The organism is Bacillus sp. K2I17 (genome assembly GCF_002209985.1).
GTDB lineage: Bacteria > Bacillota > Bacilli > Bacillales > Bacillaceae_G > Bacillus_A > Bacillus_A wiedmannii.
On the sequence record NZ_NJGF01000003.1, the window covers coordinates 1 to 115,343 of the forward strand.

Below are 115,343 nucleotides of genomic sequence, written 5' to 3' on the forward strand. Positions count from 1 at the left end.
TCCCCAGTGTCTTGAACAACTTCCATCCCTAATTAAATTGACATAAATTGTCCCCTTCCTTAGGCCGTCATTTGTGATGGTCTTATTTTTTTGTTTACTCTATCTTCTATTTAAAACTCCCTCTCTCTTTCACTCTATGTTCACGTGGGGGTCACATCCAACTTTTATAGTATATGTATCGAAGCTGTTCCTCCCTAATTTATAAGACATTCCCCAGTGTCTTTGAATGGCTTCCATCCCTAATTAAATCGACATAAATTGTCCCCTTCCCTAGACCATCCTATGTGATGGTCTACTTTGTGTTCTAACTAGATTCCCCAACTTTTTTGCTTACTTTAGCAAAAGCAATCTATATTTAAATACACATTTTCATACAAAATATTCAGAAAATACTGTCAAAATAGGCGGTTTTTCTGTACAATTAATGTAGAAAGTAATTTCACAAAAATAAAGGGGGGGTTTTATTGAAACAAACAAAAGCAATCTTAATCGCATTATTTCTCGGTTTAGTCGTCGGACTCACTTTAAATTTAGCTGCACCATCCATTTTTGAACCATTAAATCAATATGTGTTCAATCCACTTGGTCAATTATTTATTCGCCTCATTAAAATGCTAGTTGTTCCTGTTGTATTCATTTCTATCGTGCTTGGATCTGCTGGGCTTGGAGACCCGAAACAACTTGGAAGAATCGGCTTAAAATCAATTTCATTCTTTCTTGTAACTACAGCCGTTGCCATCTCTATTGCAGTTACATTTGCACTGATTATACAACCAGGATCTGGCGGTAACTTTAAAACCGAAGGGCTTAAATATGAAGGGGCAAAAACCGAAACATCTTTCGTCGATACATTGCTAAATATCGTACCAGATAACCCAGCAAAAGCGATGGCTGATGGAAACATGTTACAAATTATTGCCTTTGCCGTATTAATCGGACTCGGTATAGCTATTTTAGGAAAACGGGTTCAAGGTATCCATTCATTACTTGAACAGGGCAACGAATTAATGATGTATCTTGTTAATCTCGTTATGAAATTAGCTCCAATCGGAACATTTGGATTGCTCGCTTCATCCGTTGGTAAAATGGGTCTTGCAGGCGTCGCTGCGATGTTCAAGTATATGATTGTCGTTATGCTAGTACTTATTATTCACGGCGTCTTCGTCTATGGCGGATTATTAAAGGTATTAGCAAAAGAAAGTATTGTCCGTTTCTTTAAACATTTCGGACCGGTAATGGCAATTGGGTTTAGTACATCTAGCTCTAATGCATCTCTTCCGTTTGCAATGAAAACAGCACAAGAAAAACTTGGCGTTCCAAAAGCGATAAGTTCTTTTGTACAACCACTAGGTGCAACAATTAATATGGATGGTACTGCCATTATGCAAGGTGTAGCAACTGTGTTTATCGCTCAAGTATACGGAGTTGAGCTTACTATGTCCCAATTAGCTGTCGTCGTATTAACTGCTGTACTAGCTAGTATCGGTACTGCTGGTGTACCAGGTGTTGGACTTGTAATGCTTACGATGGTTTTAAATCAAGTAAATCTACCGGTAGAAGGTATTGCCTTAATTATCGGTATTGATCGCATTTTAGATATGTCAAGAACAGCTGTAAATATTTCCGGTGATGCAATTTGCGCAATGATCGTCGCAAAATCAGAAGAAAAATATAATACGGATCAATCCGCAGCATCTTAAATCAAAAAAGGAGTGAATTATTTCACTCCTTTTTTGATTTACTTCCTTTTTTCGAACGATATTCTTTTCCTTTATTATCATTACCAGTCTCAAATTCAGTACTAAACTCTTGCTGAAATTGTCCTGATTTTGGTGAGCCTTGATTTCCGCTCCCTTTACTACCATTTCGATTTGTCATATGTCTGCCCCCTTCCTTTACTAGTAGTATGTTACATATTTTCTTTTTTATAATCTTTTACATACGAAAGAAGACCTTCCTCTCATAAGGAAGGTCTTCTCCTTTATTACGTAAGCGTTTTCTTACCTGTGATGAATTAAATAAGTTTTTTAGAAATTGATATCATTATATTCATTTCTTCTTCTGAAAGCGTGGAGAATCTTTCTTGTAAATATTTCTTTTTCTCCCCTTCCATTTTTGCAACTAAATCTTTTCCTTGTTCTGTAATCTCCAAATATACAACTCTGCGATCTGACGTAGAACGTGAACGAGTTACAAAACCTTTATTAATTAATTTTTCTGTAACAGCTGTAATATGACTATTCGACACATTTAACTCATTGGCTACACGTGATACCATTTCTTTATTCGTACGATTCAATATTCTAAGGACGATGAACTCATTCCACGGTATGTAACCACCAAATATCTTTCCAATATCATTACGCAACGTGCGGAACATAGCAAAAACATTTGTCGATAGTTCTTCCATTAATTGCTCTCGATTTTGAGACAACTTTGACAGCCCCTTTTATTTCATTTAGTTAAATAAAAACCTTATTAATAATTTTACATGAAATCTTACTTTTTGTCACCTTATTTTCCCACAATTCGTAGTTTTTTAATAGATATTTCATGATACAATAAAGTTGATTTTCCAGAAAAAGGGGATGGAATAGTGAGTGAAGAAGAAAAATTTTCTAATCTCAATCTAAAAGATAAGACTTTGATTATTGGTTTTGTTATTCTGTTTCTCATTATAATTTTTGCATTTATATTCTTTGTTTATGTAGGAATCTTTCATATTACAGGTATAGAGTATAGATCACGCACTGCTTTACTTCTATTTTTTCTATTAATCACTTTCTTAGACGGTATTACATTCTTTATCTTCGGTTTCCTCAAGGCGTTGCTATATCCAATGACAAAAAACATGCCAAATTGGCTGGCTATTACTCTTTTTGCAATCATTGAAATTACGCTAGATTGGTTCGTCATTCATACTGCCGATGATTGGATAGAGAGCGTACAACTGTCCAATCTTACTGAATTATGTGTCGTACTATTCCTTTTCCTATTAAATCAATTATTAAGTGACAAGAAAGAGTAAGAATGCAAGCTTTTCTATATAAAAATTGGTACAATGAAAACAAATCATACTAAAGAGGTGTTACTTATGAACTTACAACAATGGGCTGATAAAGGTATGTCCTTTGATACATATGTGAATGAAATGAAAGTAAATCAATATGAGCTACTGCACATTTACAATAACTTTTCAATTCCAAATGAATTACTTCCTGTATTAGAAGAACGCCAAAATGATGGCTGGCGTGTTATCGTATTAACAGCTGATTGGTGTGGTGACGCTCTTTTATGCGTACCTGTTATGAAACGAATTTCTGAAGTTGCAAATATTGATATGAGATTATTAATTCGCGATGAAAACTTAGAATTAATGGATCAATATTTAACAAATGGAACAGCACGTGCCATTCCAATTTTTATTTTCATTGATAAAGATGGAAATGAACAAGCCGCTTGGGGACCACGCGCTCCAAAAGTACAAGAGTTAGTAACTTCAATGCGCGCTACATTGCCTGAAAAAGAAGATCCAACATTCGAAGAGAAACAAAAAGAAATGTACGCTAATTTCCGTGCTACATTAGCTGATGATACTTCTCTTTGGGAACATGTAATGGAAAGCATGATGGAAAAAGTAGTAAAATAAAAAAACTGCCGAACTCGGCAGTTTTTTTATTACATAATGAAGAAATAGAATACCGCAGCTAAAATGAAACGATAGTAAGCGAACGGTGTTAGTTTTACACGACCTAATAATTTTAAGAATGAAACAATTGCAAGCATCGCAACAACGAATGCTGTAATAAATCCTGTTGCAAATAACGGGATATCAGCCGCACTTAATATATCCCAGCTTTTAATTAAATCTAAACCACTTGCAGCTACCATCATTGGTACTGCTAAAATAAATGTATATTCAGCCGCCGCTGTATGTGACACGCGAGCTAATAAACCACCACTTATTGTAGAACCAGAACGAGAAAATCCTGGCCAAAGCGCTAAACATTGGAACATCCCAATTGTAAATGCTTGCTTATATGTGATTTCATCTAATGTTCTTGCTGTACTTGGTTTCGAAAACTTCTCAGCAACAATCATTAAAATACCACCAGCCACTAAACTGATGACAACTGGGCCTGGCCCAAATAAAACTTCTTTAATCGCACTATGGAACAATACGCCAAGTACGCCGGCAGGAATCATCCCGATAATAATATGTAATAAATTTAACGATGGTCCATCTGTTACTTTCCCAATACCTACTAAAGACCATAGACGCTTCCAAAATATAACAACAACTGCTAAAATCGATCCCAATTGAATAACAACTTCGAAAACTTTCGCTCTCTCGTCGTCAAATCCAAGTAAATGACCTGTTAAAATCATATGTCCTGTTGATGAAACTGGTAAAAACTCTGTTAAACCTTCAACAGCACCCATGATTATTCCAATTAACCAATCAGCCACGAGTAGTGCCTCCTTAATAACAAATATGTAATTTTTCACACCTTATCATAATACCTTATCCCCTTTTAAAGTGCATCCTTTTTTTATTGATTGTACATGTTGTATGCGCGTATTTCTTTTCTATTTTTTGATTAAATTGTATGATAGTATGAGTTTGTTTTTTTAGCGGAAAGGGGATTTTATGAAAGAAACTAATTCATTCTCACAAAAATTAAAGCAATTTGTATTACTATTTTTCCCGATTTTCGTAACGCAAATGTCATTATTTGCAATGAGTTTTTTCGATACGACAATGTCCGGGCACGCAAGTCCTATTGATTTAGCGGGTGTTGCTATCGGAACAAGTATATGGCTTCCCGTTAGTACCGGATTAACAGGAATTTTAATGGCTACTACTCCAATTGTTGCGCAGCTAGTTGGATCAAAGAAAAAAGAGGATGTTCCCCAAGTTGTCATACAAGCAGTATATTTAGCAATTTGTGCTAGTTTCGTGGTCATCCTTATCGGTTTCTTCGCTGTTTCACCTATTTTAAACGGCATGCGCCTGGAAGAACCCGTGGAACGTATTGCGGCACAATTTTTAAGTATTATTGCAATTGGAATTATCCCTTTATTTACTTACACTGTTTTACGCGGCTTTATTGATGCATTAGGAAAAACTCGCACAACGATGATCATTACATTACTATCATTACCAATTAACGTAGTATTAAATTATGTATTAATTTTTGGTCATTTCGGTTTTCCAAAACTCGGTGGTGTTGGAGCGGCAATTGCTTCTGCAGCAACCTATTGGTGCATTTTAATCATTACCGTTATTATTATTCGTACGAAAGAGCCTTTCGCATCTTTCAATATATTTAAACAATTATATCGTCCTTCTCTTTCAAGTTGGACTGAATTCTTAAAACTTGGCGTCCCTATCGGATTTGCTATCTTTTTTGAAACGAGTATTTTCGCTGCGGTGACACTTATGATGAGTAATTTTAGTACGACAACAATCGCTGCTCATCAAGCAGCTATGAACTTCGCTTCCTTGTTATATATGACTCCTTTAAGTTTAGCAATGGCAATGACCATCGCTGTTGGATTTGAAGTTGGAGCAAAGCGATACAATAACGCAAAACAATATGGATTTATCGGGATTGGCTTAGCACTTGCATTCGCCCTATTATATTCAATTCTTCTCTACTTCTTTGATGATGCAATTGCTTCAATTTATACGACAGATATACAAGTTCATCATTTAGCAAAAGAATTTCTTATATTTGCGATTTTATTTCAAATTTCAGATGCAATTGCAACTCCTGTACAAGGGGCACTACGTGGTTATAAAGACGTAAATGTTTCCTTAATTATGACATTAATCGCTTACTGGGGAATAGGTCTCCCTCTCGGTTACATATTAGCAACTTATACTGACTGGGCAGCAAAAGGATATTGGATCGGTCTTATTATCGGTCTAGCATTTGGCGCTATCTTCCTTCTTGTCCGTCTCTTTCAAGTTCAAAGAAAATATACAACAGAAAACCGCCGCTCACGATAGAGGGGCGGTTTTCTTTATGCATATTTTTTCTTTGAACGTATAACATAATGAAAAAGAAAGGTGGATACATATGGACGAAAAAGAAAAAAAGCAATCATTCGATGAAGAATTCGCCCCTGAAATTTCACCTGGATATCGGCAAGATGTACATAAGCCACCTAAATATAAAAACACCTCGTTTTTAATGGGCATTACCATTTTTGCTGCGGTGTTACTCGTACTCATCATTTTCGTTTATTTTTAAGGAAAGGTGACATATTACATATGAAGAAACAAGATTCCAATCGTTCAAAAAGAACTGTGAAAACAGAAAAAGGGTATGCAGGTGATTCTGTTCTTACACAGAAACAAGTCGAGCAAGGAAATTTATATATTGCTCAAAAAGAACTTGGTCAACAAAATGAAAACCTTTAGAATCCCTCAAAGAACTGGGGGATTTTTTTATCCGCTATTTGTAGCACTAATTCATGTTTCACTTTATTGTACATACTGTTTTTGTTCTAACACCTTAAATATATTATTAACCTTTACAATTTTTATTTCATAATTCAATTTCATTTCGCTTCTCTTACCATTTTCAGTACCCGCAACGTACGCTACAGTTTGATAGCGAAAACTTTCATCCGTCACTTCACGTATGTCCTCGTTTGTAAATTTATACTCTAAATCCCGAAACCGATTTGGATAATAATTTCCTATTAATTGTTCATACCCTCTATTTACAAATAGTACTTCACCTTTTCGTTTCACATCTTCTTTATTATTAAGCTCAAACACTGATAATTGCTCTGTCACAAAATGTTCTCCTACCTTTTTCATTTCATTATGAGTTAAAGTTTCTATACTTTTGTTCTTTAATTCATTATTTAATCCGTACTGATTAATCGGTTTAAAGCTAGCAAAAACCTCTTCTTTATATGACCAAAACAATCCAAAAGCGATACATAGAGAAATGATGAATAGTCTTTTCTTCGTAATACTCCCGCCCTTCTTCATAATGATAGTTGTATTTTAACATATAGAAAGAAAATTCTGATATCATAAAGTGGAATAACTTAATTCAGAAACGAGGAACAATTATGGACTCTTACAAACAGTATATAAAAGAAGCTTTGCCTAATCTTTCTATACATTCATATAAACAAAATGAAGAAGGATGGGATAATGTAGCAGTTATAGTAAATGATGAGCTACTGTTTCGTTTCCCGCGAAAACAAGAATATGCAATGCGAATTCCTTTAGAAAAAGAACTGTGCATAATTCTCTCTCATTTGCTACAAGAAATCGAGGTTCCAAAGTATCACCTATTCTATAAAAAGGATACTGATACTATTCCCCTCTGTAGTTACTATACTCTCATTCATGGTGAACCGTTTAAAAAAGAGATAGTTACCAAGCTAGAGAAAAAAGAACTTGAAGTAATTATTACACAATTAGCGACTTTCCTTGCGGCTCTACATAGTATTCCTTTAAAGCGTGTGAAGGCATTAGAATTCCCTATAGAAAAAACACTCACCTACTGGAAAGAGCTACAAACAAAATTAACTCAATATCTTACTAACAGTCTTGCTTCATACCAGAAATCAGCGTTAAATTGTTTATTCGAAAATTTCTTTATATGTATCGATACATCCACTTTTCAAAAAACAATTATTCACGCTGACTTTACACATCATCACATTTTATTTGATCACCAAAATAAAACCATTTCAGGGATTATCGATTTTGGTGATGCTCAAATTGGAGATCCCGCCTTTGATTTTGCTGGGCTATATTATGATTTCGGACATGAATTTACTACATCAGTATATGAACAATACAGTACGCTTATTTCACACCATGATCCATTACTCATTCACCGCATCACGACCTTTTATCAATACAGTCCTTTATTACATAATATGATTTATAACTTTGAAACAAAGAATGAACTTGAATTCCTAGCAGGTACAGAAAAACTGAAAGTAATACTACAGGGCCGAGATTAAATTCTCTCCCGATATTCTCTCTCTTCATACATCATTAACTTTTTATCCATTTCAACAATAATTTGATACAGTTGAAACGCTTGTAAAATTTGCAGTTGAATTCCAAAAGGAGCATTCTGTTCTTTTAACCATTGAAATACTTTCGTTTCATCTTTCATTGATTATTCCTCCCTTTATTAAAATCTGCTACAAATATACGGTAAATGATGAAAAGCTTTTCATGTCAATAACAAAAAAGGATGCAAAATTGCATCCTTTAATGTACGATATTTTTCTTCTGCTTCGCTTCTTTCTTTACTTCTTCCCTTTGGCATTCACTACGAAACGCACAACTCATACACTCAGAACGAAAATGACGCTCTGTATAATGCTCAGGTTGTTGCAACATTTCTTTCATTCTAGATAAATCAGCCATGCCAGTTATAATATCTTCCTGTTTCGGAATGTACTCATACTTAGTTCCTTCTATTAAATTAATAACTTCAATTTTTCCTGGAAGAATGCCGAAAGCTTTATAACTGAATACTGTCATTAACTTTTGACAAAGAGCAAGCATTTCCTCATCCGCATCGACAACATACTTTTTAATTACAAACGACTCAGTACTCCACTCACCAACTTCTAATGTCAATGACATGTGGACACCTAACTCTTCCATATATATTTGAAATTTTTCATACAAAAATAACGGCGGTGTCTGACTATCATCTCTTTCAACAAACTGTAATAAGTGATCTGTTAGCTTCGCTAACACAATATAATACTCCGCCTTCGAAGCAAACATATTAACCCTTACTTTTTTCCAATACTTTTCTATTAATATTAAAAGTACAATTTTCGTTTGTTGGCCCGCAGGTAGTGTGTAATATTCGTTAATAATTCGATTCACAATCATTTGTGCGATTTGTTGCCATTCAAACGAAGAAGGTTCTCTTCTTTTTATATGACGAAAATAAAATTTATGCGGGCAACGCATAAAATCATACAAATGATAATCTGTCATCGTTTTGATTGCGATTTTCTCATGCACTTGCTCTCCATCTCCCTTCTGCCATTAAGAAAGGTGTTTTACAAATTCAGCTCCAAACTGTAAACATTTTTCTACATCTTCATCTTCTGGCGTTAATTCTACTTTTAGTCCTTCTAACACAACTGCAGCTCCGCGCTCTTGTAGCTTTTCTATTAAAATGTCAACCGCCACGCCGTATTTCGGATAAGCCGAATCACATGATCCGAATACTGCTGCTTTTTTCCCATTTAAATCAATAGAATCCATTGCGTCATAAAAATCTAAGAAATCATCAGGAAGGTCACCATCTCCCCAAGTGTAAGCACCTAAAATAATTCCATCATACTGTTCTAGTATAGAAGCCTCTGGTGAATCCATAATATCGATCACTTCAATTTCATTTTCTGTTTCACGAATTGCACCCGCAATATGATCAGCCATTTCCTCTGTATTTCCACTCATACTTGCAAATATCATTACTAACTTACTCAACTGAATCTCTCCTTTTACCTTGTATCTCTTTTTCTGTTGGAAGTGTACTCTTCTCATCTACATATTCAGATCGAATTACATTTCGTTGCCATTCCATATGCTGATCAACATCTTTATTTTTATCTTTTAATCCCCTCCGTAGAAGGTGAAATTTTTTTCTCATTAACATGTCGCATCCATCCTATTGATAATAATTATCAATTTCAACTACCCTTAGATTAATTGACAGTGATTATCAATGTCAACAACTATTTTTAAAAAAATGATTAAAATGTACAAGCTTGTCCGTTAGCTATTCATATACTATAAATGAGCATAGTTCTTTCTCAGCCCTCTCTGACGGAAAGAAATAAAAGCAACTGCGATAGAGCGCAGTTGCCTTTTTTTATACTTTTTTACGATTTTAGTAATCTTATCGCTGTCTCTAGAAATAATTCCACTCCATAAATTAAAGCTGCTTCATCTACATCAAATTTTGGATGATGATGTGGATAACAAGTATCGATCTTTTCATTCCCCGTCCCCAATTTAATGAAGCAACCCGGTGCTTTTCTTAAATATGCTGAAAAATCTTCTCCTCCCATAGAAGGTTCAAGCTTCACAACACGCTCATTCCCAAACAAATGTAGTGCACTTTCTTCTACTACTTTCGTAATATATTCATCATTAATAACCGGATCATATCCATATCGATACGTATATGTATACTTCCCTCCATGCGCTTTTGTAATTCCTTTCACGATTTGCTCAATTTTCTCTTCTGCTTCTATTCTTAACGCTTGATTAAAAGAACGCACAGTTCCCATTAAAGTTGCTGCATTAGGAATAATATTATCAGCCATTCCCCCATGAAACTGCGTAACTGAAACAACTCTTTGCATGAAAGCACTTGTATTTCTTGATACGATATGTTGTAAATTTGTAATAATCTGCGCTCCGATAGCAATAGGATCTATCGTTTCTTCTGGCCTCGCCGCATGCCCTCCTTTCCCTTGAATTTCAACTGTAAATACGTCCGGTGCCGCCATCATCGGTCCATACGCAATTCCGATTTTCCCGCTCTCCAATCCAGACATAACATGTAAACCTATTACATAATCAACACCATCCATCACGCCTGCCTCAACCATTTCTTGTCCCCCGCCAGGATACACCTCTTCTGCGTGCTGAAAGAAGAGACGAATCTCACCTACGAAATCTTCCTTTATATTTGATAGCACCTCTGCTGTACTTAACAAAATAGCTGCGTGAGCATCATGCCCACATGCATGCATCATTCCTTTATTCACAGACGTATAAGATTTCCTTGGCTCTTCTTGAATTGGTAAAGCATCTATATCAGCTCGAATCGCAACTACTTTCCCTTGTCCCGTCCCTCTTTTAATTGCTAGTACACTATACTTCGTCGGTCTCGTTACTTCAAAAGAAGAAAATGAACATAATGTATCATATATAAATTGTGAAGTTTCTTTTTCATGAAATGATAATTCCGGATATTTATGAAAATGCTGTCTCCACTTAATAATGTTTTCTTCTGAAATAAGATCCTTCCACATCCTCTTCATCAGAAATTCCTCCTCTTATGAAACTTTAACAATTCATATATTAACTATGAAAAACTCAAACAAATATTACATTTCTATACATTCTCCCAGACCACTTTTATACATTCACACAATCCACTTCCTATTTACATGTCAAACCCATTACAAATTCATGCTGAATGTAATATAATTGCTAAGTTAGGGATTTTCTTTTTTAGTATTTAGTGCTAATATCAGAAAAGAGCCTTTTGACTTATTTTTACCTAAAATGTGGAATTTTGTTTTTTTCACAATAATGTAGGACATGATACCTACAAAGAGCTATCATTTCATTAAGAGAGGGAAAGACATGGAAAGATTAAAAGAGATATGGTCTCGACCACTCACACAATGGGTTGCAAAGACGGTTTATTACCTTGCAATTTTATTTGCATTGCTTTGGTTGTATGGATTCCATGATACAAACACAAGTACATTTATTTACAACGAATTTTAGGGTGGGAACGTTATGAAGTTATTAGAACAAATTGAAAAGTGGGCTATTGAAACGCCTGATCAAACTGCTTTTGTTTGGCGAGATGCGAAAATTACGTACAAACAATTAAAGGAAGATTCTGATGCGTTAGCACATTGGATTTCTTCTGAGTATCCAGATGATCGTTCACCAATTATGGTGTATGGCCATATGCAACCTGAAATGATTATTAACTTTTTAGGATGTGTAAAAGCTGGACACGCTTATATTCCTGTAGATTTATCTATCCCAGCTGATCGTGTACAACGTATCGCTGAAAATTCTGGTGCGAAACTACTTTTATCAGGAACTGAAGTAACTGTAACTGATTTACCAGTTCGCATTGTAAGTGAAGACAACTTAAAAGATATTTTCTTTACTCATAAAGGGAACACTCCAAATCCTGAACATGCGGTAAAAGGTGATGAGAACTTCTACATTATTTACACATCAGGAAGCACAGGTAATCCGAAAGGGGTTCAGATTACTTATAACTGCCTTGTAAGCTTTACAAAATGGGCTGTAGAAGATTTCAACTTACAAACAGGACAAGTATTCTTAAACCAAGCACCTTTCTCATTCGATTTATCTGTCATGGATATTTACCCATCATTAGTAACAGGTGGTACACTTTGGGCGATCGATAAAGATATGATTGCACGTCCAAAAGACTTGTTTGCTTCTTTAGAGCAATCGGATATACAAGTATGGACTTCAACACCATCTTTCGCAGAGATGTGTTTAATGGAAGCATCTTTCTCTGAGAGTATGCTACCGAACATGAAAACATTCTTATTCTGCGGTGAAGTGTTACCAAATGAAGTAGCTAGAAAATTAATTGAGCGTTTCCCGAAAGCGACAATTATGAATACGTACGGTCCAACAGAAGCTACTGTCGCTGTAACAGGTATTCACGTTACAGAAGAAGTGCTTGATCAATACAAATCACTTCCAGTTGGCTACTGTAAATCAGATTGCCGCCTTCTTATTATGAAAGAAGATGGCACCATTGCACCTGATGGTGAAAAAGGTGAAATCGTAATTGTCGGTCCAAGCGTAAGTGTTGGATATTTAGGAAGCCCTGAATTAACAGAAAAAGCATTTACTATGATTGACGGTGAGCGCGCCTATAAAACAGGCGATGCTGGCTATGTTGAAAATGGTCTTCTATTCTATAATGGTCGTCTTGATTTCCAAATTAAGCTGCATGGTTATCGAATGGAATTAGAAGAAATTGAGCATCACCTTCGTGCGTGTTCTTACGTAGAAGGAGCAGTTATCGTTCCAATTAAAAAAGGTGAGAAATACGATTATTTATTAGCGGTTGTTGTTCCTGGCGAACATTCATTTGAAAAAGAATTCAAATTAACATCTGCAATTAAAAAAGAACTCAATGAGCGATTACCAAACTACATGATTCCACGTAAATTCATGTATCAATCTTCTATTCCAATGACACCAAATGGAAAGGTAGATCGCAAAAAATTATTGAGTGAGGTTACAGCATGACCGCATATGGATCATTTTATTTTTTCGCTATAGTGGGCATTTTATTAATACCTACTATCATAGCTGGACTAAAAGGTAAAATGTTGCGTAAATATAATGCCGTTTTAACATTAGTAATGCTCGTTATTATCTTCTCGGATAAACCGAAGCAAGCGATTATGTTAGCCGCATTTATTATTTGGCAATATGCCCTTATTAAAGGCTATTTAATTTTAAGAAAACAAAATAATAGTACATTCATGTTTTGTATAGCTGTTATTTTATCGATTTTGCCACTTATTTTGGCAAAAATCGCACCATTTGTACCTGAATTACATTTTATTGTTTTCGCGGGTATGTCTTACGTAACATTTAGAGCTGTACAAATGGTCTTTGAAGTTCGTGATAATTTAATTAAAGAACTTTCCTTCTTTAATTTCTGGGAGTTTGTTTTATTCTTCCCTGCGATTTCAAGTGGACCTATTGATCGTTACCGTAGATTCCAAAAAGATATTCAAAAGCCACCTAGCGCTGAAGAATATCAAAAGTTACTATATACAGGGCTTAACCGTATTTTCCAAGGTTTTCTGTATAAATTTATAATCGCGCACTTAATAACAACATATCTTGTAAAGGCAGTATTCGCCAATCAAGATACACTTTTATCTAATACGATTTTTATGTACGCTACTAGCATGCAATTATTCTTTGACTTTGCAGGTTATAGTGCGTTCGTAATTGGTATCAGTTACATGATGGGAATTAAAACGCCAGAAAACTTTAATAAGCCATTCCTTAGTCGTAATATTAAAGACTTCTGGAACCGCTGGCACATGAGTTTATCATTCTGGTTCCGTGATTTTATTTACATGCGTTTCGTCTTTTTTGCAACGAAGAAAAAGTTAATTAAAAACCGTTACACAATTTCGTATATCGGTGCATTTTTAAACTTCTTCATTATGGGAATTTGGCACATCCAAGGAAGCGCTGTTGCGCAGTATGTTATTTATGGTCTATATCATGCCGCACTGTTTATTTTATTCGATATTTTCGAGCGAAAAAACAAGAAGCATAAGTTTTGGCCAAACAATAAATTTACACACGTCCTTGCGATTGTAATTACGTTCCACGTTGTATGTTTCGGTTTCCTAATTTTCTCTGGACACCTTAACAGATACTTTTAATGCACCCTTCTTATACTAGTAAGAAGTTGCACATATAATATATTTCGGATATAAAGGAGATTTTAAAAATGGCAGAATTTAAAGAGCAAGTATTAGATATTTTAGAAGAAGTATGTGAGAACGATATTGTGAAAGAAAACTTAGATGTTCAATTATTTGAAGAAGGTATTCTTGATTCTTTCGCTGTAGTATCTTTATTAGTTGAATTCCAAGAGCGTTTAGATATTGAAGTTTCTATTTCTGATTTTGACCGTGACGAGTGGGCTACACCAAACATGGTTATCAAGAAGTTGGAAGAAATCCGATGAACAAAGCAAAATTTGGTCCGATGCTTTTAGCATTGGCCCTTTTTGCTGTATTCTTACTTATTCCAACGCGCTTTCTACTTCCACTTTTAAGTGATGAAAAAGTAGAACAAGCTGCCACTTCTTTAAAAGAAGAAAAGATTCAAAGTATGATATTACAGCAAAAGATGTTAGCAGACCCGAAATACCTTCCGATGTACGGTTCATCGGAATTCGCACGTATGGATGCTTTCCATCCATCAAATTATTTCAAAGTAAAGCCTGAAGGGTTCACACCATTCCTACTTGGACGCGGAGGAACACAAGACCTTGTACATGTGTTAAACTTTGCATCTACAATGGATCAATTGAAGGGTAAGAAAATGGTATTCGTTCTTTCTCCTCAATGGTTTGTACCACAAGGTATTGATGAAACACACTTTGCACCTAACTTTTCAAAACAACAAGGCTATCACTTGCTTTTCAATGATGACTTACAGCCTGAAATGAAAAAGCAAATTGCAAAACGTTTATTAAACTTTGAGATCGTCAAGAAAGAAACTTTACTAAAAATTTCGCTTGAAGGTATCGTTTATGATGATACAAAGCATAAAGTAAAAGCACTTGCTGCTAAACCTTTCGCTTATATTTATCGTAACATTTTAGATCGTAAAGATTTATTTACAGCAATGTTTGATATTAAACCGCATAAAGAAAAACTTGACCCTTCATTAAAACAAATGAATTGGGAAGAAGCTCGTAAACATGCAGATCAAACTGGTGCAGTAGAATCAGGTTCTAACGAATATGGTATCGAAGATGATTACTTCAACAGCAAAATCAAGAAGAAATTAAAGCAACGTGAAGGCTACTTAAAAAATGATGCTTATGATCAATCGCCAGAATATGAAGATTTACAAATTGTACTTGATTTATTAAAACAATCTGGTGCAAAACCACTCTTCATTTCTGTTCCTGTAAAAGGTCCTTGGTACGATTACGCGGGCTTCCCGAAAGAACGCCGAGAATTGTACTATAAGAAAGTTCATGAGCAAATTGAGAAAGCTGGCTATCCAATTGCCGACTTCTCAAATCATGAGTATGATAAATACTTCTTAAAAGATCACATGCACTTAGGTTGGAAAGGCTGGGTTTATATCGATGAAGCCATCCAACAATTTTATAAAGCAAACTAAAGAAAAGACCGCTTGAATTATTCAAGTGGTCTTTTTCTATATACACTTTGCAATTGTTCGATTACGTTATCTGCTTCTTTCATCACTCGCTCCACTACATGCTGAGCTGATTCTATTCGCGCTAATGATGACGCTTGTCCTGCCCAAAGTGACATATATTCTCCTTTATTTTGTTTTGCTGCTTCTTGGCGTATTTTAGAGGTTAATACATTTTGCACTGGATACATCGGAAGCCCTTCTTCTTTCCCTTCATGTCTCTCTATAAATTCATTACGAATACCCCGCGCATATTTCCCGGAAAACGCACGGGTCACAGTTGTACTCGTATCTGTACTATGTAACACTGCTTCTTTATACACATCATGCGTAATACTTTCTTTACTCGTTAAAAAGGCTGATCCCATTTGAACAGCTTCTGCCCCCAGTGTAAATGCCGCAACAAGCCCTTGTCCGTTCATTACACCACCTGCTGCAACAATTGGGATATGCGGGACTGCTGCTACTAACTGTGGAATTAATGCAAACGTCCCAATCATAGCGTCCTGTTCTTTCCCAATAAACGTTCCTCTATGCCCTCCTGCCTCGCTACCTTGACCGACAATAATGTCTACTCCTAATTCAGCAAGCACCCTCGCCTCTCTCACATGAGTAGCTGTTCCGATGACTTTTATTCCTCTTCTTTTTAAGTCATCTATTTCTTCTTTTTCTAACGTTTGAAATGCAAAGCTAACGACTGGTACGTTTTCTTCTACTAACACTTGTAATTGTTCTTTATAGCTTTTTGGAAGCTTTATCGTCTCTTCTTCCTCTATACCGAATTCTCTATTCACTCCGCTAAGCAATACCTTTGCCAAGTTTACTTTCTCTTCTTCTATCTGTATCTCTTTCGTTAACAGTAAATTAACACCGAAAGGCTTATCAGTTCGTTCCCTTATTTTATAAATTGCTTCACGAATTTGCTCAGGGCTCATATAGCCTGCTCCAAGCGTTCCTAGTCCTCCGCTATTACTTACAGCTGCAACAAGCTCAGGCGTCGTAATTGCACCTGCCATACCTGCTTGAATGATGGGATACTTAATTTGTAATGTATCTATAACTCGACTTGTAAACATCATTTCTCCTCCTATTCCCCTTATATCTTCTTTATTTGACAAACTTTCCCCTTCTTTTACAAGGGTTGAACTTCCTATGAAGCGAATATATTGAAAGTGAAGGAGGCTGAAAACAATGATATATCCAAATGCGTTACAACAAGGTGATACAGTAATGATTATTGCACCGTCCGGCCCACCAACAATTGAAAATGTATTAAAAGGGGTAACCCTATTACAAGAAATGGGTTTATCTGTAGTAATTGGGAAGAGTGTTTATAAGAAATATGGATATTTAGCTGGAAGTGATCAAGTTCGGCTCGATGATATACATGAAGCATTTACAAATAATGAAGTAAAGGCCATTTTCTGTGCACGAGGTGGTTACGGAAGTGCTCGTCTCCTCCCTCACATTCAATATGAAATCATTCAGCAGAATCCAAAAATCTTTTGGGGATATAGCGATATTACAGCTTTACATACGGCCTTTTCACGTTATGCAAAGCTTGTTACTTTTCATGGTCCAATGGTTGAAGAATTAGGTAAAGGTGTAGATTCTCTTTCTTTATCTTCTTTCAATCAACTATTCCATCCGTATTCAACCATCTTATCTGCTTCAGAATGTATCGTACCTACCTCTCCATGTACAGTTACAGGCACATTGGCGGGAGGAAATTTAACTGTATTAACGAGTATAATTGGCTCACCCTATGAGATAATTACGGCTAATAAACTTTTGTTGCTTGAAGACATCGGGGAAGAACCGTATCGCATTGACCGTATGTTAAATCAGCTACTTATATCTGGAAAGTTTAATGAATGTAGCGGTGTTATTTTTACAAGTTGTCACGACTGCACTCCTTCTAAACCATCTCAATCATTGCAAACAATACTATATGAATTTTTCGCACCATATCATATACCTGTCCTATTCGGTTTACCGATTGGACATATAAGCCCAAACATCGGGATTCCTCTTGGAGCTACAGCGACAATAAATACAAATAATAAAACAATCTCTATTTCTTCTGGCGTAGCCAATCCGTATTCAAATTAAAAAGGAAAAGCGATTCCGCTTTTCCTTTTATTTATAATAATTAAAAATTCGTCCAGATGCGATATCTGCAACTTCTTCTGGAATAAATGTTTTACTTATATCAGTGCCAACATTTAATACTGCTGTAGCATCTTTCTCAATGCTACCAAATAATTCTTTTCCACGTATCGTAATAAGGGGCGTTCCTTCTGGCAACACGTCTTTTACAAATTCCATTTGTGTAAAGAACGGAACGATCCATCTACCCTCTCCTTGGAAATGACGCAAACGAAGTATTCCTTCTGTTGCCCCGTCCTCTGCTTCTAGTGAACCAGCAACATAAAACTCAGTAGATAAGAGCAATTCATAAAATTCCTTTTGCTTCTGTTTATCGTCCCCTGCTACAACAAGTACTTCTTCTATTCTCTTTACCGGAATTTGCTCCATATGATGCCACCCCTATTTCAAAATGATTGTACTTAGATTATACGAAATATTCTTATTTTTTTCTACATAATTCGCAATTATTTTCTTAAAATAATTTTAACACTTCTTTTGTCGTTACAATCGTAGCAAACTCTTCATGTAAATTTACAAGTGTCATATTGTGAATATCCTCTGCATTATACTCTTTACCATCTAGACCTTTACGGTTAAAAGTAGCCGTTGCATCACTCACTAAATACGTTGTAAATCCTAAATTTCCTGCCATTCGTGTCGTAGTCTCCACACAATGATTTGTCGTTAATCCTACAACCACTACTGCATTACATTTGTTCTCTCTTAATTGCTCTTCTAAATTTGTCCCAATGAACGCGCTGTTAACAGATTTCTGAATAATCACTTCACCTGGTAATGGCTTCAGCTCTTCTTTAAAGTTCACCGTTTCCGCTCCTTCATAAAACATCGATTGAGCATTTTCTTTATTTACATGTTGAATATGAAAAACTGGTCGTTTCCTTTTTCTCCATTCTGCTAATAACATTCTCATGTTTTCTTCAGCAAAAAGATTATTTCTCTCGCTCCAGTATGGTAACTGAAACGCCTTTTGTACATCAATTATAATAAGTGCTATTTGATTAGTCATCATTTTCTCCTTCATTCGGCTGTAATTGAAACAGAAAACCAAGTTGTTGTGACGCAGTAATAAAGCAAACATAGGCGCAAAGCTCTACAATTTCTTTTTCTGTCCAATATTGTTTTAATACGTGAAACATAGTATCATCTATTGCTTTTCGGTCATGAACAAATGTATGCGCAAAAGTAACAGCTACACCAATCTCCTCTGCCTTTTGCACATCATCAGGTCTTCCCTTTGCCATACAGTACGGACATTCATTCCCATACGCTAATGTTCTTCTCACTTGCTCCTTCAACTCTGCTGAAAGAGTTCCTTTATTGTACAGTGTATCTTCTAACGTACTCCACGAATGTAATATATCCGAATTATGCCCTAATAACTTTTGAAACTTTGTATCTCCTACATTTGATAATGAAATTCTCTCCATCATTTCCCCTCCTATTTCCTTCTGTTTTATTGTAAAATAAATAACGTTCACTTTACATTTCATATGAATCTTAATTTATATTTTTCCTTTACAAAAATCATTATTTTATTGGAGGTATATTTACAAATGCAATTAGACCGTGTTGATCGAAAAATTTTAAATGAATTATATAATGATAGTCGCCTTTCGATGCGTGAATTGGCTAAACGAGTAAACTTATCTGCTCCGTCTACTTCAGAACGTGTTCGTAAGCTCGAAAGCGAAGGTGTTATTCAAAAATACACAATCGATATTGATTATAAAAAGGCAGGACTCGTTTTAGATTGTATTCTAGAAATCACTTTAAAAAATGGTGATACAACACGTATGCAACAATTTATTCAGTCTTATCCATCTGCAAGTTTTTGTTACCGAGTAACAGGAAGCTTATGCTACATTGTAAAAATTTCTGTTCCTTCACTCGTTGAACTTGAAGATTTTATCAATGATGTTTCTTCATATGCAACGACAGTTTCTCATATCGTATTATCAGAAGTATCTCTTACTCCTGATATTGAACATATCTTCCCAGAAGCTTAATTTATTTTTATTCATAAAATACAAAAAAACCCCTTACAATAAGAATAAAAATAATATATTATGTATTAAAATACATAAAGTTCGAGAAAGGGGCTTTACATTGAAAATCTGGTTTTATGAAAAAACGGCACAATTAGATGATTTACTTGGCATTTGGGATAATGTTCCGACTATCCCTCGAATTGGTGAAAAAGTGGAGATTTTAAAAACAGTCCGCACTGTTACAGATATTAAATATGTAAAGAACGGTAATAATTTTCGTGTAGAAATTATTACAAATTAAAAAGTAGCTCCTAAGAGCTACTTTTTAATTATCTATCACGCGCTTTCTTTATTACAATTTTATCTTCTTCTACAGATACTGTTACATAATCATTTTCTTCTAATCGAAGCTTATTTACAGCCTCATCTGGTAGCTCTACAGCCATCAGTCTATCTGTTACGATCACTTGACTATACACTTCATTTTCTTGTAATGCACTCACCACTTTTTCCTCATTTATAAAGCGCACTAGTGGCACACCCACTTCTTTTACTGTACGCCATTGTTTCCAAACGTAAGGAATTAACCAAAGTAATCCAACAACTGTAAGACCAATACCGATCCATAAATTACTTTGCGCTTGTAATTCAGTAATTGAGATTGCGCTACTCTCTTCTCCACCGACAAATTGCATACTTGTTGCAATTAAATTATTTAGAGCATGTACAGCGATATTCGTCCATATATTTTTCGTCTTTATGTATAAAAGGCACATTACAATACCAAACATAAATGCACCAATAACATCAAAATGTCCTAAACCAAAAATAAGTGAAGATATGATTACAGCTTTTTTAATGCCCCATTTATAAGCCATGCGCTGTAAAAAGAAGCCTCTAAAAATAACCTCTTCCATAATAGGTGCTAATACACATGCTGAAACGAAAGTAAATATCGTCATATATATGTTACTCGTATTAATAACATTTCCTTCTTCTAACATAGTAACTAAGAAATTCGGTAACGTATGTGCTAATATGTAAAATTGAATATGAGATATACCAACTGAAAAAATCATTCCCATTATCGTTGCTAATACAATTAATCCCCACGGTAAACGTCCTGGTTTATCAAAAAAACTATTAAATACAATATTATTTTTATTTGTTTTTACGTATAACCAAAATAACGGAAATAGAAAAAATACAGTTATTTGTGAAATAACTTCCACCGTATTATCAGAAACATTTGATAGACTTAATGGGATCATCGTAAGGAACAATCCTATAATCATCCATCCAAAAAAGCTACGTAGTCTTATACGTGAAAATGCATAGTGCACATAGAACACCTCCAAAAATAGTAAAAGTAAATGGTGTGATAACTAAATTATAATATGAATATAGTTGAAGTTCTTCCTATTTTTCTCAAATACTTTCGAACAATATATATAGTAATCATTCTTTTCTTCCAGTTGAAATATACAAGAAAGTTATGTAATAAAAATCCCCGTTTTTACAAGCGGGGATTTCTTTTATTATAATACGTCACGTTTTTGGAATAATACACTTGATGCTACAAGTAATACAACAAAGTATGCAGCTACAAGTAATAATGAAGTTGTAAATGTAAACTCTGTAAATGTTGGTTCCGTTCCGCCACTTACTAGTTTATTACTATCGTACACACTTAAATTTAAATGGAAAAACACTACAAATTTCGCTACACCTTTTGCAAACATCATCAGTACCATATTAATTGGTCCTTGTAAGAAGAAGAGGAACATCGTAATAATTAATGGTAATACAGACTTTCTAAATACGTTTGCTAAGAAAAATGCAAGTGTCGCAAAGAAGAACGGTGAAAGTACTTGATATAAAGTAGATTTCATTACGATTCCTACCGTTAATTCTGTTTTACTACCATCCATTACAATTCCGCCAATAATCATTGCAATTAACGTGCTAGCAAATATGATAAATACTATAGTAAGTAACACTGTAATATATTTAGAGAATAAAACTGTAATTCGTTTTCTTGGACGGATTAATAACTGCTTAATTGTACCTTTTTGGAACTCATCAGTAATCATACGAGAAGCAATCGTAATCCCAAAAATTGTTGCAAACAAAGTAATTAAACCAATCTCTGAACTTGCAAAATCTAAATATGATCCTTTAAATTCACTTCCGTCTCCCCATTTCAGCATCGCTAAAACTCCCAAAATCTCCAATACTGCAATGACACCAATTAAAATATACATACCTTTTTTCGCATGTAACTTTAAAAATTCATTTTGAATTAATTTAAACATTACGCTTTCACTCCCCCTGTAATCGCTAAGAACTCATCCTCTAACGTTTTATTTTGAACAGTAACTCCGTATACAAGCACATCGTCATTCACAAGTCGTTTTACAAGTTGTGGGATTTCCTCTTTCATTACAGATACTGCAATTACATTTCCTTGCGTCTTACCTTTAATGATTTCATTTGCTTTCTGTACTTGATCTACTTCAAACGCTACAACTACTGTCTCATCGTGTTTCGCTTGTTCGTGTAAGTTGTACTCCTGCACAAACTCACCTTGCTTAATAATAACGACGCGATCACACATGAGTTCAATTTCACTTAATAAGTGACTTGATACGATTACAGCAATATTCTCTTCTTTCGCTAAACGTTGTAAATAATCTCGAATTTGGCGAATACCCGCTGGATCTAATCCATTTGTTGGCTCATCTAAAATTAAGATTTTCGGCTGATGAAGTAATGCCTGTGCAATTCCTAAACGTTGTTTCATACCAAGTGAATATGTTTTCACCTTTTTATGAATCGCGTGCTCTAATTCGACAAGCTTTACAATCTCAGCAATGCGCTCTTTACTAATTGGTGTAATTGCCATGTTCGCAAAATGCTTTAAGTTTTGCATTCCAGTCATATAATCATATAGTTCAGGATTTTCTACGATCGCCCCAATTTGCTCTAGCGCCTTTTCACGCTCCGTGCGAATACTATGACCGCAAATTGTAATATCGCCCTCTGTCATTGATATAAGACCTGTCATCATACGAATTGTCGTCGTTTTACCACTACCGTTCGGTCCAAGAAACCCGTACACTTCCCCTTCACGAACTTCAAATGATAAACCGCGAATAATTTCTGTTCCACCAATCTTTTTTCGAACATTCTCTAACTTTACTACTACATTTCCCAATGTTGATTCCTCCTTTAGACTTCTAGTTTTTTATCGATTATGCGACCTGTTATATAAACAAGTAGAATAAATATTCCTATAGAAAAACTAAGGCTATATAAATTCATAAGTTTTTCTGGATAAAGAAACACATTTGCTTCTGATGATTCATCTATATACACTAACTTTTTTATAAAAGCAGGTGTAGGTGCAAGTCCACCTAGCATTTCATATATCATATTGATTACTTTCGTTACTAGTAAAAATAAGAAGAAAATAATTACATACTCCATTTTTTTCTTTTTCAAAGAAAATACTTTAACGCCAGCTACTGTAAAAAGTAAAACTAACAATACACTTGATAAATTAAATACATATAACACACTGCTAAATAATTGTTTTACTATATCTAACGTAAGTGTACTTTCGGTAAATAACAATCCATAGAGTTCTGTACCTTTTATTACTTTCATCGAAATGCTATAGAAAAACATAGTACCTATTACTTCAAAACACATTAAGCTAATTGCCGCATATGACAATATTGCTAAAACAATTTTTTTACCAGATATCGGTGTTAATCGAAATAATGTACTTTCGGTCATTTTCCCAAACGCAGACATCGCCTGCAGAAATACTAATACCGCAAAAATTATATAAACTAAGAATACTAAGGCAACTATAATCATTTGCCTTACTTCTCCTGATTCTTGTTTAATATAATTCCCCATACTTACAAAAGCGACAGCTGCAATAAATATGAATGACAATAACGAAATGAAAATTTGTTTTTTATTCGCATTGTACATATATATTAAACTGGCCTTCATCTACTAAACACCTCCTTAAACAAATCCGTAACAGCTTTTCCTCTTTGGAAACGTAATTCCTCTACATTTTCATGCAATACACTCTCACCATCTTTTAAAAAGATTACTTCGTCAAAAATATTTTCCACTTCTCCAATTAAATGTGTTGCAATTAAAATAGTACAGTCTTCGCGATAAAACTGTAAAATAAGTTCCAGTACATGCTCCCTAGAAACGAGATCAATCCCGCCCAATGGTTCATCTAGTACGTATAACCTCGCTTTCCTCGAAAATGTTAAAATAATTTGTAGCTTTTCAACCATACCTTTTGATAAAGCTGTAATTTTTTCTTCTAACGGTATTTTAAATTCCGCAATTGTATCTACCGCTTTTTGAATGTCGAAGTCTTTATAAAAATCTCGATAGAAGAATAAAGAATCTTTTACCGTCATCCAATCATCAAATACTGGTTTATCCGACATAAAAGAAACAATTTCTTTCGTTTCTAATCCTACCTTTTTACCAGCGATTGTAATACTGCCTTCGGAAGGATGCTGCAGACCGGCAATCATTTTCAATAACGTCGTTTTCCCGCTCCCGTTATCTCCAACGAGTCCTATAATTTTCCCTTCCGTAATCTCTATGTTTAATTCACGGATCACTGCTTTCAATCCGTATCTCTTCCATAAGTTTTCTATTTTTAATAACTCTGTCATTCGCTCTCCTCCCTCTTCTCGTGTAATGAAGAGCGAAGGATTGTAAGAATTTCTTCTTCTGAAAAACCTAAATTGTCCATTCCATCTATAAAAGAATGAAGTAATTCTTTCGCCATCTCTTTTCGCAGCTCCATAATTTTCTCCCCTTCATTCGTTACATATCGTCCCATTCCTCTACGTGTGACAACAACCCCATCCCGTTCTAGCTCTTGAAATGTACGCTGAATCGTATTTGGATTTACTTGTAATTCACTCGCTAATTCACGTACAGAGGGAATTTTATCACCCGGCAATAAATGTCCTGTTACGATTTCTTTTTTTATGTATTCCATTACTTGAATGTAAATTGGTGTATTTGGAGAAAACTCTATTTTCATTTCTTCCCTCCTTTTGTATTGGTGTACTAGTTAAATAATACACCGATACAAATAGTTTGTAAATACCCATTTAATTACAAAAAAGTTCTATCCATTTGCTGGATAGAACTTTTTAAACAGAACTCGTTATACAAAAATAATAGTGTTATGTAAACAAATCCATAAAGAAAAGCTGTCTTATCAATGAATAAGACAGCTTTTCTTTATGAGTATATATTAAAAATCAAACACGAAGTCATCATCAGCTAACTTTTCAACGTTCGTTGCTTTTACGTAACCATTCCCTTTTACAGAGAAGAAATCATGGTTTTTCGTATCTGTACGTAAACCATTTAAAACGATTGGGTTAATTTCTTCTTCTTCAAACTTCGGCTCAAGTCCTAAGTTCATAAGTCCTTTATTCGCATTGTAACGAACGAAACGATTTACATCCTCTACAAGACCGATAGAAGTGTAAATTTCTTCTGTGTATGCCATTTCAATTTCATATAGTTCCATTAATAACTCTTGTGTTTCTTTTTGCACTTCTTGTTGATCTTCTGCAGAAAGTTCTGCGAAGAGTTGTTGTGCTAAAATACCGACGAATACGCCGTGAATTGACTCATCACGAATTATTAGGTTAATAATCTCACCACTTGCTGTCAATTTACCTTGACCTGCTAAGTAAAGTGGGTAGAAGAATCCACTATAGAATAAGTAACTTTCTAAGAATACACTTGCTACCATCGCCATGTATAACTCTTTTTTCGTTACTTCAGGCTTTAATAAACGACGATAGTAACTAGTAACAATACCAGCTTTTTTCTCAAGTAATGGATGATTGTCTACCCATTCAAAAATATCATCAATTTCTTCTTCAGTAGCTAACGTTGTGAAAATATGACTGTAACTCTTCGCATGTACTTCTTCCATAGCTCCCATGAAAGCTAATACACTTTTCGCTTGTAAATTTTCAAGATGAACAAGTACAAGTGGCATCCCTTCGCCACCTTGTTTCGTATCTAAAAGTGTTAAACCACCTAATACACGCTTATAAGCAATCTGCTCTTCTTTTGATAATTGTGCCCAAGTATTTTTGTCAGAAGATACTGCGATTTCTTCTTCTGTCCAAAACTGAGCGATGTTTTGCTTCCAAAACATTAAACTAAAATCATCTTCTTTTTTGTTCCAGTTTACCGCACGCATTCAATCGCCCCTTCTCTAAATAAACATGAAAAATTGATAACTAAGCATGAGCAGGGTTCAGAAAACCCTGCTCATGATGTCTCACTTTTTATATTAAACGGTACAAGCTACGCACTCTTCCACGCTTAACTTACGTGTTCTCGTATAATAAAGACTCTTTAAGCCTTTTTTATGTGCATAGATGTAGTAACGTGCTAATTCACGTGTTGAAATATCACTATTAACGTAAAGAATTGTACTAATTCCTTGGTCAATATGTTCTTGGATTTCTGCGATTAAATCAATTAATTTAAACTGATTCATATCGTAAGAAGATTTATAGTACCAGAACGTATCTTTTGATAAATACGGCATTGGATAATATGTCGTCGCATTCGCATATGTTCTTGATTCGATTTGACTTACGATCGGCATTACGCTTGAAGTTGCATTTTGAACGTAACTGATAGATTGTGTTGGAGCGATGGCAAGACGGTATGAATTATATAATCCATTCTTCTTCACTTGCTCTTTTAAACTTGTCCAATCTTCTTTTGTTGGAATATGAATTCCTTCAAATAGTTGCTGAACTTTTTCAGTTACTGGGCTGTAATCTGTCGTTTCGTACTTTTCAAAGTATGTGCCATTCGCATAATCAGACTTATCGAAGTCTTTAAATGTTTCGCCTTTTTCTTTAGCGATTTCCATACTTTTCTCAATAGAGTAGTAATTTAACATCATAAAGAATGTACGAGCGAACTCTTTTGCTTCTGCACTTTCATATGCGATTTTGTTTTTTGATAAATATCCGTGTAAGTTCATTGCGCCAAGTCCAACTGAATGAAGCTCATCATTTGCTTTTTTCACAGTTGGTGCATTCGGAATGATCGTCATATCAGACACAGCTGTTAAAGCTTCCATTCCCGCATGAACAGCTTCACGAATTTCTTTATTTTCCATTACATTTACGATATTTAACGATCCTAAATTACAGTTAATATCACGACGGATAATATCATCTGTACCGTAATCATTTATTTCAGAAGTTTCTTGAAGCTGGAAGATTTCTGTCTCGAATGTTCAACCGAGTCCGCTACTCCTCAGTCCGTTGCTCATGCAACTGCTGTATGTCACCATACAGGACAGACTATATCATCACCTACAGCATTACCTGATTAGGTGCTCCGCTTTTCGAACGCCAATCGCTTGCGCTCTACTCCCATAAGGGATAGTCGTTAGGCTTTTACTTATCTTACATACTTCAGAAAGTCTCTTATTACTTTATGTTGTCCCATAACTCTGCTATACAAAATAATAAGATACATTCTGAACTTTTATATTTTCATTCTAAGATAAGATTTAGCACGGTAGGTTACCTCAAATTTGAGGCTTTCCCCGTTTAACGGAGTTTTCGACTAGCATTTCTACTAGAAGGTGCTACATATTTAACACAAGTTCGACATCTTCACAGTTCCAATATCCTTCAGTGGATGTTGGTTATTTGCATTTGATTTAAACATTAAGTATGGGTAACCAGACTCAAGCTGAATCATAGCAATTTTAATAAGCATATCACGTGCACTAATATCTAGCGGCTTCTTCTTCACTTTCGGATTGCTCATTAATTCATCGTACATTTCATCAATGTCTATATCATCTAAATGCTTTCCGTATTCTTTATACACCGTATAAGGCGCGAAAACATGGAAAGGTTCGTTTTTCTCAGCAAGCTCAAAGAACTTACTTGGAACGATAATTCCGATTGATAGAGACTGAATACGGCTCTTCTCATCGGCATTTATTTTTTTGGTATCAAGGAATTCAATAATATCCCAATGGAAAATGTTTAAGTATACTGCGCCGGCACCTTTTCGTTGCCCAAGTTGATTTGCATATGAAAACGAATCTTCAAGTAATTTCATAACAGGTACTACACCACTTGCAGCGTTATCGATACCTTTAATTTGCTCACCGCGTGCACGTAGCTTAGACAAGTTTAAAGCTACTCCACCGCCGATTTTTGATAATTGCATTGCAGTATTAATGTTAAAGCCGATTGAATTTAAGCTATCATCCATCTCTAATAAGAAACAAGACACCATTTCTCCTCTTCTGCTTCGTCCCGCATTTAAAAAGGTTGGTGTCGCTGGTTGGTAGTTTTGTTTTACAATCATGCTTGCGAAGTGTTTTGCCTTCGCAACATCACCGCGTCCTAAGTATAATGAAACAATTGCTACACGATCTTCATAGCTTTCTAAGTATTGTTTTTGATCATTTGTTTTTAACGCATAATCTTTGTAGAACTTAGATGCTGCCATATAAGATTGGAACTCGAAGTTTTCACCATAAGCGATGTTATATACCTCTTCTACTTCCTCCAAGCTATACTCGTCCAGAACGTTGTAATAGTAATCATATTCTTTCATATACTCCATTCGCTCTGCCACGCTATTAAAATGAACGGTATTTTCTCTAGCTTCTTCCATAAAGACTTCTAATGCCTCTTTATCTTTATGAAGCTGATAAAAACCGTCCTGCATTTGCGTGATTTCATTATTCAGTTCAATGTGTCGCAATCTCCCGCACCCTTTCCTTAAAATATTCTACATCATTATTTGTTCCTGATAACTCAAATTTTGATACAATAGGCACTTCATATTTAGCAGAAATTTTGTCAGCACTTGCACCGAACATGTCTCCCCAGTTACGATTGCCGCTTGCAGATACGCCTTTTAATTTTTCATTATTGCGCTCTAAAAATTCTAAAACACGTTCTGGTACATTGCCAAAACCTGTTGTATACGTAATTAAAACAAAGTCTTCATCTATTACTAGATCTTCACCAATTTGAACGGCCGGCATATTTAATTTGTGAATGAAACGCTTCACGTTTCCTGTCATAGAATCATATGCAACTATCATTTCCGACCCTCCCTCTCCAATCTATACTCTCTGTATGTTGTTTCTTGATTTCTCTATATATTGTATTACGTTTCAAAATAAGACACAAGATATATGTATAAATTCTTTCTTTTTTTAAATTTTACTTTTCGACAAGACAGTCGATTTTTTTCAATACAATGACTATGAAACAACATTCTAAAACTCATGTCAATAAAGTGCTTTTCAAAAAAGTTGTCAACGAATTTAACCTTATTTTAAAAAAAGTTACCAATATATTTTGTCATAAAACGGCAAATGCTGGAGGAATATATTTCTCCAGCATCACGCAAAAAAGAACAGACATGAAACGATAATCTGTTCTAAAAAACGATTACATTTATCAGTTTTACTTTATTAAATATTATACATATACTTTCGGTTCGCGTTACATACTAAAAGATAACTATTATAGAAAAAGATTATTATTATGGAAATTCAACTTATTTATGAAAAGATTATTCTGAGTGCTCAATGCGCAAAATATCTTTTACAAATATATGATGTGGATTTTCATCTTTATCAATCATTGTACATACAGGAGCTTCTTCATCAAAGTACACAATCATTCCTTCTACGTACTGATATGTATGTTGAACTTGTACGGTTACTTTAATTTCTATAGCCTCTTCATATGCTCTTTTTATTTTCTGAAGCATTTTTGCCGAACACTTTCGTTTCTCTGGATACATGACCATCCCCATAAACCTATTGCCAGCTCTATCTTTCCACATATAATCCCAATGCGGTAATATGCCTTGTTTAAAATCGCCCATAATTCCCCTCCCTATATTCTTCTAGTTACGAACGTGGCGTTTCTGAATATGTATAAATTACTTGTCCGCCGCGCTGTGCGTTCCCAATAATATGTTTAAAATCTTCTCGACTTACTACAACTTCTCTGAACGTATAAAATACATCTTTCGTAACAACATACTCCTTTATTTCACCATTTTTCAGCTGATCCAAAATTGCATTTGCTAATTCTTTATCCATGTATTTCACCTCTATGCAATATTTTATTTTATCGTATATTCTATAGGTCAACAACTGTAAAATTATCCAGGTGCTATACCTTCATTTCATTTTCATTATTTTTCAAAAAAGATCTCTTTAGTATATGTCCACTAAATATCATATACTAACATAGCTACTTCTCTATATCAATCATTTCAGTATTCAATTATGCAAAGTTCCATACCACTATGCTACAATATATAAATAGAATTAGGAGGGATACTATGATTCGGAAAGCAAAAAAGACAGATGCGAAGGCAATTGCACCTTTATTATATAACGCTCTGCACGAAATTGCTGAAAAAATCACAGGCAGCACAGTTGAGACAGAAGTATTACTAGGACTTGAAACATGGTTCTCAAAAGAGAGAAATCGACTGAGCTATGAAAACTGTTTTGTATATGTACAAGACGGGGTTGCAGTTGGGGTTATTGTCGCTTATCACGGTAGTGAAGCAACAAGTCTTGATGCACCAATTGTACATTACTTAAGAGAATTACATAAAGATGAATCAATTACATTAGAAAAAGAAGCTGAACTTGATGAATATTACATTGATACATTATCAGTTTCAAGTGCATATGGCGGAAAAGGAATCGGTTCTCAATTAATTGAAGCTGCTGAAATCCATGCAACTGAAAAGGAGCATGAAAAAATCGCATTACTTGTTAATTTAGAAAACAAACGTGCCTATTCACTATATGAAAAACTAGGTTATAAAAAAGATCAAATCGTTATGCTTGTAGGCGAACCTTATGCACACCTCGTAAAAACATTAAACATCAAAATTTCTATGTCTTAAAAAGAAAGCACACGATTTATATATAAATCGTGTGCTTTTATGTTAATTTTGTATTTAATATATTTCCATCCATCGCTTCGTGGAATGTATAGGTTGTACATCCCCATGGCTTCCTATGTAAAATAGGAGAACCAGACCATCCCATCGCTCTCAGCTCCGCACCAACCATTGCATTAATGTAATTATGACCTACAAGAGCAATACTTCCATGTACGAGAGCATAACGGTGTAATAAGTAAGCCGCTTGCCTTGCCCTCTCTCTTACTTCCTTATAAGACTCAACACCTTTATAGTAACCAAGTATCCATAATGTTCGCCCGATAAACATCCATACGTTAGGTTTACATTTCAACCATGTTGGAGCATAAAAATTCGTCGGAATTTCAGCTTCCCTAAAAAGAGAATTTTGCATAAAAGATAAAGAATTCATTAATTCAGCTGCTGACTGTATAGCACACCTTTGATCACTCGTTACAATCAACTTTGCTGCTTCAACCGCTTCCATTGTTTCCATTGGTATAGGTGCTTTTTCTGTTATAGTATGTAAGTCATATCCTTTCATCCATTCATGAAAGGATGTAACCGTCATTGGTTCTATAGTACGATCTAAGCGGCCATGACGAATAAAAGAAATCTTCATTCTTTCCACTCTCCATTCATCACTTACGAACTCTATTATGTACTATTTTTAAATATCATACCACGCAAAAAAAGAAAGTTATACACCTTTACATATCCCCACCACTCTCATGTGTGACCCCAGCATGTATACCATCCATCCCATCAAAATATGTAGTCGTTTCATGATGACGAATCTTTTTTAAATTTATATAAGAAAATACAAATAAAGTTAATGCTATAACACTCCCCACAAATTCAAACATCATTTTACCGCCTCTAATTTCTCCCACTTTAGTAGGTTATTGTATTTTTTCATTATACCCCTATATAAAGATGCACGCATTTAAACCGTTCTTTTTTTCTAATAACCTGGAGTTCTTGCATATTTTCTTACAAAATGTGAATATTTTTCGAATTTTTACTTTGGAAACATTTACAAACTAGACAATATGGTTCAAAATAAGAGGAAATAAAAAAAAACCAAAATTATTCTTTTTTTGGAAAACTGTAACAAGGAGAGTTGCTTATGCAGATCGCAGAAACTGGAGATATCATTGAATTTAAAGGTGGAATGCAAGGCCGTGTTCAAAAAGTAAATCAAAACTCCGTTATTGTAGATATAACAATTATGGAAAATTTTAGAGAACTAGATATGGAACCTCTTACAGTTGTAAGTCATAAAAACTATACTGTCATTAATCAAAATGCATAATATAATAGAAAGAAAGGATCTGTATGTTATACAGATCCTTTCTTTCTATTATATTAACGATTATCAATTGTTTCTGGATATAGATCATGGTTCATCATACGGTAGTCTGCCATTTGTTCATACTTCGTGCCTGGGCGACCGTAGTTGCAGTAAGGATCAATTGAAATCCCTCCACGTGGTGTGAATTTCCCCCATACCTCAATGTAACGCGGATCCATTAATTTAATTAAATCATTCATAATAACGTTCATGCAATCTTCGTGGAAGTCACCATGATTGCGGAAACTAAATAAATATAGCTTTAAAGATTTACTCTCTACCATTCTTTGTTCTGGAATGTAGCTAATATAAATTGTTGCAAAATCTGGTTGACCTGTTTTCGGACATAAGCTTGTAAATTCAGGGCAATTAAATTTCACAAAATAATCACGGTTTGGATGATTGTTATCAAATACCTCTAAAATTTCTGGGCTATATTCAAATAAATATTTTGTATTTTGATTTCCTAATAAAGTTACATCTTTTAAATCTTCATCTAATCTTCCTGCCATTTTAAACATCCCTTCTCATTATACTCCGCGTTTATTTCCCCATACTAACGCATGAAGCTGTGGCAATACTTTTGCATTATTCATTTCTTTACAGTTAACCGCTTTTTCAATAAGCCACTCGTATTTATCTAATAATTTTTTAATCAACATCGCATCATCCACAGTTTTTGTATCATCATTCCCTACTTGTAAGAAGAATGGAACATCTGGATAACGTTCGTGCATCTTAACTGCATACTCAAAGTCATAATCGTCAAATACTACTACCTTTAAACTAATATCTTTTCCTGCTAGTTTCTGAATAACAGCATCTAACTTCTGAAAATCAGTATTCATCGTCGAACTTGGTGGTTTTGGAGAAATCGTTATCTCATCAATTTGAAGTAACCAATCTTGCCATTTACTCCCTTGCGTTTCGATTGCCGTCCGCATTCCATTCTCTTTTAATATAGAAAGAAGAAACTCAATATTTTTCAACAATGCTGGATTTCCACCTGAAATCGTAACATGAGAAAAATTTTCGCCACCAATTTCTACAAGCTCGTTCCAAACGTCCTCTGCTGTCATCTGTCTAATTTGTTCCTTAGCCGATCCATCCCACGTAAAAGCAGAATCACACCATGCGCAACTATAATCACAGCCAGCTGTACGGATAAACATCGTCTTTTGTCCCACAACCATTCCTTCACCTTGAATGGTCGGACCAAATATTTCTAAGACAGGGATTTTACTCATCGAGCATCCACTCCCGTCTTACTTCCGCATAACTAGTTGGCGTCTCGAAAAGACGAACAAATTCAACACGAGCTCCTTTATATTCGTTCGCACGATTATCTTTTAGTAATGCTTCTGCCATCTTTTCATAAATCCAAACGACCATGTTTTCAGCAGTCGTATTCATTGCTGGTAACGTTTCGTTTAAATAACGATGGTCTAAATAAATTTCTATTTCATTCTTCCAAATTTCTTTTATATCTCCAAAGTCAATCGCAAGACCTATTTCATTTACATATCCACTAATCCCAAATACAACTTTATATGTGTGACCATGTAAGTTTTTACATTTCCCCTCATAACAGTGTAAATGGTGTGCTGCATCAAATGTAAATTCCTTGCTGACCATTACTCTTTTATTATGATATTTGAGCTGTTTACGCTGAATATCCTTGTCCATTTTTTGCAAATTTTCTACGATGCGAAATCCAAAGAAATTATCCATTAGTTATTTGCTCCTTCGCGTTCTTGTAGGTACGTATCTAATCCTGCTTTACGAAGCTGACATGCTGGACATTCACCGCAACCATCACCAATGATTCCGTTATAACATGTTAATGTTTTTTCTCGAACAAACTCGAATGCTCCAAGTTCATCTGATAATTTCCATGTTTCCGCTTTATCAATCCACATAAGTGGTGTATGAATTACGAACGGATAATCCATGGATAAATTTAAAGTAACGTTTAACGATTTCACAAACACGTCACGGCAATCTGGATAACCACTGAAATCAGTTTCACATACACCCGTTACAATATGACGTGCTCCAACTTGTTTTGCTAATACAGCAGCAAATGATAGGAATAGTAAATTTCGTCCATCTACAAACGTCGATGGCAATTCACCTTCTTCATGTGTAATCTCCATATCCGTTCTCGTTAACGCATTTGGAGCAAGTTGATTTAATAGACTCATATCTAGCACCGTATGTTTAATTCCTAGCTCTTTCGCAATTTCCGCTGCACAATCAATTTCTAGTTTATGACGTTGATTGTAATTAAACGTTACAGCTTCTACTTCTGCAAACTGCTCTATTGCCCAAAATAAGCATGTCGTACTATCTTGTCCTCCACTAAAAACAACAACTGCCTTTTCTTTTTTCATTTCACTCATTCTCCTTCTCTACTACGAATAAGAAGAAAGAACGTTCTTGAACTGTCACAATAAAAAAACAAAACAATACCTAAAGATATTGTTGTTTCCATAGTTTTTTATAGAGGGAGTTCGCGAACCTCTCCCGTGCAATGCACGGAATTCCTTCTTTCATTGACAAAGCTTATTGTAACATATTGTATACTACCAGAAAAAATTTCTGATTTTTCCGCTATTTTTCATTTCATTTCTTTCATTTTATAGTATGATGAATTTAATGCGAGAAGAGAGGAGGCACCCCACTGAAACCCTTTATTATTTATCTCTTTCTAAATATATTATTCATCCTTGTTACAATGCTCGTATACCATTTATTTTGGAATCAAAAAGGGAAACGTTCTCCTAAATTAAATTCAGCTATATTTATTGCATTATGTTGCCTCGCTACCATACTATGTATTACTTTCGGAGCAAAAACAAATTATGGATTTCAATTTGATATGCGCCATATCGTATTAATTGTCGGTACATTAACAGGGGGCCCTATTGCTGGTGCTTCCATCTTAACTGTATTAAACATATACCGCTTCTTATTAGGGGGAATAGGTGTTTTTCCATCCCTTATCGCTTCGGTTCTACTGTTTATTGTTCTACTATTAACATACAAACTATTTAACCGAAGTTCTAATCGAATAAAAATAGCACTCGCTATCTTTTACAGTCTCATATTTGGCTTGGGCTGGGTACCTTCTTTCCTCTCAGAGGTTACAAATAGCGCCGATTACATACCCCATATTATCGTGTACGAAATATGTACAATAATTGGAACAATCCTTATTTTATATTTGCTACACATACTACAAATGCAAGTTCGTCTTCAAAACGAACTTATGAATGCCGAAAAATTCCATTTAATTGGAGAAATGGCAGCGTCCATCTCTCATGAGATTCGCAATCCATTAACTTCAACAAAAGGATTTTTACAACTCTTGCAGTCAAATACATGCACTGAGCAAGAGCGAAAATTATATATCGACATAGCCATCAACGGAATCGAACAAGCAAATCATGTTCTTACAGACTACTTAACTTTCGCGAAACCAAGTATTGAAAAAGAACAACAGTTACAAGTAGAGGAAGAATTATTGCATGCCTTATCTTTAATCACACCTCTTGCTAATTTAACAAATGTTCGTATCCACTATATCAAACAAAGTACATCTTTCTATATCGCTGGTGAAAAACAAAAACTAAACCAATGTTTATTAAATATTTTAAAAAACTGTATTGAGGCAATGCCTACAGGCGGTGATCTCGTACTCACTTTAGTTCCAGACCATAAGCATATACAATTGTATATAAAAGATACAGGAGTTGGTATGGATCAAGAACAAGTAAAACGCCTTGGATCCCCTTTCTACTCAACGAAAGAAAAAGGAACTGGTCTTGGAATGATGGTCGTATTCAGTGTTATTCAAGCTATGAACGGAAAAATTGATATTATAAGCGAAAAAGGTACAGGTACAACCTTCTTATTAACTTTTCCACTCATACAAAAAACGTGATGAAATACTCATCACGTTTTTTCTGTTCCTTCAACTAATTCAGCAAAGGCTTTCACTTTACCATGTGGTTTTTGATTTTCTTTACGTGCTTTCCACGCGCGCTCTTCTTCTTTCTTTTTCTTGGACATACTTTTCAACTCCTTCTGTTCTTTCTCCATGTAGTATTCCAAAATAAGAAAGAAAACTATGCACGTATCAAAAAAGAAGTGGTCTCCCACTTCCTTCTGATTATCGTTGCAAAATTGCGTGTTTCGCCTCTTTTAACTGCGTAAGATGTCTTTGTTCATGCAAATCAAGAAATTGAACCCACTGATACAAATTCAAATCGTTAAAAATAGGATGCTTTAATCCATTTTCAAATAAATCTTTTTCATCTATCACACTATGAAGCGCGTGTAATAGTTCTTGTCGTGAATGTTCTAGTAATTGAATTCCTTGCTGTTTTTTCATTAACGTTTCTGTTGGTTCCATTTGCTGAGGAGCTTCTCGTTTATGTGTGCGATCAAGCGTAAGTTGGAGGTCTTTAAATGGAGTCGTATTTCTTTCATTTTTTTGTAAAGCATATACAAGGGCAGATGTAACTGATTGTTCAACTAAATGCAAGTGATGCAAAATTTGAATAATACTCCATTTATCACGGCGTGGCTTTACATTCACTTCTGTATCATTTAACATTTCAATTTCTGATAATAGCGTGCTTCGAGTAGACTGTAATAAGTTCACCAAACTTTCTAAACTCACATCCATATTAGATTGAAGCATACTTCTTTCCCCCCTTTTTGTTGGTGAAAAGAGGTGCTCCTTATTAGAAACACCTCTTTAGTATTCTGAATTTTCTTTTATTATCTCATCATTTTCTCGTTATGTCGATGTTAAACATGTGAAAAAAAGCGCATGTTTTTTACAATTTTGTGTCGTCAATCGCACGTAGCCACGCTTCAATTTCTGTAATGACACTTTTCACACAGCCTTCAGCAAATGGTGATGTTAAATTTGCAACTTCTACTAATTCCAAGAATGATTTACTTCCACCTTGTTGACACAGATTCACATAATCTTCCCATGCCTCTTGTCTATTATCTCTTGCACGTTTCCAAAATTGCAGTGCACAAATTTGTGCTAATGTGTAGTCGATATAGTAGAACGGCGAGCTATAAATATGTCCTTGACGTTGCCAGAATCCACCGCGCTCTAAATAATCATTATCTTCATAATCACGATGCGGCAAATACTTTTTCTCTATATTACGCCATGCTGTCTTACGCTCTTCTGGTGATGCTTCTGGATTTTCATATACATAATGTTGGTATTCATCAACAGATACACCATACGGTAAAAACAGAAGTGCTGAACTTAAGTGAGAGAAATAATATTTATCTGCATCTTCTTCAAAGAATGACTTCATCCATGGCCATGTAAAGAATTCCATACTCATAGAATGAATTTCACATGCTTCATACGTTGGCCAATTGTATTCTGGAATTTCAAACTTACGACTTTCATATACTTGGAAAGCGTGACCAGCTTCATGTGTTAATACATCAATGTCGCCAGATGTTCCGTTGAAGTTTGAGAAAATAAATGGCGCTTTATAATTCTCAATATATGTACAATATCCGCCACCAGCTTTTCCTTTTTTCGCAACTAAATCTAATAAATCATTATCTAGCATGAAATTGAAAAATTCATCCGTTTCAGCCGATAACTCTTTATACATCGTTTTCCCATGATTAACAATCCAATCCGCATCTCCTTTTGGAGTTGGATTACCAGTAGCAAACTCAAAGTTTTCGTCGTAATATGCTAACTTCTCTACACCAATACGTGCTTGTTGTCGTTTTCTTAACTCCGTTGTAACGGGAACGATATAATCTAGTACTTGCTGACGATAATTCGCCACCATTTCCGCATTATAATCTGTACGGTACATTCTTGCATATCCAAGTTCAACAAAGTTTTTGAAACCTAAAGATTTGGCGATTTTCGTTCTCACTTTAACAAGCTCATCATAAATACGATCTAACTCTTCCTCATTCTCAGCTAAAAATCCGTAATATGCTTCACTTGCTGCTTTACGTTCACTTCTTTCTTTCCCTTGCATAAACGGAATCAGTTGCGATAACGTTCTTTCTTCTCCTGCAAAGTCAATTTTTGCAGATGCTAATAACTGTGTATATTGTGAAGACAATTTATTCTCTAATTGTAAATCTTTCACAACTTCATCAGAGTATGTTTTCAAATCACACTCCGCTAAAGCAAATAATTGCTTTCCATAATACGCTTCTAATTCTTCACGGAATGGAGAATGAATTAACGCATTATAATACTTTGTACCATATCCTTGTACAACTGGAGAGAATTCATCAAAGAAATCTTGCTCTTCCTTATAAAAAGCATCTGTCGTATCAACAGAATGACGAATGTAACAAAGGTTCCCCATTGTACCGAAGTCGTTGCGAATTTCGTTAATTGAATTGATGACTTGTTTTTGTTCTTCTACCGTTTTTACGTTATCAAACTTCTCTAAAGCAACGGTAAACTTTTCTTTTAATTCTTCAATATTTGGCCGTTTATATTCATAGTCTTTAAATGACATGAACGAGCCTCCTCTCCATTATGTGCATCCTTACTATAATTCAATGCTTACTTACAAATCTCCTCTTATTCTTCAACAAAATACGGCAGATGCTGTCATAATTACATGTAAACAAAAGAACCTTGGATTTCTTTATCCAAAGCTCTTTTGAAACATACTATTATTTTTCATATTTTCCAATCTTTTTTAATAGAGCTAGTAATTCATCCTTTTCCTCTTTCGTTAACATTTCAAAAGACTGATGTATAACTTGCTCATGCCCTGGAAAAATAGAAGCAATAAAGCTCTCTCCAGATTCAGTTAGTTGTGCATAAATAACACGTCTGTCATTCGGGCACGGAATTCTCTTTACTAGTCCCTTTTTCTCTAGCTTATCTACAACATATGTAATGCTGCCACTAGCTATTAAAATACGCTCACCAATTTGCTGAAGTGGTTGACCGCCTTTATGATATAACAGTTCTAATACAGCAAATTCAGTTGGATTTAGCCCGTTACTTTGTATAGATTTATTTGTAGTATCCATAACAGAACGATGTACACGAGATAATGCAATAAATACTTTTAAAGATTGAGAAATATCTTCTCGTTCATTATTTGATGTCATACAACTTTCAACCCTTCACTTAAATTCTCAGTAATAAAAAGAAAAAACAACTTAGTACTTCATCTGAATTCCGAATGAGTATTCACTCATTCATTTCCTCTCCCCAAATATATTATGAATGATTCTTGAATAAAAACATGACAATTTTAACATAGTTTATATATAATGATAATAAAAAAGAAGGAGTACCAAATTTGAAAGTCAAATTCCACAGCATAGTTTTATATATAGTTCTTGTTATCCTACCAACGATAGGGATTGGTGCTACATTTTATTCATATCATTCGTATAAAATGAAGCAGGAAAACAAACTATCTGCTCACACGGTTCTCTTTTTATATAGAGACTATTTAGATCATCACCTTGGTGAAGCAATTTCCGCATTAAAAATGCTCTCAAAGGTCGTAGGAACCGAGACTGGAAATATAAATGGAGTTAAACAAATTGTACATGATACAGATGGAAACGATGCACGTTTTTCTGGTTTATATTACGCTACACCAGAAGGAATCATTACAATCGCATCTGAAGGCGACCGGCCACCTGTTGATGTCTCAGATCGCAAATATATTCAAGACGTATTGCAAACGAAGAAAACAACTGTATCATCAGTCATTACAGATCGTGTTCTTGGACATCAAGCTATTATGATTGCTTCTCCCATTTTCAATAAACAGAAGGAAATCTCAGGCTTATTGTTAGCAAGTTTACGCTTTGACTACATTTCAGCATCTTTAAATGCCATTAAGCCACAATATCATTTTGAAGTAACTGATAAACATGATGTAGTTTTTCTCACCGATGATAATAACGAAACAAGTGATGCGCATTCTAATATGCTTACTACCCCACTCAAAAGATTAAATTGGAAGGTCTCTGTTTCTCCATTGCCTATCCATCAAAAAACTTTATATCAGTGGGTTGCAATAGAGTGTATAGCTACTTTATTTTTAATGTCTATTTTATTTTTACTTGCTCAATATATGTTGTTAAAACGTCAAACAAAACTGGAAAGACAACAAAATGAACTACAAAAAATTGAATTAGTTGGAACTTTTGCAGCTAGTACAGCCCACGAAATCCGTAATCCTCTTACCGGAATTAAAGGGCTCGTCGCTCTATTAAAAGAGAAATATAAAGATGAACAAGATCAGTTTTATTTTTCCATCATCGAACAAGAAATAGAACGGATTAATGAAATTGTAAGCGAATTTCTTATTCTTGGAAAGCCAACTGCTATCATTGAACAAACATATGATGTGAGAACCATTCTAAATGAGGTAGCATTAATTATTCAATCTGAGGCGAATCTACATAACATTGTATTCCATTTACATTTGCCAGACCATCCTGTTCATATCCGTTGCTCAAAAGACCATATGAAACAAGTGGTTTTAAACATTACAAAAAATGCAATTGAAGCCATGAATTCTGGTGACACACTGACCATTTCCGTAACAAACAATGAGACACACGCACAATTGAAAATTACAGATACTGGAAAGGGAATTCCGAAACATATTCAAAAACACCTCTTTCATCCGTTCTTTACTAATAAAGATACTGGAACCGGTCTTGGACTTGTCATATGTAAACGAATTGTAGAGATGTACAATGGGCATATTTTTATTGATAGTATAGAAAATGAAGGAACGACAGTTCATATCGAAATTCCGTTACACCTAGTATAATTATCCTTATCCCAAAAGGGTAATTATACTTATTTCATAAAACCAGCCACAAGCATTCGCCAAAAATTACTTGATTTCCCTTCATACCCAATTTGAAAAATAGGTACCTTTATAATTGATAACCATTTTGGTGTTTGTTTTTCTTTATAACACTGGTACTGTAAAATAAGCTTGTCCAATTCTTGACTCACTTGAATTGTCTCCATACTATTTAACCCACTTGTTAAACCTAATTGAATCATTTCTTCACGTTTCATATGAATATCACGTGAAAGCTTTTCTAATGTGTACTTCCTTTTTACAGTAAACATCCATATCCCCCTTATTATACTTCCGTGCTCTCGACTTTACTTCTCCATCGGCCTTTTAACTACTTAATCATATTTGAATTTGAAGAATCAGAAAATTTAACATTTTCTCCCTGTAATTTACAAATCTTTACCCTCACTTTGAGAATTATTACAAATTATTCTATCTTTGTAAATACATTCGCAATAATAGACATTTTTTTCATCTTCTTTTTTTACAAATACCAATTAAATAGCGGATTCTCTATTTTCCATATACTTTTCTTCGACATTTTTTGTTTAATTTATATAAAAACGCAAAACATAATGATGATTGATAAAGTGAAATTTAATCATTGGGGATTTTGTCCATTCCTCACTGCTCGCAAATAGCGGGATAAAATAGAAAGGAAATATTTATATGCGCAAATATACGATTGCATTGCTTATATTTACTATGTTTTTACCATCCTTCTTGTTTCCTGTTCAAGCAAAGGCCCATACAAACAAAGTCGCTATTGTCATTGATGACTTCGGCAATAATATGAAGGGGACTGATAAAATGTTATCACTTCCTATTCCACTGACTGTTGCCGTTATGCCTTTTCTCCCTTCCACAAAGGAAGATGCGATAGCGGCTCATAAGAAAGGGCACGAAGTTATTATACATATGCCAATGGAACCTATTAAAGGTAAAAAAGAATGGCTTGGACCAAAAGCAATTACAACTGATTTAAGCGACGAAGAAATAAATAACCGACTCGAACAAGCGATTCAAGAAGTACCGCATGCAATTGGCATGAACAATCATATGGGATCAAAAGTGACCGCGGACGAAAGAATTGTACGACTTATACTTGCAGCTTGTAAAAAACACGGTTTATTTTATTTAGATAGCAAAACAAATCCTAAGAGTGTTGTCCCAAAAATCGGGAAAGAATTAGGAGTGCCTATTATTGAAAATCAATTATTTTTTGATGATGTGTATACGGCGGCACATATTTCAAAACAAGCCCAATTACTCATTAAAAAACTTCAAGAAAAACCGATTATGGTAGCTATTGGACACGTTGGACCTCCAGGTGAAATTACATCACGTGTTATAGAAACTTCTATTCCTAACATTCGCGCGCATGCAGATTTTATTTTTTTATCTGATTTAGCACTATCTCCACCTCCTGTTTCAAAATAAGATTCATTACTTACACTAAAAAGGTACCAATCTGCATATAGCAAATTGGTACCTTTCCTTTTCACCTTAAATATAATCTACATGACTCACCCTGAATCCTTTTTTCTCTATTTTTTCGATTAATTGCTTTAATCTTTTTTCATTTAACTCATCTGCTATATTTACGATAACGCGGCGAATATATTGATCACCGTTATCTAGTGTAAATAATCCACCGATATTAAATGCTTTCAACAATGTCCCAAGTTCTTTAATCGTTCCCTTACAATCTTGTGTTGCAATTGTTAATATATAACCACCCGTCCGCATACCGAATGAATCTTCAATAACATCAAATATATTGGAATGTGTTAAGATACCGACAAATTCATTATAGTCATTTAGCACAGCTAAAAATGGAAGTCGACGAATAACATAAAATGCTCTAAAAAAAGAATCCTTTTCAAAAATAAATGCGGAGGAATCTCCCAGCATATGTTCCGCACTTAATTTCTCTAATCCGCTATTACACTTCTTTTCTAAAAGATCTACTTTATAAATAATCCCTATGAATTTCTTTTCATCTTCTGCTAATACAGGGATTGCTCGAAATCCCGTTTCATTCATAATGTGCAAAGCCTCTTCACCTGAATCGTTCATTTTGCAAAATGTTACTTGCTGTTTTGGCAGAAAATGATATTTAACTCGCAAAATATGTTCCTCCTTACATGTCAACATGTAATCTATATATAATAAGGAGACCTATATTTTATGAGTGAAATTATTTTTAAAACGCTTTCATTTTTTATTGACTTGTAACGACATCACAAACATTTTATATAACAGAGCTCTTTGCACCTTTTATCATTAACAACTTTACATGGTAATTCATTAAATATTCTATACCCTCTAGCCATTTTTTCGCTTCTTCTGGAGTTTTCCCCCACACAATCATGCCATAATTATGAACAAGAACTACTCCTCCACCTTCAATAAAATTCGGTACATTATTTTCTAATAAATCAGCAAATTTCTTCTCATCTTCTACAATGGGAATTGTCATTTCTGTTATACCTTCTTTTCCAAAAACACGTTCCACACTACGTTTATCGAATGTTACTTCCCCTTCTTCTCCATATAACTCTGATATTAAATGACTATCTACAGTCTGCACTTGTAAAATACATTCTGCACTACTTTTTTTATAAATATCCGCATGCATAAACGATTCTGCAGCTGGTTTTTCTTCATTTTCAAATACTGGCTCACACATACAATTAACAACAATAAAGTCTTCTTCTGAAAATAACCCTTTATCTCTTCCCTCAACGTTTATTAAAAAAGTTAACGGCTCTTTTGACGTACAGAGTGATAAACTAATTTTTGTACCATAAAACCAATCACGAAGTGCCAATTCAGATTTCACATCTTTTAATTCATTCCATTTTTTTAGAAAAAATAACATTTCGTCACCCCCGGCATAATATTTATATAATGTTCGAATCCTTTCTATGTAAAAGGAGTATTTTTTGATTATTCTAAAAATTTAATTGAATTATCACATGATAACGCCTTTTTGTCAATATAGTTTCATAGCTCTTCTTTAAAATGGGCCATCCATATATCTATACTTCTGTCTATTCCCTATTTCATTTTGTACATAAAAAATACGTTATTCTTTTTAAATCAAAGAATAACGTATTTTCTCATCTTTTATTTCTTTATTGCGTTATATAAAAACTGTGCATATTGTTCACGTGTTACGAAATCATCACCTAAAAAGTTTCCTTTTCCATCACCTTTTGATATATTATTATCCGCTAAAGCTTTCACATAGCCTTCTGCCCAATGACCTTTTGGCACATCAGTAAAGCTCTCTACACTCTTTTCATTTCCCTTTAACTGAAATACTTTTTGTAATACTACTGACATTTCATATCGAGTTAATACTCCATCTGGACGGAACTCCCCAGTACCATCTCCTTGCATAATTCCAGCTTGCGCAACTGTGGCAATCTCTTGCTCAAACATATGCCCTTTCGTATCTGTAAATCTCTCTTTCTGCTCTACTTTATTTTCTAATTTCAAGTACCTTTGTACTAAAGACGCAACTTGTCCACGAGTAATACTATCCCCAAATCCAAATTGTCCATTTCCATATCCCTTGAAAATATTTTCTTTCGCTAAATAATGAATTGCTTCTTCTGACCAATGTCCTTTTGGTACATCTTTAAATTCTACTACTTCTACTTTTTCATCTTCTTTAGAAGTATTGTTTTCTTTAGAATTGTTGTCCCCTTTACTTTCTACTACATTTTGAATTACAGATCCTGTAAAGAAAATACCTGTATCTGCAAATGGATCTTTCACTCCAAATTCATATACTTTCTCACCTGGTGTACTCCATTTCACTACACCATTACTATACGTACCACCATCACTCTTCAGACGGATTTTTGTAGATACCTCGCCGTCTTTTTCGTATATAGGTACTTTTACTTCTTTATTTACTTCTGTATCCTCTAGAAAGACTTTTTGGTTTTGAACATTAATATAAGCCTTCTTACTTAGTTCTATTACTGGTCTAACATCGCGGATTTCATTTGCAACAAAACTTAAATATACTAACTTATTCAACTTACTAACTGGCGATAAGTCTGAAATATAATTTGCTTCTAAATCAAGTTTTTGTAAGTTTACTAGATTTGATAATGGAGTAATATCCTTTAACTCATTATTAGGTAAATCTAATTCTGTAAGCTGAGTCATTTTAGCAAGTGGTGTCACATCTTCAATTTGATTTTTACCGATAAATAATTTATTTAATTGATTCATTTGATCAATACCCGATAAATCTTTAACTTTATTACGCGTTAATACTAAATCTTTTAAAGGTAATGAATATAACGGTTTAATATCTTCAATTTGATTACCTGCTAAAGTTAAGTATGTTACATTTTTCAACGCGCTTAATGGAGCAACATTCGTAATTTTATTATTTGCTAAATTCAAGTAATCTAGTTGTTCCATTTTCGCTAATGCTGTTACGTCTTCTATTTGGTTGCCTGATAGATATAAACTTTTTACATTTTTCATTTCAACGAGTGGTGCAACGTTTGTAATTTTATTATTACTCAAATCAAGAGATGCTAAATTATCCAGCTTAACAAGTGGTGTTACATCTGAAAATTCATTACCACGCAAAGCTAAATGATTTAATTGCTTTAAATTAGCAAAGAACGACGGATCTGTTATCTTCGCATTCGCAACTGTTAAAGATTTTAAATTTGGCATATATTTTAATGCACTATAATCAAGAATCTCATTCGTGTTTAAAAACAAGTCCTTTACTTGTAATAACTCCTCTTTCGTAATTGGTGTATTTAAATCTTTTCTATTAAATACTTTTTTATTAACAAGTTCTCTTAATTTGTTATCTGTTATCATATTTTGACTATCAACTGGACGATCCGTTTCCGTATTGCCTGAATTAGAGTTATCATCTGGTTTCTCTGTTTCTTTGTCACCTACAGTTGGATCTTTAATTTCAAATTGAACTTGATATTTGTGATCATATCCGATGGCCGGAATAAGTATATGCATTTGCATATTATGCTTCTTCTCAAATTCGCCAATTTCAAATTGGACCACTTTCGTTCCATTTTTCCTCTTATCTTCTGATAAAACTTTCACATCTTGAAATACACCAGGTTGGTTTTTATCCTCTATTCTAAGATATTGAAAATAATCGCTATCTTGTATTGTTACAGTAACGATTTTTTTCCCATCTTCAATTGCTACTTTAGGATTTTTTATGTACTGAGAAACCATAGATGGCTCATCTTTTTGATCCTTATATATTTTAATCTCAGTATCGTATGTACGTTCACTAGCTGCTGCCACCGACTGGTTTGCTTCAGCTTTTAGTGCTGCTAATGCGGGAGTAGAGTATGTAGCAAATGGAATTGCTAATGTTGTGGCTACTACTAGCGCCTTAATATAACTTTTTTTCAAAATAATATCCCCTATCATATATAATTTTCATAATTGATAAACGTTATCAATTATCTACAAATAAATGATAATGAATATCATTATCATTGTCAATGGTAATATTACACTAAGTTTATATTTCCAAAGATAAAAAATAAAAAACCCTTTAATCAAAGGGCCTTTTTACCTAGCGTATGAAGAATTTCACTTTTTTCTTTTTCATTAATAAAACCAATTTTTTGCAAAATATTTGCATACAATACAAGTTTATTATATATCCGTTCTGACATGCTTCTCCCTTCTTTCCTTCGACCAACTTTTTTTGTATTGGTAAATTATATGAAAGAGATGAGAAAATGTGTCCACTTTTTGCATACATACAAATCTTTTATCCCGCTATTTGCGGACAGTAAAACTCCCACCTCAAAAACAGGTGGGAGTTCAATTTATTTAGCAAATTGTCCATTGAATATTATGATTTTTGACTTCCTCTTCAAAACTATAGGGCATTTTCTTATCACAAATTACATGTTGAATACGTGAAAATGCTGCTATTCGGTAATTTCCTTTTACCCCTACTTTTGTATGATCACATAAAATATATGTTTTCTCCGCTAATTTCAGCATCGCTTCTGACAGTTTCGCCTTTTCTAATTCAAAACTAGAAACCCCAAAACCAGGTAACAATCCATCAATCGAAACGAATGCTTTATGAAAATGAAATTGCTGGATTACTTGCTGCGAAATAGAACCTGACACACGTGAATGCTTTGGAGATACTTTTCCACCAATAAATAAAACTTCACCGTGAAACATCTTTTTATTAATAGAAGAAATTAATTGTGTAGCTACTGGAAATGAACTTGTTACAATCGTTAAATTTTTACGATGAACAAGATATGGCACCATTTGAAGTGGTGTACTTCCATCATCAATCGCAATCACATCCCCATCTTCCACAAACGTTGCTGCTTTATACCCAATTCTCTTCTTCTCTTCTATATGCAGCATCTCTCGTTCTAACATTGGTGCCTCTATTCCAGCTCCCGGAAGTTGGACGGCTCCACCATACACTTTCTTCAACTTCTTTTCACGATCCAATTCTTCTAAATAACGACGAATCGTCTCTGTTGATACAGCAAACTCTCTCGCTAACTCTGAAACTTTTACTTTCCCTTTAAACTCTACCTTCTCAAGAATGGTTCGCTTTCTTTCTTCACCTACTACAGACATAGCTTCACCCCATTGATTTCTACCTCATACACTGCCTTACTTATACAAAGTTATAACTTTCTTTTTCAGTTAAAATTTCTTCATGAATATGAATACCACGCTTTTTTAGTTCATCAAAAATAATTTGTGGATTTACAAAAGCTTCCTCAGGTGTCACAACACCAACTTTATTTACATTCCCTTTTGCGATTAACTCTGTAGCAATCCCAAATGGAATACCGACGTTTCTCGTATAAGCTCTTAATTTTTCCCACCCTACAACAGAACCATCAGATAACGGGTGTGTATGATATAATATGTGCCTTTGTTTCTCATTATTTTTCATACCTATTACTTCTACATGAAGTGCATAACCGTAAATTTCTGTTTCTTTCCCTTCTTTCGATTGCAATAAATACTTCGAAATACAATCCATAATACCAATTTCTTTCCCATTTATGTCAACCAGATCATTACGCAATATACCATAATCATATAAAGCACGTACGAGCTGCATATTTTGCTTTGGCCAAGTTCCTCTCGTCTCTATCAGTTTGACGCCTTTATTTTCTAGTGCTTTTGCTAACGTAATCGTTTCAGAATGCGGTATTATATACTGCGTTGCCTTACCATAAGGCGCCGGTAATTCAATTTCTCTTGGACGCGCAAACGGAGGTACTTGCTTAAACTCACCATCTTCATATACTGTACGCGATGGTAAATGTGGATCATATTCATATGTCGTTGTTTCTGTAATTGATGCAGAAAAAGCAATTGGACGGTACGAGCCATGACTTACACGTACTGACTCTACAGTATCTAGCTGATTTGCTGCATGCATTGCCATCATTTGCGTTACACCTGGCGTCATACCAAAACCGGGTAAACACGTTTTTTCATTTTGAGCAAATATAGAATGAGATTCATTTTCTTCACCAAATCCATTCAAATTCACACCGTGACAACCCGCTTCTGCAATACATCGAGTAGACAATCCATTTAACTTAATTGTCGTACCGTCCATTACAATGTCATAACCTTTCATTTTTGCAACCGTATCCTCGTGATTCGTTACATCTACTTTCACAAAATCAACACGAGGATCATTGAGCCATTCTACTACTTTCAGGCCCTCTTCTTCATTAAAATCAGCTACTGTAATCGCCTCAAAAGATGAAAATTGCACTAAATCTAAAATTGCTTCACGACAAATTTTACCTGCTCCCCCTAAGCAAAATACTTTCAACCTATAACAACTCCTTTAGCAATACTATCAACTAAGCGATGGATATCTGCCTCATGTACATCACCGATATTTCCAATGCGGAATGTATCTACTTTTGAAATTTTACCTGGATAAATAACAAACCCATCGCACTTTAATTCATTATATAACTGCCCAAAATCAAACCCCTCTTCTGGATAAATGAAGGATGTAATAATAGGCGATTGATATTTTTCATCTACTAGTGGCTTAAATCCGATTTCTCTCATTCTATTCACTAATATTTTTTGATTGTTATAATATCGATTGTAACGCGCTTCTACTCCGCCCTCTTTTTCTAATTCAAGTAGTGCTTGATAAAAAGCGTGTACAACATGTGTAGGTGACGTAAAACGCCATTTCCCATTTTGATTTTCCATCGTTTCCCACTGATCAAATAAATCTAATGATAATGAACGTGCCTGCCCTTTACATTTCACCAATTCATCGCGCTTTGCAATAACAAAGCCGAATCCAGGAACCCCTTGAATACATTTATTCGCACTACTAATTAGAAAGTCAATTTGCAACTCAGCGATATTTATTTCAATACCACCAAAACTACTCATTGCATCAACTAGTGTTACTTTTCCGTATTGCTTCCCTAATTTACATACATCTACAATTGGATTGATAATACCTGTTGTTGTTTCACAATGAACAACTGCAATATGTGTAATCTCTTTATCTTGTTGCAATATCTTTTCTACCTCTGCAATATTAGTAGGCTCCCACTCTTCTGTTTGACTGACCACGACATCTATATGTAACAGCTCTGCCATTTGTACAATTCGCTTACCGTACGCACCATTTGTACATACGAGCAGCTTTCCATTTTTAGGAACGACAGATCCAATCACTGCTTCAACTGAAAACGTACCGCTTCCTTGCATGAGAACAGTTGTATATGTCTCTTCTTCCTTCGTTGCTAACGATACAAGCTTAGCTCTTACCTCTTGTACCATTTTGTTATATTCAGCATCCCACGTACACCAATCGTATAACATAACTTCTTTTACTGTTTTGGTTGTTGTTAATGGTCCAGGCGTTAATAATAAATAGTGATTTTCAGTCATGATCCTATTCCCCTTTTATGAAATAATAAGTTCTTGTTTCTCGATATGTTCCATTACGTTTTCGAGTTCCTGCATCGTTTCTATCGTAAAGTGCGCCCCATTTTCAACGAAACGATTGCGAACTACTTCTATTTTTTCACGAAGTTCTACCGGATCCATATTCTCCACTTCCTCTTCAGTTAAGCCGAGTTCGCTACTGCCGAGAATTACACCCACTGTCCACATACCAGCATTTCTTCCCTCTTTCATATCTGATACCGTGTCTCCAACTTTTATCATATGATTCATTGGATATACACCAAGCTCCATCGCATTTTTATAGCACATCCACGGATACGGACGACCTGCTGGAACATCATCTGGTGTTACAAGAAAATCAGGTTTATACCCTTGTAGTGCTGCTTCTTTTGCTACAATGTCCATCATTTCTCTCGTATAACCAGTCGTTGAACCAATTTTAATTCCTCTTTCACGTAAAGAAGCAATCACTTCTTTTACTCCATTAATCGGCGACGCATAGCGCGGTAAAATAGTGAAGAGAATCTTTTCGAATTCTTCATACATCTCCTGAATGTCTGCTTCTGTTGGTAATTGTCCGAAAATACGATTCCACTCACTCGCAATACGAGGCATCTCTGTTAATGCCCTAACATGATCAATTTTCAATAATCCCATTGGCTTACGGGCTTCTTCTGCAGTAATTGCAACACCGCGTTTATGGAAAATCTCCATAAATACTTCCAGTGGTGCAAAACATCCGTAATCAACTGTTGTACCTGCCCAATCAAAAATAACTGCTTCTACTTTCATCTAATCCATCACCCTTCTTATTTATCTTTTTTGCCATTGTGACGTTCGGTTACGAAGTGCTTTCGTTCCCCATTCATATACAACTCTCACTACAATATTTGTAACAACAATAAGTACACTCATTGCAGCTGCTGGTGCTACATTTCCTGCATCATCCATATTTACAATTGATACGGCAGCTAGTTTAAAATCAGCTGCATACAGGAATACAACTGCTGAGACAGTTACCATTGAATTTACGAAGTAGTACATTACCATTTCTAAAATGGCTGGTAAACACATCGGTACCGTAACTCGAAAGAATGTTTTATAAAACGGTATCCCCATCGACTGTGAAACAAGTTCAAACTCTCGGTCCAATTTCTTTAAAGCTGTCGTTGCCGTAACAAATGTTACAGAATAAAAATGAATGATATTGACTAGTACTAGCACAGCAATTGTTCCGTATAGAGAATGGAACGGGTTCGTTACGGAAAGTCCAAAGATTTGTATTGTTGGTTGACTAAAGAAGAAGACGTAGCCTAACCCAAGTACTAAACCTGGTATCGCTAAAGGAACGATAGAGAAAAAGTAACCTGCTTTTCGGAAAAATTGTAGCTGATCTATTTTCTCAATCGCATAAGCGAACATAAATGTTAAAACCGCTCCAATAACTGCAGTAATTGCTGAAACAATTACGCTATTTTTAAATGCTTCAAGTCCATCTCCTGTTAAACTGGAAAAATTGAAATGCTCAAATGTAAAGCTCATATTATATGGCCATACTTTCACACTTGCAGCAATACCAACTGCCACAAATAATAGAATGATCATAAGCGTTACTACGCTACAATATACGAATGAAATAACATCTCGTTTCTTATTATTTATTATTCTGTAAGGTACTGATTTGGAAGATAAGAGATTCGCCTGCTTTCTTTGCGTAATGCGATCAACTGCAAAGGCAAATATAGCTGGGATTAATAAAATCATTCCGACAGTTGCACCCATCGGCATATTTTGCTGCCCAATTACTTGCTTATATACGTCAGTAGCAAGTACATTATATTGCCCACCAACAATTTTTGGTGCCCCAAAATCAGTGAAACTAAGTGTAAACACAACGAACATCGCACTAATTAATCCGTACTTTACACTAGGTAAAGTAACAGTGAAAAATTGCTTTGTTTTACTCGCTCCTAACATATTAGAAGCTTCATATAAACGATAATCAGAGCCTTGAAAAGCAATTAATAATATAAGAAATGCTTGCGGAAATGTATACATGACTTCAGCCATTACAATTCCTACTGGTCCATATAAAGGGATTTGTATCCCTTCAAACAAACCAAACATTCCTTTCGTTACTAACCCTTGATTACCAAATAAATATGTAAATGCGATACCATGCATCATCGTTGGTGCGAATAATGGTAACAACGCAATATATTGAAATACACGCTTTCCAAACACATTCGTACGAGCGATCGCATAGGCGTAAGCGAAAGCGAGTGTTACTGCAATAATTGTTGTCGCGCCCGAAATCCATATCGTATTTTGTAATGATTGAACTAGCGTTGGTGTTGTGAAATATTTACTGAAATTCGCAACACCAATGAAAGCTCCATCTTTATCATAAAAAGCTTGTGTAAACAATTGTAATAGAGGTAATACAAGCATGATCAAAAACGCGAGAAGCATACCAATAATTAATAGTCTTTGTATCCACTCTTCTTTACCGATACGTCTCTTAATCTTTTTTTTCGTACTTTCTACCTTGAAATCTTCTAACATCTCCATCTATACAATGACCTTCTTTCCATATGACAACATATGATTTTCTAAGAAAGAGATTTGAATCGGCTTTCCTTTTCTAATTGCGGTTGCTTCTACTTCTGATGCCAATATATCCACTACAATTTTCTCGTTATAAAGATGTGTTTTTTCTTCTACGACCCGCACTTCCGTCCGATATACAGATCCGCGAAATTCCATGCTTTCCACAACCGTTTTAATACCATCCTTTTGTACAACTGTTACATGCTCAGGACGAATTGCATGTTCTTCATTGTTTTTCGAAAAGAAATTAATAGAACCAATAAAATCTGCCACAAATGGATTGGCTGGTCTTTGATAAATCTCCTCTGGTGTGCCAATCTGCATAATTTCCGCATGATTCATTACAACAATTTTATCGGCCATCGTTAATGCCTCTTCTTGATCATGCGTAACCATAATAGTTGTTACTCCTACTTTTTCTTGCAAATCACGCATTTCTCTACGTAACTTTTCACGCACTTTTGCATCTAAAGCAGATAATGGCTCATCGAGTAACAAAATATCCGGAGACAGAGCGAGCGCACGTGCAAGTGCTACTCGCTGCTGTTGTCCACCAGACATTTGAGCAGGATATTTATCTTTTACATTCAGCAAATCTACAAGTTCTAACGCCTCTAGCGCTTTCTCTTTTACTTCTGCTTTTCCATATTTTTTTGTCTTTAAGCCATATTCAATGTTTTCAAGTGCTGTTAAATTCGGAAATAATGCATACGATTGAAACACCATTCCGAAATTCCTCTTTCCAGGAGGTAATGCTGTAATATCTTTTCCATCCACAGCGATACTACCTGTTGTTGCCTCTTCTAGCCCTGCTAAAATTCGAAGCAATGTTGTTTTCCCACAACCACTTGGGCCTAATAAACATACAAACTCATTTTTTTTCACAGTAAAAGAAATATCTTTTAACGCTGTAAATGCATCAAACTGTTTTTGAATGTGTTGAATTGATAAATATTCGCTCATTTTTTCTCTCTCCCACTCACTTACTTTTTCGGTTCTGCTTTTTGGCCAAACTCTTTTTCCCATTTTTCTAAAATTTTGTCACGATTTTCTGCTGCCCATTTAAAGTCATTCTTTTTGTATAACTTTTCTGTCACATCTTTAGGGAATCCATCTGGAAGTTTATAATCATTTTTAATTGTCGCGAATCCATTTTTCTCGAAGTATAACTTCATTACATCATCAGTAATTGCCCAATCTAAAAATGCTTGCGCTAATTTTTCATTTTTTGCATTATCTTTTTTAATAAGTGCGTTCGCTTCTACTTCCCAACCTAATCCTTCTTTCGGCAATACAACTTCAACTGGTGCACCTTTTTGTTTCTCTTTCAAAGCACTATAAACCATTGATACGCCAACTGGATATTCACCTGCGCCTGCTAATTTCGCTGGTTTTGAACCTGAATGAGTATAAGTTGCCATATTATCATGAAGTTTCTTCATGTAATCCCAGCCTTTATCTTCACCCATAATTTGTAACCATGCAGAAACTGTTAAAAATCCTGTTCCAGAAGAAGCTGGATGTGGCATAACAAGCGTTCCTTTATATTCTGGTTTCGTTAAGTCTTCGTATGATTCTGGCATCGGTAAATTCTTCTTCTTTAATTCTTCTTTATTTATAGCAATCCCCGTCATAAATGCCGTATTACCTACCCATTTTTCTGGTTGCTTATCATCTTTAAATTGCGGAAGAACACGATCCGCTCCTTTTGGAGAGTATCCTTTTAACATATCTTTTTTATCTAAAGCTAATAGACTAGACGCTGCTGTTCCCCATACAACATCTGCTTGTGTATTTTTTCCTTCAGCTAGCAATTTCGCTGTAATAACTCCAGTTGAATCACGAACAATATTCAGTTTCACATCTGGATATTTCTTTTTAAAAGAATCAAGATAAATTGGTACAAGTTCTTCTTCAATCGCTGTGTAAACAGTTAATGATCCAGATAATTTATCATCCTTTACTTTTGCCCCAGCACTTTCTTCTTTCTTTGCACCACACCCCATTAATAACGAAAATACCATTCCAGTTGCTACAGCTTTAAAGATTGTTTTTTTCACTGTCTCTCTCTCCTTTTATAAATCTTATGTACAACTCTAATATAAACAACTAGTGTAAAAGCAGTATTAAACCAACATTAATCTTTTGTTTGTTGTTTGTTTTTGTGTAATACGTTGCTACTTCTATGTTTTTTCGCATTTTTCTGCTAATAATGAACACTAAATTTACAAATAATTAAAAAAACCTTTATAATCCCACAAAAAAATGAGGCGTTTGTAAAAAACGCCTCATTTTTGTTTACCTTTTTTTGAATTACGATTTGCATACTTCGCGCTATTTTCTCCTTCATACTCTAATGCAAATTCTGCATCTGGTAAGCTTTCTTTCGGAGTTTTATTATTGTTGATTGCCGCATTTTGTTTCACTTTTCTTTTTACCAATACATTCACCTGCTCTCAAGAATTCACTTTCTACTCTAGTTTGAAACAACATTAAATAATTATTACTGGCAAGTGTTAACAAGTACATAAGGCCGCTAGATGGAAATACTACCTATGAAAAGAACATTAGAAAAGGGGCGATTATTTTGAAGAAGAAAGATAAAATCCAGTCACCAATTTTAGATGAAACGCTCCCGCATCAAATGAATTTCCCATCTTTTAAAGGAACAGGAAAGAAGATGCAACAACCTTTCATAAATCAATATGACGTCGTAATCGGAGACAGTAAATATGATTCCGAGAATAGTCCACTTCACAATTGGACTGATGAAGTAGACCCTGCCATTATGGCTGGAGAAGAATGGATTCATCCTACAAATGATATTGGGTGGATTTCAGAAGAAAATCAAGAGTTGCTAAAAAAAGAAGTGGATAATAAAAATGAGGCTTTTATGCATCCGCAATTTGGCATTAACGACTAAAAAACCATTCTACCTCACATAGGTAGAATGGTTTCATACTATCCAATAATAATTCTCTCTTTCGGGTATTTATAGCGAGGTGGCTGTTCTCTTCCCCCACTAGCCAGTATAAATGTTAAAATACCGACACGCCCAATAAACATAAGTACAATGAGTACAAGTTTACCAACAGTTGTTAAATCTGGCGTAATACCTGTCGATAGCCCTGTCGTTCCGAAAGCAGAACACACTTCAACAATTAAACTCATAAGCGGTACATTTTCCGTAATAGATAAAATAAAGAGTGCTGTGGCACATAATAAAATCCCCATCGTCATAACGACAGATGCTTTTAGCACGTCTTCTTCATGTAACTGACGTTTGAAGACTCTAACCGTTCTTCCACCTCTTGCAAAAGTGTATAACGATAATATACTAACAGCAAATGTTGTTGTACGTATTCCGCCCCCAACCGAACTTGGAGATGCCCCTATAAACATTAATATACTCATAAATAAAAGCGTCGGTTGTGACAATTCACGTATATCCATTGTAGCAAGTCCACCGCTTCGCGTCGTCACAGATTGGAATAATGTATAGAAAACTGTTTCATGCCATGACTTTCCTGCTAAAAATTGATTTCGTTCTAGTAAAAAAATCATAATGGTTCCAACGATAACGAGGGCAAAAAATGTTGTTGTCGTCAATTTTGTAAATAACGAAAAGCGGAATAGTTGCTGTCGCCTTTTACTAAAGAATTGCTTTATTTCCATTAACACCGGGAAGCCAATCGCTCCTAAAATAATAAGTAACATATGAATCATTTGCACAATATAATCTTTTTTGTACGGAATTAATGATTGTCCAGTTAAATCAAATCCGCCGTTCGTGGTTGCACTAACAGCGGCAAAGAAACCGTGAAAATAAGCTTCTTGCCAAGTTGGAAAATAAAGTAGAAATCTTGTACCTAATAGTATCGCTCCGATAAGTTCTATCGAAATAATTACAATTAAAATAGAACGCATCAATTCTACAAGGCCTGATAAATTCCCTTGATTATGGTCTGCCATAATGAGTCTTCTTCTCTGCAAACCGATCTTTTTCCCCGTTATAATCCAAACAAACGTACCAAGTGCCATAATTCCTAAGCCGCCTAATTGTAAAATAAGGGCTAACATAATAATTCCTGCCGTAGTAAATGTATCTGAAATTGTAACAACAGACAGTCCCGTAACACTTACCGCACTAACAGATGTAAAGAGGGCATCGATAAATGTCCATTTCACACCAGACTTCGTAACAAACGGGAAACTAAGCAATATCACCGATACAACTACTGCTAATAAATAAAATAAAACAATGAGTTGTACAGGACGTAATTTTTGTAAAAACTTTTTTATATCTCTCATTCCATCACTTCGCTACCTTTTTTCTATCGATTAAATAAAGAAAAATCTTCACTTTCTTTATTTGTAAATAACTGCTCAAATAATTTGGCAAATACCATTCCATACACAGTTCCATTACCTCCATATGGCAATGCGTAAAATAAATTATGTATCTCTTTGTCTTCTTTTAAAATAGGGAGACCATCATGACTACCGCCAAATGCTGCCGCCCAATAGTACTCTGCCTGTATATTCTTATACTGCGGGAACATCTCTTTTACAATGTTAATAAGGATATCACGCTTATGCAATAATTTCGTATCACCAATTGTTTGAATTTGCATCGCTTCATCTAATCCGCCTACAATAATACGGTTTTGATACGTTCGAAAATATAAGTAAGGCCGTGCTGTTTCCCAAATTAATGATTGTTCATGCCAGCCTTCAAATGAATCTACCTTATTTGTCACCACTGCATATGATGTTTCCACTGTTGTATTTTTTTCTTTCTTTCCGAAAAGTGCTTCATAACCTGTCGCCATAATAATATTCTTTGCTACAATTTGATTTCCTGTTTTCGTGTAACAAATTAAATCATTTTGGCGTTTTTTTATATGTATGGCCTCTGTATGCTCAAGTATAGTAGCTCCCATTTGATTTGCTTTATGCAAAAGGCTATGCGCTAATAAATACGGATTCACTTCGGCATCACCATGCGTATATAACGCTGCTTGTTTTATAAATGAATACTTCTTCTTCATATGTGAATCGGTAAAATATTCAACCGGGAATCCATAATGGCGTAACGTATTATACTCTTCTTGTAAAAACGATACATCCTCATTTCTACTTGCATAATACAAACTACTTCGCGGAATAAACTGGGGATCAATATCGAGAGTCGGTACAACTTGCTCCATTGTTCGTAGCGCTTCGTAACAAAGCTTATATGCTCGTACCCCCTTTTTTTCACCAAATGTATGGATAAGTGAGGTTAGCGATTTATCATGAAGAAATTGTAGTAAACCTGTATTAGCAGCTGTGCTACCACATGCGATTGCTCGTTTTTCAATGAGCGTAACACGCATTCCAATTTTCGCTAACGAATACGCTATATGAGCACCTGCTTCTCCGCTTCCGACTACAAGCACATCACATATCATATCATTTTCTAATGATGGATAACAAGGTATAGAAACTCCTGTATTCCAAAACAACTTACCAGTCATAAGTTTCATAATTATACTCCTAAAATATAAATTTCTCCTTTCTATCTTTTGTTATTTCCCATAAAAAAATCCAACTAACATACGCTAGTTGGACTTTTTATTTTTAATTAGAACGCTCCTCCAGCCAATTTCCAACCGTCGGATATGTTTGTTTTACCGCTGTTCCACCGTAAACGATCGACATATGTCCCGTTGGTAAACATACATATTGTTTATCTGTGCTAGAAATATGGTCTAGCAAAGCTTCTACTTGGCATGGCAGGGCGATATGATCACGTTTCGCAGAAATATTTAAGACATTCGCCTTAATATTTGCAAGGTCTACCTTTTGTCCACGAATAACGAGTTCACCTTTCACTAATTTATTATTTTGATAAAAATCACGAATCCATTGTCTATACGATTCACCTGGGAATGGAATACCGTCACCAACCCACTTTTGAACTAATTTCCAGCTTTCGACGAAGCGCTCATTTTCTGAACGATCAAGTAAAGCGACATATGGACCTACAAAGTTTGTAATTGGTTTTAACATCTTATTTCCGAAATCAATCATTTCTGGCGGAATATTTCCGAATGTATCAACCGCTTTATCTAAATTGAAGTATTTCTCATCTAATAAAGGACCGTATAATCCTGTTTCAGAGAAATCAAAAGGACTTGTCATAAAGATTAAGTTGCGAATTGGCATGTGTGGATGAAGTGCTGCATAAATAGAAGTTAGCGTTCCACCCATGCAATAACCAAGTAAAGAAATCTCGTCCGATTTCGCAGTTCTCATTACTTTCTTCACTGCTTTTGCAATATAATCAAACACGAAATCATCAAATTTCAAATGACTATCTTCTAAACCAAATGTGCCCCAATCAAGCATATACACATCAAAACCACGATCTACTAAATATTCCACTAAACTATTTCCTGGAGTTAAATCCATAATATACGGTTTATTAATAAGCGCGTATATTAATAGGATTGGAACTCTCTGTGTTTTTTCTTGTTTTGGAATGTAACGATACAGCTTCGTTTTATTCTTCGTCCAAATAACTTCTTTTGGTGTTAAACCAACTTGTGGTTCTGGTTCGCGTAATAAAACTTCGCTCGCTCTTTTCACACGGCGATATGCTTTACGATATTCTTCTGGGTACAACTCCAATTGCTTTTCCCATTCCGTTACGAATGCAGTCATTTTTCTATCTCCTTTTCGGTCGATTTATTTCTAAAAAAAGAAGTGCATTCCTGCTATGGATATGCACTTTTTTCTCGATTCATTACATGTATAATCCACCGTTAATGTTTAATTGCTGACCTGTGATATATGCACCGTCACGGCATAGGTATACTACACCTTTTGCAATTTCATCAGCTTGACCAAAACGTTTTTTCGGGATTTTCGCAACGATTTTTTGACGTACTTCTTCTGGTACTTCTGCTACCATTTCAGTATCAATAAATCCTGGGCAAATTGCGTTTACAGTTACATTTGTTTTTGCAAGCTCTAATGCTAATGATTTTGTAAATCCTAACATACCTGCTTTTGCTGCAGAGTAGTTTGTTTGTCCAAATCCACCAGCTTGGCCAATAATAGAAGAAATACTAATGATTCTTCCTTCTTCTGCTTCCGATATGTATGGAAGTACCGCGCTTGTTGTATTAAATACACTGCTCAAGTTCACGTCAATTACGCGCTCCCAATCTTCACGATTTAATTTTTTGAATGTACGATCTCTTGTAATACCAGCATTATTAACAAGAATATCAACTTTACCAAAATGATTCACAGCTTCTTCTACAAGTCTGTTTGCATCTTCTACTTTCGAAACATCCGCTTGAACTGCATAAACGTCATGTCCTTCTTTTCCTAATTCATTTACTAAGTTTTCAGCTGCTTCTTTACTGCTGTTATAGTTAATAACTACTTTTGCTCCCTCTTGTGCTAATGCTACTGTAATTGCTTTTCCAATTCCTTTTGCCCCACCTGTTACGATTGCTACTTTGCCATTTAATTGAACCATTTCTTTTCCCCCTTAAATGAATTTGTGAACGATTGTTATGAATCATTTTGGTACTCATATTAATAGAGTCCATATATTAATTATGTTTCGTTGTTTATACATGAAAAAGAGATTCTCCCTTTCCCTTTTACACGTTATAAACAAACGCTATTATCATTTTTTATTTTCCGGCTTATTCGCAGGTTTTACTTCTTCTTTTGCAGGTACTTGTAGTTTCGCTAGTACTGCATTTTGCTTTTCTAGTAACTCTAAAATTTGATCAACTTTCGTTTCTAGCGTGCGAATATCTTGTTTTACTTTCGTAACATCACGCTTTAATGTAGGAGCTTGTCCTAATGAATCCACTTTCTCTTCTAGAATTTCCTCAATGTTATCAACTTTATTTTCTAAATTGATAACAAGCGTAGCTACTCTAGCGATATCCTCTCTCGTCGGCACATTCACCTGTTCTAAATAATTTTTTGTCGTATCATTTAATGCTTTTTGATAAAACAAATTCAAATCTAGAACGCTGCCCATCCAAGCAGAATATTCTTCTGTTTTAATTGTTTCATTGAGCGCTTTTCCCCAAAATGTTTCGGTTTGTTCATAAGCATTTTTCCATGCTTGCAATGGATCGAATTTTTGATCAATCACTTCGCCTACACTCCCTTTTTCGTTTTTGAAACAATTCAACCTATTCACTATTTTCTAATATTCTGAATAAAACTTCAAGTCTATATTTTATTTTTCTTTATCTTCCGATAAATGTGTTGACATTAAAAACAGATAGGTGTAAATTGCACTTATAAGCAAAAAAATTCCATCTAACTGATTCATGAGGTGATGCACAATCATGCTACATAATGAACCAGAACACCCAGAAAGTTTGGAAAAAAACCAAGCGAAACAACCAAACTCCATGCCCAAAAACTTCTTAGTTCCTTTCTTACTTCTCTGTCTAAAAGACTGGAGTCTTCATGGTTACAAACTCATTCAAATGCTAATGGACATCGGCTTTTCTTCTGTTGACCAAGGTAATGTGTATAGAACATTGCGCAAGTTAGAAAAAGAAAATCTCATTTCTTCCACTTGGGATACAAGTGAAGGCGGGCCAGCGAAACGAATTTATTCTTTAACAGAATATGGAGAGCAATATTTAACAACATGTGCAACTTCTTTTGAACATTATCAAAATATGTTGCGGACGTTTTTTACGTTATACACCAATGCGTTCTTTCCATTTTCTACTTCTCCAGAAAAGGATGAAAAGGATTCTTCATCTTCACCTGGTGGTACAGCAGAGTAATCTGCGTTCACAATATGCAAAAAAACATTTGGAGGTCAAACAATGGAAACTAAACCATACGAATTAGTCGATGCATTTTGGAAAAACTGGTCTCAATCTCTTTCCCTCTTCTCTTCAGCTGGGAAACAATTAGAGCAACTTACTTTAGAAACTTTAAAACAACAACAAGACGCTTTGCATAAATTAACATCAGGGGTAGATGAACTAGAAAAAGAACTACAACAATTCACTGCTCAGTTCAATAACCAATATACAGATTACGTGAAGCAATTAACTGGAAACTCCTTAAATGATCAAATTAACGAGTGGCAAGGGAAATGGAATGAACTTTCTAATCAAATGCACCAACTGACTGTTTCTCCTACGAAAACATCTTTGTCTATTCTTACTCAAACTAGCGGTCAATTTGAAGAAACAACAAAACAATTTATTGAACAACAACAATTACAACGTGAAGAGGTTCAAAAACAGTTAGAAGTTTTTTTGGGAGAGTTCAAGTCCAAACAACTAGAACTCGCAAAGCAGTTCGAGGAAAACTCAAAAAATTTATTTACTTCCATCAAGTAAGAAAAATGTGGGAGCTAACTGCAGCACAAACAAAACTCTTTCTTCCTCCTACTACATCAAGATGGCTAGCATTTTTCGATATGGAAAAGAAGGAGGCCAAAATGAATCCATTTCAAGAAGCACAAACTGTTCCGGAGCTTCGTTATGATGAGATTCAAGTCGGTGATCAAGCATCCCTTACAAAAACTATTACGGATGAGGACGTTATTAATTTTGCAAAATTAACTGGAGATGTGAATCCTATTCATATTTTAGATTCTTTTGCAAAAACAACAATGTTTAAAGAACGTATTGCTCATGGCATGCTCGTTTCCAGTTTCATTTCGACGATTCTTGGAACGAAACTCCCTGGCAAAAACACGATTTATTTATCTCAAAACGTTTCATTCCGTGCTCCTGTCAAAATCGGTGATACACTTCGCGTTGTGGCAGAAGTCATTAAAAAACGAGACGATAAAAAAATCATTACGTTGCAAACAAACATATATAATCAATCCGGTGATATTGTCGTGGAAGGTACAGCGACAATACTGAAAAAAGAGTAGCAAATTTGCTACTCTTTTTTCTATCCAATAACTTCTAATCACACCGATTACTTCCGCGTATGAGTACGTCGTTTCCACATAAAATAACGTTACCAGTTTAGATAAGTATTTAGCTGAATTGGACTACTCATAAGGATGTGTATCAACATGGTAAAAACAAACAAATTACTAGTTCCAGGTGCAGAACAAGCGCTTGAACAATTTAAATATGAAATCGCACAAGAATTCGGTGTTAGCTTAGGTTCTAATACAGCATCTCGTTCTAACGGTTCAGTTGGCGGTGAAGTAACGAAACGACTAGTCGCTTTAGCTCAACAACAATTACGTGGATAATACAATAACCTATGGCTTAGAGGCAGATATTCTCTGCCTCTTTCTATTTTTAACATACATAATCGTGCTTTTTCACATACTAGTAAGAGCAAACTGAAAGGAACGATATGTGACATGAAACGGATTAATATTAGCATGAGTCCTCCCCGTGTTCTTACTTTGTCTTTTATTATGTTATCAGTTATCGGTACATGCTTATTAAAACTACCAATTGCTACAACAACTTCTATTTCATGGATCGACGCTTTATTTACAACAGTTTCTGCTTGTACTGTTACTGGGCTTGGTGTTGTAGACACCGGAAAAGTATTTACTTTGTTTGGACAGTGTGTCATTTTAACGCTTATACAAGTAGGGGGACTTGGCATTATGAGCTTTGCCGTTTTAATTGCGATTATGCTCGGCAGAAAAATTGGTCTTCAAAACCGAATTTTACTGCAACAAGCGTTAAACCAAACGAACATTGGTGGTGTCATTCGTCTTGCCAAAGCATTATTTTTATTCTCTTTTACAGTCGAATGTATCGCTACTTTGATTCTTTCTTTTGAATGGGTACCAAAATACGGGATTGCTAAAGGGATCTATTATAGCTTTTTTCATTCGATCTCTGCTTTTAACAATGCTGGTTTTTCTGTGTGGAGCGATAATTTAATGTCCCATTCTCATAGCATTCTTGTCAATCTCGTTATTTCCTCCCTCATTATTTTAGGTGGGATTGGTTTTACAGTAATCGTAGATATAAAAAGAAAGAAAAATTTTAAAAACCTTACATTACACTCAAAACTTATGCTCTCTTCTACTCTAATCGTCAATATTATTGCGACTGTTTTTATTTTTATATTCGAGTTCCACAATTCCCTTTCTATGAGAGGATTTACCCCATTTGAAGAAGGAATGGCCGCTTATTTCCAGGCGGTTTCAACTCGTACTGCCGGGTTTAATACAGTTGATATTTCTGCATTATCAAAGCCTTCCCTACTATTAATGATGCTCCTTATGTTTATTGGCGCTGGTAGTGCTTCAACCGGTGGTGGAATTAAGTTAACAACATTTTTAATCATGTTTTTTGGGGTATTTAAATTTTTACAAGAACAAGATGATATTGTCGTTTTTAAAAAATCTATTAAAGATACTCTCATTGTCAAAGCATTGACCATCACTATTATTTCCATTTCATTTATCTTTTTTGCTATTTTAATTTTAAGTATTACTGAGCGAGTTCCTCTATTGATGAGTGCTTTCGAAGTATTTTCAGCATTTGGGACTGTCGGTCTCAGTATGAATTTCACACCACACTTAACTATGATCGGAAAAGCTATTATCATCTTTATGATGTTTTTTGGGAAAATGGGACCTTTAACATTGGCTTTTTCATTTGCACGTAAAAAGAACCGAAAAATAAAATATCCGAATGAAGATATTTTAACAGGTTGACAACCGTATACATTATCCATATAATGAGAGTACAATAGCATATCTCCAAAGGGGAGTAGCGTCCAAGAATATTTCTTGGAAACAAAGTCGTCATTACGTAGAACTTAGTTCTTCCGGCTTTGTTGGCATTTTCATTACATATGTCTAGCAAGACCTTTGCCTATTAACGGCAGAGGTCTTTTTTGTATTAATTTCCAAATTCTTCCAAAGTTAATAGGCAGGAGTATGGGGAAACTAAATAGTGGGGAAATTCTTCACTTATTTAGTACTTATAGAAATGAGAGGAGAATGTACATGGATGTATCATTATTATTGGAGTATGGTTGGGTATTACTCATCCTAATTGCACTAGAGGGGATTTTAGCGGCTGATAACGCTCTCGTTCTTGCAATTATGGTAAAACATTTACCAGAAGAAAAACGAAAGAAAGCATTATTTTACGGATTAGCGGGGGCATTTGTTTTCCGATTCGGATCGTTATTTATGATCTCGTTCTTAGTCGACGTATGGCAAGTGCAAGCAATCGGTGCCATTTACCTTATGTTTATAGCTGGTAATCACTTATTTAAAACGTATGTTAAAAAGAATACGGATGAAGAAACAGAAGAAAAAGAAGCAAAGAAAAAACAAGAGAACTTTTGGTGGACTGTATTTAAAGTTGAGGTTGCTGATATCGCCTTCGCAGTTGATTCAATTTTAGCTGCAGTTGCGTTAGCAATGACTTTACCAAAAACAGGATTAGGTACAATTGGTAGTCTTGATACTGGGCAATTCGTTGTTATCTTTGTAGGTGGACTTATCGGGTTAATCATCATGAGATTTGCAGCAACTGCTTTCGTACAAATCTTAAAACGTAAACCAGGACTTGAAACTGCAGCATTCTTAATTGTAGGTTGGGTTGGTGTGAAACTAGCAGTTTATACATTAGCACACCCTGCATTAAATGTAATTCCGCATTCATTCCCAGAATCTACACTATGGAAGCTTACATTCTGGATTGTATTAGTCGGAATCGCAGTTGGCGGTTGGTTCTTCTCGAAAGAAGTAGAAGTAAAAGTAGAAAAGAATTTAGACGAAAAAGCGCTGTAATTACAGCGCTTTTTCTTTTTCCCTTCCCCTCTCAATGTCCAGAAAAAATTCTATTATACTACCATTTGTAAGCGTTTTCTCAATATATGTATGTCCTTTTTGTGAAATATTGCACAAACTTATTGAAACTAAGAACAATTCCATGTACTTTATTCATATAAGGAGTATTTATAGATGATGTACTAAAGGAGCGTATTACTCATGCTAGAGCAAGGAATAGATTATGTTGTCAAACTGGCTAAGAGCAAAAAACAAATGCTAGATACAAACCCGATGCAATATTTCATTCGTGCCGCACTTGCGGGTATTTATATCGGTTTTATTATTGTACTATGTTTTAAATTAGGTAACTTTTTTCACATTGCAGATTCACCGGCAACTTATTTAGCTGCTTCTATGTTTTTCGGAATTGCCCTCGTACTTATTATATATGGCGGTGCTGAATTGTTTACTGGAAACACAATGTACTTTACTGTAGCAACTTTAAGAAAAGAAACAACGATTTCTGATACACTTCGTAACTGGGTCGCTTGTTATGCAGGGAATTTAGCTGGAGCTTTATTCTTTGCCTTACTATTTTATGCAACTGGAATTTTCGAAGCAATTGATCACGGCCATTTCATGAATAAAGTAGTAGAAGGAAAAATGAATACACCTACAATGCAATTATTCTTTAAAGCAATTTTATGTAACTGGCTTGTATGTCTTGCGTGTTTCTTACCTTCTCAAGTTAAAGGTGATACAGCAAAAATTATGATGATGATGCTACTCGTTTTCACATTCTTCTTATCTGGTTACGAGCATAGCATTGCAAACTTATCACTGTTTGCTCTATCTTTAGTTTCACCGCATCCGGAGACAATTTCTTTTGCAGGTGCTATTCATAACTTAATTCCAGTTACAATCGGTAACATTATTGGCGGGTCCGTCTTTGTCGGCATGGTATACCATTACTTAACAAAGAAAGTACCTGACGTGAAACAAGAAGAAACTGAATTAGTAGCGGCTCAACAAGAAGAAATCATTCCGTTACAAGCACATATGAAACATTAAAAACTCCAAAGTAAAACTTTGGAGTTTTTAGCTCCCCACATATTTAACAACAAGGTGCGGATTAATTTCGCCTTCTTCCTTTCCCTTATTAATTCTCTGTTTCATCTTGTGCATACCGATGACATCATTCGTATGAAGGTGAATTTCATTTACATATAAACCCTCTTTACAAAAAGCCTCTACAAAATCTAATCCATTTCTTTTCCCCCATCCCATATTAAAATCAAGGGAAAGAATATTCACATCATAATCCCGAACCATTTGCAAGGCACATTCTACTGTAGTGGCGGGCACATACCCGTACGGACAACTTCTTTGATCATCCATATATACATTCATGTTCTATCCTCTCTCTATTTTGTATACGTGAACAACATGTAACATATTGCCCCAAGGCTAATAAAAGGACCGAACGGAATTTGGCTCCTCATTTTCATACGTTTTAATACTATACCAACTCCAAAGAAACAAAGACTAAAGCAAGATGCTAAAAATAAGATCATAAAAATCCCTTTCAGTCCCACTATAAATCCAAGTAACGAAAGTAATTTTATATCTCCTCCACCAAGCCCTTCTGGATATATCTTTTGCATGCAATATAACAAAATGAATATAACGCCACTACCAACTATACTATCTGTCCAAGTCACTAACGGCACAAAAACACATTCTAAAATGAGTAAACAGGCAAACCAAGCTAAAATACGATTGGGGATTAACATATATATGTAATCTGTAACTGAAATAATAAGAAGTAGAGAAAAAAGCGATAAAATGATGATAAGCTCCCGTTCCACCCCAATCATATATACAGTAAGAAGAAATATCATTCCTGTTACAAGTTCAAATACTACGTACAAAATTGAAATTTTCCTCTTACAATTCGTACAACGTCCTCTTTGTATACAAAAAGAAATGATTGGAATCAATTCTTTTGGCTTTAGCACATACTTACAATAATGACAATGTGAACGCGGGGTAATGATAGACTCACCAAGTGGTACTCTCATCGCAATTAACATAAAAAAAGAACCAAACACCATCCCCACTAACAATGCATATAAATAAGTGAACATCCCTTCCTCTCCTTTCCAGAAGAACATAGCAAAAAAAGGAGAGAAATTCTACTTCATATTATTTCTATTCTATTAAAAAAGCAGGCCATTTTCTGGCCTGCTTTCCCCTCTTTTATACGATGAAATATACTGCTTTTAATGGTCCGTGTACTCCGACAACAAGATTCATTTCAATATCTGCCGAGTTACTAGGTCCTGTAATAAAGTTAATACAAGATGCTACTGCCTCGCCATTTTCTACACGTGTGTTCATATCCTGAACTGCTTGTGTAATACGAGGCACAAGTGTTTCACGTGGAATAATAGCAAAGTATACAGTCGGTAAAAAGTGTAAAGAACGACCTTGGCCTTTATGACTTTGTACAACAATCGTACCAGATTCAGCTAAAGTATAATCACTAAATGCGATTCCAATATTCGCTCTTTCTGCGATACGCATATTCTCTTCTTTTTTCTCAGGATCCCATACATTCACTTCAACATTTTGCTTTGGAAGCTCTTCTTTAAATAAAGAAGTCAATCCATAAGAATCAAAACGTTCGTCTGCCGATAACATAATAGGTCCCCCGCCGTTTTCCACGATTACTTTTTGAATATCTTCACGTAAATGGTCGTTTGTCGTTTCTACTACAGTTGTATGAATGTTTGTACATTGATTTTTAAATACTTCTAACAATTCTTCTTTTGAATAATCTTTTAGCGTTTCTACATTCACATTACTTTTCCATGCTGGACGCTTTACGCCTTCCGTTTTCCGCTCACGTCCAAGTTCTTTTGCAATATTATCTAGAAAGGACTCACGGTTTTGAATTAATCCTGTCATTATTTGTCCCCGCCTTTCTTATGATCTTTATACCAATCACGGAATCGTTCTTTACTTGGAGCCGGGAATTCACGAATATCTGTCCAGTTTTTAAGTGGCCCAACACCTTTTGATACACGGTTGCCCGATGTAAATGGACTCATTGCTGCTGGCGCCATTTTTGATCCCATTTTATATAAAGTTGCTGAAGATGCACCCATACTAAACATTTTCATTGCTAATTTTTCTGCAAGTGGTGCACGTCCTTCTTGCTCAACAATTACTTGACGATGTTTTAATAATAAATCATGCAATGGTATTTTTACTGGACAAGCTTCTGTACACGCTCCGCATAAACTAGAGGCATATGGAAGCTCTTTGTAATCATCGTATCCACCTAAAAGTGGTGTTAATACCGCACCGATTGGTCCTGAGTATATAGAACCATACGAATGTCCACCAACGTGACGATATACAGGACATACGTTAACACAAGCAGCACAACGAATACATTGCAATACTGAGCGGAATTCAGACCCAAGAATTTGAGAGCGGCCATTATCAACAACAACTAAGTGGAATTCTTCTGGTCCATCTACTTCCTCTTCTTGGATTGGTCCCGCTACAGTTACATAACTTGTTAATTTTTGCCCTACTGCACTACGACATAGTAAACCAACTAAAACATCTAATTCTTCCATTGTCGGAACCATACGTTCCATACCCATTACTGCAATTTGAGTTTTCGGAATCGACATAACAAGATCGGCATTACCTTCGTTCGTTACTAAACAAAGAGAGCCAGTATTTGCAACTGCAAAGTTACAACCTGTCACACCAATTTCTGCATCCATAAATTTCTCACGAAGTTGTTTACGAACAAACTTTGTCATTTCATATGGATCATCAGAATTTTCATAGCCAAGCTTTTCTTTAAATACATCACGAATTTGCGTTCTGTTTTTATGAAGTGCGGGCGCAATAATATGTGAAGGTGGATCGTTATCTACTTGCAAGATATACTCTCCTAAGTCACTTTCTAACACTTCACAACCAATCTCTTCAAGGGCATGATTCATACTAATTTCTTCAGTTACCATTGATTTTGATTTTACAACTTTCTTCGCTTGTTTCTTTTTTGCAACGTCTTGAATATACTTTGCTGCTTCCTCTTTCGTTTTCGCAAAGTACACATGTCCGCCTCTTTTTGATACATTTTCACTTAACTGCATTAAGTAATAATCAAGATTTTCTAACGTATGTTGGCGAATTTGTTCACCTAGTTCACGCCACTCTTCCCAATTTCCTAATTCTTCCGCTGCTTTTAAGCGATTCGTATATAAGCGCGTTTGCGCAGAAGATACTGCTCCGCGCATAAAAGAATCTTGAATTCCATCGCCAACGCGATCATTAAATTTTTTCTCACTGATTTTCATAGACATAGCTTATGTTCCCCCTTCATGAGCGACTATTTAGTACCTCAGCAATATGCATTACTTTTATTTCTTTTCCTAAACGCTCAATACGTCCGCCAATGTTTAACAAACACCCACAATCTGCACCGATTAAATAATCAGCACCTGTTTCCATTGCACTATCTACCTTCTCATCTACCATTTGCTCAGAAATTGGAGTCATCTTCACTGAAAACGTTCCCCCAAACCCACAACAATTTTGTTCGTTTGGCAGTTCTCTCACAGTTAATCCTTTTACATTTGATAATAAAATTCCTGGTGCCTCTTTTACTCCAAGCAGGCGTGTCATATGACAAGATTTATGAATAGTAGCTATCCCTGGTAAGCTTGCACCAACATCTGTCACTTTTAAAACATCTACAATAAATTGTGTAAATTCATATGTTTTATCAGCAACCTTTTGTGCACGTTTAGCCCACTTCGGATCATCTTTAAAAACATGCGGATACTCATGAAACATTGTCGCACAAGAACCAGATGGTGTAACGATATATTCTGCATCTTCGAAAGTTTCAATCATATGTTTCATCGCTTCTTTTGCTGCTTCTACATGGCCGCTATTATAAGCAGGCTGACCACAACAAACTTGTGCTTCTGGAAATTCAATTTCACAACCTAAACGCTCCAACACTTCAACTGTTGCTTTGCCGACGTTTGTTTCAAACATATCGACTAAACAAGTAACAAATAAAGTAACTTTCATAATTATTACTCCCCCTTTTTACAACTCCACCAATAAACGTATGGTCATCAGATGACTAAGGAAAGAAGAAGTAGGCTCAACCATGGCCTATCCTCTCCCTCTTCTAAAGAAAACGCTTACTTAATCTTTCTCTATTTTATCAAAAAATTTGATTTTTAAAAGATTAAATTACGAATTTATATCGTTTTTACCTGTGACAATATGTTCTACATTTGTTAAATGATCTAGCATTGCTTGCTGCGCTAATTCTACATCTTGCTTTAACACTGCATCATATATAACTTGATGCTCTTCTATAAGTCGTTCTGATGTTGTTTGTTCACCATATAAAATAATGCGTCTTGATTCACCAATCGTTTCAGCAATCATCTCTGAAACATGATTCATGAGTTCAAGCAAAATGTTGTTATGCGAAGACTCCGCAATTCCCATATGGAACTGAAAATCTGCTTTTTCGCCAGCCTTTTCATCTCCAATGCTCTTTACCATTTCATCTAACCAATGCTTCATATTTTGCAAATTATCTTCCGTACGTTTTGCCGCAGCTGCTCGAACTGCCCCCACTTCAAGCACCTTTCGTACTTCTAATAAGTTTAAAATATCTTCTTTTTTCATTAATAATTTATTGTTTAATGATTTTGTTAATGAAGAAGAATCGAAATTCTTCACATATGTACCTTCTCCTTGTTTCATCTCAATTAAGCCCATTGCTCTTAGCGCACTTAGCGCTTCACGAACAGCAGATCTACCCACTTGAAACTGCTCAGCTAATTGATGTACAGGAAGTAGTTTGTCACCAGGTTTTAACGTACCATTTTTAATCATTGTTAAAATAGCTTCAGATACTTCTTCGTAAATCTTTTTCGGTTTAATAGATTTGTACTCCAGTTAAATCACCTCAGTATCTTCCAAACAACAATTGAAACGATTTATAAGAACTTTGCATCATAACTATTTTAGAACGAATTGGTAAGAAGTACAAATGTTTTGTTCATAAAATCGTCAAATTTTTAATATTTATTTGATATTAATTTATATTTATTCCTCTATTCATTGCACTCATGAAGAAAAGCATGTCCTTCACCTTAGAACATGCTTTCTTCAACTTGTATTTTCAATTTAATACTAACCGTCGTTCCATGCCCTTTTTCACTTTCAATTCGCCACTGTCCATCATGTATATGAACAATTTGTCTGACAATGGCAAGGCCTAAACCTGTTCCACCATGTTGACGACTTCTCGCTTTATCAACGCGGTAAAAACGTTCACCAAGATTTTCTAAATGCTCTGTTTCAATACCGATTCCTGTATCTTTTATGTTTAATTCACAGTAATCATCTATCTGCCTGAGTGTTATCACAATATCCCCATTTTGATTTGTATACCGTATCGCATTATCTAACACGTTATGAAGCACTTGTTGCATACGATCCTCATCAATCATTACAATGATTTCTGGATTTAAATTTGTTGAAATACGAATTTTCTTTTCTATAAACTTAATCTCATACGTATCTAACACATCTTCAATCAGTTGTGAAAAAACGATAGGTTGTTTCTTTAACGGAAAATGTTCACCTTCTAATTGTGCTAAATCTAATAAATCATGAACGAGACGCTGCATACGACCCGCTTCTTTATGAATGAGCTGTGTTACTTTTTCCTGCTGTGGTCCCTTCGCTACACCATCTAAAATAGCTTCACTATATCCTTTTATATAACTAAGCGGTGTTCTTAGTTCATGCGAAACGTTAGCTAAAAATTCCTTACGCTTTACGTCTTCTGTCTCTAAAGAATTTGCCATTTTATTAAATGCTTTTCCTAATCGTCCAATTTCATCTTCGGAAGAAATTGTAATCCGTTCTGAGAAATCTCCCGTAGCCAAATGATTGGCAACTCGTTCCATTTGCGAAAGCGGTCTCGTAATAGCAATAATAATCTTTCTACCAATCCATATTGTCAGTAAAGTCATAGCAAGTGCTAATGGTGCTAAAATAAGGCCCATATCATATATTAAGTCTTTTATACTTTTTAAAGGAATATAAGAATATACAATGCCAACTAACTTTTTATTTTCTAAAACAGGGATGACAACCCCCATAATATTTCGGTCAAAATGTTCCTCATACCCTATCTTTGTCACAGTTTTTCCATCTAATAATGCTTGCCTGTCCCCTTCACTTATAAGAGAATGATGATGCACATCAAAAGGTAAACACGCGCTTAAATCACGCGGATTAGATACGAAAAGAACATCTGAACTAGATATTTGATCAAATGCTCTTACTTTCTCTTCAAAAGTTGCTATTCCTTCACGCTTATCATATTGCGCAGCAAGACGTTTCCCTTCCATTACTAATGAATCTTTTAAATTATCAACGTATAGTTTTTCATACGAGTATAAAGATACAAAATAAAGAAAGGAAACTGTTACACATACTGCACATACTACTGTAAGCCAAAGCTTCTGTACCATCGTAAACATACGTTACACCTCAAATTTATAGCCTACACCCCAAACCGTTTGAATGTAGTTTCCACTTTCTCCAAGCTTCAAACGCATCGTTTTCACGTGCGTATCCACTGTTCTTGTACTTCCGGCATAATCATATCCCCATACCTTTTCCAGCAATTGTTCCCGGCTAAATACTTGTCCCGTATGTTGGCAAAGAAAATAGAGTAAATCAAACTCTTTTACTGTAAGAGAAATCGGCTCACCATCAGCCTCAATCTTCCTACTTTTTTCATTAATAAGTATCGGTCCAAACCGAATCTCTTCTTGTTGCTCTTGCTTTGTATAACGTCTTAGCACAGCTTCCATACGAGCAATTAGTTCTCCAGGACTAAAAGGCTTTACAATATAATCATCTGCTCCCATACGCAAGCCGTTCACCCTATTCCACTCTTCACCTTTTGCTGTTAAAAATATAATTGGTACATCCGACGTTTTTCTAATTTCTTTACAAACTGAAAGTCCATCCATCTCTGGCATCATAATATCTAATACAACGAAATCATAATGATCAGTCTCTAATTTTTTTAGAGCCTCTTTTCCATTTTCAGCTTCTCCCCACTCGTATCCGAAATTATCTAAGTACATTCCAACAAGCTGCCTCATATCACTTTCATCATCTACAACTAGCACCCTATATTTACTCATTGTCCTTCCCTTCCCTCTCTATGAGTTGAAACGGCCCTTTTCCGACTTTAATTGTTCGTTTTATTTTCAAGCTCTTCATATCCATGACACACACTTCATCACTATCATAGCTTGCTACGTATCCTTCTGCTCCGCTCTTCAAAAATGCAAATGGATTCGATCCTACTTCTACAGAAGCCACCTCTTTATACGTGCTAACATCAAACTTTCTAAGCGTATTCGAACCGTGACTTAATGCATATACATTCTCATTATCCTTCGTTATATTCACAGGCATAAACGGAGCATGTAAAGAACGTACCATTTCTCCGCTCTGCAATGAATACACTAATACTTTTTCATTGACTTGATTTCCATCACCATGTCCGCCAATCCATATTTCTTTCCCATCTGGGCTAATTGTCGCTCCCGTTGATGCTGGGGGAATCATAAAGGATTGTATCACTTCTTTTTTCTTTGTATCAATGGTCGTTAGCTTCGTATCATAAAAGTTTAATACAGATAACTGGTTATCGTGCTCTACCATCGTAATTGGTCCTTTTCCTGTTGATACACTCCCTGTCTCTTTCCCTTTTATCGTAAAGAACCTTACCTTTTGGGCAGTTTGATCGGCAGCAAATAATTGTTTTTTATCCTCGGATACAATCACATTTACAATGCCTTTTCCCGTTTTATATTTGTCCACTTGCCTTCCTTCTGCTAGTGAATATACATACATGTACTCTAACTGCTTGCCATATACAAGTATGTCCTCACCGTTTGGAAGTAGTGCAACTCCTGCCATTGGTTCATTAAGTTCCCATGTCGTAATTAACTTTTTAGTTTTTTCATCAACAAAACTAATACTACCTTCTTTTATATTCGTTGTTATAATAACACTTTTATCTTTAGCAATCGGTGTATATGAACTTCCTTGACACCCTACTAATAGAAATAAAAAACAGAGAAGAAAAACATACTTTCTCAAAAGATTCCCTCCATCTTCGGATGATTTCGTTATAATTGTAAAATAACAAATAAATGTGTGGAAAGTGTGAAATTTTCCTTTCTTACTTCATTTACATATATAATGTACAACAAATAGAATTTGAGGTGTGCAAATTATGCTTTTTCCTGATTTAGCGAATAAAATTGTACGAGAAGTACGCAGATTAATTAAAGAAAATATCATTATCATTAATATACAAGGCGTTATTATCGCAAGTACAGATGTAGAAAGAATCGGCCAATTTCATGAAGGTGCACTCCGATGCGCGAAACAAAAGAAAACTGTCATTATTACAAAAGAAGATGAACGACGTTTGCAAGGCGTAAAGGCGGGTATGAACCTCCCCTTACTATTTCATGACGAAGTAATTGGTGTCATTGGAATTACAGGCGAACCTGAAAACATTTCACAATACGGAGAAATATTACGTAAAATGACCGAACTACTCATTCACGAAAACTACTTTTTAGAACAACTAGAACTTGAACACCGTTCTTATGAAGCATTTGTCTTTGATTGGCTTCAAAATACAGACTGGTCTCCAAGCTTTCTCGATCGCGCAAAAACACTTGGTATTGATTTATATAAGAAGAAACAACTTATTTTGTTCTCTATCGATCAAAATGACACAATGCTTCAGCGTAAGATTTGGCAACACGTACGCAATCTATTAACAAAGGAGCATCTATTTGTTCGTTGGGGAAATGATCGATTCATTTTATTTACAGCCACAAACTCCAAAGAGCAAACGTATCAATTTTTAAAAAGATTAAAACAAGACTGTGAAACTTTGTTTTCTATTCCTTTATATATTGGGATTGGACAATCCGTTACACCAAGCAATATGAACTTATCGTACGAACAAGCATTACAAGCTCTTTCCGTATCACTTGAAACGAAAAAAATTGTATTTAATGAAGATTTACGTTTAGAAATGTGCTTACAAGATATTTCTGCTGAAACGCGGGAACAGTTTCTAAGGCGTACTATCGAAAACTTACTATCATCTCCTGAGCTTATGCACACTTTACGCTTATTTATTGATTATAACCAATCCTATAAACAAACAGCTGAACAATTACATATACACATTAACACATTGCATTACAGACTTAAAAAGATTGAGGAGCATACAGGACTTGACCCGAAACAATTCAAAGACTTAAACATTTTATACTTCTCGCTCCTCTTATTAGATAATCAAACAAAAAAGAATGATAAAAAAGATTAATCTTTAGATGATTATACATAGAAAGAATCCCTCAACTTTTTTATCATTATAATGAAAGCACTGTTACAACGTTTTTTATGATGACTAAATACGTTAACAGTTTGAGGGGGATTTCCAATGTTAGAAAAGCAAATTATTCATTCATTCGTATCCATTGTTGGTGAAGATAATGTAGATACATCCAATATGGGGCGTTTAACGTATAGTTATGATGCCACTCCAAACTTCCAAGCAATGCCTGATGCAGTCATTGCTCCTCGTAATACAAATGAAGTAGCTGAAGTGTTAAAAATATGTAACACTCACAAAATTCCTGTATATGTTCGTGGTTCTGGAACAAACCTTTGCGCGGGGACATGTCCACTTGAAGGCGGTATCGTCCTTATCTTCCGCCATATGAATAACATTTTAGAAATTGATGAAGAGAATTTAACAATTACTGTACAAGCTGGTGTAATTACACTTGATATTATTAAAGCGGTAGAAGAAAAAGGTTTATTTTATCCACCAGATCCAAGCTCGATGAAAATTTCTACAATCGGCGGTAACATTAATGAAAACTCAGGTGGATTACGCGGATTAAAATATGGCGTAACACGTGATTATGTGATGGGTCTTGAACTTGTCTTACCAAATGGCGATATTATTCGTACTGGCGGTAAATTAGCAAAAGATGTAGCCGGTTACGATTTAACTCGTTTATTTATCGGTTCTGAAGGAACACTTGGCGTCGTAACAGAAGCAATATTAAAACTTGTTCCTATGCCTGAAACGAAGAAAACGATGCTTGCACTATATGAAGATATTAATGAAGCTGCACGTGCTGTTTCTTCTATTATTGCAAATAAAATCATTCCAGCGACACTTGAGTTTTTAGACCAGCCGACAATTGAAGTAGTAGAAGAGTTTGCACAAATCGGTTTACCAACTGATGTAAAAGCAATTTTATTAATTGAACAAGACGGTCCACCTGAAGTTGTCCATCGAGATATTGAAAAAATGGCTAACGTTTGCCGCTCTATGAATGCAGTCGATGTTCGCATTGCAAAAGATGAAGCGGAAGCAGATGCGCTTCGGACAGCTCGCCGTAGTGCACTATCAGCACTTGCAAGATTAAAACCTACTACAATATTAGAAGATGCAACGGTACCACGCTCACAAATAGCTCCGATGGTTGAAGCTATTAATGCCATTGCAAAAAAATATAATATTCCTATTTGTACGTTTGGGCATGCTGGCGATGGCAACCTACACCCAACTTGTATGACAGATGCTCGTAATGAAGAAGAGATGCACCGAGCTGAACAAGCTTTTGCTGAAATATTTGCGAAAGCAATTGAACTTGGTGGCACAATTACTGGTGAACATGGTATTGGTGCGATGAAAGCTCCTTATTTAGAAATGAAATTAGGTAAAGAAGGTATTGCTGCCATGCAAGGAATTAAACAAGCCTTCGATCCAAATAACATTATGAACCCTGGCAAGATGTTCGCGAAAGACACTCGCAAAAGAGTGGTGGTTGAGCGATGACAACATTAAATAAAGAAAACATTCAAAAAGAATTTAAAGAAAGATTAAGTGAAGATGAACTACTAAACTGTATGCGATGCGGTTTCTGTTTACCTACTTGTCCTACTTACATTCAATCTGGATATAAAGAATCACATTCACCACGAGGACGTATTGCATTAATGAAAGCGGTCGTTGACGGTTTAATTGAACCAGATGAAGATGTTGAAAATACATTGAATGTTTGCCTTGGCTGCCGTGCTTGTGAACCTGTTTGTCCATCAGGTGTAAATTACGGACATTTATTAGAAGAAGCTCGTAATATTATTAATCAAAACAAAAAGTTCTCGGTGCCAGTGAGAGCCGTTCGTAAAGTCGTTTTTGAAGGGCTCTTCCCGCATCAAAATCGAATGAGAACATTAACAGGGTTAATCGGATTTTACCAACGTTCTGGTTTACAAACACTAACACATAAAATGGGTATTATGAAGTTATTCCCTGAAACACTTGCAACAATGGATCTCGTTTTACCAAAAGTCCCTAAAATGAAAGCAATGAAAGATCGTCCTGCATTTTTACCTGCTGAAAGTACAAAAAAGAAACAAGTTGCATTCTTCACAGGCTGTTTAATGGATACGATGTTTTTAGAAACAAATAACGCAACAATGAAACTTCTTCAGTTAGCTGGTTGTGATATCGTTATTCCGAAAACACAAAGTTGCTGCGGTGCATTACATGGGCATGCTGGTGAAAAGAGCGGAGCGAAAGAATTAGCGAAACGAAATATAAAAGCATTCGAAGATTTAAATATTGACTATATTATTACGAATGCAGGTGGTTGCGGAGCTTACCTCGTAGACTACGATTATCTTTTAAAAGATGATCCACAGTGGGCTGAACGCGCAAAGCAGTTTGTTTCTAAAATTAAAGATATTACTGCTATTCTAGTAGAACTAGATTTCCATAAACGAAATGACTTACGACTTCCATCGCAAATTATTACGTATCAAGACTCTTGTCATTTACGCAATGTTATGCGAACATCTTCAGAACCTCGTATGTTACTAGAAGCAATTCAAGGCGCAACATATCGTGAAATGAAAGATGCGGATCGCTGCTGTGGTTCTGCTGGTATTTACAATATTGTTCATTCAGAACTATCCATGGAATTTCTAGATTATAAAATGGACCGTGTACATGAAACAGAAGCAGCAACTATTGTTACTGCAAATCCAGGTTGTCTACTACAAATGAAATTAGGCATTGAACGAGAAGGACTTTCTCATAAAATGAGAGGAATTCACATTGTAGATTTATTATTAGAAGCAATTGAAACCAACTCGTAATAACTCGTAACATACGTAATAATAGGAAAACGGCTATCTCCTTCGTCTATGTAAAGAGATAGCCGCTTTTTTGTCCGCTACAATATTAAAAATATGTTACTTTATTATAAAAAAGAACAACAGATACATTACAGTTTTGTAAAAATCAATCCAGTATATTCCTAAAAAAACTCTCAAACCATTGATACAATAGGATTCTTCATTTTCTGTTTAGGTAAATTCATCCAAAATACCCCTCTTAAAACCAAGTATAAAAATGCTGAAAATTCCTTTTATACTCTATGTTTCTCTTATTTTTCCTCTTTTCCCCTCTTAGGATAAATTAGGTAAATTTTAAGTCTATGAATTTTTTTCCATCTTTTTTCTCACAAAATCTATGCTACGATGAATTTGTCAGTCAGACAGGCTGTCAAAAACAAATCGTGTGAAAACAAATTAAAACTTTATATAGGGGGACACACATCATGAAAAAGCGTGTTTTATTATCTGTAGCTGCTGCAACGGCTCTTACTTTAGGAGTATCTTCTCTAGATGCACAAGCTGCAACAGTACAACCATCTAACGTAAAGGTTCAAAATATTCAGCATTCAAAAGTGATGATGAAGCAAATGAGCCAACAAGAATTACAAGCATTCTTACAATCTATGGGCGTGGAATCATTAGCACAATGGCAACAAGGAAACTTCCAACCAAATTGCATTATTCCTGGTCAACAACCAACTGAAAATGTTGTAACTGAGCAACCAACAGCTAAGCCAGAAACTCAAAAGCCTGCTGAGCAAAAACCAGTTGAACAAAAGCCTGCTGAGCAAAAACCAGTTGAACAAAAGCCTGCTGAAGAAGTTCAAAAACCAGAAGCTCAAAAACCTGCTGAAAACAACAATACTCAAAAACCAGCTGAACAAAAACCTGCTGAGCAAAAGCCTGCTGAAGAAGCAAAATCTTTAAGCGAATTCGAACAACGTGTTGTTGAATTAACAAACGCTGAACGTGCAAAACAAGGCTTACCAGCACTAAAAATCGATACTGAATTAAGCAAAGTAGCACGTGTTAAATCTGAAGATATGCAGAAGAATAACTACTTTGATCATAACAGCCCTACATACGGGTCTCCGTTTGACATGATGAAGAAATTTGGTATTTCTTATACATCTGCAGGTGAAAACATCGCTCAAGGCCAACGTACACCTGAAGAGGTAGTACAAGCTTGGATGAACAGTGCTGGACACCGTGCAAACATCTTAAATAACGGCTTCACTCACATCGGTGTTGGCTATGTAGAAAGCGGCAACTACTGGACACAACAATTTATTACGAAGTAAATAGATTAAAAGAGTCTTCTCATAATGAGAAGACTCTTTTTTATGTTTCATAACTTTCTATTATGTATGAGTATAAAATGTAAAACATGAACAAAATAGAACCACTACTTATTACACTAAGTAATACATAAAACCCCCACTTCAAGTTCAAAAATAATGAAAATAATATACTACATGCCATCATTTGAAAAATCCGCCTACTCACTAAACGGATCTTTTGTAATTTGATTGGGTCTTTTTCCGTACTCTGAACTTGTTTAAACAACTTACTAAGCATAAAAAGAAACATACTAATCCCAATTGTTAGTCCTGTTTGAAAGGATATCATACTTCCAAAATTAATAAAGAGAATGAGCATATGGATAAACAACATAAATAAAGTAATCGTCTTTAGAAATCCACTTATAATGACATGCTCGCCTTCATTAAACTTATATATATTATGTGAAATAATATACATCAACCCATGTAAAAAAATAAGAAAAAAAGGAATAAATGCTATAACAACTTGTTTACTCATAAAATCGTTCGGCCCACCATTTTCATCCCAATGTACAGCCATCTCATTTGGTAAATATGGATAGAGGCATAGAGTAACTAAAAGACAAACGAAAAATATTCCTAGTATGTATTTATATTTGACCAAGCAATTCTCACCTCTCTTTTCTCTTAACGGCTTCGCTTCTTTTAGAGAAATTCCTGCAAGAATCTACTTTTCTCAAATTTAAACTTACACTTTACGCATTCATTCTTTGAAATTCTTTCATTGTATCATTTAATTTTGCAGGGAATGGTACATCCACTTCGATCTCTTCTTTCGTAATTGGATGTAAGAAGTTTATCTTCATCGCATGTAATGCTTGCCTGGACATATATTGCGTTTGTCCACCATATAATACATCCCCAACTAATGGATTACCATGATAGCTCATATGAACACGAATTTGATGGGTTCTACCTGTTTCTAATTGTAACGTTACGAACGTAACATTTTGGTTTTTAAAATACTTCTCTACTTTATAAAATGTGATAGCTTGATCTCCCTTTGGAGAAACACGTCGTCTCGTCGCATGATGGCGATCTCTTCCAATAGCTGCGTCAATTGTTCCTTGCTTACCTTTTACTTTCCCTTCCACAAGCGCCGCATATGTTCTTTTAATTTTTCGTTCCATTAATAAACGATCCATAATTGCACCAGCAATTCTATGCTTAGCAAACACGACACCACCTGTCGTATCTTTATCTAACCGATGAATATGACGAACCTTCGTCTCTAAACCTTGCATTTGAAAATGAAAAGCAACAAGGTTTGCAAGTGTTCCCATCCCACCTTTTTCCGCAGGATGCGTATCCATCTTCTCAGGCTTATTTACGATGAGTACGTGATCGTCTTCATATACTACATCTAATTCACCATATTCAGGATCTACATCGTATTCTTCTTCCATAAACATATGCACTTGTAACTTATCGCCTTCTTTTAAAAGCTCATTCCATCTTCTCTGTTCTCCGTTAACGGTAATACCTTTTTCCATACGAAGCTGATGTAACAACTTTTTCGGTATTTCCCATTCTATTTTTAATAACGAATCAATACTTATGCCATTCCATTTCGCTGGAACAGTAATTTCGCACCATTCGCCCTTCTTCTTCGTTTCCATACTGTATCACCTTATTTCTATTGATTCTCTCATTGTAACGGAAAACACAATTTGATGCACCGTCAAAAATAGAGGCCAGTCTTATAGTAGACTGGCCCCCTCACGCTCTACGCCGTTTCATTTCCTGCAATACTTCTTCCGCTTTTTGCTCATACGATAAATCTTTAAAGAAATCCGCCAATCTTTTATAATCATTATACGTATCTAATAAGTCATCAATTTTTTCTACTTTCATCACTTGTTGTTTTTGCTTCATTTTTACTGGATAACGATAGCCCGATACCTCTTGTATTTTGTAATACTCATCCTCTACTTGAATGACCTTTACAAGTTCCTCCTCTTCCGCATCCATCGTATACCCATCAAAATCTCTAAGTAATTCATAAATGATATGAGTCCATTCATCTTTTGGATAATATCCTTTTTCTAACCGATAACCGACAATGCGATACATATGCCCATCGTTTTCTGCAAACTGTACTGTATCATTTAGCTTAAACTTAAAATAACGAAACATTGCCTTCACCTACTTATATGTAATGTTCTTATCACATACTATTTGCAAAATGTAGGTCTTGCTATTCATAAAAAAATACTCATCTATAAGATGAGTATTTTTTACGATGATTTTTCTCTTTTCTTTCGGAATGGTAACCACCAGTTCCAATCTCCAAACAGTTTCATTAAACTTGGTACAAGCATAAGACGAATAATTGTTGCATCAAGGAATATTGCTAATGCAACACCAAGCCCCATTTGCCGTACTGGTAAAATATCAGTAAAGGCGAACGCACCTGTTACAACAATCATAATTAACGCAGCTGATGTAATGATCCTACTTGTTGACACAAGTCCTTCTAACGTTGCTTGATCATTATCTCCTGTTTCTTCATATAACTCATGAATACGTGAAATAAGAAAAACTTCATAATCCATACTAAGCCCAAATACGAGACCAAAAATAAAGATTGGTAAGACAAATAGAACAGGACTCGCTTCTAAACCAAAATGCCCACCTTCAAATAACCAAACAACAATTCCAATTGTTGCGCTTAAACTAAGTATATTCATAATAATCGCCTTAATTGGAATGAGTATAGATCGGAATGCAAATAATAATATAACAAAGGTCGATCCAAATATAACAGACATACCAATTGCAACTTTATCTTTAATTTCATCTTCTAACTCTTGTTGGAACGTCGTCATCCCGCCTAAATAATACGTAACATCTGTTTCTTTATAATTTTGTTTAAAATCACGAACCCACTGTTTAGCAGTTTCAGTACGTGGTTTTGTTTTCAAAAAGATTTCTATCGTCGTCTTATTTCCTTTCGTATACGCTTCAAATATAGGAGCTAGTTTCGCCGCTTCTGGCGACTCTAACATTCCAGCAACTTGATCTGCTTTCATACGAGTTAACCCGTCGTATAAACTTCTAACTTCATATACTTTCTTATCATCTTTTAACTTTTGAACGACTTCTTCTATCTTTTGTAAACTTTCTTTTTCTTTCATATCTTTTTTCGTCTCTACTACTAACGTAACATCAGCGTGTTTTTTTGCAGTTTTATTAAATGCCTCTTCGTACTTCTCATATGCAATTCTTGTATCACTTTGTTTAGGTAGAGCTTCTACGTCAGGGAACTGCAAATTAGCTGTACGTAACGGTAATAAGCAAATAACAATAAATGTTGTAACAATAATAATCATTGCGATTGGATGTTTCATTACAAATTGCGCAAATTTGCGCCAAGCCTTTGCCGGCGTATGTGCTACTTGATTCTTTTTTAATATTCGTTTCCCAATTAATGATAATAGCGCTGGGAGAAGTGTGAGTGAGAATAAAATACTCATAATCACAACAATCATTCCGCTAATTGCGACAGACTGAATATAATCGATTTTAAAGAAAAACAAGCCAGATAATCCAACAAATACACATAATCCTGAAAATACGATAGCGCGCCCTGCTGTTTGATATGTAATTGCTATCGCTTCTTTTACCGCTCGCTTTGCAACTTCCTCTCGAAAGCGATTTACAAATAATAGTGCAAAATCAATAGATAGCGCAAGTCCAATCATCGGTGCAACATTTAACACAAAGATAGATAGTTCCTTATCGCTACCTATAAAGTATAATATGCCCATCGTACTAATAACACTAAGCGCCCCATTTACAATTGGTAAAATAGATGCCAAAAGACTACCAAATGAAAATAGTAATACGAGAAATGCAATTGGTAACCCAATCATCTCCGCTACTTTTAAATCATTTTGCGTTCTTTCATTAATCTCTTGATTAATTTTTGGAAACCCTGTAGGCGTTACTTTTAATGCGGCATTACTTTCCTTTTCGATTTTATCAGCAAATTGCAATGTCTTTTCCATTCGTTCTTTATTTGTTTTCCCGGAAAATAAAATTGTCGCATAGCCGATATCATCTTGTAACATTTCTTTATTTTGCACTGGGTGATGGAAAGATTCATATGTCTCTTTCTCTTGTACATTCTTTACAATTCCCTCTACTTGCTTTTGAAATTCCTCATGTGAAGCACCCTTATTTTTTTCAAAAACGAGTAGAAGTGTGTCTTGAGACCTCTTAAAATCTTTATCTAAAATTTCTTTCGTTTTTTGATAGTCCCCTTCCGTTTGGAAACCATCACCGCCTAATACTCCCGGCAGCTTTGGAGCGAAAATACCGAGTGCGATCGCAACCAATAGTAATGCTACAATTACTGTATAACGAAACTGATACAAAAAAGCTCCTAATTTCCCCCACTTATCTACTTTATGTACATTTGTTTTCACACATTTTCACCTACTTTAAATAATTCAATTGTCATTTATACTGTATCACATCTTCGTACAAACAAAAAACGTCTGGAAACACTATAATGATAGTTTTTCCAGACGTTTTTTATCTCTCTTTATTAAGTCCCAATCTCTTGGTAAGTAAACGATGGCAGTAAATCGCCATAATTAACAAAATACCACCTACGCAATAACCAGCTAAAATATCAGTTGGATAATGTACATTTAAAATAACTCTACTTAATCCAATCGATACAATTACAATTCCCATCAAAATCGTTATAACATATTTTCCAGTTACACTCTTCAAATTTGCCGCAATAATATAAGTAAGAAACCCGAATGTCATAATAGATAACATTGCATGTCCACTAGGGAAGCTATACCCAAGCGCATCCAACGTTTCATTTAACGATGGGCGCTCCCTTTTCACAATTTCTTTTATCCCTTTATTAACAAGATGTGTTATTAAAATGCCCATTGGATACACGATCATCGCAGCATAATAACGTTTTCTCCAAAAAACAAGTAAACTTATAGCCAGCGTAGTTACGATCCCGATAGCAGAACCTAATTTTGTATAGTGTGAGAAAAATGTAAGCGAACCTTCTGTTTGTAATCCTTTTACTAATGCTCGGACATATGTATCCATCACTGTAACGCCACCCGCATGTACGCGCCAAGCAACAATGCCAAATACAGCAAGTAATAAAACGATACATACTACCTCATATTGATGCAACTTCTTTTTCAAGCGATTTCCTCCTACTATGAAAAAATGCGATTTCTATTTTAGAAACCGCATTTCCTTACTTATTTACCTTTTGTTTTTAACTCTGTCCAGTAACGATCATAGTCTTTTAGCTTATCGTCTACATCAACAAGCCATTCTGTACGATCTAATTCTTCTTTCGTTAAGAAGATCATATGATTATCACGATATTCTTTACTATGAAGAGGATGAGCTTTTTCATTAGGATTACTGTATCCAATTGACTCGTAGTTTTTCACACTTACTTTTTCATCTAATAAGTAGTTCATAAACTTCTCTGCAAGCTCTTTGTTTTTCGCACCTTTTGGAATTGCTAACGTATCAGCCCAAATTGTGCCGCCTTCCTTTGGTACAACGTACTCTACATCTTTATTATCTTTTGCGATAAATGCTGCATCTCCAGACCAAACTGTTCCGATCCAAGCATCTTCTGTAATGAATTTTTGTTTAATATTATCTGTATCAAATGCTAATAAGTTTGGAAGCAGCTTCTTTAAATCATCTGCTGCTGTCTTTAACTGTGTATCGTCTTTCGTGCTGTTTGAGAATCCATGCTTCTTAAGACCCATACCTAATACTTCACGAGAATCATTTAATAAAGTTACATGCCCTTTATATTTCTCATTCCATAGGTCAGCCCAGCTTGTAGGAGCTTCTTTCACATACTTTTTATTGTATGCAATACCTGTTACGCCCCAAGTATATACTAAAGAATATTTATTCTCTGGATCAAACGCCGGTGTTTTGAAGTTAGAAACCATATTTTCGATATTCGGGATATTCTTTTTGTCTAACGGCGCTAATAAATCCATTTTCGCCATTGTTTTAACCATGTAATCAGACGGCTGAATTAAATCATACTTCGCGCCACCTGCTTGTAATTTCGCAAGCATTTCTTCATTACTTGCATACTTATCATAGTTAATTTTCACGTTATATTTCTTTTCAAAATCTCTTAGCACTTGCTCATCAAAATTGTCAGCCCAGCTATAAATGTTTAACTCTTCTTTCTTTTCACCACAACCAGCAAGTACACCAGCAACAAGGCTAAAGCTAATTGCTGCGCCGGCTAATCTTTTCATTAATTTCATCGGTTTATTACCTCCTCGTACTTTCTATATCGTTCGTATTATAAAGGAAGGTGTCCTCCAGAGTTTTCTTCACCATCTGCACCTTTGTTACGGAAGATTTCAGATAGAACCATTAATCCTACGATAGCCACAATTAAAATTGTAGAAAGTGCATTAATTTCTGGTGATACTCCGCGCTTAACCATACTGTAAATGTATAATGGCAATGTTGTTGATCCTGGTCCTGATACGAAGAAACTAATTACAAAATCATCAATTGATAATGTGAATGTTAATAATGCGGCTGAAATAACCCCTGGTGCAATTGCTGGGAACGTTACATAACGAAACGTTTGCCACGGCGTTGCTCCTAAATCATTCGCAGCCTCTTCTAAATCACGTCCCATACCAGAAAGACGCGCTGCTAAAATAACGACAACAAATGAAATACTAAATGTAATGTGCGCAATAATAATTGTTGTTTTGCCAAGTTCCATACCTAATTGACTAAATAAGATAAGTAAAGATAATCCCATTAAAATATCAGGAATTAAAATTGGTAAATACACAAGACCGTTAATAGCCCCTTCATAACGATATTTATAACGATGTAATGCAATCGCGAAAATCACACCAAGAACTGTCGTTACAACCGTCGTTACGATCGCAATCGTCATACTATTTACAAACGCATCAATAACATCTTGCTTTTGAAATAAATCTGTATACCAATGGAATGTAAAACCTTCCCATTCCGCATTAATGCGAGAATCATTGAAGGAATATACCATTAAAACCATCATTGGAAAATACAAGAACAATAAAATTAACCAAGAATAAGAAACTAAAAACTTCTTCATCTTTGCCTATTCCCCTCCGTTCCCATCATATTTATATACTTTCGTTGCACGATAATATAAGTAAATTAACAGAACAGAGAATAGAACAACAATCATAGATAACGCAGATCCAAACGGCCAGTCACGCGCTCCTAAGAATTGATTTTGAATTACGTTTCCGATTAACGCTACTTTCGATCCACCCATAACGTCTGATACAACAAACATTCCGATAGAAGAAACAAACACTAAAATAGAACCAGTAGCAATCCCTGACATCGTCATTGGTACTGTTACATTCCAAAATGCCTTTGCTGGTGTTGCTCCTAAATCATAAGCTGCTTCTAGCTTACGCTTATCAAGCTGCTCAATCGCTGCATACACCGGTAAAATCATAAATGGTAATAAAGAATAGACCATTCCGAGTATTACAGAAGGTGTGTTATATAGTAAATTTAAAGGTTCACTTATAATACCTAGTTTCAATAGCAATGTGTTTACAAGACCTTGTGAACGTAAAATAACAATCCATGCGTATGAACGAACAAGGAAGTTAATCCAAAACGGGATCGTTGCCAATAATAAAAGAATTGAACGGTATTTGCGATCAACAATTGTAATTGTATAAGCAAATGGATAACCAATTACTAAACAGATTACTGTTGTAATAACTGCAATCTTAACAGTTTCCCATAACGTTCCCATGTATAGTGGATCAAACACACGAGCTATATTCTCTAACGTAAATTGCATTTCAACTGTCCCATATGCCCCGCGCTGCATAAAGGCAAATGCCAATACAAACAGAAGGGGAATTAGGAAGAAGATTAACAGCCACGCGACTGTCGGTAGTGCGAGTAATTTCCCTTTTTTCAATTTAAGGTCACCTCGTCCTCTTGCTCCCAGCCTACGTATACATTATCTCCAATGCTCCACTGCGCTGCTTCTTCAGCAGTTTGATATGCCATTAGTAATTCTGATGTTTTCTCGTCACGTACATACAGCTTTTCCATATTTCCAACAAACTCAACGTCTTCAATATGTCCAAGATGGTATTCTTTTAAAATCGGCTCTTCAACCGAACGTACTTTTACGTTTTCAGGGCGAATTGCTACATAGCCTTCCCCGTTTTTCACAATATTATTTTCACCGATAAATGTCGCAACGAACATTGTTTTCGGCTTATTGTAAATTTCTTTCGGCGTTCCAATTTGTTCAATATGTCCTTTATTCATAACGACAATACGATCACTCATGCTCATCGCTTCTTCTTGATCGTGCGTTACGTATATGAATGTAATTCCTAAATTACGTTGTAAGTTTTTCAATTCACGTTGCAAATCTTTTCTTAACTTAAAGTCTAACGCCCCAAGTGGCTCATCTAGTAATAATACACGCGGGTTATTTACAATCGCTCTCGCAATTGCTACACGCTGCTGCTGTCCACCAGAAAGCTTTGCAGGTTTACGATTACGGAACTCAAGTAACTGCGTTAAACGCATTGCCTCTTCAGCACGCTCTTTCTGCTCTGCTGCCGGTACTTTCTGCATTTTCATACCGAAACAAATATTTTTCTCCACATTCATATGTGGGAATAGCGCATAATGTTGGAACACTAAGTTCATATGACGCTTATATGGTGGCAAATCGTTAATCTTTTCATCATCTAATAAAAGATTCCCTTTAGTTGGCGTTTCAAAGCCTGCGATCATGCGAAGTAACGTTGTTTTCCCGCAACCACTCGGCCCTAAAATCGTTAAAAATTCCCCTTCTTTAATGTCTAAAGAAAGAGGTGGGATAATCACTTGATTTCCAAAATGTTTTTCTACTGCTTCAACTTTAATAATCTTTTTCATTTTCCCGTCCTATCTACCTTAAATTTTAATTTTTATATTCATGAATAAATATTTATGTTCTATAGACTATTTTTTGTTTCGATCCAAACAAAAATGGTTGTTTAGCGTTCTCTTCTATTCTTTATGTAGTATGTTTGATTCATTTTTGCATGATACATATGTCGAACAGAAAAACCCCTTCCATTACGAAGGGGCTATTATCATACGGCTACGCCTACTGATAAACACCATCATCATTTTAACAACTTTCGTATGAATTTTAAAGCACTTTTTGTAGAAGAGTAACGAATTTTCATATCGAATGCCGTAGATTGGGCTAAAATGCTTTTATAATGTGAAAAAGTCCGAAAACTTTCTTCCCCATGATAACTACCTAATCCACTACTTCCAACACCACCAAAAGGTAAATATGGCGTTGCAAGATGATAGACAACATCATTAATACAGCCCCCGCCATATGAAATATTACTTGTCACTTTCTTTTGTACTTCTTTATCCTCAGAAAATACATATAACGCTAATGGCTTCGGATGTTGCTGAATTGTTCCAATTACCTCTTCTATGTTGTCGTATTCTACAATTGGTAAGATCGGACCAAAAATTTCATCTTCCATAACAGTACTTTGCCATGTAACATTTGTTAACACTGTTGGTTCTATATGTAAAGTTTCTTTTTTATAGTTCCCGCCGATTACCGTTTTACCATCTTTCAAAAATGAACATAAACGTTCAAAATGACGTTCAGTCACAATTCGTACATAATTGTCATTGTTTAGTGGATCTTTTCCATACTGCTCCGCAATTTCGTGTCGTAATGCCTCGATTAACTGTTCTTTCACCGAAGCATGCACATACATATAATCAGGCGCTACACACGTTTGCCCTGCATTTAAAAACTTACCCCAAACAATTCGTCTTGCTGTTACATCTATTTTTGCATCTTTATGTACAATACATGGGCTTTTTCCCCCAAGTTCTAACGTGAGTGGCGTCAACCGTTTCGCTGCTGCTTCCATCACAACTTTTCCAACACCGACACTACCTGTAAAGAAAATATAATCAAACGGTTCCTTTAACAATTCCGTACTCTTTTCTACACCGCCTTCTACTACCGCTACAAGCTCTTCTTGGAATAATTCCTCTAACATCCTCGTAAGTACTTTGGAAACGTTTGGCGTTAACTCTGACGGCTTTAAAACAATTGTATTTCCAGCCGCCAACGCTCCTACAAGAGGTGCAATTGCTAATTGAAACGGATAGTTCCACGGTGCAATAATAAGTGTCACACCGTACGGTTCAGGAACTACTTTCCCCTTTGATCCAAAATGAGTGAGTGCTGTTCGAACCCGCTTCGGTTTACTCCACGATGAAATATGCTTCAATTGAAAGGAAATTTCTTTTAATACATATCCAACTTCCGTTGTAAACGACTCATGAACTGACTTATTTAAATCTAATTTCAATGCCTGAAATATTTCTTCTTCAAAACGCTGAATGCCTTCATAAAGCTTCTTCAAATTATTCTTTCTCACTTCTACACTTCTCGTATGGCCATTATAAAAATATGCTTTTTGTTTATTTACAATAGAAGAAACACTCATTCATTCACCTTCTCCCACTATTTTTATCCAATTCTTTCATTATTTATATAGACTTCATATATAATAAATTTCTATTCGTAAAGTTACATTATATATAATTTCTTCTTGCATATAAAATTCATTGCTCACAAAAAAACTACCGAAAGAAAATCTTTCGGTAGTTTTACTGTATTAACGATATAAACGAACAGCACCAGCAGAATTATCATCAGCTTGTCCTACTACTTCAAACTTCAGGCCAAGATTCGGTAAAATACGTCCTGCATCTGGAATCTGTTTATTAATATACGTTTTCGAATCATCAAACTTCGGTACGCCTGCTAAGCCATTATACGTATACGTTCCGCGCGTTGGAGATACAACTTTCCAAGCTGGCGTTTTATCAAATGAGAACGCCGCATCAGCGATTTGGAATCGTGTACTACTTGCTACTGTTGGTTTACCATTTAAAGTTCCAACAATTGCTTCTGGATGAGAATCAACTACGCCAAGGAAACCATGTCCTGGATGTAAACCAACCCAGTTATCTGTATAAGCTGAGTCTGCATACCATACAACCATACCTGTGTTGTATTCTGGACCGCGAGCATATTTCAATGCGTTATCCGAACCAGCATAGTTTCTCCACTCTACATAATAGTTATGTTTTTTCTTCTCTGTTCCATTAGATACAGCGAATCCATCTAATTTGAACTGCGGTGTACCTTCTGCATCATCAGAGAATACTACTTTACCGTCTACATTTAGTGATGCATTATCAAGTAGGAAACCGTTTAATGCTAAACCACCATCTGTAATGTACTCAAATGTTAATTTTACTTTCTTACCTTTGAATTGGCTTAAATCGTATGATTTGTCAATCCATTTTCCATTTGTTGAATGTGCATTTCCACTATTTTCTTTCTCACCCAGTTTTTCGATTAATGTTTGCTGACCATCTTCTGTTACAGCATGTACTTCAAGGAAATCATACTCTGCTTCAATTTCATACAATGACTTGAAATCAAATTTCGCAGTCGTTGCATTTGTTAAATCGAACAGTGGCGTCTCCATTTTTGTGTGAAGATTGTCACCTTTTGTGCTGTAGTAATACTGCTTACCAAATGCTGGAGCAATTGTTTTTATATCTTTATCTGGCAAGTTAACACGAATCATACCTGGGCGGTTAGATTTCGTAACACTTTGGTCCAAATATGTTGCTAGACCGATACCTTTATTTAATTTCTCGTAATCTACTTCTACGATATTTGCCCAGTTACCACCGATTGTTTTTTGGAAAAACTCTTTATTTTGTGGTGAGAAACTCGTTGGCGTTGTTCCTGCAATGTTACCAGCCCAGCTTCCGCCACTCATAACAGACCAAGCTTGAATTGGTTCACCGTCACCAGTATAGTCTGTATCATACTCATCTGGAAGACCTAAATCATGACCATATTCATGTGCGAATACACCAACTGCGCCATCTTCTGGTTCAATTGTGTAGTCGAATGCCGCGATCTTTCCCCCCCAATATGGAACTTTCGCTTGTGTGCCTTCAATTGGGAATGGTTTTGGTCCAACAGTCCAGCGATGTGACCAAATTGCATCGTCACCTAATTTACCGCCGCCTGCTTCTTGTCCAACACCCGCATGGATAATCATTAAGTGATCAATTAAACCGTCCGGTTGTTTTTGATTTCCATCGCCATTTACATCATATTGATCGAATTGGTCAAACTCTGATAAATCAATACCGCTATCTACAGCTGCTTTTAATGCATCTTTTACTAAATCACGTGGTCCTTTTGGTCCTTTATTATCATGACCTGTCGCACCATCTGCACCGTAATCAGCAGCTTTACCAGGAACTGTTAACCATTTTGTAACTGTTCCGTCTACTGTATAACTACCGCCAGATTGCTCTTCGTAATATTGTTTAAACGTTTCGATTTTGCTGCCATCCTCTAATGCGAATGGCTCATTACCGAATAACATTTTTTCATAATGTTCTTTGTTAAAATCGTCAGTATACATATAACCAGGTTCTTTATCGATATTGTTATGTTTAAAGTCAGCGTACTCTACAAGTAAAACGAGTACTTTATCTTTACGAACTTCACCGTTATATTCTTTTCCCTTTGCTGGAGAAGTTGGTACTTTACCATTTAGACCACCCTTAACTGGGCCTGTCGCTGCAGGTGTTCCTGTTGCTGGTTTGTCTAACTTTTCTTTCGTATCAGCTTTCGCATCTTTCACTTTCTTTAAAAAGTCAGATGCTTCTTTTGTAAGTGGGTCCCCATTTGATACTTCTTTCCCAGGATTTTCACCCTTTTTGTTCTCTACGTATTTTTCGACGGCTTTCTTTGTTTCTGTCTCTGAAGCCTTCGAATCAATTACCCCACGGTTTTTTAGCGCATTTGCTAAACGTTCTTCTGGAATTAAATGATCATCGACTGGACTCGTAGCTGTCTTATTCACAGGTGTTTCAGCATATGCAGACTGGCCACCCGCCCCGAATGAAAGACCTAACACAGCTGTCAAAGCGATTGATGACAAAACTTTGAACGGTTTCTTGTTCATCCCTTATTTCCTCCCCTAATAAAAAATATGTATTACAAATTGAATTTTATTAAAAATTCAATATTTTTTCAATATTTAGTTATATTATGTAATTTTTTTAACATATTTGTAAAAATTCCATAGTTAGCATACGAATATATCACAATTCAACAATGTTTTCTGAAAATATTGAAAATATTTGTCAGAAACTTTATAATCGCCATAGAGGGAATTTAATGGGGATTTTATCTTTGTTTTATCTACAAAATATTTGATAATTCACTATATAAAACACAAAATGCGATTGCATTATCATATATTCTGTAGCAGCAGTTATGACCGATAATTAGGGAGGAATTACATTTGTACAAAGATAAGACTGACGCACTGGACCAAGAATGGATTGATTTAATACTTGAAGCTCTAGACGCTGGTATCGCCCTGCAAGATATCGAACATTTTTTAAGACGTATGAAGCCATCCAGTCAGGCTCAATAGCCTTGTTCTTTTTAACGAAGTTTATGTTATAATAATGACATCATAAGACGACTACATATTGATAGAAAGGTGCGCAAATATGATTGGAGAACGTATAAAACGCCTTCGCTTACAAAAAGGTATTTCATTAACTGAACTTGCCGAAAAAGCTGGTGTTGCTAAATCTTACATTAGTTCTATAGAGCGAAATTTACAAAAAAACCCTTCCATTCAGTTTCTTGAAAAGATCGCAGCAGTTCTACAAATTCCAGTTGATACTTTACTTCATGATGAAACAACAAAGGAAACTAACCTAGACTCCGAATGGACACAGCTTGTTAAAGATGCAATGAACTCTGGTGTCTCCAAAGAACAATTTCGTGAATTTCTTGAATTTACAAAATGGAAGCACGATCAAAAATAATAATAGAAAGAAGTGCTAACAACCAGCACTTCTTTTTCTTTATAAAAAAAAGCGGGGGATACCCGCTTTTTTATTATTTTTCTTCGCCAGCTTCTTGGTTAGCATTGAATGTCCATTCTAAATTCAATGAATCACCTTGGAAGATATTTTGGTCTTTTCCATCATCTACAAATTCAAATTGTACCCATAAATAATCCTCTGTACCAGCTTCTAATCCACCCTTTTCTCCCCACTCAGGAGCAAAGATGTCTTTAGCTAAAAGATCTGGATCAGTTTTTTGTAAATCAGCTAAAGTTGTTTCATATACAGGCTCACTTTGTTTATCCCAGTTCCAAAGGAATTTCACTTTAACGTGCTTACCAAAGTCTTCACCAGCATTATCACCTTTTGCATCTTTCACAGTATACTTTGTTGCTAGTTTAACGTCTTTAATTGTTAATGAACCGCTATTCTTTAATAAGAACTCTTTCTTAACAGAATCCCCTGGTTTTAAATCTTTAATATCTACAAGCGTTTTAGGGTCTAATGTAAGATCTAACGTCCCAGCTGCAAATGTATTATTTGATACTTCTTTATCGCTAAAGTATGCAAACGTTCCTCCACCAATTAAAGATAACCCCAGTGCCGCTGATGCAACTCCCATACCTAATTTCTTTTTCAGACTCACAATCAATTCCCCCTAGCTGTTTTTTATATTTTTCCCCCTATAATTTTTCAATAAGGGACATAAAGAAAACTATATTAGCTTAGCTAATATTCGTTCTCTTTTAAAAACCTTAAGTTCATTATAACGAACAACTCTATATAAATACAACATTTTTTTATTAGTATTTTCAGTTATTTTTATTTCTCAATATCATTTTAAATTTTCGGAAATTTGTTGAGAAACAAAGAAAAACGTAATTAATTTTCACTATCTATACTAATTAGTATCTTTCACCATCATGCTGCCAACCAGTTTTCTCGTATATGACGTGTATTGTTAAAATAAAGAAGACACGCCGAATAGGTGAGTCGCAATGCTCTCTCACCTATTCGGCTTTATAACCTCTATTCGCTCTGAAAAGTTGCTGTATTTACTTGCTATCTTTATTTTTCTGTTCTTCTTGTTTCTTCTCTTCTAGTTTTTTCGCCTCTTCTTGCTTCTTACTCTCTTCTAGTTTTTTCGCTTCTTCTTGCTTCTTACTCTCTTCTAGTTTTTTCGCTTCTTCTTGCTTTTTACTCTCTTCTTGCTTTTTCGCTTCTTCTTGTTTCTTACTCTCTTCTAGTTTTTTCGCTTCTTCTTGCTTTTTACTCTCTTCTTGCTTTTTCGCTTCTTCTTGTTTCTTAGCCTCACTTACTTGTTTTGCTGTTTCCTCTACTAGTAATTTCTCAAAATCTTGAATTTGTTTATCAATCACCTGTAACTTTACCTCTTTATCAACATACTCACAATTGTCTTTCACTATATGAAAACCAGCATTCACATATGAGAATACTGGCTTATTCGATTCGCTTTTATTTCCTTTTAACTCTTCTTGCACTTGATTATAAGGACCCTCTATTGATACATATACTTTTTGTAACAATTCTCTTTCCGCAACTATTTTCTCACGCCCTTGCTTCCACGTAGCAAGCACCTGCTCTAACTCTTGAATGGAAGTAAAGGTTAATTTCAATTTCATCCCTTCATACTCACGCAAAATAACTTCCTTATGTTGCTTAGCTTGTTCTGTTAATTGATCAACTGTTTTTGGAAAAATACTTGCTGTAGAAATAGTAGCCTCAACTTTCGTTTCATGAATGAAAGCTGCTTCTGTATAAGTCATCATTTGAGAGCCTAAATAAAAAGTAATAGAACACAAACATGGCAATATAAGCATCCTTTTGAATTTGCGAGGTGGCTTCAGCATTTTAATCTCTCCTATCGAACAACTTGTTCTTTATCAAGAACTATACCTTTATTATAATAAAGTGAATTATAAAATGATATAAGAAATTATGTTTCTTTGTACATTTCACTTTTATCATAAAAAGAGACTATCATTTTTGATAGTCTCTTTTTATGATTACTTTTTCTCCACTCCATCGCCTTGTTGTGCTTCAAATGTCCATTTTAATTGCAGTTTGTCGCCTTGGAATTCATTTTGAGGTTCATTTTTATTAATAAAGTGGAATTTCACTTTAAATGAATCATTAGTTCCTGCTTTAATACCTTTCTCAGGCCATAACCAACTTACTAAATCATTTTCTGCAGCAGTCATTGTTTTACTCTTCAACTCTTTCAATGTCATTCTCTTAATTACTTCATCTTTTTTATCTATATTTTTCAAGAAAACTACTTCAATGTCTTCACCAAAGTCTTTCTTATTATCTTTCTTCACATCTTCTACATCATACTCCGTATTTAATAGTACTTTTTTAATATCTAGTGTACCTTTATTCTCCAATTTAAATTCTTTTTCAATTGTATCACCTGGTTTTAAATTATCCACTTTCACAATTGTTGATGGGTTCAGCGCTAAATCAAGTGTTCCAGACGCAAATGTATTATTTGACACTTCTTTATCGCTAAAGTATGCAAATGTTCCTCCGCCAACTAATGCAGCGCCTAATACCGCTGATGCGATACCCATTCCTAATTTTTTCTTTAAAGTCATGTCCATATCCCCTTAATATATATATATATTTGTTAACTTCCTAAACGGAAAGTATAACCAAACGAACTAGACGGATTGTTCTACTTTTTTATCTTTCTTTTCTCCGTCAATGCTACGAATAGCGCCAAAAATAGAAATTGCGGAATAGCCAAGTAAAAAGACTCCAGGAATAATGAGAAGTAATGCTGCTCCCGCTTTTGAACTCGCATAATTCAGTCCATAACCAACGTATGGAACTGTAATATCTGCATACTTTCCAATTACATTCTCTGCAAGTACTGGTGCTAAATCTGGTCCGTTGTTGTTATCCCCTTTTGTTTCATACATTACTTTTCCATTTGTATCTTTCACACCGATAATACGGTGAGTGATAATTTTGTCATCTTTCTCTTTAAACGTAATAACATCGCCTTTTTGATATTTAGAACCATCTTTCGTCGGTTCTATCGCAATGATTGATCCTGTTAAAAATGTCGGTTCCATCGATCCTGATAACACTGATTTAAATTGATATCCCATCACTGTTGGATCCCCACCGCTCGCTTTTGAAGAAATAACTACAAAAGCTAAGCAAATCATCAATGCAAATAAAACAAATGAGATAACGTTGCTAATCACCTTCCAAATTAATTTCATCGTTTCTCTCCCTCTCCGTTGTTTTATATTATTTGAAGTATGCAATATTCACTCTTGTTCTTTAACAAGAACACAAGTAAATAATATAACGAACAAAACAGAAATGCAATAATAAAATTTACAATTATTAGTTATTTTTAATATATAAAAAAAGACTGTGACAAAGTCTCTTCACAGCCTTTTAATTAGTAATTTATTTTTCTTCTGATTTCATTCTTGTTGTATTTCGGCGTAGCACTACAAATAAAATAGCTCCAAATAATAGAGCGGCACCTATCCCAATGCTTATTATTTTCACATTTGATTCGTTTACTTCAGGCGTAGCCGTATCTTTTTTAGGCATCGCAAAAGTAACATCTTCTTTAGAAAGAACATTTATCGTCGCAATTGTTTGATTATTTTTCGTGATGTCAACTGCACCAACTACCTCACCACGATGAATTCCTTTATGATACAAAGAATCTTTATCTAATGAAGCCGCACGGAAAATCGTCCTCACATTTTTACCTTCATCTTTCTTAAGCATAAGCTCTGCACTTTTTTCAAGCTCGCTATCAATATCTTTATTTAAATACGTTGCCTTTTGATGCCAGCTATGTTTATCTAATACAGTTTGCTTCACAAATTGACCGAAAGAATAGTCCGCCATCTGCTTCAAATCTTCATAAATTTCAGGTCTTTGGGAAGCCATTACTACATTTATAATGCGATTGCCATCCTTCTCATTTAATAGAACGAGTGTATTACGCGCTTCATTTGTAAAACCTGTCTTCCCGCCAATACTATATGGATTTTCAAAATAATTAGACTTATTAAAAATAGAAACTGTTTGCGTAGATGTCGTAACCGTCGTTCTTTTCGTATTCATCGCTTGTAAAATTTCAGGATACTTTTGCACACCTCTCGTAATCATGGCCATATCATATGGCGTCGTATAATGATTTGGATCATGCAATCCATTTGGCGTTACAAAGTGACTATCTGTAGCCCCTAATTGCTTTGCTTTCTCATTCATCATATGAGCGAAATTCTCAACATTTCCGCCAATACGCTCCGCAATCGCATACGACACATCATTTGCACTCAGCACCATTAAAATCATAAGCGCAGTATTTCTATTAATCGTCTCACCAGGTTGAAATTCAATTTGATAATTACTCTTCTCTTGATCTAATGCTAATTGTGAAAACGTAAATTGATCCTCTGGCTTCGTATGCTCCATAAGTAAAATCGCTGTTAACACTTTCGTCATACTAGCTGGAAATGCACGATGATGTGCGTTTTTGTTATACAAAACATCTCCAGTTTTCCCATCAATCGTAGCTGCAAACTGACTAAAAACATTTGGTCCTTCCGCAGGTGGTGGTGCCACTTGTTCTGGATTCACTCCAACATTCGTCTCAGCACGTAACGTCATAGGTGTCAAAAAAAATAAACAAATAACGGTAACAAAAGCCAAAATTTTCTTAAAGTTTACCATATGACTCTCCCTTTTCACTATACTCTCACAGCTTAAAAACTGAATCTACCAATCTATATGTGAATTGTATTAAATTGGAAGAACATTCACTGTTTTTTACTATATCATACTTTTACGATAAAGAACATAAATATACAATAAAAAATAAGAAGGAATTATTCTTTCTTATCCTTCTCATCAATCAATGAATCTATTAAATTTTGACTAGCTTCCTCGGGTGTAATCTCATCTGTCATCCCCATAAACGACCAGCCTTTAGAATCGACCCACTCAACAAACTCTTGTAAAAACTCATCATGTGTAACATCCACATCAAGAATCGAGCCATTAATCGAAATCGTTCTATTTCTAGATACGCGCATCTTGAACGTTTTCCTTACCATTACAATAATTCTCCCTCTACTACTGAATATTTATAAAGTGAAACTTTAATCAGCCTTCACCAATCGGGCTTTTACGAGCAGCCTGCCACCACCTAACTTCTTTGCTTTCGCTAAATTTTGAGGTGGGGATCTTACCGTCCGCAAATAGCGGGGTAAAATAATCTTGTATCTCTGTTATACATGATTTTAAGTAAATTGTAAAAAGGATATATTGGCCAATTTGCATATTGAAGCTGAAAATCTATCATCCTGCAAAAACATGAAACGATATGTAATTGATCATAAATGACTAAATAAATCCACATAAAAAAACAAAACAACTTACATTTTATCACACCAAATACAAATGACTTCAGTACAATAAAATGGAATATACTAGAAGAAGACTTAAAATGAGGAGGAACTCTATGGCGCGTTGTACGTATTGTAAAACGAAGTGGACAATAAAAGATGTATGGTCAATACTCGTGACATTTGAAAAAGATTGCCCGTATTGTTTTGGAAGGCAGTATCTATCAAATGACACCTTTCATCATGCTAATGCCGCTCTACCTTTATTATTCTTATGTCCTTTACTTGTTGATTTAAGCGATGAAAACCCTTTGGATAAATACATTAAATAATATGACCGCTACATTCTACTAAGTCTTCTTCTCATCATTATCCCTTCAGACACTACTCGCATAATTGCATATGATTTCCCTTTTAAAACTTACTATAAAAATATTGCAAAATTTCAGTTAATTATATATAATTGCTTTAGCATAAAGATTAAAGATGCTGTTACATACGCATTTTTGAAGATCCCGTAGCTCAGCAGGGAGAGCGCCACCTTGACAGGGTGGAGGTCGTGAGTTCGAGCCTCTCCGGGGTCATAAAAAAGAGAAACCGTATCAACCTTCTACGTGATATGGTTTCTCTTTTTTATCTAAATCAATCACTTCCCACGAAACATCTTCTCCAAAGACTTCGCATTAGCAAACAATACTTCTTTCAAGTTATCATCTGCAACGATTTTATAGTCGCCATCTTTGTTTTTCTTTAAGTTCAATGTAACTTCGCGAGTTGCCATGATTGCATCTTTATCTGATAAGTGTTTGACGATTGCTGATGTCATCGTTTTTTCGATTGCTTTTTCAGATTGCTCTTTGTCTTCGCTAAAAGCGCTAGCGAAGGCCATTGGCATAACTTCTCCCACTGCTTTTGTTACAGCAACGGATAGATCAGCAGATGTAATTTTCACTTTCACTTCTGCTTTGTCATCCTTTTTCGATACTTCTTCTAGCTTTTCAAATTTAAAGTTTTTCGTAATTGCACTCAGCATTGCTTTTGCCTCAGCATCATCTGTTTTTTCATTTAGTTTGTTAAATTCCTTGTCACTCTCAACAAATGTACGAGCCTTTTCTATATCACCTTTTTGTATCGCTGTTAAAAATTCTTCTGTCGTATCTTTCGGATTTGCACACCCTGCTAAAACACCTACTGTTAATCCTACTACCATCATTAACAGTAATAGTTTCTTTATCTTTTGCACGCTCATTCTCCTCTTATCTTTTCTAGTAAGTCAGCATTATATAATAGTATGAAACTGACATTACAAACATTTTTTAGTATAGCATTTATATGAGTCATTCGTGTCTATTTTTTCAAACGTCCCCTCTTTCCATCTCATAACGCCCACTACTCTCTATTAAAAATTTATTTCCTCATTATAAATAGCAAAATTAAAACCAGCAACTTTAAGGTTGCTGGCTTATCTCTTATTCATATTCGAAAAAACAATAACAATTGCTCCGAACACATAATGACCCGCTACCATCCACACGCTCCGATCGAGGATCATAAGTGATAACCAAAGCGATATATTAATAGCAGCAAATAATACATATAAAATGAAGTCTCTCTTTTGTAGCGCTTCTCGATTCATCAAAATATAAATTGCGCCGATTGGCGGAAGGATGAAGCAAAGGAAAAAAACAAACATTTTTCTTAACGACCATGGATAAGTTACTGTCTGCATATGAGTCCCCTTTTCACTTTATAGTACATGTAACATCGGTCTTACTACTCTATATTCGTCACTATAAGGCTCCTTTATGATTAAAGATGAGTGAGGATTTTTTTCTTCCTCTATCATTGTGAATACTTCTGTTTTTTCTTGTACTATGTTGGATTCACTGTTTTTAGTAGGTTTTTTACTTGTTTCAATTTTCTTCGTTACTTCTCCGAGCCTTTGTCCAACTTTTTCAGCTTCGGCAGGTTCATTCGTAACATAGTATTCTTGGTGCTCCCATACTAACATAGGTGGCACTTGTTCTCGTTTGTTACATATTATATAAGTAATACTAGCTATAAGTAGTAGGCATGTTAATAAAAAGAAGATAGTTTTTTTATTCATATACTATGCTCCCTGTCTATCATTTTATTAAATTATATAATATCCATTATATGTAGTAAATGGATGTCGTGGGAATTTTCGGATTTTACATCAAAAAGAAAAACCTTACTACAGTAAGGTTCCATTTTTATATTCTATAGTGATTGATTTATTAAAACGATCATTACGATAATCGCTATAAACATAACGACTAAACAGCCGATCATTTTATAAAAGCCTCTTTTCGTTAACGTCCCACCTTGAACGTCTTTTCGAATAAATAAGAATACGGCTAAAAATAATACAAGTCCAATGCCAAAAGCATACATCATTTGCATATGTTAATCTTCCTTTCTCTCTTCCATCTTAATATCTTTTCGATAAAACAACAAATGAGATAAAAACTGTACTCATCGTAAGTGCCATAAGTATGTTTAATAGTTCAACCGCAGATAGTGTAATTACGTGTAGATTTAAACCGAAAGAGAAAAGAAGGTAATATGCCGTTAGCGCAAAAAAGCTGAAGAACATTCCTTTATAACGAATAAGTTTCATTCGCTCATCTTTTTCTTTAAATTGCGGGTGTAAGTAACTTAAGCAGAAACACATAATCATCATCGTAAGTACTGTATACGTTGGAGCCGGTGGTGCGGAATGCGTCATTATGCCCGCTAATACCATGGTTCCACTCATAATAAAGAAAATAATTCCCATAATTAAAAAGTACTTTTGTGAATAATTCATCCCTATTCCCCCTCTTCTTTTCCTTCATAAATAAATACATGTTCTATCGTTGTCTGAAATGTTTTTGCTATTTCAAATGCTAACGGAAGTGATGGATCATATTTTCCCTTTTCAATTGAAATGATGGTTTGCCTGGAAACTCCAAGTTTCTCAGCCAATTTTTCTTGAGATAGTCCAAATTTTTTTCGGTATTCAACCATTTTATTTTCCAAGGAAATTTCTCCCTCCTTCCTTACAGTGAGTATATATGTAAAGCATCCTTTACGTCAAGTTTCCTTTACATGCATTTTAGTTTGTTTCACTCTATTTACATAGAAGAAACTTTTCAATTTCAGCACGTCTATTTTGAAATGAAACGCGGAACACTGTAAATAATTGTTACTATATCTTCTCCTCTCTATTTTTTAAATTTAATATCTCCCTATTTGTTTTATCCTTTTAAAATATTTCATTCATCTCTTTATTCCACGAAATGCGTTATTGGTTTTACGGTGTTTTTCGTCATATTTATAGAAACTAACTGTTTATGAAGCATTTTTTATGTTTAGCAACTTTTTTTGTAGAAATCCTTCACTTTCCTTTCAATATTTAACACTATCTAAATAAAGTTTACGATAAATTCATAATTTTTTATTTTTTATACTATATTCCGTTATATTGTTGTATAATATCAATGAAAGCGCTTATTATTTCAATATACATAATTCGAACTCATTTTTATCGAAACATTCTAATTATTATACTTATATTTACATGCAACAATTTTAGTTATTCGTGTAGGTATACCAAATATATCCACCCCATTTTTCTGTGAAATTACTTTATAACATGAAAGATTAACTTGGGTGATAAGTTATTGTGAATGTTTTTTTACAAAACAGATAAGTAATAGTGTTTGGTATTATGTAAATTATTGTAATAACATAAGAATAAAGAAAACATTTACATTGATTGTTGGTTCATCAATTATTGAAAAGAGCAAAATGCACCTTTTGTTTGGAAAAAGGATTATATGCATTGGGAGGTTTAAACAAATGACGAGGAAGAATACAACGACAAACCCTTGGGCCAAGTTCCATGGTCCGAACCTTGGTTATGTTATTGAGCAATATGATCTTTACGTAACTGGAGCAGGTTCTGTTGATCCGGAATTACAAGAGCTTTTTGAAATTTTTGGAGCTCCTTCGTTTCAAGATGATGTCGTAACAGGGGACAACACAGCAACACATTTTTCTCCTCAAAACACAGGGAACATTGAAAAAATTCTTAAAGTCGTTCAGCTTGTTGAACAAATTCGTTCATTCGGGCATACGTTGGCTCACATCAATCCGATGGAAGATGCTGCTAATGGACAATCTCTTCTTGAGAAAGCAATGAACGAACTGAGCGATGCTGACTTGAAAGCGATTCCAGCGAAAACAGTATGGCAAGATGCACCAGAAGGTATTCACACTGCACTTGATGTAATTCATAGATTAAAAGACGTTTATACAAAATCTTTAGCTTATGAATTTTCTCATATACAAGATAGTGAAGAACGCGCGTGGTTGCATCAAATGGTGGAATCAAATTCATTGCGTCAACCACTATCAAATAAAAAACGAACTGCTCTTTTAAAACGTTTAACAGCTGTTGAAGGTTTCGAGCAATTCTTGCATAAAACATTCGTTGGGCAAAAGCGTTTCTCTATCGAGGGCGTTGATATGCTTGTACCTGTTCTAGATGAAATTGTTCTCGAAGGTGCAAAGGGCGGCGTAGAAGATGTCATGATTGGTATGGCTCACCGCGGTCGTCTAAGCGTACTTGCACACGTATTAGAAAAACCATATAGTCACATGTTTGCTGAGTTCAAACATGCAAAAACAGAAGGCGCAGTGGCAAATTCTGGCTGGACTGGTGACGTGAAATACCATTTAGGTAGAGAACAAGTCGTTAGTAACGAAGAAGTTAGCACTCGCGTTACATTAGCAAATAACCCAAGTCACCTTGAGTTCGTTAACCCTGTTGTAGAAGGTTTTGCACGTGCGGCTCAAGAGAATCGTAAAAAATCTGGTCTTCCAGAACAAGATACTTCAAAATCATTCGTAATTTTAGTTCATGGTGATGCTGCATTCCCTGGTCAAGGTATTGTATCTGAAACGTTGAACTTAAGCAGATTGAACGCGTACCAAACAGGCGGAACAATTCATGTTATCGCAAACAATGCAGTTGGCTTTACGACTGATAGCTATGATTCTCGTTCTACGAAATATTCAAGTGACCTTGCAAAAGGTTTCGATATTCCGATTGTTCACGTGAACGCTGATGATCCAGAAGCTTGTCTTGCTGCTGCTAACCTTGCGATTCAATATCGTATATTGTTCAAAAAAGACTTCTTAATCGATTTAATTGGTTACCGCCGCTACGGTCATAACGAAATGGATGACCCAGCAGTTACGCAACCACAAGTGTACAAAAAGATTAAAAATCACCCAACTGTAAGAGCTATTTATGCAGATCAATTACAAGCTGCTGGTGTTCTAAATGCAGATGAGGTTGAAACAATGACTCAGTTTATACAAGAGCAATTAAAATCTGACTATGCACAAGTACCGCCAGCTGATACGAGCGCTGCAACAATTGACGTTAAAGTGCCAGATGTTGTTGCAAAAGGCATTCAGCCAATTGATACTGGTGTTGAGATTGACTCACTTCGTGCAATTAATGAAGGTCTACTATCTTGGCCAGAAGGCTTTAACGTATATCCGAAAGTAAAGAAAATTCTTGAACGCCGTAAAGACGCTCTTGAAGAGAACGGTAAAATTGAATGGGCACTTGCTGAGTCATTAGCATTCGCTTCTATTTTACAAGAAGGTACGCCAATTCGTTTAACTGGTCAAGATTCACAGCGTGGTACATTCGCGCACCGTCATATCGTATTACACGATACTGATACAAATGAAACATATTCACCATTACATCGCTTACCAAACATTAATGCATCCTTCTCTGTTCATAACAGTCCGTTATCAGAAGCTGCTGTTGTTGGTTACGAGTATGGTTATAACGTATTCGCTCCAGAAACTCTTGTTATGTGGGAAGCGCAATATGGTGACTTCTCAAATACTGCGCAAGCATTATTTGATCAATATGTTTCAGCAGGAAGAGCAAAATGGGGTCAAAAATCTGGTTTAGTTCTTCTATTACCGCACGGTTATGAAGGTCAAGGACCAGAGCATTCTAGTGCACGTCCAGAGCGATTCTTACAGTTAGCCGCTGAGAATAACTGGACAGTTGCAAACTTAACGAGCGCGGCACAATACTTCCATATTTTACGTCGTCAAGCATCTATCTTAGGAACAGACGCTGTTCGACCATTAGTATTGATGACGCCAAAGAGTTTATTACGTCACCCACTTACGCTTTCAACTGCTAGTCAGTTAAGCGAAGGACGTTTCCAACCTGCTCTAGAACAAGAAAACCTTGGCATGAAACCAACTAAAGTAAAACGTCTTGTTTTAAGCACAGGTAAAATGGCGATTGACTTAGCAGCAGAAATTGAGTCTGGTAAACATGAGTATAACTTAGATGAAGTTCATGTCGTTCGTATTGAACAGCTGTACCCATTCCCTGCTGAGAAAGTTCAATCTATTATTAAACGCTTTAAAAACTTAGAAGAAATTATTTGGGTTCAAGAAGAACCTCGTAATATGGGCGCATGGCATTACATGGCTCCAATTCTGTTTGAACTTGCTGGAGATAAAGTGAAAACAGGTTACATTGGACGCCCAGATCGCTCTAGCCCATCTGGTGGCGATCCATTCGCTCACAAAGCTGAGCAAGAACTAATTGTTGCACACGCTTTAGATGTGAAGTATAACTTCCGTCAAGATAAACAAGAAATTGAAGTTTTCAGCAACTGAAAGTAATAATGAAGGTTTCTAGCTTGCTCCCCGGACAGATATTCTGCCCGGGGGCAGGCTAACAAATGGAGATTACCGAAGACAAAAGAAGAAAAAACACACCGTTAGGCAAATAAGGGGAGGACATTTAAAATGATCGAAATTAAAGTACCTGAGCTTGCAGAATCTATTACTGAAGGAACTATCTCACAATGGCTTATCAACGTAGGCGACAAAGTTGAGAAAGGTGGCAGCGTTGTTGAGCTTGAAACTGATAAAGTCAATGTAGAAATCATTGCAGAAGATTCAGGTATTGTATCGAAGTTACTAGGCGAACCTGGGGATACAGTTGAAGTTGGTGCAACTATCGCAATTTTAGATGCAAACGGAGCACCAGTTGCAGTAAGTACACCTGCACCGGCTGCTGAACAGCCAAAACAAGAAACAACTGAAGCACCGAAAGCTGCGGCACCAAATGCTGAGCAAACTACAACTTTACAAGGTTTACCGAATACGAACCGTCCTATCGCATCACCAGCTGCTAGAAAAATGGCTCGTGAATTAGGTATCGACTTAAACGACGTACGTAGCACAGATCCACTTGGACGTGTGAGACCACACGATGTACAAGCTCATGCTGCCGCACCAAAAGAAGCACCAGCTGCTCCAAAAAGTCCAGCTCCTGCTCCAGTTGCAAAAACGGAATTCGAAAAACCAGTTGAGCGCGTGAAAATGTCCCGCCGCCGTCAAACAATTGCAAAACGCCTTGTAGAAGTTCAACAAACATCTGCAATGTTAACAACATTTAACGAAGTTGATATGACTGCAATCATGGAATTACGTAAAGAGCGTAAAGATGCTTTCGAGAAAAAACATGATGTACGTCTTGGCTTCATGTCATTCTTCACAAAAGCAGTTGTTGCAGCATTAAAACAATTCCCATTATTAAATGCTGAAATTCAAGGCGATGAGCTTATCATTAAAAAATTCTATGATATCGGTATTGCAGTAGCAGCTCCAGATGGATTAGTTGTTCCAGTTGTACGCGATGCTAACCAATTAAACTTCGCTGAAATCGAAAGCGAAATTCGTAATTTAGGTATGAAAGCACGCGATAACAAACTTTCATTAAAAGAGTTACAAGGTGGTACATTCACAATTACAAACGGTGGTGTATTCGGTTCTCTAATGTCAACACCAATCCTAAACAGCCCACAAGTAGGTATTTTAGGAATGCACAAAATCCAAGTACGTCCAGTTGCAATTGATGCAGAACGTATGGAAAACCGTCCAATGATGTACATCGCTTTATCTTACGATCACCGTATTGTTGATGGTAAAGAAGCAGTTAGCTTCCTTGTTGCTGTTAAAGATATGCTTGAAGATCCAAAATCATTATTATTAGAAGGTTGATAGATTAATAATCTATTACAGGCTGTAGAATGAATTATTCTACAGCCTTTTTTTATTGCATTCATATGGGACAAATTTCATTACATAAGCTAATAATGTATGCCTAGAACGTAAGGAGGATTAAAATGAATAACCTTCCAATTGATGCAAAACTTAAAGCAAATAAGGATACTTTTTTCCTCCCCGACTCAAACGGGGGTGTCTATTTTCGAAATAATGCCAGTTCATTTCGTATGGACGGTGATGGAATTTACAACTGGATTGAAAAATTAATGCCAATGTTTAACGGGAATTATTCTTTAGCAGAAATAACCGATGGTCTCCCTCTCCCCTATCAAAATCGTGTATTTGAAATTGGAGAGATTTTATATGAAAATGGTTTCGTTCGGGATGTAAGTCAAGATGCACCTCATGAATTAAATAGCGCATTACTTGATAGATACGCTTCACAAATTGAATTTTTAGAAGCTGATTCTCATTCAGGCGCTCTAAAATTCGAAACGTATCGCGCGGCAAACGTCCTTATAATTGGTTCTGGAGATATGCTTACTTCCTTAGTTTCTTCTTTATTAGAATCAGGATTACCTACCTTTCATTACCTTGTTACAGATTATGAGGAAACAAATTACGATCGCATTCATGAGCTAGTAGAACTTGCACATGAAGTTGATGATCATGTCCTAGTTCAGGAAATAGATACGACAATTGATCGTCCCCTGCATGAAGTGTTCGAGCCTTTCGACTGGATTTTGTATGTTTCTCAAAATGGAGATATTGAAGGCCTAAGAGCAGTTCACACGATTTGTAGAGAAGTAGGAAAGAACTTCATACCTGCCGTCTGTTTATCAGCACTTGGTATAGCCGGCCCTATCGTAACAGCTAATCGTGAAGAATGCTGGGAATCCGCATGGCATCGGCTACATGAAACGACTTTACAAAATGAACATTCATCAGCATCATTTTCACCACTTCCATCTGCAATGTTAGCAAATATAATCGTATTTGAATTACTTAAGCATGTCGCTGATGATTCTTACCGAGAAAAAGAACCACAATTCTTTTTATTAAATTACGAAACACTCGAAGGAGCATGGCATCCTTTTATAAAACATCCTCTCGCAACTGATGAAAGTTTTACAATTGATACGATAGAAAATCTTTCTGAACAACTTGAGCAGCGGTCCAACCAACATACCTCAACTGATTTATTCCGCTTTTTCGACTCATTAACTTCTAAAGAAGCTGGTTTATTCCATGTATGGGATGAACAAGATTCATATCAATTACCGTTATCACAATGCCATATTCAAGTAGCTACTCCACTATCAGATGGTCCTGCTTCCCTCCTGCCTCTTATGACTTGTGGTGGTTTAACTCATAATGAAGCGCGCCGAGAAGCTGGTTTAGCAGGAATTGAAACATATGTAGCGGAAATTATGCACCGCCTTATTCCTGAACATAATGATATCGGTATTGGCGCTGGAGAAACGATGACAGAAGGTGTATACCGGGCGCTACAACAACATTTAAATAATAAATTGTATGAGCGGCAGTCACATATGCTAGAAGAAATTACGACGATTGATTTAACTGCAATTCATGATAAACATTGTAGATTTTATTACGATGCTCTCTCTACAATTCATGAACCTCCTAAAATAGCAATGAGTGAAGAGATTCTCAGCTTTCCTGTCGTTTGGGTCGGTATAAATGATCGCTGGTACGGTGCATCTAATATTAATATGACGTTAGCCTTACGAAACGCACTACAACTATCACTACTTCATATTCAAAATGAAGAGACTCCTTACAGAGCTAATATCTTGCCTGAATCCTCTATTATTTTATATGACACGGATTCTTTTAGAGTGGAAATACAAGCGGAAGAAGAAGTTCCAGGTGTGCAATCTGTGCAGCTTGCCTTGCAACATTTAGAAGAACATAATTTTTATCCATTCGTGTTTGATTTAGCCATTGAATCATTTTTGAAAGAAAACTTAGATGGTGTGTACGGTGTATTAATTGCAAAGGAGGACAGTCTATGACTCAAAATATATTGCTTATAGGAGATGGCTTACTTGCAAACTATGTACATGATCAACTATGCAAACAATATTCTATCATTCGCCAACATAACCTTACAGAAGAACTCCCTGAAAATATTCATCTCGCTCTCGTATTACATGATGGCTCTCCTTCTACTATTCATCATGATGCCGAGCTAATGTTTCGATCGAATCATATTCCATGGCTACGTGCATTCACTTCATTTGGTGAAGGTATTATCGGTCCTTACATTCATCCTCTTGCAACTGGCTGTTCCAACTGCTCTGATGGACGCCGATTTATCGCTGGATTTGATCAACAAGAAATGTGGGCACTACAGCGGAAATATGCGTTAAAGGCAGATAATGTAACAAGGCGTGATGTACGTGCCACCCAAAATGGTATGTTACAAATGTGCCATCTTATTCGTGCAGAAACAGAGAAAATATTAACTCATAACCATTCTTCTTTAGAAAATGAACTCATTTTACTAAACTTACAAACACTGCAATGTACGCGGCATTCTTTTCTTCCCGATCCGCTCTGCCCTGTATGTAGCAATTTGCCTGATGATACGGCAGATGCAGCAGCGATTTCGTTACAACCGAGCTTAAAAACAAGCGAAGCAGCATATCGCTGTCGTTCCATTCATGAACTAAACACATTTTTAACGAGAGATTATTTAGATTATCGCGTCGGTATGTTGAACGGAAAAATGCAGCATTCTTTATTACCATTTGCTGACGTTATTATAAACATGCCATTAATGTTTGGAAATGAAGGTGTTGCAGGCCGAACTCATTCATTTGCAATGAGTGAAGCGACTGCTATTTTAGAAGGTTTAGAACGATATTGTGGTATGTCACCTCGAGGAAAAAAGACAAATGTACACGGCAGTTTTCGTGAGTTAGAGGATCATGCACTTAATCCCCTCTTGCTCGGTGTACATACAAATGAACATTATAATCGTAATAGTTTTCCGTTTAAACCGTTTGATCCTGACTATGAACAAAACTGGGTATGGGGCTACTCTTTATTACAAAACCGGCCACTTTTAGTTCCTGAATCAATTGCTTATTATAGCCTCGGTCATCGAGATGCTTTCGTGTATGAAACATCAAATGGATGTGCAATTGGTGGTAGTTTAGAAGAAGCAATTTTTCATGGCATTTTAGAAATTGTAGAGCGTGACGCCTTTTTGCTCACTTGGTATGCCGAATTACCTCTCCCTCGCCTTGATCTTAGTTCAGCAAATGATACGGAATTACAATTAATGATTCAGCGGCTGTACACGATTACTGGGTATGAATTACATGCTTTTAACGCAACGATGGAACACGGTATCCCAAGCTTATGGGTAATTGCGAAAAATACGCGTGAAAATGGAATGAACGTTGTTTGTGCGGGAGGCTCTCATTTAGACCCTGTCCGCGCTTTAAAGAGTGCCATCCATGAAATAGCAGGCATGTTACTAATAGCAGACGATGAACTCGAACAAAAAAGAGAGCACTACGAAAACTGCTTACAAGACCCTTATCTCGTAAATAAAATGGAAGACCATAGTATGCTGTACGGATTAAAAGAAGCAGAAGAACGTCTTCACTTTCTTTTACGTGACGATGCCCCGGTGCAATCGTTCCAAGAAATGAATGCATTACAATCAGTTGATCTAGATTTAACATCCGATCTTCATCAACTTTTAAACCGCCTGCAGCAATCTGGACTTGACGTAATCGTTGTAGATCAAACAGTACCTCTTATAGAAAAAAACGGATTACATTGCGTAAAAGTCATTATTCCAGGCATGTTACCGATGACGTTCGGTCACCATCTCATTCGAGTTACAGGACTGGATAGAGTATATACTGTGCCGATGACACTTGGATATACAAACGAACCTTTAACGAATGAACAATTAAATCCACATCCGCATCCGTTTCCATAGTAAAGGAGGGGATTTTATGCAGCTGGATACTTTTTTACATCATCTCCATTTTTCTATCGATGAAATTATGCCGAATCATGAAGTGGACTGGGAAGATGCACCGCTTCCTTATAAATTATACCGAAATGTACCTATCATTCCTCTCTCTTTAGAAATCCCATTATCTTTACCTAACTCTTCTACTACACCTACTTTGAAGGAGATTGGTCATTACCTTTGGTCCTCATTTGGTTTAACACAGTTATGTCAGCTAAATAGCGAAAAAATTTTATTCCGAAGATCTATCCCTTCAGGCGGCGCTTTATATCCAAATGAATTGTATATATATTTAAAGATCGATGATTATCCAGACGGTATTTACCATTACGACGCTGCGCACCACCGACTTATTTTACTTCGCGAAGGAAATTTCGATTCTTACATTACAGAAGCACTTGGCAACCGTTGTAACATACAGTCTTGTTTTGGCGCTGCATTCGTATCCACTATGTTTTGGAAAAACTACTTTAAATACAATAATTTTTCGTATCGACTTCAAGGATTAGATAGTGGTGTTCTCATCGGACAATTACTTGCATGTGCCAAACAATTCGGTTACACAAATGGCGTATACTTTCAGTTTCTAGACCGTGCAATCAATCATTTACTCGGACTGTCAGAAGGCGAAGAAAGTGTGTATGCTGTCGTTCCTTTAAGTACAGAACCGCAAACGAATTGGTTTCACAATGATTACCGTGAAAATAAAACAGTTACTTCTCATGAGTTGTTACAGCAAATTCCGCCGTTAGCACACGAACATTTCGTTCGCTCAAAACATGTAAATGAATATCCAATGTTAACAAAAATCAATGAAGCTTCTATGATTGAATCGACAGCACACTTCCAAACACTACATCATGAAGAGCACTATCAACATCATGCGCACGCTGTACAGTTGCCGCAAGTAGAACGGTTATCGTATGATTTCTTACAACTTTGTAAAGAACGGTATTCCCCTGATGCTGACTTTACTTTCACGAAATGGGATACAGCCGAGCTCGCTACTTTACTACAAGAAGCGAGTCTCTCCTTCCCTTATTACAACGACCTTGATGGTCAGTATGTAAATGAAAATGCACGGGTCTCATTATATGGATGTTTTTATAACGTAAAAGATATAGAGAACGGTGCTTATTCTTATAACAGTAAAACACATTCCATACAGCCACTTCGATATGGAGACCTTCGTTATCCCCTTCAATCCAGTATGACGATGGATAACGTAAATCTTTTTCAAGTACCGCTTTGCCTACATGTAGTCGGAAAGAAAGATTACTATACAAATGCATTAGGCTATAGAGGATACCGTATTCACCAAATGGAAGCTGGCATACTCGTTCATAAACTCGTTTTCGCCGCAACCGCGATGGGGATGGGCGGGCATCCATTACTAAGTTTTAATACAAATTCATGTGATCAGTTATACGGGATAGATACTGGAAATGAAACGTCTCTCATTCAAATTCCTGTTGGGGCGTATCGAGCGCGGAATTGGTTAAAAGGGGATTTGCGTAATTAGAAGCACGCCGGTGGACGGCGTGCTTTTTTACTAGATTAATTTAAAAATACTCTTAATTTGTCTCGCGAATAACCAATTTTTCGTACCGTAGTTATCATTTAAACTATCTAAATTGATAGATTGTCCGTTAGCAAACTTTAATTCTAACGTTGTATTTTTGTCATTTGTTTTTAAGTTGCTATGTGTAATTGCTTCATACTTTAATTTTTCGATTTCAACATATTCATCTTTTTCTTGTCCAATCACGACATGATCTTGGAAGAAGAACAATACTTCTACTTTCTTACCGAAACAAAATACATTTTTCGTATAAATTAATGTCGCATTATCAAGTCCGACGCATACTTCTTTCATTTCTTCAACAACGTTTCCAAAGTCTTCTTCTTGTCTTGCGTTTGATTCAGCAATCCATTCTTCGATTGTTTTCATGTTAATTGCCATACTGTGCCCCCTGGTTCGATCATTGCTTTATTAAAAAATAAATACTATATGAAAATATAAGCGATAAGTACTATGTTTTCAAGGGCGAACGGTATATTCGAAATAAAATGAAACTTTAATTAGTGGGGGTTTTCTTCATCCCCCACTGATTATCAGCCTTCACCAATCGGGCTTTTACGAGCAGCCCGCCCCCCACTTAGCTTCTTTGCTTTCGCTGAATTTTGAGGTGGGGGTCTTACTGCCCGTTAATGCAGGATAAAGTTAAATTTCAAATTAATCTACTAGAGGCACCGATTTCATTATATTTTAAACGTTTGAACGAGACATTCTTCATCATCGATTAACTGTGTTTTTTCATCAAATTCGATGTTTAGCTCCCTATATACTTTCTTCCAAAAAGAAACAGCTGGTACATTTTTCACAAGTTCGATAACGAAATATTGTCCTCGTTTCTCTTTTAGTACATTCTCAATAACTTGTTTACCGATTCCTTTTCCCTTGTACTGATTCAATATGAAAATGTCATTAATACAAAAGTCATTTTCTTTTTTCAAAAATGGACGTTCCAGTAGTAATAAAAATCCTACAATATCATTATTACTTTTAATAAAATACGGAGTGATTCCGTCATTTTCCCAAAACATGTACAAATCTTCGTATTCAAAAAATCCATTTGCCCCAATCTTTATATTAGGAGTGAATGTAGAGAGGTCATGAAGATATAGTGCATATAAATTACGTAATATTTCTTTTTCTGATTCTTGAACTGTTTGAAGTGTTACAAACATTTTTAATGATCCCCTTCCCTATATATAACTATTTCCAATTCGCTTCTTTCGCCAAAAATAATGATTCCCCTTTAACGAAAAAAATAGCACTTAAAAAGTGCTATTCTGCTCTCCTTGCCGCTTGCTGAATTGGATCCCAAACGCTGTTATATGGTGGTGCGTAACTTAAGTCGACATCTTCTAAATCGTGAATGCTCATTTTATTGAAAAGTGCCATTGCGATCACATCAATTCGTTTATCTACACCTTCTTCTCCAATTACTTGTCCACCTAATAATTGTTTCGTGTCAGAACGATATAATAATTTCAAGTAAAGTGGTTTCGCATTAGGATAATAGCCCGCCATATTTGTGGAGTCTACTTTGACTGTTTTATACGGAATATGTAGCCCTTTTGCTTCTTTTTCATTTAAACCTGTTCTTGCAAGCGTCAAATCCATAAATTTAATAATACCTGTACCTAACGTACCTTTAAATGCTCTTCGTTTATCAAGCATATTCAGTCCAGCAAGTCGCCCTTGTTTATTGGCAGTCGTTCCGAGCGGGATATGATCATGAATTTCCTTTATAACATGGTAATGTGTTGCGCAATCACCAGCTGCATATACGTCCTGCACATTCGTTTGCATATATGCATTTACTTCGATTGCCCCTTTATAATTTGTACGTATATTTGTTCCTTCAAGAAAATCAGTATTCGGCTTCACTCCAACCGATACTAAAACAAGA

At 35.5% G+C, this 115,343-nt stretch carries 126 protein-coding genes, 1 tRNA gene, 1 pseudogene and 2 riboswitches (1 of these 130 running past the window's edge); of the genes and pseudogenes, 41 read left to right on the forward strand and 87 right to left on the reverse strand.

The window, feature by feature from the left end; genetic code table 11:
* Positions 1-464 precede the first annotated feature (464 nt).
* The gene (locus tag CER22_RS05085; protein WP_000814822.1) at positions 465-1,700 is read left to right on the forward strand and encodes a dicarboxylate/amino acid:cation symporter; all 1,236 of its coding nucleotides are present in this window, start codon (positions 465-467) and stop codon (positions 1,698-1,700) included.
* Positions 1,701-1,722: 22 nt separating this feature from the next.
* Here the strand turns inward: CER22_RS05085 and CER22_RS05090 are convergent, their stop codons facing one another.
* The gene (locus tag CER22_RS05090) at positions 1,723-1,878 is read right to left on the reverse strand and encodes a hypothetical protein (protein ID WP_000184933.1); all 156 of its coding nucleotides are present in this window, start codon (positions 1,876-1,878) and stop codon (positions 1,723-1,725) included.
* Positions 1,879-2,014: 136 nt separating this feature from the next.
* Positions 2,015-2,434 carry a MarR family winged helix-turn-helix transcriptional regulator gene (locus CER22_RS05095; RefSeq protein ID WP_137035313.1) on the reverse strand — a complete coding sequence of 140 codons (420 nt, stop codon included), beginning with the start codon at positions 2,432-2,434 and terminating at the stop codon, positions 2,015-2,017.
* 162 nt (positions 2,435-2,596) lie between these two features.
* Between CER22_RS05095 and CER22_RS05100 the strand changes: the two genes are divergently transcribed.
* Positions 2,597-3,028, forward strand: coding sequence for a YrvL family regulatory protein (locus CER22_RS05100; protein WP_087984835.1), 432 nt, complete (start codon positions 2,597-2,599; stop codon positions 3,026-3,028).
* 33 nt (positions 3,029-3,061) lie between these two features.
* A complete protein-coding gene (locus CER22_RS05105; protein ID WP_097890357.1) occupies positions 3,062-3,649 on the forward strand; it encodes a thioredoxin family protein in 588 nt (195 codons plus the stop codon).
* 29 nt (positions 3,650-3,678) lie between these two features.
* Here the strand turns inward: CER22_RS05105 and uppP are convergent, their stop codons facing one another.
* Entirely contained in the window at positions 3,679-4,470 is a 792-nt protein-coding gene (gene uppP / locus CER22_RS05110) for a bacitracin resistance undecaprenyl-diphosphatase (RefSeq protein WP_060489503.1), read from the reverse strand.
* A gap of 181 nt (positions 4,471-4,651) precedes the next feature.
* On the opposite strand from uppP, the gene CER22_RS05115 reads away from it, so the two are divergent.
* The 3 genes from CER22_RS05115 to CER22_RS32935 all read left to right on the forward strand — a co-directional run bounded on the left by CER22_RS05115 (position 4,652) and on the right by CER22_RS32935 (position 6,430).
* Positions 4,652-6,016, forward strand: coding sequence for an MATE family efflux transporter (locus tag CER22_RS05115; RefSeq protein ID WP_088608340.1), 1,365 nt, complete (start codon positions 4,652-4,654; stop codon positions 6,014-6,016).
* Positions 6,017-6,086: 70 nt separating this feature from the next.
* A complete protein-coding gene (locus CER22_RS05125) occupies positions 6,087-6,260 on the forward strand; it encodes a hypothetical protein (RefSeq protein ID WP_000343559.1) in 174 nt (57 codons plus the stop codon).
* Positions 6,261-6,280: 20 nt separating this feature from the next.
* Positions 6,281-6,430: a hypothetical protein gene (locus tag CER22_RS32935; RefSeq protein ID WP_000743739.1), complete on the forward strand. Its 150-nt coding sequence runs from the start codon at positions 6,281-6,283 to the stop codon at positions 6,428-6,430.
* A 63-nt stretch (positions 6,431-6,493) separates the two neighbouring features.
* On the opposite strand, the gene CER22_RS05135 is transcribed toward CER22_RS32935, so the two are convergent.
* Positions 6,494-7,012 carry a biotin transporter BioY gene (locus CER22_RS05135; RefSeq protein ID WP_088608341.1) on the reverse strand — a complete coding sequence of 173 codons (519 nt, stop codon included), beginning with the start codon at positions 7,010-7,012 and terminating at the stop codon, positions 6,494-6,496.
* 83 nt (positions 7,013-7,095) lie between these two features.
* On the opposite strand from CER22_RS05135, the gene CER22_RS05140 reads away from it, so the two are divergent.
* On the forward strand, positions 7,096-8,004 hold the full coding sequence (locus tag CER22_RS05140; RefSeq protein ID WP_088062615.1) for an aminoglycoside phosphotransferase family protein: 909 nt from the start codon (positions 7,096-7,098) through the stop codon (positions 8,002-8,004).
* On the opposite strand, the gene CER22_RS32940 is transcribed toward CER22_RS05140, so the two are convergent.
* The 5 genes from CER22_RS32940 to amaA all read right to left on the reverse strand — a co-directional run bounded on the left by CER22_RS32940 (position 8,001) and on the right by amaA (position 11,070).
* Complete coding sequence (locus tag CER22_RS32940; protein ID WP_046958209.1) at positions 8,001-8,162, reverse strand: hypothetical protein; 162 nt, start codon at positions 8,160-8,162, stop codon at positions 8,001-8,003. The two genes, CER22_RS05140 and CER22_RS32940, sit on opposite strands and share 4 nt — an antisense overlap.
* A gap of 98 nt (positions 8,163-8,260) precedes the next feature.
* Positions 8,261-9,034, reverse strand: a complete 774-nt coding sequence (locus tag CER22_RS05150; RefSeq protein ID WP_088608342.1) for a hypothetical protein — start codon at positions 9,032-9,034, stop codon at positions 8,261-8,263.
* A gap of 24 nt (positions 9,035-9,058) precedes the next feature.
* Complete coding sequence (locus CER22_RS05155; RefSeq protein WP_000041145.1) at positions 9,059-9,505, reverse strand: flavodoxin; 447 nt, start codon at positions 9,503-9,505, stop codon at positions 9,059-9,061.
* Positions 9,498-9,674, reverse strand: a complete 177-nt coding sequence (locus tag CER22_RS32945; protein ID WP_016088748.1) for a hypothetical protein — start codon at positions 9,672-9,674, stop codon at positions 9,498-9,500. The genes CER22_RS05155 and CER22_RS32945 overlap by 8 nt, the downstream gene beginning before the upstream one ends.
* Positions 9,675-9,900: 226 nt before the next feature.
* Positions 9,901-11,070 (reverse strand): N-acyl-aliphatic-L-amino acid amidohydrolase, encoded by a 1,170-nt coding sequence (gene amaA / locus CER22_RS05165; protein WP_088062610.1) that lies wholly within the window; start codon positions 11,068-11,070, stop codon positions 9,901-9,903.
* Between the two features lie 328 nt (positions 11,071-11,398).
* Here amaA and CER22_RS05170 point away from each other — a divergent pair, with 328 nt between their 5' ends.
* The 5 genes from CER22_RS05170 (at position 11,399) to dltD (ending at position 15,715) form a co-directional block, all read left to right on the forward strand.
* Positions 11,399-11,545: a teichoic acid D-Ala incorporation-associated protein DltX gene (locus CER22_RS05170; protein ID WP_000440293.1), complete on the forward strand. Its 147-nt coding sequence runs from the start codon at positions 11,399-11,401 to the stop codon at positions 11,543-11,545.
* 12 nt (positions 11,546-11,557) lie between these two features.
* Positions 11,558-13,072: a D-alanine--poly(phosphoribitol) ligase subunit DltA gene (gene dltA / locus CER22_RS05175; RefSeq protein ID WP_000770525.1), complete on the forward strand. Its 1,515-nt coding sequence runs from the start codon at positions 11,558-11,560 to the stop codon at positions 13,070-13,072.
* Positions 13,069-14,235, forward strand: coding sequence for a D-alanyl-lipoteichoic acid biosynthesis protein DltB (dltB, locus tag CER22_RS05180; RefSeq protein WP_088062608.1), 1,167 nt, complete (start codon positions 13,069-13,071; stop codon positions 14,233-14,235). The genes dltA and dltB overlap by 4 nt, the downstream gene beginning before the upstream one ends.
* 68 nt (positions 14,236-14,303) lie before the next feature.
* On the forward strand, positions 14,304-14,543 hold the full coding sequence (dltC, locus tag CER22_RS05185) for a D-alanine--poly(phosphoribitol) ligase subunit DltC (protein WP_000807310.1): 240 nt from the start codon (positions 14,304-14,306) through the stop codon (positions 14,541-14,543).
* Complete coding sequence (gene dltD / locus CER22_RS05190; RefSeq protein WP_088062606.1) at positions 14,540-15,715, forward strand: D-alanyl-lipoteichoic acid biosynthesis protein DltD; 1,176 nt, start codon at positions 14,540-14,542, stop codon at positions 15,713-15,715. The genes dltC and dltD overlap by 4 nt, the downstream gene beginning before the upstream one ends.
* A gap of 17 nt (positions 15,716-15,732) precedes the next feature.
* Here dltD and CER22_RS05195 read toward each other — a convergent pair whose 3' ends face one another.
* Positions 15,733-16,827 carry an NAD(P)H-dependent flavin oxidoreductase gene (locus CER22_RS05195; protein ID WP_088062604.1) on the reverse strand — a complete coding sequence of 365 codons (1,095 nt, stop codon included), beginning with the start codon at positions 16,825-16,827 and terminating at the stop codon, positions 15,733-15,735.
* 115 nt (positions 16,828-16,942) lie between these two features.
* Between CER22_RS05195 and CER22_RS05200 the strand changes: the two genes are divergently transcribed.
* On the forward strand, positions 16,943-17,863 hold the full coding sequence (locus tag CER22_RS05200) for a S66 peptidase family protein (protein WP_088062602.1): 921 nt from the start codon (positions 16,943-16,945) through the stop codon (positions 17,861-17,863).
* A 27-nt stretch (positions 17,864-17,890) separates the two neighbouring features.
* On the opposite strand, the gene CER22_RS05205 is transcribed toward CER22_RS05200, so the two are convergent.
* The 3 genes from CER22_RS05205 to CER22_RS05215 all read right to left on the reverse strand — a co-directional run bounded on the left by CER22_RS05205 (position 17,891) and on the right by CER22_RS05215 (position 19,350).
* A complete protein-coding gene (locus CER22_RS05205; RefSeq protein WP_000435201.1) occupies positions 17,891-18,289 on the reverse strand; it encodes an SseB family protein in 399 nt (132 codons plus the stop codon).
* An 85-nt stretch (positions 18,290-18,374) separates the two neighbouring features.
* Complete coding sequence (locus CER22_RS05210) at positions 18,375-18,929, reverse strand: cysteine hydrolase family protein (protein ID WP_142293429.1); 555 nt, start codon at positions 18,927-18,929, stop codon at positions 18,375-18,377.
* Complete coding sequence (locus tag CER22_RS05215; RefSeq protein WP_088608344.1) at positions 18,922-19,350, reverse strand: carboxymuconolactone decarboxylase family protein; 429 nt, start codon at positions 19,348-19,350, stop codon at positions 18,922-18,924. The genes CER22_RS05210 and CER22_RS05215 overlap by 8 nt, the downstream gene beginning before the upstream one ends.
* Before the next feature lie 126 nt (positions 19,351-19,476).
* On the opposite strand from CER22_RS05215, the gene CER22_RS05220 reads away from it, so the two are divergent.
* Positions 19,477-19,929 (forward strand): Lrp/AsnC family transcriptional regulator, encoded by a 453-nt coding sequence (locus tag CER22_RS05220; RefSeq protein WP_088062596.1) that lies wholly within the window; start codon positions 19,477-19,479, stop codon positions 19,927-19,929.
* A 100-nt stretch (positions 19,930-20,029) separates the two neighbouring features.
* A complete protein-coding gene (locus tag CER22_RS05225; protein WP_000707107.1) occupies positions 20,030-20,212 on the forward strand; it encodes a DUF3913 family protein in 183 nt (60 codons plus the stop codon).
* 28 nt (positions 20,213-20,240) lie between these two features.
* Here CER22_RS05225 and CER22_RS05230 read toward each other — a convergent pair whose 3' ends face one another.
* The 12 genes and pseudogenes from CER22_RS05230 to CER22_RS05290 form a co-directional block, all read right to left on the reverse strand.
* Positions 20,241-21,254, reverse strand: coding sequence for a CPBP family intramembrane glutamic endopeptidase (locus CER22_RS05230; protein WP_088608345.1), 1,014 nt, complete (start codon positions 21,252-21,254; stop codon positions 20,241-20,243).
* Between the two features lie 195 nt (positions 21,255-21,449).
* A complete protein-coding gene (locus CER22_RS05235) occupies positions 21,450-22,226 on the reverse strand; it encodes an ABC transporter permease (RefSeq protein WP_088608346.1) in 777 nt (258 codons plus the stop codon).
* The gene (locus CER22_RS05240; protein ID WP_088608347.1) at positions 22,226-23,128 is read right to left on the reverse strand and encodes an ABC transporter ATP-binding protein; all 903 of its coding nucleotides are present in this window, start codon (positions 23,126-23,128) and stop codon (positions 22,226-22,228) included. Before CER22_RS05240 ends, CER22_RS05235 begins: the two co-directional genes overlap by 1 nt.
* A 14-nt stretch (positions 23,129-23,142) precedes the next feature.
* On the reverse strand, positions 23,143-23,937 hold the full coding sequence (locus CER22_RS05245) for an ABC transporter permease (RefSeq protein WP_088608348.1): 795 nt from the start codon (positions 23,935-23,937) through the stop codon (positions 23,143-23,145).
* Positions 23,934-24,632, reverse strand: a complete 699-nt coding sequence (locus tag CER22_RS05250) for an ABC transporter ATP-binding protein (RefSeq protein WP_048544987.1) — start codon at positions 24,630-24,632, stop codon at positions 23,934-23,936. Before CER22_RS05250 ends, CER22_RS05245 begins: the two co-directional genes overlap by 4 nt.
* Positions 24,629-25,009, reverse strand: coding sequence for a GntR family transcriptional regulator (locus tag CER22_RS05255; protein ID WP_000687513.1), 381 nt, complete (start codon positions 25,007-25,009; stop codon positions 24,629-24,631). Before CER22_RS05255 ends, CER22_RS05250 begins: the two co-directional genes overlap by 4 nt.
* A gap of 216 nt (positions 25,010-25,225) precedes the next feature.
* Entirely contained in the window at positions 25,226-26,194 is a 969-nt protein-coding gene (gene nrdF / locus CER22_RS05260) for a class 1b ribonucleoside-diphosphate reductase subunit beta (RefSeq protein WP_060489487.1), read from the reverse strand.
* Between the two features lie 93 nt (positions 26,195-26,287).
* Positions 26,288-27,238, reverse strand: coding sequence for a ribonucleotide reductase (locus CER22_RS05265; protein WP_306295567.1), 951 nt, complete (start codon positions 27,236-27,238; stop codon positions 26,288-26,290).
* Between the two features lie 383 nt (positions 27,239-27,621).
* Positions 27,622-28,749 (reverse strand): annotated as a pseudogene (locus CER22_RS05270) (ribonucleotide reductase N-terminal alpha domain-containing protein); the annotation flags it as partial.
* Positions 28,736-29,095, reverse strand: coding sequence for a class Ib ribonucleoside-diphosphate reductase assembly flavoprotein NrdI (gene nrdI, locus CER22_RS05275; protein ID WP_000634376.1), 360 nt, complete (start codon positions 29,093-29,095; stop codon positions 28,736-28,738). The pseudogene CER22_RS05270 and the gene nrdI, both read right to left, overlap by 14 nt.
* Before the next feature lie 476 nt (positions 29,096-29,571).
* The gene (locus CER22_RS05285; RefSeq protein ID WP_000502198.1) at positions 29,572-29,889 is read right to left on the reverse strand and encodes a hypothetical protein; all 318 of its coding nucleotides are present in this window, start codon (positions 29,887-29,889) and stop codon (positions 29,572-29,574) included.
* A 25-nt stretch (positions 29,890-29,914) separates the two neighbouring features.
* Entirely contained in the window at positions 29,915-30,109 is a 195-nt protein-coding gene (locus CER22_RS05290; protein WP_000356682.1) for a hypothetical protein, read from the reverse strand.
* A gap of 245 nt (positions 30,110-30,354) precedes the next feature.
* On the opposite strand from CER22_RS05290, the gene CER22_RS05295 reads away from it, so the two are divergent.
* Positions 30,355-30,933, forward strand: coding sequence for a GNAT family N-acetyltransferase (locus tag CER22_RS05295; RefSeq protein ID WP_088062589.1), 579 nt, complete (start codon positions 30,355-30,357; stop codon positions 30,931-30,933).
* 37 nt (positions 30,934-30,970) lie between these two features.
* On the opposite strand, the gene CER22_RS05300 is transcribed toward CER22_RS05295, so the two are convergent.
* Positions 30,971-31,573: a histidine phosphatase family protein gene (locus CER22_RS05300; protein ID WP_088062586.1), complete on the reverse strand. Its 603-nt coding sequence runs from the start codon at positions 31,571-31,573 to the stop codon at positions 30,971-30,973.
* Positions 31,574-31,661: 88 nt separating this feature from the next.
* A complete protein-coding gene (locus CER22_RS32950; RefSeq protein WP_002096778.1) occupies positions 31,662-31,817 on the reverse strand; it encodes a hypothetical protein in 156 nt (51 codons plus the stop codon).
* 263 nt (positions 31,818-32,080) lie between these two features.
* Here CER22_RS32950 and CER22_RS05315 point away from each other — a divergent pair, with 263 nt between their 5' ends.
* A complete protein-coding gene (locus CER22_RS05315; protein WP_001165081.1) occupies positions 32,081-32,266 on the forward strand; it encodes a YkvS family protein in 186 nt (61 codons plus the stop codon).
* 53 nt (positions 32,267-32,319) lie between these two features.
* Here the strand turns inward: CER22_RS05315 and queF are convergent, their stop codons facing one another.
* The 4 genes from queF to queC are packed head-to-tail and all read right to left on the reverse strand — an operon-like array spanning position 32,320 to position 34,698.
* Entirely contained in the window at positions 32,320-32,817 is a 498-nt protein-coding gene (gene queF, locus CER22_RS05320) for a preQ(1) synthase (protein WP_000918895.1), read from the reverse strand.
* A gap of 18 nt (positions 32,818-32,835) precedes the next feature.
* On the reverse strand, positions 32,836-33,552 hold the full coding sequence (gene queE, locus CER22_RS05325; RefSeq protein ID WP_000036302.1) for a 7-carboxy-7-deazaguanine synthase QueE: 717 nt from the start codon (positions 33,550-33,552) through the stop codon (positions 32,836-32,838).
* The gene (gene queD, locus CER22_RS05330) at positions 33,545-34,036 is read right to left on the reverse strand and encodes a 6-carboxytetrahydropterin synthase QueD (RefSeq protein WP_000368411.1); all 492 of its coding nucleotides are present in this window, start codon (positions 34,034-34,036) and stop codon (positions 33,545-33,547) included. The genes queE and queD overlap by 8 nt, the downstream gene beginning before the upstream one ends.
* The gene (queC, locus tag CER22_RS05335) at positions 34,036-34,698 is read right to left on the reverse strand and encodes a 7-cyano-7-deazaguanine synthase QueC (protein ID WP_000711595.1); all 663 of its coding nucleotides are present in this window, start codon (positions 34,696-34,698) and stop codon (positions 34,036-34,038) included. The genes queD and queC overlap by 1 nt, the downstream gene beginning before the upstream one ends.
* Before the next feature lie 93 nt (positions 34,699-34,791).
* Positions 34,792-34,835, reverse strand: a riboswitch (PreQ1 riboswitch).
* A 207-nt stretch (positions 34,836-35,042) separates the two neighbouring features.
* On the opposite strand from queC, the gene CER22_RS05340 reads away from it, so the two are divergent.
* On the forward strand, positions 35,043-36,251 hold the full coding sequence (locus CER22_RS05340) for an ATP-binding protein (protein ID WP_088608349.1): 1,209 nt from the start codon (positions 35,043-35,045) through the stop codon (positions 36,249-36,251).
* An 11-nt stretch (positions 36,252-36,262) separates the two neighbouring features.
* On the opposite strand, the gene CER22_RS33595 is transcribed toward CER22_RS05340, so the two are convergent.
* The 4 genes from CER22_RS33595 to CER22_RS05360 form a co-directional block, all read right to left on the reverse strand.
* The gene (locus tag CER22_RS33595) at positions 36,263-36,379 is read right to left on the reverse strand and encodes a DUF6254 family protein (protein ID WP_000038254.1); all 117 of its coding nucleotides are present in this window, start codon (positions 36,377-36,379) and stop codon (positions 36,263-36,265) included.
* Between the two features lie 100 nt (positions 36,380-36,479).
* Positions 36,480-37,013: a DinB family protein gene (locus CER22_RS05350; protein WP_088608350.1), complete on the reverse strand. Its 534-nt coding sequence runs from the start codon at positions 37,011-37,013 to the stop codon at positions 36,480-36,482.
* A gap of 139 nt (positions 37,014-37,152) precedes the next feature.
* Entirely contained in the window at positions 37,153-38,847 is a 1,695-nt protein-coding gene (locus tag CER22_RS05355) for a M3 family oligoendopeptidase (protein ID WP_087984813.1), read from the reverse strand.
* A 160-nt stretch (positions 38,848-39,007) separates the two neighbouring features.
* Positions 39,008-39,454 (reverse strand): MarR family winged helix-turn-helix transcriptional regulator, encoded by a 447-nt coding sequence (locus CER22_RS05360; protein WP_000203344.1) that lies wholly within the window; start codon positions 39,452-39,454, stop codon positions 39,008-39,010.
* A 194-nt stretch (positions 39,455-39,648) separates the two neighbouring features.
* Here CER22_RS05360 and CER22_RS05365 point away from each other — a divergent pair, with 194 nt between their 5' ends.
* Complete coding sequence (locus CER22_RS05365; protein WP_088608351.1) at positions 39,649-41,145, forward strand: DUF3149 domain-containing protein; 1,497 nt, start codon at positions 39,649-39,651, stop codon at positions 41,143-41,145.
* A 29-nt stretch (positions 41,146-41,174) separates the two neighbouring features.
* Here the strand turns inward: CER22_RS05365 and CER22_RS05370 are convergent, their stop codons facing one another.
* Positions 41,175-41,456, reverse strand: coding sequence for an aspartyl-phosphate phosphatase Spo0E family protein (locus tag CER22_RS05370; RefSeq protein ID WP_000495532.1), 282 nt, complete (start codon positions 41,454-41,456; stop codon positions 41,175-41,177).
* Between the two features lie 397 nt (positions 41,457-41,853).
* Here CER22_RS05370 and CER22_RS05375 point away from each other — a divergent pair, with 397 nt between their 5' ends.
* On the forward strand, positions 41,854-42,624 hold the full coding sequence (locus CER22_RS05375; RefSeq protein WP_046958227.1) for a divergent polysaccharide deacetylase family protein: 771 nt from the start codon (positions 41,854-41,856) through the stop codon (positions 42,622-42,624).
* A 66-nt stretch (positions 42,625-42,690) separates the two neighbouring features.
* Here CER22_RS05375 and cbpA read toward each other — a convergent pair whose 3' ends face one another.
* The 11 genes from cbpA to CER22_RS32955 form a co-directional block, all read right to left on the reverse strand.
* Positions 42,691-43,314 (reverse strand): cyclic di-AMP binding protein CbpA, encoded by a 624-nt coding sequence (gene cbpA / locus CER22_RS05380; RefSeq protein WP_048545012.1) that lies wholly within the window; start codon positions 43,312-43,314, stop codon positions 42,691-42,693.
* A gap of 124 nt (positions 43,315-43,438) precedes the next feature.
* Positions 43,439-44,068 (reverse strand): class II aldolase/adducin family protein, encoded by a 630-nt coding sequence (locus CER22_RS05385; RefSeq protein WP_048545015.1) that lies wholly within the window; start codon positions 44,066-44,068, stop codon positions 43,439-43,441.
* Positions 44,069-44,316: 248 nt separating this feature from the next.
* Positions 44,317-46,617 (reverse strand): NEAT domain-containing leucine-rich repeat protein, encoded by a 2,301-nt coding sequence (locus CER22_RS05390; protein ID WP_098133181.1) that lies wholly within the window; start codon positions 46,615-46,617, stop codon positions 44,317-44,319.
* 429 nt (positions 46,618-47,046) lie between these two features.
* On the reverse strand, positions 47,047-47,829 hold the full coding sequence (locus CER22_RS05395) for a DeoR/GlpR family DNA-binding transcription regulator (RefSeq protein WP_000117659.1): 783 nt from the start codon (positions 47,827-47,829) through the stop codon (positions 47,047-47,049).
* A 40-nt stretch (positions 47,830-47,869) separates the two neighbouring features.
* On the reverse strand, positions 47,870-49,054 hold the full coding sequence (locus CER22_RS05400) for a saccharopine dehydrogenase family protein (RefSeq protein ID WP_088608353.1): 1,185 nt from the start codon (positions 49,052-49,054) through the stop codon (positions 47,870-47,872).
* Positions 49,051-50,148 (reverse strand): 2-aminoethylphosphonate--pyruvate transaminase, encoded by a 1,098-nt coding sequence (phnW, locus tag CER22_RS05405; RefSeq protein WP_046957075.1) that lies wholly within the window; start codon positions 50,146-50,148, stop codon positions 49,051-49,053. Before phnW ends, CER22_RS05400 begins: the two co-directional genes overlap by 4 nt.
* Before the next feature lie 15 nt (positions 50,149-50,163).
* Positions 50,164-50,958: a phosphonoacetaldehyde hydrolase gene (gene phnX, locus CER22_RS05410; protein WP_046957074.1), complete on the reverse strand. Its 795-nt coding sequence runs from the start codon at positions 50,956-50,958 to the stop codon at positions 50,164-50,166.
* A gap of 21 nt (positions 50,959-50,979) precedes the next feature.
* Positions 50,980-52,737, reverse strand: coding sequence for a putative 2-aminoethylphosphonate ABC transporter permease subunit (locus CER22_RS05415; RefSeq protein WP_142293430.1), 1,758 nt, complete (start codon positions 52,735-52,737; stop codon positions 50,980-50,982).
* Positions 52,738-53,739: a putative 2-aminoethylphosphonate ABC transporter ATP-binding protein gene (locus CER22_RS05420; protein ID WP_088608354.1), complete on the reverse strand. Its 1,002-nt coding sequence runs from the start codon at positions 53,737-53,739 to the stop codon at positions 52,738-52,740.
* 20 nt (positions 53,740-53,759) lie between these two features.
* Entirely contained in the window at positions 53,760-54,836 is a 1,077-nt protein-coding gene (locus CER22_RS05425) for a putative 2-aminoethylphosphonate ABC transporter substrate-binding protein (RefSeq protein WP_000750887.1), read from the reverse strand.
* Between the two features lie 228 nt (positions 54,837-55,064).
* The gene (locus tag CER22_RS32955; RefSeq protein ID WP_000240799.1) at positions 55,065-55,217 is read right to left on the reverse strand and encodes a hypothetical protein; all 153 of its coding nucleotides are present in this window, start codon (positions 55,215-55,217) and stop codon (positions 55,065-55,067) included.
* A 146-nt stretch (positions 55,218-55,363) separates the two neighbouring features.
* Between CER22_RS32955 and CER22_RS05440 the strand changes: the two genes are divergently transcribed.
* Positions 55,364-55,699 carry a DUF3905 domain-containing protein gene (locus tag CER22_RS05440; RefSeq protein ID WP_000725963.1) on the forward strand — a complete coding sequence of 112 codons (336 nt, stop codon included), beginning with the start codon at positions 55,364-55,366 and terminating at the stop codon, positions 55,697-55,699.
* Between the two features lie 38 nt (positions 55,700-55,737).
* Here CER22_RS05440 and CER22_RS05445 read toward each other — a convergent pair whose 3' ends face one another.
* The 5 genes from CER22_RS05445 to phaR form a co-directional block, all read right to left on the reverse strand.
* Complete coding sequence (locus CER22_RS05445) at positions 55,738-57,087, reverse strand: TrkH family potassium uptake protein (protein ID WP_001204694.1); 1,350 nt, start codon at positions 57,085-57,087, stop codon at positions 55,738-55,740.
* Between the two features lie 23 nt (positions 57,088-57,110).
* Positions 57,111-58,304 carry an NAD(P)/FAD-dependent oxidoreductase gene (locus tag CER22_RS05450; RefSeq protein WP_046958233.1) on the reverse strand — a complete coding sequence of 398 codons (1,194 nt, stop codon included), beginning with the start codon at positions 58,302-58,304 and terminating at the stop codon, positions 57,111-57,113.
* Between the two features lie 94 nt (positions 58,305-58,398).
* On the reverse strand, positions 58,399-59,484 hold the full coding sequence (gene phaC / locus CER22_RS05455; RefSeq protein ID WP_088608355.1) for a class III poly(R)-hydroxyalkanoic acid synthase subunit PhaC: 1,086 nt from the start codon (positions 59,482-59,484) through the stop codon (positions 58,399-58,401).
* Positions 59,485-59,566: 82 nt separating this feature from the next.
* Positions 59,567-60,310: an acetoacetyl-CoA reductase gene (locus CER22_RS05460; RefSeq protein ID WP_000250411.1), complete on the reverse strand. Its 744-nt coding sequence runs from the start codon at positions 60,308-60,310 to the stop codon at positions 59,567-59,569.
* 153 nt (positions 60,311-60,463) lie between these two features.
* The gene (gene phaR, locus CER22_RS05465) at positions 60,464-60,946 is read right to left on the reverse strand and encodes a polyhydroxyalkanoic acid synthase subunit PhaR (protein ID WP_000566954.1); all 483 of its coding nucleotides are present in this window, start codon (positions 60,944-60,946) and stop codon (positions 60,464-60,466) included.
* Positions 60,947-61,145: 199 nt separating this feature from the next.
* On the opposite strand from phaR, the gene phaQ reads away from it, so the two are divergent.
* The 7 genes from phaQ to CER22_RS05500 all read left to right on the forward strand — a co-directional run bounded on the left by phaQ (position 61,146) and on the right by CER22_RS05500 (position 66,619).
* Entirely contained in the window at positions 61,146-61,598 is a 453-nt protein-coding gene (gene phaQ, locus CER22_RS05470; RefSeq protein ID WP_000903018.1) for a poly-beta-hydroxybutyrate-responsive repressor, read from the forward strand.
* 42 nt (positions 61,599-61,640) lie between these two features.
* The gene (gene phaP / locus CER22_RS05475; RefSeq protein ID WP_000448583.1) at positions 61,641-62,165 is read left to right on the forward strand and encodes a polyhydroxyalkanoic acid inclusion protein PhaP; all 525 of its coding nucleotides are present in this window, start codon (positions 61,641-61,643) and stop codon (positions 62,163-62,165) included.
* 101 nt (positions 62,166-62,266) lie between these two features.
* The gene (locus CER22_RS05480) at positions 62,267-62,710 is read left to right on the forward strand and encodes a MaoC family dehydratase (RefSeq protein ID WP_001067917.1); all 444 of its coding nucleotides are present in this window, start codon (positions 62,267-62,269) and stop codon (positions 62,708-62,710) included.
* A 147-nt stretch (positions 62,711-62,857) separates the two neighbouring features.
* On the forward strand, positions 62,858-63,043 hold the full coding sequence (locus CER22_RS05485; protein WP_000241212.1) for an alpha/beta-type small acid-soluble spore protein: 186 nt from the start codon (positions 62,858-62,860) through the stop codon (positions 63,041-63,043).
* A gap of 114 nt (positions 63,044-63,157) precedes the next feature.
* Entirely contained in the window at positions 63,158-64,477 is a 1,320-nt protein-coding gene (locus tag CER22_RS05490) for a TrkH family potassium uptake protein (RefSeq protein WP_087984798.1), read from the forward strand.
* 38 nt (positions 64,478-64,515) lie between these two features.
* A riboswitch (yybP-ykoY riboswitch) is annotated at positions 64,516-64,681 on the forward strand.
* A 90-nt stretch (positions 64,682-64,771) separates the two neighbouring features.
* Positions 64,772-65,566 carry a TerC family protein gene (locus CER22_RS05495; protein WP_000383317.1) on the forward strand — a complete coding sequence of 265 codons (795 nt, stop codon included), beginning with the start codon at positions 64,772-64,774 and terminating at the stop codon, positions 65,564-65,566.
* 201 nt (positions 65,567-65,767) lie between these two features.
* A complete protein-coding gene (locus CER22_RS05500; RefSeq protein ID WP_048545034.1) occupies positions 65,768-66,619 on the forward strand; it encodes a formate/nitrite transporter family protein in 852 nt (283 codons plus the stop codon).
* A gap of 27 nt (positions 66,620-66,646) precedes the next feature.
* Here the strand turns inward: CER22_RS05500 and CER22_RS05505 are convergent, their stop codons facing one another.
* The 9 genes from CER22_RS05505 to CER22_RS05545 all read right to left on the reverse strand — a co-directional run bounded on the left by CER22_RS05505 (position 66,647) and on the right by CER22_RS05545 (position 74,803).
* Positions 66,647-66,958 carry a cyclic-phosphate processing receiver domain-containing protein gene (locus CER22_RS05505; RefSeq protein WP_048545036.1) on the reverse strand — a complete coding sequence of 104 codons (312 nt, stop codon included), beginning with the start codon at positions 66,956-66,958 and terminating at the stop codon, positions 66,647-66,649.
* A 14-nt stretch (positions 66,959-66,972) separates the two neighbouring features.
* On the reverse strand, positions 66,973-67,695 hold the full coding sequence (locus CER22_RS05510) for a prepilin peptidase (RefSeq protein ID WP_000495730.1): 723 nt from the start codon (positions 67,693-67,695) through the stop codon (positions 66,973-66,975).
* Between the two features lie 112 nt (positions 67,696-67,807).
* On the reverse strand, positions 67,808-68,518 hold the full coding sequence (locus CER22_RS05515) for a LutC/YkgG family protein (RefSeq protein ID WP_088608356.1): 711 nt from the start codon (positions 68,516-68,518) through the stop codon (positions 67,808-67,810).
* Complete coding sequence (locus tag CER22_RS05520; RefSeq protein WP_088608357.1) at positions 68,518-69,939, reverse strand: LutB/LldF family L-lactate oxidation iron-sulfur protein; 1,422 nt, start codon at positions 69,937-69,939, stop codon at positions 68,518-68,520. Before CER22_RS05520 ends, CER22_RS05515 begins: the two co-directional genes overlap by 1 nt.
* Before the next feature lie 16 nt (positions 69,940-69,955).
* On the reverse strand, positions 69,956-70,675 hold the full coding sequence (locus tag CER22_RS05525; RefSeq protein WP_000869144.1) for a (Fe-S)-binding protein: 720 nt from the start codon (positions 70,673-70,675) through the stop codon (positions 69,956-69,958).
* A gap of 168 nt (positions 70,676-70,843) precedes the next feature.
* The gene (locus CER22_RS05530) at positions 70,844-71,533 is read right to left on the reverse strand and encodes a FadR/GntR family transcriptional regulator (protein ID WP_255256195.1); all 690 of its coding nucleotides are present in this window, start codon (positions 71,531-71,533) and stop codon (positions 70,844-70,846) included.
* Between the two features lie 227 nt (positions 71,534-71,760).
* On the reverse strand, positions 71,761-73,161 hold the full coding sequence (locus tag CER22_RS05535; protein ID WP_000494801.1) for a sensor histidine kinase: 1,401 nt from the start codon (positions 73,159-73,161) through the stop codon (positions 71,761-71,763).
* A gap of 3 nt (positions 73,162-73,164) precedes the next feature.
* The gene (locus CER22_RS05540; protein WP_088062562.1) at positions 73,165-73,836 is read right to left on the reverse strand and encodes a response regulator transcription factor; all 672 of its coding nucleotides are present in this window, start codon (positions 73,834-73,836) and stop codon (positions 73,165-73,167) included.
* Positions 73,829-74,803, reverse strand: coding sequence for a YncE family protein (locus tag CER22_RS05545; RefSeq protein WP_088608358.1), 975 nt, complete (start codon positions 74,801-74,803; stop codon positions 73,829-73,831). The genes CER22_RS05540 and CER22_RS05545 overlap by 8 nt, the downstream gene beginning before the upstream one ends.
* A gap of 136 nt (positions 74,804-74,939) precedes the next feature.
* On the opposite strand from CER22_RS05545, the gene CER22_RS05550 reads away from it, so the two are divergent.
* The 4 genes from CER22_RS05550 to CER22_RS05565 all read left to right on the forward strand — a co-directional run bounded on the left by CER22_RS05550 (position 74,940) and on the right by CER22_RS05565 (position 80,232).
* Positions 74,940-76,055, forward strand: a complete 1,116-nt coding sequence (locus CER22_RS05550; RefSeq protein WP_088062558.1) for a CdaR family transcriptional regulator — start codon at positions 74,940-74,942, stop codon at positions 76,053-76,055.
* A 117-nt stretch (positions 76,056-76,172) separates the two neighbouring features.
* Complete coding sequence (gene glcD, locus CER22_RS05555; protein WP_088062557.1) at positions 76,173-77,585, forward strand: glycolate oxidase subunit GlcD; 1,413 nt, start codon at positions 76,173-76,175, stop codon at positions 77,583-77,585.
* Entirely contained in the window at positions 77,582-78,910 is a 1,329-nt protein-coding gene (locus tag CER22_RS05560; protein ID WP_088062555.1) for a (Fe-S)-binding protein, read from the forward strand. Before glcD ends, CER22_RS05560 begins: the two co-directional genes overlap by 4 nt.
* A gap of 464 nt (positions 78,911-79,374) precedes the next feature.
* Positions 79,375-80,232: a CAP domain-containing protein gene (locus CER22_RS05565; RefSeq protein WP_088608359.1), complete on the forward strand. Its 858-nt coding sequence runs from the start codon at positions 79,375-79,377 to the stop codon at positions 80,230-80,232.
* Between the two features lie 40 nt (positions 80,233-80,272).
* Here the strand turns inward: CER22_RS05565 and CER22_RS05570 are convergent, their stop codons facing one another.
* From CER22_RS05570 to inhA1, 11 genes are all read right to left on the reverse strand, one after another.
* A complete protein-coding gene (locus CER22_RS05570; protein ID WP_060489453.1) occupies positions 80,273-80,878 on the reverse strand; it encodes a DUF1648 domain-containing protein in 606 nt (201 codons plus the stop codon).
* 91 nt (positions 80,879-80,969) lie between these two features.
* On the reverse strand, positions 80,970-81,893 hold the full coding sequence (locus CER22_RS05575; RefSeq protein ID WP_087984791.1) for an RluA family pseudouridine synthase: 924 nt from the start codon (positions 81,891-81,893) through the stop codon (positions 80,970-80,972).
* Positions 81,894-81,993: 100 nt separating this feature from the next.
* A complete protein-coding gene (locus CER22_RS05580; protein WP_060489448.1) occupies positions 81,994-82,410 on the reverse strand; it encodes a hypothetical protein in 417 nt (138 codons plus the stop codon).
* 101 nt (positions 82,411-82,511) lie between these two features.
* Positions 82,512-84,704: an MMPL family transporter gene (locus CER22_RS05585; RefSeq protein ID WP_088062553.1), complete on the reverse strand. Its 2,193-nt coding sequence runs from the start codon at positions 84,702-84,704 to the stop codon at positions 82,512-82,514.
* A gap of 109 nt (positions 84,705-84,813) precedes the next feature.
* The gene (locus CER22_RS05590) at positions 84,814-85,461 is read right to left on the reverse strand and encodes a phosphatase PAP2 family protein (RefSeq protein WP_000727812.1); all 648 of its coding nucleotides are present in this window, start codon (positions 85,459-85,461) and stop codon (positions 84,814-84,816) included.
* Positions 85,462-85,520: 59 nt separating this feature from the next.
* Entirely contained in the window at positions 85,521-86,570 is a 1,050-nt protein-coding gene (potD, locus tag CER22_RS05595) for a spermidine/putrescine ABC transporter substrate-binding protein PotD (RefSeq protein WP_000772499.1), read from the reverse strand.
* 38 nt (positions 86,571-86,608) lie between these two features.
* Positions 86,609-87,409 carry a spermidine/putrescine ABC transporter permease PotC gene (potC, locus tag CER22_RS05600; protein WP_000714201.1) on the reverse strand — a complete coding sequence of 267 codons (801 nt, stop codon included), beginning with the start codon at positions 87,407-87,409 and terminating at the stop codon, positions 86,609-86,611.
* 6 nt (positions 87,410-87,415) lie between these two features.
* Positions 87,416-88,264 (reverse strand): spermidine/putrescine ABC transporter permease PotB, encoded by an 849-nt coding sequence (potB, locus tag CER22_RS05605; protein WP_000715495.1) that lies wholly within the window; start codon positions 88,262-88,264, stop codon positions 87,416-87,418.
* Entirely contained in the window at positions 88,261-89,244 is a 984-nt protein-coding gene (gene potA / locus CER22_RS05610) for a spermidine/putrescine ABC transporter ATP-binding protein PotA (RefSeq protein ID WP_000720323.1), read from the reverse strand. The genes potB and potA overlap by 4 nt, the downstream gene beginning before the upstream one ends.
* Before the next feature lie 233 nt (positions 89,245-89,477).
* On the reverse strand, positions 89,478-90,845 hold the full coding sequence (locus CER22_RS05615; RefSeq protein ID WP_060489442.1) for an aldehyde dehydrogenase: 1,368 nt from the start codon (positions 90,843-90,845) through the stop codon (positions 89,478-89,480).
* 171 nt (positions 90,846-91,016) lie between these two features.
* On the reverse strand, positions 91,017-93,404 hold the full coding sequence (inhA1, locus tag CER22_RS05620) for a M6 family metalloprotease immune inhibitor InhA1 (RefSeq protein WP_088608360.1): 2,388 nt from the start codon (positions 93,402-93,404) through the stop codon (positions 91,017-91,019).
* Between the two features lie 342 nt (positions 93,405-93,746).
* Here inhA1 and CER22_RS05625 point away from each other — a divergent pair, with 342 nt between their 5' ends.
* Both CER22_RS05625 and CER22_RS05630 read left to right on the forward strand, forming a co-directional pair.
* Complete coding sequence (locus tag CER22_RS05625) at positions 93,747-93,881, forward strand: anti-repressor SinI family protein (protein WP_088062551.1); 135 nt, start codon at positions 93,747-93,749, stop codon at positions 93,879-93,881.
* Positions 93,882-93,960: 79 nt separating this feature from the next.
* The gene (locus CER22_RS05630) at positions 93,961-94,284 is read left to right on the forward strand and encodes a helix-turn-helix domain-containing protein (protein WP_088062549.1); all 324 of its coding nucleotides are present in this window, start codon (positions 93,961-93,963) and stop codon (positions 94,282-94,284) included.
* A 73-nt stretch (positions 94,285-94,357) separates the two neighbouring features.
* On the opposite strand, the gene calY is transcribed toward CER22_RS05630, so the two are convergent.
* The 6 genes from calY to CER22_RS05660 all read right to left on the reverse strand — a co-directional run bounded on the left by calY (position 94,358) and on the right by CER22_RS05660 (position 99,422).
* Positions 94,358-94,951 carry a biofilm matrix protein CalY gene (gene calY / locus CER22_RS05635; protein ID WP_000053730.1) on the reverse strand — a complete coding sequence of 198 codons (594 nt, stop codon included), beginning with the start codon at positions 94,949-94,951 and terminating at the stop codon, positions 94,358-94,360.
* A gap of 409 nt (positions 94,952-95,360) precedes the next feature.
* Complete coding sequence (locus CER22_RS05640; protein ID WP_088062547.1) at positions 95,361-96,176, reverse strand: DUF4047 domain-containing protein; 816 nt, start codon at positions 96,174-96,176, stop codon at positions 95,361-95,363.
* Positions 96,177-96,332: 156 nt separating this feature from the next.
* The gene (locus tag CER22_RS05645) at positions 96,333-96,923 is read right to left on the reverse strand and encodes a TasA family protein (RefSeq protein WP_088062545.1); all 591 of its coding nucleotides are present in this window, start codon (positions 96,921-96,923) and stop codon (positions 96,333-96,335) included.
* 66 nt (positions 96,924-96,989) lie between these two features.
* Entirely contained in the window at positions 96,990-97,559 is a 570-nt protein-coding gene (sipW, locus tag CER22_RS05650) for a signal peptidase I SipW (RefSeq protein ID WP_088062543.1), read from the reverse strand.
* 193 nt (positions 97,560-97,752) lie between these two features.
* Entirely contained in the window at positions 97,753-99,039 is a 1,287-nt protein-coding gene (locus CER22_RS05655) for a D-alanyl-D-alanine carboxypeptidase family protein (RefSeq protein ID WP_088062541.1), read from the reverse strand.
* Positions 99,040-99,194: 155 nt separating this feature from the next.
* Positions 99,195-99,422, reverse strand: a complete 228-nt coding sequence (locus tag CER22_RS05660; protein WP_000251865.1) for a hypothetical protein — start codon at positions 99,420-99,422, stop codon at positions 99,195-99,197.
* Between the two features lie 407 nt (positions 99,423-99,829).
* Here CER22_RS05660 and CER22_RS05665 point away from each other — a divergent pair, with 407 nt between their 5' ends.
* A complete protein-coding gene (locus tag CER22_RS05665) occupies positions 99,830-100,045 on the forward strand; it encodes a hypothetical protein (protein ID WP_048526759.1) in 216 nt (71 codons plus the stop codon).
* Between the two features lie 179 nt (positions 100,046-100,224).
* Positions 100,225-100,297: transfer RNA gene (locus CER22_RS05670), tRNA-Val, on the forward strand.
* Positions 100,298-100,359: 62 nt separating this feature from the next.
* Here CER22_RS05670 and CER22_RS05675 read toward each other — a convergent pair.
* From CER22_RS05675 to CER22_RS05700, 6 genes are all read right to left on the reverse strand, one after another.
* Positions 100,360-100,956, reverse strand: a complete 597-nt coding sequence (locus tag CER22_RS05675; protein ID WP_141542783.1) for a hypothetical protein — start codon at positions 100,954-100,956, stop codon at positions 100,360-100,362.
* A gap of 219 nt (positions 100,957-101,175) precedes the next feature.
* Entirely contained in the window at positions 101,176-101,442 is a 267-nt protein-coding gene (locus CER22_RS05680; RefSeq protein WP_142291692.1) for a hypothetical protein, read from the reverse strand.
* 18 nt (positions 101,443-101,460) lie between these two features.
* Entirely contained in the window at positions 101,461-101,820 is a 360-nt protein-coding gene (locus CER22_RS05685; RefSeq protein WP_088062537.1) for a hypothetical protein, read from the reverse strand.
* 134 nt (positions 101,821-101,954) lie between these two features.
* On the reverse strand, positions 101,955-102,137 hold the full coding sequence (locus CER22_RS05690; protein WP_001178300.1) for a DUF3976 domain-containing protein: 183 nt from the start codon (positions 102,135-102,137) through the stop codon (positions 101,955-101,957).
* Between the two features lie 28 nt (positions 102,138-102,165).
* The gene (locus CER22_RS05695) at positions 102,166-102,543 is read right to left on the reverse strand and encodes a permease (RefSeq protein WP_088062535.1); all 378 of its coding nucleotides are present in this window, start codon (positions 102,541-102,543) and stop codon (positions 102,166-102,168) included.
* 2 nt (positions 102,544-102,545) lie between these two features.
* Positions 102,546-102,755, reverse strand: a complete 210-nt coding sequence (locus tag CER22_RS05700) for a helix-turn-helix transcriptional regulator (protein ID WP_000428506.1) — start codon at positions 102,753-102,755, stop codon at positions 102,546-102,548.
* An 822-nt stretch (positions 102,756-103,577) separates the two neighbouring features.
* Between CER22_RS05700 and odhA the strand changes: the two genes are divergently transcribed.
* The 5 genes from odhA to CER22_RS05725 all read left to right on the forward strand — a co-directional run bounded on the left by odhA (position 103,578) and on the right by CER22_RS05725 (position 113,386).
* Positions 103,578-106,445 (forward strand): 2-oxoglutarate dehydrogenase E1 component, encoded by a 2,868-nt coding sequence (odhA, locus tag CER22_RS05705; RefSeq protein ID WP_088608361.1) that lies wholly within the window; start codon positions 103,578-103,580, stop codon positions 106,443-106,445.
* A 132-nt stretch (positions 106,446-106,577) separates the two neighbouring features.
* Positions 106,578-107,837: a 2-oxoglutarate dehydrogenase complex dihydrolipoyllysine-residue succinyltransferase gene (gene odhB, locus CER22_RS05710; protein ID WP_000569906.1), complete on the forward strand. Its 1,260-nt coding sequence runs from the start codon at positions 106,578-106,580 to the stop codon at positions 107,835-107,837.
* Positions 107,838-107,962: 125 nt separating this feature from the next.
* Positions 107,963-109,882, forward strand: coding sequence for a putative thiazole-containing bacteriocin maturation protein (locus CER22_RS05715; RefSeq protein ID WP_088062531.1), 1,920 nt, complete (start codon positions 107,963-107,965; stop codon positions 109,880-109,882).
* Entirely contained in the window at positions 109,879-111,828 is a 1,950-nt protein-coding gene (locus CER22_RS05720) for a TOMM precursor leader peptide-binding protein (RefSeq protein ID WP_087984771.1), read from the forward strand. Before CER22_RS05715 ends, CER22_RS05720 begins: the two co-directional genes overlap by 4 nt.
* A 16-nt stretch (positions 111,829-111,844) precedes the next feature.
* Positions 111,845-113,386 carry a SagB family peptide dehydrogenase gene (locus CER22_RS05725; protein ID WP_088062529.1) on the forward strand — a complete coding sequence of 514 codons (1,542 nt, stop codon included), beginning with the start codon at positions 111,845-111,847 and terminating at the stop codon, positions 113,384-113,386.
* Between the two features lie 30 nt (positions 113,387-113,416).
* Here CER22_RS05725 and CER22_RS05730 read toward each other — a convergent pair whose 3' ends face one another.
* The 3 genes from CER22_RS05730 to CER22_RS05740 form a co-directional block, all read right to left on the reverse strand.
* Entirely contained in the window at positions 113,417-113,827 is a 411-nt protein-coding gene (locus CER22_RS05730) for a DUF3908 family protein (protein WP_000996802.1), read from the reverse strand.
* Between the two features lie 299 nt (positions 113,828-114,126).
* The gene (locus tag CER22_RS05735; RefSeq protein ID WP_087984769.1) at positions 114,127-114,615 is read right to left on the reverse strand and encodes a GNAT family N-acetyltransferase; all 489 of its coding nucleotides are present in this window, start codon (positions 114,613-114,615) and stop codon (positions 114,127-114,129) included.
* A gap of 100 nt (positions 114,616-114,715) precedes the next feature.
* Positions 114,716-115,343, reverse strand: partial view of an FAD-dependent oxidoreductase gene (locus CER22_RS05740; protein WP_079245213.1) — the final stretch only. The gene runs 707 nt beyond the window's last position; only the last 628 of its 1,335 coding nucleotides appear in the window; the start codon falls outside the window, past its right edge — the gene reads right to left on this strand; it ends in the stop codon at positions 114,716-114,718.

Excerpts from the sequence above, each read along its gene's own strand:
- CER22_RS05375 (WP_046958227.1), top strand. The coding sequence starts at position 41,854 with ATGCGCAAATATACGATTGCATTGCTTATATTTACTATGTTTTTACCA.
- CER22_RS05255 (WP_000687513.1), bottom strand. The coding sequence starts at position 25,009 with ATGAAAATAGAGTTTTCTCCAAATACACCAATTTACATTCAAGTAATG.
- CER22_RS05090 (WP_000184933.1), bottom strand. The coding sequence starts at position 1,878 with ATGACAAATCGAAATGGTAGTAAAGGGAGCGGAAATCAAGGCTCACCA.
- sipW (WP_088062543.1), bottom strand. The coding sequence starts at position 97,559 with ATGAAATTAATTTGGAAGGTGATTAGCAACGTTATCTCATTTGTTTTA.
- CER22_RS05245 (WP_088608348.1), bottom strand. The coding sequence starts at position 23,937 with ATGAAGGCCAGTTTAATATATATGTACAATGCGAATAAAAAACAAATT.
- glcD (WP_088062557.1), top strand. The coding sequence starts at position 76,173 with ATGTTAGAAAAGCAAATTATTCATTCATTCGTATCCATTGTTGGTGAA.
- potA (WP_000720323.1), bottom strand. The coding sequence starts at position 89,244 with ATGAAAAAGATTATTAAAGTTGAAGCAGTAGAAAAACATTTTGGAAAT.
- CER22_RS05340 (WP_088608349.1), top strand. The coding sequence starts at position 35,043 with ATGCTCGTATACCATTTATTTTGGAATCAAAAAGGGAAACGTTCTCCT.
- queC (WP_000711595.1), bottom strand. The coding sequence starts at position 34,698 with ATGAAAAAAGAAAAGGCAGTTGTTGTTTTTAGTGGAGGACAAGATAGT.
- CER22_RS05615 (WP_060489442.1), bottom strand. The coding sequence starts at position 90,845 with ATGAGTGTTTCTTCTATTGTAAATAAACAAAAAGCATATTTTTATAAT.
- odhA (WP_088608361.1), top strand. The coding sequence starts at position 103,578 with ATGACGAGGAAGAATACAACGACAAACCCTTGGGCCAAGTTCCATGGT.
- CER22_RS05450 (WP_046958233.1), bottom strand. The coding sequence starts at position 58,304 with ATGAAACTTATGACTGGTAAGTTGTTTTGGAATACAGGAGTTTCTATA.
- CER22_RS05505 (WP_048545036.1), bottom strand. The coding sequence starts at position 66,958 with ATGAATGTATATATGGATGATCAAAGAAGTTGTCCGTACGGGTATGTG.
- CER22_RS05250 (WP_048544987.1), bottom strand. The coding sequence starts at position 24,632 with ATGACAGAGTTATTAAAAATAGAAAACTTATGGAAGAGATACGGATTG.
- CER22_RS05105 (WP_097890357.1), top strand. The coding sequence starts at position 3,062 with ATGAAAACAAATCATACTAAAGAGGTGTTACTTATGAACTTACAACAA.
- CER22_RS32945 (WP_016088748.1), bottom strand. The coding sequence starts at position 9,674 with ATGTTAATGAGAAAAAAATTTCACCTTCTACGGAGGGGATTAAAAGAT.
- CER22_RS05220 (WP_088062596.1), top strand. The coding sequence starts at position 19,477 with ATGCAATTAGACCGTGTTGATCGAAAAATTTTAAATGAATTATATAAT.
- nrdF (WP_060489487.1), bottom strand. The coding sequence starts at position 26,194 with ATGCGTGCGGTAAACTGGAACAAAAAAGAAGATGATTTTAGTTTAATG.
- amaA (WP_088062610.1), bottom strand. The coding sequence starts at position 11,070 with ATGAAGAGGATGTGGAAGGATCTTATTTCAGAAGAAAACATTATTAAG.
- CER22_RS05360 (WP_000203344.1), bottom strand. The coding sequence starts at position 39,454 with ATGACATCAAATAATGAACGAGAAGATATTTCTCAATCTTTAAAAGTA.
- CER22_RS05135 (WP_088608341.1), bottom strand. The coding sequence starts at position 7,012 with ATGAAGAAGGGCGGGAGTATTACGAAGAAAAGACTATTCATCATTTCT.
- CER22_RS05480 (WP_001067917.1), top strand. The coding sequence starts at position 62,267 with ATGAATCCATTTCAAGAAGCACAAACTGTTCCGGAGCTTCGTTATGAT.
- CER22_RS05315 (WP_001165081.1), top strand. The coding sequence starts at position 32,081 with ATGCAGATCGCAGAAACTGGAGATATCATTGAATTTAAAGGTGGAATG.
- CER22_RS05200 (WP_088062602.1), top strand. The coding sequence starts at position 16,943 with ATGATATATCCAAATGCGTTACAACAAGGTGATACAGTAATGATTATT.
- CER22_RS05140 (WP_088062615.1), top strand. The coding sequence starts at position 7,096 with ATGGACTCTTACAAACAGTATATAAAAGAAGCTTTGCCTAATCTTTCT.
- CER22_RS05550 (WP_088062558.1), top strand. The coding sequence starts at position 74,940 with ATGCTTTTTCCTGATTTAGCGAATAAAATTGTACGAGAAGTACGCAGA.
- CER22_RS05575 (WP_087984791.1), bottom strand. The coding sequence starts at position 81,893 with ATGGAAACGAAGAAGAAGGGCGAATGGTGCGAAATTACTGTTCCAGCG.
- CER22_RS05715 (WP_088062531.1), top strand. The coding sequence starts at position 107,963 with ATGAATAACCTTCCAATTGATGCAAAACTTAAAGCAAATAAGGATACT.
- CER22_RS05685 (WP_088062537.1), bottom strand. The coding sequence starts at position 101,820 with ATGAATAAAAAAACTATCTTCTTTTTATTAACATGCCTACTACTTATA.
- CER22_RS05295 (WP_088062589.1), top strand. The coding sequence starts at position 30,355 with ATGATTCGGAAAGCAAAAAAGACAGATGCGAAGGCAATTGCACCTTTA.
- CER22_RS05645 (WP_088062545.1), bottom strand. The coding sequence starts at position 96,923 with ATGACTTTAAAGAAAAAATTAGGAATGGGTATCGCATCAGCGGTATTA.
- phnW (WP_046957075.1), bottom strand. The coding sequence starts at position 50,148 with ATGACTGAAAATCACTATTTATTATTAACGCCTGGACCATTAACAACA.
- phnX (WP_046957074.1), bottom strand. The coding sequence starts at position 50,958 with ATGAAAGTAGAAGCAGTTATTTTTGATTGGGCAGGTACAACAGTTGAT.
- CER22_RS05725 (WP_088062529.1), top strand. The coding sequence starts at position 111,845 with ATGCAGCTGGATACTTTTTTACATCATCTCCATTTTTCTATCGATGAA.
- phaC (WP_088608355.1), bottom strand. The coding sequence starts at position 59,484 with ATGACTGCATTCGTAACGGAATGGGAAAAGCAATTGGAGTTGTACCCA.
- CER22_RS05215 (WP_088608344.1), bottom strand. The coding sequence starts at position 19,350 with ATGGAGAGAATTTCATTATCAAATGTAGGAGATACAAAGTTTCAAAAG.
- CER22_RS05735 (WP_087984769.1), bottom strand. The coding sequence starts at position 114,615 with ATGTTTGTAACACTTCAAACAGTTCAAGAATCAGAAAAAGAAATATTA.
- CER22_RS05370 (WP_000495532.1), bottom strand. The coding sequence starts at position 41,456 with ATGTTTACTGTAAAAAGGAAGTACACATTAGAAAAGCTTTCACGTGAT.
- phaQ (WP_000903018.1), top strand. The coding sequence starts at position 61,146 with ATGCTACATAATGAACCAGAACACCCAGAAAGTTTGGAAAAAAACCAA.
- nrdI (WP_000634376.1), bottom strand. The coding sequence starts at position 29,095 with ATGATAGTTGCATATGATTCTATGACAGGAAACGTGAAGCGTTTCATT.
- dltC (WP_000807310.1), top strand. The coding sequence starts at position 14,304 with ATGGCAGAATTTAAAGAGCAAGTATTAGATATTTTAGAAGAAGTATGT.
- odhB (WP_000569906.1), top strand. The coding sequence starts at position 106,578 with ATGATCGAAATTAAAGTACCTGAGCTTGCAGAATCTATTACTGAAGGA.
- CER22_RS05680 (WP_142291692.1), bottom strand. The coding sequence starts at position 101,442 with ATGCAGACAGTAACTTATCCATGGTCGTTAAGAAAAATGTTTGTTTTT.
- CER22_RS05565 (WP_088608359.1), top strand. The coding sequence starts at position 79,375 with ATGAAAAAGCGTGTTTTATTATCTGTAGCTGCTGCAACGGCTCTTACT.
- CER22_RS32950 (WP_002096778.1), bottom strand. The coding sequence starts at position 31,817 with ATGTTTGAATTTGTGGGGAGTGTTATAGCATTAACTTTATTTGTATTT.
- queE (WP_000036302.1), bottom strand. The coding sequence starts at position 33,552 with ATGAGTAAAATCCCTGTCTTAGAAATATTTGGTCCGACCATTCAAGGT.
- CER22_RS05460 (WP_000250411.1), bottom strand. The coding sequence starts at position 60,310 with ATGGTTCAATTAAATGGCAAAGTAGCAATCGTAACAGGTGGGGCAAAA.
- CER22_RS05285 (WP_000502198.1), bottom strand. The coding sequence starts at position 29,889 with ATGGGCGATTTTAAACAAGGCATATTACCGCATTGGGATTATATGTGG.
- CER22_RS05690 (WP_001178300.1), bottom strand. The coding sequence starts at position 102,137 with ATGCAAATGATGTATGCTTTTGGCATTGGACTTGTATTATTTTTAGCC.
- CER22_RS05665 (WP_048526759.1), top strand. The coding sequence starts at position 99,830 with ATGGCGCGTTGTACGTATTGTAAAACGAAGTGGACAATAAAAGATGTA.
- CER22_RS05385 (WP_048545015.1), bottom strand. The coding sequence starts at position 44,068 with ATGTTATTTTTTCTAAAAAAATGGAATGAATTAAAAGATGTGAAATCT.
- CER22_RS05515 (WP_088608356.1), bottom strand. The coding sequence starts at position 68,518 with ATGACAGGATTAATTCAAAACCGTGAGTCCTTTCTAGATAATATTGCA.
- queD (WP_000368411.1), bottom strand. The coding sequence starts at position 34,036 with ATGGATAATTTCTTTGGATTTCGCATCGTAGAAAATTTGCAAAAAATG.
- CER22_RS05580 (WP_060489448.1), bottom strand. The coding sequence starts at position 82,410 with ATGTTTCGTTATTTTAAGTTTAAGCTAAATGATACAGTACAGTTTGCA.
- CER22_RS05510 (WP_000495730.1), bottom strand. The coding sequence starts at position 67,695 with ATGTTCACTTATTTATATGCATTGTTAGTGGGGATGGTGTTTGGTTCT.
- CER22_RS05290 (WP_000356682.1), bottom strand. The coding sequence starts at position 30,109 with ATGGATAAAGAATTAGCAAATGCAATTTTGGATCAGCTGAAAAATGGT.
- potD (WP_000772499.1), bottom strand. The coding sequence starts at position 86,570 with ATGAAATTAATGAAAAGATTAGCCGGCGCAGCAATTAGCTTTAGCCTT.
- CER22_RS05720 (WP_087984771.1), top strand. The coding sequence starts at position 109,879 with ATGACTCAAAATATATTGCTTATAGGAGATGGCTTACTTGCAAACTAT.
- CER22_RS05640 (WP_088062547.1), bottom strand. The coding sequence starts at position 96,176 with ATGCTGAAGCCACCTCGCAAATTCAAAAGGATGCTTATATTGCCATGT.
- CER22_RS05115 (WP_088608340.1), top strand. The coding sequence starts at position 4,652 with ATGAAAGAAACTAATTCATTCTCACAAAAATTAAAGCAATTTGTATTA.
- CER22_RS32935 (WP_000743739.1), top strand. The coding sequence starts at position 6,281 with ATGAAGAAACAAGATTCCAATCGTTCAAAAAGAACTGTGAAAACAGAA.
- CER22_RS05445 (WP_001204694.1), bottom strand. The coding sequence starts at position 57,087 with ATGAGAGATATAAAAAAGTTTTTACAAAAATTACGTCCTGTACAACTC.
- CER22_RS05300 (WP_088062586.1), bottom strand. The coding sequence starts at position 31,573 with ATGAAGATTTCTTTTATTCGTCATGGCCGCTTAGATCGTACTATAGAA.
- CER22_RS05235 (WP_088608346.1), bottom strand. The coding sequence starts at position 22,226 with ATGTTTAAATTAATTCAAAATGAATTTTTAAAGTTACATGCGAAAAAA.
- CER22_RS05540 (WP_088062562.1), bottom strand. The coding sequence starts at position 73,836 with ATGAGTAAATATAGGGTGCTAGTTGTAGATGATGAAAGTGATATGAGG.
- CER22_RS05525 (WP_000869144.1), bottom strand. The coding sequence starts at position 70,675 with ATGAAAGTTACTTTATTTGTTACTTGTTTAGTCGATATGTTTGAAACA.
- CER22_RS05495 (WP_000383317.1), top strand. The coding sequence starts at position 64,772 with ATGGATGTATCATTATTATTGGAGTATGGTTGGGTATTACTCATCCTA.
- CER22_RS05195 (WP_088062604.1), bottom strand. The coding sequence starts at position 16,827 with ATGTTTACAAGTCGAGTTATAGATACATTACAAATTAAGTATCCCATC.
- CER22_RS05490 (WP_087984798.1), top strand. The coding sequence starts at position 63,158 with ATGAAACGGATTAATATTAGCATGAGTCCTCCCCGTGTTCTTACTTTG.
- CER22_RS05630 (WP_088062549.1), top strand. The coding sequence starts at position 93,961 with ATGATTGGAGAACGTATAAAACGCCTTCGCTTACAAAAAGGTATTTCA.
- CER22_RS05415 (WP_142293430.1), bottom strand. The coding sequence starts at position 52,737 with ATGGAGATGTTAGAAGATTTCAAGGTAGAAAGTACGAAAAAAAAGATT.
- CER22_RS05695 (WP_088062535.1), bottom strand. The coding sequence starts at position 102,543 with ATGAATTATTCACAAAAGTACTTTTTAATTATGGGAATTATTTTCTTT.
- CER22_RS05210 (WP_142293429.1), bottom strand. The coding sequence starts at position 18,929 with ATGACTAATCAAATAGCACTTATTATAATTGATGTACAAAAGGCGTTT.
- CER22_RS05730 (WP_000996802.1), bottom strand. The coding sequence starts at position 113,827 with ATGGCAATTAACATGAAAACAATCGAAGAATGGATTGCTGAATCAAAC.
- CER22_RS05660 (WP_000251865.1), bottom strand. The coding sequence starts at position 99,422 with ATGGTAAGGAAAACGTTCAAGATGCGCGTATCTAGAAATAGAACGATT.
- potC (WP_000714201.1), bottom strand. The coding sequence starts at position 87,409 with ATGAAGAAGTTTTTAGTTTCTTATTCTTGGTTAATTTTATTGTTCTTG.
- CER22_RS05420 (WP_088608354.1), bottom strand. The coding sequence starts at position 53,739 with ATGAGCGAATATTTATCAATTCAACACATTCAAAAACAGTTTGATGCA.
- dltA (WP_000770525.1), top strand. The coding sequence starts at position 11,558 with ATGAAGTTATTAGAACAAATTGAAAAGTGGGCTATTGAAACGCCTGAT.
- CER22_RS05560 (WP_088062555.1), top strand. The coding sequence starts at position 77,582 with ATGACAACATTAAATAAAGAAAACATTCAAAAAGAATTTAAAGAAAGA.
- dltD (WP_088062606.1), top strand. The coding sequence starts at position 14,540 with ATGAACAAAGCAAAATTTGGTCCGATGCTTTTAGCATTGGCCCTTTTT.
- CER22_RS05535 (WP_000494801.1), bottom strand. The coding sequence starts at position 73,161 with ATGTTTACGATGGTACAGAAGCTTTGGCTTACAGTAGTATGTGCAGTA.
- CER22_RS05485 (WP_000241212.1), top strand. The coding sequence starts at position 62,858 with ATGGTAAAAACAAACAAATTACTAGTTCCAGGTGCAGAACAAGCGCTT.
- CER22_RS05500 (WP_048545034.1), top strand. The coding sequence starts at position 65,768 with ATGCTAGAGCAAGGAATAGATTATGTTGTCAAACTGGCTAAGAGCAAA.
- CER22_RS05350 (WP_088608350.1), bottom strand. The coding sequence starts at position 37,013 with ATGCTTCAATCTAATATGGATGTGAGTTTAGAAAGTTTGGTGAACTTA.
- CER22_RS05125 (WP_000343559.1), top strand. The coding sequence starts at position 6,087 with ATGGACGAAAAAGAAAAAAAGCAATCATTCGATGAAGAATTCGCCCCT.
- CER22_RS05355 (WP_087984813.1), bottom strand. The coding sequence starts at position 38,847 with ATGTCATTTAAAGACTATGAATATAAACGGCCAAATATTGAAGAATTA.
- CER22_RS05170 (WP_000440293.1), top strand. The coding sequence starts at position 11,399 with ATGGAAAGATTAAAAGAGATATGGTCTCGACCACTCACACAATGGGTT.
- CER22_RS05205 (WP_000435201.1), bottom strand. The coding sequence starts at position 18,289 with ATGGAGCAAATTCCGGTAAAGAGAATAGAAGAAGTACTTGTTGTAGCA.
- dltB (WP_088062608.1), top strand. The coding sequence starts at position 13,069 with ATGACCGCATATGGATCATTTTATTTTTTCGCTATAGTGGGCATTTTA.
- CER22_RS05395 (WP_000117659.1), bottom strand. The coding sequence starts at position 47,829 with ATGTCTGTAGTAGGTGAAGAAAGAAAGCGAACCATTCTTGAGAAGGTA.
- CER22_RS32940 (WP_046958209.1), bottom strand. The coding sequence starts at position 8,162 with ATGAAAGATGAAACGAAAGTATTTCAATGGTTAAAAGAACAGAATGCT.
- CER22_RS05655 (WP_088062541.1), bottom strand. The coding sequence starts at position 99,039 with ATGGTAAACTTTAAGAAAATTTTGGCTTTTGTTACCGTTATTTGTTTA.
- inhA1 (WP_088608360.1), bottom strand. The coding sequence starts at position 93,404 with ATGAACAAGAAACCGTTCAAAGTTTTGTCATCAATCGCTTTGACAGCT.
- queF (WP_000918895.1), bottom strand. The coding sequence starts at position 32,817 with ATGGCAGGAAGATTAGATGAAGATTTAAAAGATGTAACTTTATTAGGA.
- CER22_RS33595 (WP_000038254.1), bottom strand. The coding sequence starts at position 36,379 with ATGTCCAAGAAAAAGAAAGAAGAAGAGCGCGCGTGGAAAGCACGTAAA.
- CER22_RS05520 (WP_088608357.1), bottom strand. The coding sequence starts at position 69,939 with ATGTCTATGAAAATCAGTGAGAAAAAATTTAATGATCGCGTTGGCGAT.
- phaP (WP_000448583.1), top strand. The coding sequence starts at position 61,641 with ATGGAAACTAAACCATACGAATTAGTCGATGCATTTTGGAAAAACTGG.